At 70.4% G+C, this 113,160-nt stretch carries 99 protein-coding genes, 1 tRNA gene and 1 pseudogene (2 of these 101 cut by a window edge); 35 read left to right on the top strand and 66 right to left on the bottom strand.

Going from position 1 to position 113,160, the window contains the following annotated elements; translation table 11 throughout:
- Both ACIBLA_RS05640 and ACIBLA_RS05645 read right to left on the bottom strand, forming a co-directional pair.
- Positions 1-345, bottom strand: the 5' end (the start) of a protein-coding gene (locus tag ACIBLA_RS05640) for a fumarate reductase/succinate dehydrogenase flavoprotein subunit (RefSeq protein ID WP_399197851.1). Its footprint begins 1,620 nt before the window's first position; 345 of the gene's 1,965 nt are visible here — the first part of the coding sequence; its start codon is at positions 343-345; its stop codon lies beyond the left edge, outside the window.
- A 1-nt stretch (position 346) separates the two neighbouring features.
- Entirely contained in the window at positions 347-1,015 is a 669-nt protein-coding gene (locus ACIBLA_RS05645) for a succinate dehydrogenase cytochrome b subunit (RefSeq protein WP_363243035.1), read from the bottom strand.
- Between the two features lie 178 nt (positions 1,016-1,193).
- Here ACIBLA_RS05645 and ACIBLA_RS05650 point away from each other — a divergent pair, with 178 nt between their 5' ends.
- The gene (locus ACIBLA_RS05650; RefSeq protein WP_363243028.1) at positions 1,194-2,126 is read left to right on the top strand and encodes a LysR family transcriptional regulator; all 933 of its coding nucleotides are present in this window, start codon (positions 1,194-1,196) and stop codon (positions 2,124-2,126) included.
- 59 nt (positions 2,127-2,185) lie between these two features.
- Here the strand turns inward: ACIBLA_RS05650 and ACIBLA_RS05655 are convergent, their stop codons facing one another.
- The 4 genes from ACIBLA_RS05655 to ACIBLA_RS05670 all read right to left on the bottom strand — a co-directional run bounded on the left by ACIBLA_RS05655 (position 2,186) and on the right by ACIBLA_RS05670 (position 7,094).
- Complete coding sequence (locus tag ACIBLA_RS05655; protein WP_363243029.1) at positions 2,186-4,399, bottom strand: EAL domain-containing protein; 2,214 nt, start codon at positions 4,397-4,399, stop codon at positions 2,186-2,188.
- Entirely contained in the window at positions 4,396-5,208 is an 813-nt protein-coding gene (locus ACIBLA_RS05660) for an SAM-dependent methyltransferase (protein ID WP_399197853.1), read from the bottom strand. Before ACIBLA_RS05660 ends, ACIBLA_RS05655 begins: the two co-directional genes overlap by 4 nt.
- A gap of 208 nt (positions 5,209-5,416) precedes the next feature.
- Positions 5,417-6,367, bottom strand: a complete 951-nt coding sequence (locus tag ACIBLA_RS05665) for an SCO0930 family lipoprotein (protein ID WP_363240834.1) — start codon at positions 6,365-6,367, stop codon at positions 5,417-5,419.
- Positions 6,368-6,563: 196 nt separating this feature from the next.
- Positions 6,564-7,094, bottom strand: coding sequence for a hypothetical protein (locus ACIBLA_RS05670; RefSeq protein ID WP_399197854.1), 531 nt, complete (start codon positions 7,092-7,094; stop codon positions 6,564-6,566).
- A 74-nt stretch (positions 7,095-7,168) separates the two neighbouring features.
- Here ACIBLA_RS05670 and ACIBLA_RS05675 point away from each other — a divergent pair, with 74 nt between their 5' ends.
- The gene (locus tag ACIBLA_RS05675; protein WP_363240832.1) at positions 7,169-7,933 is read left to right on the top strand and encodes a hypothetical protein; all 765 of its coding nucleotides are present in this window, start codon (positions 7,169-7,171) and stop codon (positions 7,931-7,933) included.
- A 208-nt stretch (positions 7,934-8,141) separates the two neighbouring features.
- A complete protein-coding gene (locus ACIBLA_RS05680; protein ID WP_399197855.1) occupies positions 8,142-8,732 on the top strand; it encodes a hypothetical protein in 591 nt (196 codons plus the stop codon).
- Positions 8,733-8,823: 91 nt separating this feature from the next.
- On the opposite strand, the gene ACIBLA_RS05685 is transcribed toward ACIBLA_RS05680, so the two are convergent.
- Entirely contained in the window at positions 8,824-9,309 is a 486-nt protein-coding gene (locus ACIBLA_RS05685) for a hypothetical protein (RefSeq protein ID WP_363240830.1), read from the bottom strand.
- A gap of 322 nt (positions 9,310-9,631) precedes the next feature.
- On the opposite strand from ACIBLA_RS05685, the gene ACIBLA_RS05690 reads away from it, so the two are divergent.
- Positions 9,632-10,291 carry a class F sortase gene (locus ACIBLA_RS05690; protein WP_363240829.1) on the top strand — a complete coding sequence of 220 codons (660 nt, stop codon included), beginning with the start codon at positions 9,632-9,634 and terminating at the stop codon, positions 10,289-10,291.
- Positions 10,292-10,358: 67 nt separating this feature from the next.
- Here the strand turns inward: ACIBLA_RS05690 and ACIBLA_RS05695 are convergent, their stop codons facing one another.
- Positions 10,359-11,228, bottom strand: coding sequence for a polysaccharide deacetylase family protein (locus tag ACIBLA_RS05695; protein ID WP_363240828.1), 870 nt, complete (start codon positions 11,226-11,228; stop codon positions 10,359-10,361).
- A 153-nt stretch (positions 11,229-11,381) separates the two neighbouring features.
- Here ACIBLA_RS05695 and ACIBLA_RS05700 point away from each other — a divergent pair, with 153 nt between their 5' ends.
- On the top strand, positions 11,382-11,843 hold the full coding sequence (locus tag ACIBLA_RS05700; RefSeq protein WP_363240827.1) for a universal stress protein: 462 nt from the start codon (positions 11,382-11,384) through the stop codon (positions 11,841-11,843).
- A 22-nt stretch (positions 11,844-11,865) separates the two neighbouring features.
- On the opposite strand, the gene ACIBLA_RS05705 is transcribed toward ACIBLA_RS05700, so the two are convergent.
- On the bottom strand, positions 11,866-13,068 hold the full coding sequence (locus tag ACIBLA_RS05705) for a CapA family protein (protein WP_399197856.1): 1,203 nt from the start codon (positions 13,066-13,068) through the stop codon (positions 11,866-11,868).
- A gap of 264 nt (positions 13,069-13,332) precedes the next feature.
- On the opposite strand from ACIBLA_RS05705, the gene ACIBLA_RS05710 reads away from it, so the two are divergent.
- Positions 13,333-13,920: a sigma-70 family RNA polymerase sigma factor gene (locus ACIBLA_RS05710; protein WP_363240825.1), complete on the top strand. Its 588-nt coding sequence runs from the start codon at positions 13,333-13,335 to the stop codon at positions 13,918-13,920.
- On the opposite strand, the gene ACIBLA_RS05715 is transcribed toward ACIBLA_RS05710, so the two are convergent.
- Positions 13,857-14,093 carry a zf-HC2 domain-containing protein gene (locus ACIBLA_RS05715; RefSeq protein ID WP_399197857.1) on the bottom strand — a complete coding sequence of 79 codons (237 nt, stop codon included), beginning with the start codon at positions 14,091-14,093 and terminating at the stop codon, positions 13,857-13,859. The genes ACIBLA_RS05710 and ACIBLA_RS05715 overlap by 64 nt on opposite strands.
- 70 nt (positions 14,094-14,163) lie before the next feature.
- On the opposite strand from ACIBLA_RS05715, the gene ACIBLA_RS05720 reads away from it, so the two are divergent.
- Complete coding sequence (locus ACIBLA_RS05720) at positions 14,164-14,709, top strand: hypothetical protein (protein ID WP_363240824.1); 546 nt, start codon at positions 14,164-14,166, stop codon at positions 14,707-14,709.
- Positions 14,710-14,711: 2 nt separating this feature from the next.
- Here the strand turns inward: ACIBLA_RS05720 and ACIBLA_RS05725 are convergent, their stop codons facing one another.
- From ACIBLA_RS05725 to ACIBLA_RS05740, 4 genes are all read right to left on the bottom strand, one after another.
- Positions 14,712-15,908, bottom strand: a complete 1,197-nt coding sequence (locus ACIBLA_RS05725; RefSeq protein WP_363240822.1) for a histidine kinase — start codon at positions 15,906-15,908, stop codon at positions 14,712-14,714.
- Entirely contained in the window at positions 15,905-17,392 is a 1,488-nt protein-coding gene (locus ACIBLA_RS05730; protein WP_363240821.1) for a cation acetate symporter, read from the bottom strand. The genes ACIBLA_RS05725 and ACIBLA_RS05730 overlap by 4 nt, the downstream gene beginning before the upstream one ends.
- On the bottom strand, positions 17,389-17,751 hold the full coding sequence (locus ACIBLA_RS05735; protein WP_363240820.1) for a hypothetical protein: 363 nt from the start codon (positions 17,749-17,751) through the stop codon (positions 17,389-17,391). The genes ACIBLA_RS05730 and ACIBLA_RS05735 overlap by 4 nt, the downstream gene beginning before the upstream one ends.
- Positions 17,752-17,875: 124 nt before the next feature.
- Positions 17,876-18,625 carry a LytTR family DNA-binding domain-containing protein gene (locus ACIBLA_RS05740; RefSeq protein ID WP_363240818.1) on the bottom strand — a complete coding sequence of 250 codons (750 nt, stop codon included), beginning with the start codon at positions 18,623-18,625 and terminating at the stop codon, positions 17,876-17,878.
- A 66-nt stretch (positions 18,626-18,691) separates the two neighbouring features.
- On the opposite strand from ACIBLA_RS05740, the gene ACIBLA_RS05745 reads away from it, so the two are divergent.
- Positions 18,692-19,399, top strand: coding sequence for a zf-HC2 domain-containing protein (locus ACIBLA_RS05745; protein WP_399197858.1), 708 nt, complete (start codon positions 18,692-18,694; stop codon positions 19,397-19,399).
- An 84-nt stretch (positions 19,400-19,483) separates the two neighbouring features.
- Here the strand turns inward: ACIBLA_RS05745 and ACIBLA_RS05750 are convergent, their stop codons facing one another.
- The 8 genes from ACIBLA_RS05750 to ACIBLA_RS05785 form a co-directional block, all read right to left on the bottom strand.
- Positions 19,484-20,350 (bottom strand): DNA-formamidopyrimidine glycosylase family protein, encoded by an 867-nt coding sequence (locus tag ACIBLA_RS05750; protein ID WP_363240816.1) that lies wholly within the window; start codon positions 20,348-20,350, stop codon positions 19,484-19,486.
- A 54-nt stretch (positions 20,351-20,404) separates the two neighbouring features.
- The gene (locus ACIBLA_RS05755) at positions 20,405-21,289 is read right to left on the bottom strand and encodes an amidohydrolase family protein (protein ID WP_399197859.1); all 885 of its coding nucleotides are present in this window, start codon (positions 21,287-21,289) and stop codon (positions 20,405-20,407) included.
- Complete coding sequence (locus ACIBLA_RS05760; RefSeq protein WP_363240851.1) at positions 21,286-22,260, bottom strand: aldo/keto reductase; 975 nt, start codon at positions 22,258-22,260, stop codon at positions 21,286-21,288. The genes ACIBLA_RS05755 and ACIBLA_RS05760 overlap by 4 nt, the downstream gene beginning before the upstream one ends.
- 170 nt (positions 22,261-22,430) lie before the next feature.
- Entirely contained in the window at positions 22,431-23,927 is a 1,497-nt protein-coding gene (locus ACIBLA_RS05765; protein ID WP_363240813.1) for a wax ester/triacylglycerol synthase family O-acyltransferase, read from the bottom strand.
- Between the two features lie 191 nt (positions 23,928-24,118).
- A complete protein-coding gene (locus tag ACIBLA_RS05770; protein ID WP_399197860.1) occupies positions 24,119-26,176 on the bottom strand; it encodes a SpoIIE family protein phosphatase in 2,058 nt (685 codons plus the stop codon).
- A gap of 53 nt (positions 26,177-26,229) precedes the next feature.
- Complete coding sequence (locus ACIBLA_RS05775; protein ID WP_363240811.1) at positions 26,230-27,318, bottom strand: DUF6777 domain-containing protein; 1,089 nt, start codon at positions 27,316-27,318, stop codon at positions 26,230-26,232.
- 144 nt (positions 27,319-27,462) lie between these two features.
- The gene (locus tag ACIBLA_RS05780; RefSeq protein WP_363240810.1) at positions 27,463-27,648 is read right to left on the bottom strand and encodes a hypothetical protein; all 186 of its coding nucleotides are present in this window, start codon (positions 27,646-27,648) and stop codon (positions 27,463-27,465) included.
- A gap of 308 nt (positions 27,649-27,956) precedes the next feature.
- A complete protein-coding gene (locus ACIBLA_RS05785; RefSeq protein ID WP_363240809.1) occupies positions 27,957-29,438 on the bottom strand; it encodes an SDR family NAD(P)-dependent oxidoreductase in 1,482 nt (493 codons plus the stop codon).
- A 247-nt stretch (positions 29,439-29,685) separates the two neighbouring features.
- Here ACIBLA_RS05785 and ACIBLA_RS05790 point away from each other — a divergent pair, with 247 nt between their 5' ends.
- Positions 29,686-30,210, top strand: a complete 525-nt coding sequence (locus tag ACIBLA_RS05790) for an SPW repeat protein (protein ID WP_363240808.1) — start codon at positions 29,686-29,688, stop codon at positions 30,208-30,210.
- A gap of 83 nt (positions 30,211-30,293) precedes the next feature.
- On the opposite strand, the gene ACIBLA_RS05795 is transcribed toward ACIBLA_RS05790, so the two are convergent.
- From ACIBLA_RS05795 to ACIBLA_RS05805, 3 genes are all read right to left on the bottom strand, one after another.
- On the bottom strand, positions 30,294-31,058 hold the full coding sequence (locus ACIBLA_RS05795; RefSeq protein WP_363240807.1) for a GNAT family N-acetyltransferase: 765 nt from the start codon (positions 31,056-31,058) through the stop codon (positions 30,294-30,296).
- On the bottom strand, positions 31,055-31,975 hold the full coding sequence (locus ACIBLA_RS05800) for an NADP-dependent oxidoreductase (protein ID WP_399197861.1): 921 nt from the start codon (positions 31,973-31,975) through the stop codon (positions 31,055-31,057). The genes ACIBLA_RS05795 and ACIBLA_RS05800 overlap by 4 nt, the downstream gene beginning before the upstream one ends.
- Positions 31,976-32,147: 172 nt before the next feature.
- Entirely contained in the window at positions 32,148-34,775 is a 2,628-nt protein-coding gene (locus tag ACIBLA_RS05805; RefSeq protein WP_399197862.1) for a PA14 domain-containing protein, read from the bottom strand.
- 231 nt (positions 34,776-35,006) lie between these two features.
- Here ACIBLA_RS05805 and ACIBLA_RS05810 point away from each other — a divergent pair, with 231 nt between their 5' ends.
- The 5 genes from ACIBLA_RS05810 to ACIBLA_RS05830 all read left to right on the top strand — a co-directional run bounded on the left by ACIBLA_RS05810 (position 35,007) and on the right by ACIBLA_RS05830 (position 40,985).
- Positions 35,007-36,041: a LacI family DNA-binding transcriptional regulator gene (locus tag ACIBLA_RS05810; protein ID WP_363240804.1), complete on the top strand. Its 1,035-nt coding sequence runs from the start codon at positions 35,007-35,009 to the stop codon at positions 36,039-36,041.
- A gap of 227 nt (positions 36,042-36,268) precedes the next feature.
- Positions 36,269-37,357 (top strand): ABC transporter substrate-binding protein, encoded by a 1,089-nt coding sequence (locus ACIBLA_RS05815; RefSeq protein WP_363240803.1) that lies wholly within the window; start codon positions 36,269-36,271, stop codon positions 37,355-37,357.
- Between the two features lies 1 nt (position 37,358).
- A complete protein-coding gene (locus ACIBLA_RS05820) occupies positions 37,359-38,987 on the top strand; it encodes a sugar ABC transporter ATP-binding protein (protein WP_399197863.1) in 1,629 nt (542 codons plus the stop codon).
- Complete coding sequence (locus tag ACIBLA_RS05825) at positions 38,980-39,942, top strand: ABC transporter permease (protein WP_363240801.1); 963 nt, start codon at positions 38,980-38,982, stop codon at positions 39,940-39,942. Before ACIBLA_RS05820 ends, ACIBLA_RS05825 begins: the two co-directional genes overlap by 8 nt.
- Positions 39,939-40,985: an ABC transporter permease gene (locus ACIBLA_RS05830; RefSeq protein ID WP_363240800.1), complete on the top strand. Its 1,047-nt coding sequence runs from the start codon at positions 39,939-39,941 to the stop codon at positions 40,983-40,985. The genes ACIBLA_RS05825 and ACIBLA_RS05830 overlap by 4 nt, the downstream gene beginning before the upstream one ends.
- A 245-nt stretch (positions 40,986-41,230) precedes the next feature.
- Here the strand turns inward: ACIBLA_RS05830 and ACIBLA_RS05835 are convergent, their stop codons facing one another.
- The 4 genes from ACIBLA_RS05835 to ACIBLA_RS05850 all read right to left on the bottom strand — a co-directional run bounded on the left by ACIBLA_RS05835 (position 41,231) and on the right by ACIBLA_RS05850 (position 46,428).
- A complete protein-coding gene (locus ACIBLA_RS05835; protein WP_399197864.1) occupies positions 41,231-43,036 on the bottom strand; it encodes a protein kinase in 1,806 nt (601 codons plus the stop codon).
- 152 nt (positions 43,037-43,188) lie between these two features.
- Positions 43,189-44,406 (bottom strand): glucose-1-phosphate adenylyltransferase, encoded by a 1,218-nt coding sequence (gene glgC, locus ACIBLA_RS05840; protein WP_363240798.1) that lies wholly within the window; start codon positions 44,404-44,406, stop codon positions 43,189-43,191.
- 47 nt (positions 44,407-44,453) lie between these two features.
- Positions 44,454-45,641 carry a glycogen synthase gene (gene glgA, locus ACIBLA_RS05845; protein ID WP_399197865.1) on the bottom strand — a complete coding sequence of 396 codons (1,188 nt, stop codon included), beginning with the start codon at positions 45,639-45,641 and terminating at the stop codon, positions 44,454-44,456.
- A 40-nt stretch (positions 45,642-45,681) separates the two neighbouring features.
- A complete protein-coding gene (locus tag ACIBLA_RS05850; RefSeq protein WP_399197866.1) occupies positions 45,682-46,428 on the bottom strand; it encodes a (2Fe-2S)-binding protein in 747 nt (248 codons plus the stop codon).
- 282 nt (positions 46,429-46,710) lie between these two features.
- Here ACIBLA_RS05850 and ACIBLA_RS05855 point away from each other — a divergent pair, with 282 nt between their 5' ends.
- Positions 46,711-47,856: a DMT family transporter gene (locus tag ACIBLA_RS05855; RefSeq protein ID WP_363240795.1), complete on the top strand. Its 1,146-nt coding sequence runs from the start codon at positions 46,711-46,713 to the stop codon at positions 47,854-47,856.
- On the opposite strand, the gene ACIBLA_RS05860 is transcribed toward ACIBLA_RS05855, so the two are convergent.
- Positions 47,737-49,059, bottom strand: coding sequence for a peptidoglycan DD-metalloendopeptidase family protein (locus ACIBLA_RS05860; protein WP_399197867.1), 1,323 nt, complete (start codon positions 49,057-49,059; stop codon positions 47,737-47,739). The two genes, ACIBLA_RS05855 and ACIBLA_RS05860, sit on opposite strands and share 120 nt — an antisense overlap.
- A 228-nt stretch (positions 49,060-49,287) precedes the next feature.
- On the opposite strand from ACIBLA_RS05860, the pseudogene ACIBLA_RS05865 reads away from it, so the two are divergent.
- Both ACIBLA_RS05865 and ACIBLA_RS05870 read left to right on the top strand, forming a co-directional pair.
- A pseudogene (locus ACIBLA_RS05865) lies at positions 49,288-49,512 on the top strand (hypothetical protein); the annotation flags it as partial.
- A 158-nt stretch (positions 49,513-49,670) separates the two neighbouring features.
- Complete coding sequence (locus ACIBLA_RS05870) at positions 49,671-50,834, top strand: LacI family DNA-binding transcriptional regulator (RefSeq protein ID WP_399197868.1); 1,164 nt, start codon at positions 49,671-49,673, stop codon at positions 50,832-50,834.
- Positions 50,835-50,883: 49 nt separating this feature from the next.
- Here ACIBLA_RS05870 and ACIBLA_RS05875 read toward each other — a convergent pair whose 3' ends face one another.
- The 3 genes from ACIBLA_RS05875 to ACIBLA_RS05885 form a co-directional block, all read right to left on the bottom strand.
- Positions 50,884-52,188, bottom strand: coding sequence for an ROK family transcriptional regulator (locus ACIBLA_RS05875; protein WP_399197870.1), 1,305 nt, complete (start codon positions 52,186-52,188; stop codon positions 50,884-50,886).
- A gap of 81 nt (positions 52,189-52,269) precedes the next feature.
- Positions 52,270-53,112, bottom strand: a complete 843-nt coding sequence (locus ACIBLA_RS05880) for a citryl-CoA lyase (protein ID WP_399197871.1) — start codon at positions 53,110-53,112, stop codon at positions 52,270-52,272.
- Entirely contained in the window at positions 53,112-53,534 is a 423-nt protein-coding gene (locus ACIBLA_RS05885) for a CoA transferase (RefSeq protein ID WP_399197943.1), read from the bottom strand. The genes ACIBLA_RS05880 and ACIBLA_RS05885 overlap by 1 nt, the downstream gene beginning before the upstream one ends.
- On the opposite strand from ACIBLA_RS05885, the gene ACIBLA_RS05890 reads away from it, so the two are divergent.
- Complete coding sequence (locus ACIBLA_RS05890) at positions 53,521-54,126, top strand: MFS transporter (RefSeq protein WP_399197872.1); 606 nt, start codon at positions 53,521-53,523, stop codon at positions 54,124-54,126. The two genes, ACIBLA_RS05885 and ACIBLA_RS05890, sit on opposite strands and share 14 nt — an antisense overlap.
- Positions 54,127-54,232: 106 nt before the next feature.
- Here the strand turns inward: ACIBLA_RS05890 and ACIBLA_RS05895 are convergent, their stop codons facing one another.
- The 8 genes from ACIBLA_RS05895 to ACIBLA_RS05930 all read right to left on the bottom strand — a co-directional run bounded on the left by ACIBLA_RS05895 (position 54,233) and on the right by ACIBLA_RS05930 (position 63,812).
- On the bottom strand, positions 54,233-55,186 hold the full coding sequence (locus ACIBLA_RS05895) for a carbohydrate kinase (RefSeq protein ID WP_363240789.1): 954 nt from the start codon (positions 55,184-55,186) through the stop codon (positions 54,233-54,235).
- Positions 55,183-56,172 (bottom strand): zinc-dependent alcohol dehydrogenase family protein, encoded by a 990-nt coding sequence (locus tag ACIBLA_RS05900; RefSeq protein WP_363240788.1) that lies wholly within the window; start codon positions 56,170-56,172, stop codon positions 55,183-55,185. The genes ACIBLA_RS05895 and ACIBLA_RS05900 overlap by 4 nt, the downstream gene beginning before the upstream one ends.
- Positions 56,169-57,095: a carbohydrate ABC transporter permease gene (locus ACIBLA_RS05905; protein ID WP_363240787.1), complete on the bottom strand. Its 927-nt coding sequence runs from the start codon at positions 57,093-57,095 to the stop codon at positions 56,169-56,171. Before ACIBLA_RS05905 ends, ACIBLA_RS05900 begins: the two co-directional genes overlap by 4 nt.
- Positions 57,092-58,075: a sugar ABC transporter permease gene (locus ACIBLA_RS05910; RefSeq protein WP_363240786.1), complete on the bottom strand. Its 984-nt coding sequence runs from the start codon at positions 58,073-58,075 to the stop codon at positions 57,092-57,094. Before ACIBLA_RS05910 ends, ACIBLA_RS05905 begins: the two co-directional genes overlap by 4 nt.
- Entirely contained in the window at positions 58,072-59,430 is a 1,359-nt protein-coding gene (locus ACIBLA_RS05915; RefSeq protein WP_363240785.1) for a sugar ABC transporter substrate-binding protein, read from the bottom strand. Before ACIBLA_RS05915 ends, ACIBLA_RS05910 begins: the two co-directional genes overlap by 4 nt.
- Before the next feature lie 135 nt (positions 59,431-59,565).
- Complete coding sequence (locus ACIBLA_RS05920) at positions 59,566-60,327, bottom strand: DeoR/GlpR family DNA-binding transcription regulator (RefSeq protein ID WP_363240784.1); 762 nt, start codon at positions 60,325-60,327, stop codon at positions 59,566-59,568.
- Positions 60,328-60,844: 517 nt separating this feature from the next.
- Positions 60,845-62,563, bottom strand: coding sequence for a discoidin domain-containing protein (locus ACIBLA_RS05925; RefSeq protein ID WP_399197944.1), 1,719 nt, complete (start codon positions 62,561-62,563; stop codon positions 60,845-60,847).
- 151 nt (positions 62,564-62,714) lie between these two features.
- Positions 62,715-63,812 (bottom strand): DUF1996 domain-containing protein, encoded by a 1,098-nt coding sequence (locus ACIBLA_RS05930; RefSeq protein ID WP_399197873.1) that lies wholly within the window; start codon positions 63,810-63,812, stop codon positions 62,715-62,717.
- Between the two features lie 397 nt (positions 63,813-64,209).
- Here ACIBLA_RS05930 and gndA point away from each other — a divergent pair, with 397 nt between their 5' ends.
- Positions 64,210-65,649: an NADP-dependent phosphogluconate dehydrogenase gene (gene gndA / locus ACIBLA_RS05935; RefSeq protein ID WP_399197874.1), complete on the top strand. Its 1,440-nt coding sequence runs from the start codon at positions 64,210-64,212 to the stop codon at positions 65,647-65,649.
- Between the two features lie 449 nt (positions 65,650-66,098).
- Here the strand turns inward: gndA and ACIBLA_RS05940 are convergent, their stop codons facing one another.
- Both ACIBLA_RS05940 and bglX read right to left on the bottom strand, forming a co-directional pair.
- Positions 66,099-66,452 carry a GNAT family N-acetyltransferase gene (locus ACIBLA_RS05940; protein WP_363240781.1) on the bottom strand — a complete coding sequence of 118 codons (354 nt, stop codon included), beginning with the start codon at positions 66,450-66,452 and terminating at the stop codon, positions 66,099-66,101.
- 141 nt (positions 66,453-66,593) lie between these two features.
- Positions 66,594-68,723: a beta-glucosidase BglX gene (bglX, locus tag ACIBLA_RS05945; protein WP_363240847.1), complete on the bottom strand. Its 2,130-nt coding sequence runs from the start codon at positions 68,721-68,723 to the stop codon at positions 66,594-66,596.
- A 376-nt stretch (positions 68,724-69,099) separates the two neighbouring features.
- Between bglX and ACIBLA_RS05950 the strand changes: the two genes are divergently transcribed.
- A complete protein-coding gene (locus ACIBLA_RS05950; protein ID WP_399197875.1) occupies positions 69,100-69,522 on the top strand; it encodes a DUF350 domain-containing protein in 423 nt (140 codons plus the stop codon).
- A gap of 65 nt (positions 69,523-69,587) precedes the next feature.
- Here ACIBLA_RS05950 and ACIBLA_RS05955 read toward each other — a convergent pair whose 3' ends face one another.
- The 3 genes from ACIBLA_RS05955 to ACIBLA_RS05965 all read right to left on the bottom strand — a co-directional run bounded on the left by ACIBLA_RS05955 (position 69,588) and on the right by ACIBLA_RS05965 (position 71,826).
- Complete coding sequence (locus ACIBLA_RS05955) at positions 69,588-70,244, bottom strand: 4'-phosphopantetheinyl transferase (protein ID WP_399197876.1); 657 nt, start codon at positions 70,242-70,244, stop codon at positions 69,588-69,590.
- Complete coding sequence (locus tag ACIBLA_RS05960) at positions 70,241-71,155, bottom strand: metallophosphoesterase (RefSeq protein WP_363240778.1); 915 nt, start codon at positions 71,153-71,155, stop codon at positions 70,241-70,243. Before ACIBLA_RS05960 ends, ACIBLA_RS05955 begins: the two co-directional genes overlap by 4 nt.
- 71 nt (positions 71,156-71,226) lie before the next feature.
- Positions 71,227-71,826: a hypothetical protein gene (locus ACIBLA_RS05965; protein ID WP_399197877.1), complete on the bottom strand. Its 600-nt coding sequence runs from the start codon at positions 71,824-71,826 to the stop codon at positions 71,227-71,229.
- Between the two features lie 139 nt (positions 71,827-71,965).
- Between ACIBLA_RS05965 and ACIBLA_RS05970 the strand changes: the two genes are divergently transcribed.
- Together ACIBLA_RS05970 and ACIBLA_RS05975 are read left to right on the top strand one after the other, a co-directional pair.
- The gene (locus ACIBLA_RS05970; RefSeq protein ID WP_399197878.1) at positions 71,966-72,403 is read left to right on the top strand and encodes a VOC family protein; all 438 of its coding nucleotides are present in this window, start codon (positions 71,966-71,968) and stop codon (positions 72,401-72,403) included.
- A gap of 141 nt (positions 72,404-72,544) precedes the next feature.
- Positions 72,545-72,943, top strand: a complete 399-nt coding sequence (locus ACIBLA_RS05975) for a hypothetical protein (protein WP_399197945.1) — start codon at positions 72,545-72,547, stop codon at positions 72,941-72,943.
- Between the two features lie 224 nt (positions 72,944-73,167).
- Here the strand turns inward: ACIBLA_RS05975 and ACIBLA_RS05980 are convergent, their stop codons facing one another.
- Positions 73,168-76,401 carry an AfsR/SARP family transcriptional regulator gene (locus tag ACIBLA_RS05980; RefSeq protein ID WP_399197879.1) on the bottom strand — a complete coding sequence of 1,078 codons (3,234 nt, stop codon included), beginning with the start codon at positions 76,399-76,401 and terminating at the stop codon, positions 73,168-73,170.
- Between the two features lie 373 nt (positions 76,402-76,774).
- Between ACIBLA_RS05980 and ACIBLA_RS05985 the strand changes: the two genes are divergently transcribed.
- Entirely contained in the window at positions 76,775-78,739 is a 1,965-nt protein-coding gene (locus tag ACIBLA_RS05985) for an ATP-binding protein (RefSeq protein WP_363240774.1), read from the top strand.
- Between the two features lie 31 nt (positions 78,740-78,770).
- On the opposite strand, the gene ACIBLA_RS05990 is transcribed toward ACIBLA_RS05985, so the two are convergent.
- The 4 genes from ACIBLA_RS05990 to ACIBLA_RS06005 all read right to left on the bottom strand — a co-directional run bounded on the left by ACIBLA_RS05990 (position 78,771) and on the right by ACIBLA_RS06005 (position 84,956).
- Positions 78,771-79,304, bottom strand: coding sequence for a hypothetical protein (locus ACIBLA_RS05990; protein WP_399197880.1), 534 nt, complete (start codon positions 79,302-79,304; stop codon positions 78,771-78,773).
- On the bottom strand, positions 79,301-80,464 hold the full coding sequence (locus ACIBLA_RS05995; RefSeq protein ID WP_399197946.1) for a hypothetical protein: 1,164 nt from the start codon (positions 80,462-80,464) through the stop codon (positions 79,301-79,303). The genes ACIBLA_RS05990 and ACIBLA_RS05995 overlap by 4 nt, the downstream gene beginning before the upstream one ends.
- A 259-nt stretch (positions 80,465-80,723) precedes the next feature.
- A complete protein-coding gene (locus ACIBLA_RS06000) occupies positions 80,724-84,119 on the bottom strand; it encodes a tetratricopeptide repeat protein (protein WP_399197881.1) in 3,396 nt (1,131 codons plus the stop codon).
- A gap of 36 nt (positions 84,120-84,155) precedes the next feature.
- Positions 84,156-84,956, bottom strand: a complete 801-nt coding sequence (locus tag ACIBLA_RS06005) for an SAM-dependent methyltransferase (RefSeq protein WP_399197882.1) — start codon at positions 84,954-84,956, stop codon at positions 84,156-84,158.
- 111 nt (positions 84,957-85,067) lie between these two features.
- Between ACIBLA_RS06005 and ACIBLA_RS06010 the strand changes: the two genes are divergently transcribed.
- A complete protein-coding gene (locus tag ACIBLA_RS06010) occupies positions 85,068-86,051 on the top strand; it encodes a threonine/serine dehydratase (RefSeq protein WP_399197883.1) in 984 nt (327 codons plus the stop codon).
- A gap of 36 nt (positions 86,052-86,087) precedes the next feature.
- Here ACIBLA_RS06010 and manD read toward each other — a convergent pair whose 3' ends face one another.
- The 9 genes from manD to ACIBLA_RS06055 form a co-directional block, all read right to left on the bottom strand.
- The gene (gene manD, locus ACIBLA_RS06015) at positions 86,088-87,311 is read right to left on the bottom strand and encodes a D-mannonate dehydratase ManD (RefSeq protein WP_399197884.1); all 1,224 of its coding nucleotides are present in this window, start codon (positions 87,309-87,311) and stop codon (positions 86,088-86,090) included.
- Between the two features lie 102 nt (positions 87,312-87,413).
- Entirely contained in the window at positions 87,414-88,262 is an 849-nt protein-coding gene (locus tag ACIBLA_RS06020) for a carbohydrate ABC transporter permease (protein WP_363240768.1), read from the bottom strand.
- On the bottom strand, positions 88,259-89,230 hold the full coding sequence (locus ACIBLA_RS06025; RefSeq protein WP_399197885.1) for a carbohydrate ABC transporter permease: 972 nt from the start codon (positions 89,228-89,230) through the stop codon (positions 88,259-88,261). Before ACIBLA_RS06025 ends, ACIBLA_RS06020 begins: the two co-directional genes overlap by 4 nt.
- Entirely contained in the window at positions 89,230-90,549 is a 1,320-nt protein-coding gene (locus ACIBLA_RS06030; RefSeq protein ID WP_399197886.1) for an extracellular solute-binding protein, read from the bottom strand. The genes ACIBLA_RS06025 and ACIBLA_RS06030 overlap by 1 nt, the downstream gene beginning before the upstream one ends.
- A 153-nt stretch (positions 90,550-90,702) precedes the next feature.
- Entirely contained in the window at positions 90,703-91,509 is an 807-nt protein-coding gene (locus ACIBLA_RS06035) for a FadR/GntR family transcriptional regulator (RefSeq protein WP_363240765.1), read from the bottom strand.
- An 89-nt stretch (positions 91,510-91,598) separates the two neighbouring features.
- Entirely contained in the window at positions 91,599-92,510 is a 912-nt protein-coding gene (locus ACIBLA_RS06040) for a class I SAM-dependent methyltransferase (RefSeq protein WP_363240764.1), read from the bottom strand.
- A gap of 74 nt (positions 92,511-92,584) precedes the next feature.
- Positions 92,585-93,685 carry an NAD(P)-dependent alcohol dehydrogenase gene (locus tag ACIBLA_RS06045; protein ID WP_363240763.1) on the bottom strand — a complete coding sequence of 367 codons (1,101 nt, stop codon included), beginning with the start codon at positions 93,683-93,685 and terminating at the stop codon, positions 92,585-92,587.
- Positions 93,682-95,097 carry an aldehyde dehydrogenase family protein gene (locus ACIBLA_RS06050; protein WP_399197887.1) on the bottom strand — a complete coding sequence of 472 codons (1,416 nt, stop codon included), beginning with the start codon at positions 95,095-95,097 and terminating at the stop codon, positions 93,682-93,684. Before ACIBLA_RS06050 ends, ACIBLA_RS06045 begins: the two co-directional genes overlap by 4 nt.
- Before the next feature lie 8 nt (positions 95,098-95,105).
- The gene (locus ACIBLA_RS06055) at positions 95,106-95,882 is read right to left on the bottom strand and encodes a (5-formylfuran-3-yl)methyl phosphate synthase (protein WP_363240844.1); all 777 of its coding nucleotides are present in this window, start codon (positions 95,880-95,882) and stop codon (positions 95,106-95,108) included.
- A gap of 443 nt (positions 95,883-96,325) precedes the next feature.
- Here ACIBLA_RS06055 and ACIBLA_RS06060 point away from each other — a divergent pair, with 443 nt between their 5' ends.
- Positions 96,326-96,712, top strand: a complete 387-nt coding sequence (locus ACIBLA_RS06060; RefSeq protein ID WP_363240761.1) for an SH3 domain-containing protein — start codon at positions 96,326-96,328, stop codon at positions 96,710-96,712.
- A 155-nt stretch (positions 96,713-96,867) separates the two neighbouring features.
- Here ACIBLA_RS06060 and ACIBLA_RS06065 read toward each other — a convergent pair.
- Positions 96,868-96,941, bottom strand: a tRNA-Pro gene (locus tag ACIBLA_RS06065).
- A gap of 122 nt (positions 96,942-97,063) precedes the next feature.
- Here ACIBLA_RS06065 and ACIBLA_RS06070 point away from each other — a divergent pair.
- Complete coding sequence (locus ACIBLA_RS06070; RefSeq protein WP_399197888.1) at positions 97,064-97,570, top strand: DUF309 domain-containing protein; 507 nt, start codon at positions 97,064-97,066, stop codon at positions 97,568-97,570.
- 221 nt (positions 97,571-97,791) lie between these two features.
- Here the strand turns inward: ACIBLA_RS06070 and ACIBLA_RS06075 are convergent, their stop codons facing one another.
- Genes ACIBLA_RS06075 through ACIBLA_RS06085 form a run of 3 tightly spaced genes read right to left on the bottom strand, consistent with a single transcriptional unit; the run spans position 97,792 to position 100,603 of the window.
- Complete coding sequence (locus ACIBLA_RS06075) at positions 97,792-98,445, bottom strand: lactate utilization protein C (RefSeq protein ID WP_363240759.1); 654 nt, start codon at positions 98,443-98,445, stop codon at positions 97,792-97,794.
- The gene (locus ACIBLA_RS06080) at positions 98,445-99,887 is read right to left on the bottom strand and encodes a LutB/LldF family L-lactate oxidation iron-sulfur protein (protein WP_399197889.1); all 1,443 of its coding nucleotides are present in this window, start codon (positions 99,885-99,887) and stop codon (positions 98,445-98,447) included. Before ACIBLA_RS06080 ends, ACIBLA_RS06075 begins: the two co-directional genes overlap by 1 nt.
- Entirely contained in the window at positions 99,884-100,603 is a 720-nt protein-coding gene (locus ACIBLA_RS06085; RefSeq protein ID WP_363240757.1) for a (Fe-S)-binding protein, read from the bottom strand. The genes ACIBLA_RS06080 and ACIBLA_RS06085 overlap by 4 nt, the downstream gene beginning before the upstream one ends.
- Positions 100,604-100,709: 106 nt before the next feature.
- On the opposite strand from ACIBLA_RS06085, the gene cobF reads away from it, so the two are divergent.
- Positions 100,710-101,474: a precorrin-6A synthase (deacetylating) gene (gene cobF, locus ACIBLA_RS06090; protein ID WP_399197890.1), complete on the top strand. Its 765-nt coding sequence runs from the start codon at positions 100,710-100,712 to the stop codon at positions 101,472-101,474.
- Here cobF and ACIBLA_RS06095 read toward each other — a convergent pair.
- Positions 101,443-102,225 carry a cobalt-precorrin-6A reductase gene (locus ACIBLA_RS06095; protein WP_399197892.1) on the bottom strand — a complete coding sequence of 261 codons (783 nt, stop codon included), beginning with the start codon at positions 102,223-102,225 and terminating at the stop codon, positions 101,443-101,445. The genes cobF and ACIBLA_RS06095 overlap by 32 nt on opposite strands.
- Before the next feature lie 300 nt (positions 102,226-102,525).
- Here ACIBLA_RS06095 and ACIBLA_RS06100 point away from each other — a divergent pair, with 300 nt between their 5' ends.
- A complete protein-coding gene (locus tag ACIBLA_RS06100; protein WP_399197893.1) occupies positions 102,526-105,579 on the top strand; it encodes an NACHT domain-containing protein in 3,054 nt (1,017 codons plus the stop codon).
- Entirely contained in the window at positions 105,576-105,920 is a 345-nt protein-coding gene (locus tag ACIBLA_RS06105; protein WP_363240753.1) for a trypco2 family protein, read from the top strand. Before ACIBLA_RS06100 ends, ACIBLA_RS06105 begins: the two co-directional genes overlap by 4 nt.
- A 5-nt stretch (positions 105,921-105,925) precedes the next feature.
- Here the strand turns inward: ACIBLA_RS06105 and rhaI are convergent, their stop codons facing one another.
- The gene (gene rhaI / locus ACIBLA_RS06110) at positions 105,926-107,098 is read right to left on the bottom strand and encodes an L-rhamnose isomerase (protein ID WP_363240752.1); all 1,173 of its coding nucleotides are present in this window, start codon (positions 107,096-107,098) and stop codon (positions 105,926-105,928) included.
- Between the two features lie 257 nt (positions 107,099-107,355).
- On the opposite strand from rhaI, the gene ACIBLA_RS06115 reads away from it, so the two are divergent.
- The 6 genes in view from ACIBLA_RS06115 to ACIBLA_RS06140 are tightly spaced (at most 35 nt apart) and all read left to right on the top strand, a layout consistent with a single transcriptional unit that may run on beyond the window.
- On the top strand, positions 107,356-108,954 hold the full coding sequence (locus ACIBLA_RS06115) for a sugar ABC transporter ATP-binding protein (protein ID WP_363240751.1): 1,599 nt from the start codon (positions 107,356-107,358) through the stop codon (positions 108,952-108,954).
- A complete protein-coding gene (locus ACIBLA_RS06120; protein WP_363240750.1) occupies positions 108,951-109,991 on the top strand; it encodes an ABC transporter permease in 1,041 nt (346 codons plus the stop codon). The genes ACIBLA_RS06115 and ACIBLA_RS06120 overlap by 4 nt, the downstream gene beginning before the upstream one ends.
- Entirely contained in the window at positions 109,988-111,040 is a 1,053-nt protein-coding gene (locus ACIBLA_RS06125) for an ABC transporter permease (RefSeq protein WP_399197894.1), read from the top strand. Before ACIBLA_RS06120 ends, ACIBLA_RS06125 begins: the two co-directional genes overlap by 4 nt.
- A 35-nt stretch (positions 111,041-111,075) precedes the next feature.
- Positions 111,076-112,161, top strand: coding sequence for a rhamnose ABC transporter substrate-binding protein (rhaS, locus tag ACIBLA_RS06130; RefSeq protein ID WP_363240748.1), 1,086 nt, complete (start codon positions 111,076-111,078; stop codon positions 112,159-112,161).
- 10 nt (positions 112,162-112,171) lie between these two features.
- Positions 112,172-112,492, top strand: a complete 321-nt coding sequence (locus ACIBLA_RS06135; protein WP_363240747.1) for an L-rhamnose mutarotase — start codon at positions 112,172-112,174, stop codon at positions 112,490-112,492.
- 15 nt (positions 112,493-112,507) lie between these two features.
- Positions 112,508-113,160: the 5' portion of an arabinose isomerase gene (locus ACIBLA_RS06140; protein WP_399197895.1), read on the top strand. 778 nt of this gene lie beyond the right edge of the window; only the first 653 of its 1,431 coding nucleotides appear in the window; it begins with the start codon at positions 112,508-112,510; its stop codon lies beyond the right edge, outside the window.

A 113,160-nucleotide genomic window follows, 5' to 3' on the forward strand; every position in this document is an offset into this window, starting at 1 on the left:
GTCGTAGAAGAGGCGGTGGACGGAGTCGCCGTCGTTGCGGTAGTTCTTGGCGGCGTTGATGCCGCCCTGGGCGGCGATGGAGTGGGCGCGGCGCGGTGAGTCCTGGTAGCAGAACTGGACGACGTGGTAGCCCTGTTCGGCGAGCGTGGCGCCGGCGGCGCCGCCGGCGAGGCCGGTGCCGACGACGATGACGGTGTGCTTGCGGCGGTTGGCCGGGTTGACCAGCTTCGCCTCGAAGCGGCGGGTGTCCCAGCGCTCGGCGACGGGCCCGGCCGGGGCCTTGGTGTCGACGAGGGGTTCGCCGGTCGCGTAGTCGGTGTACGTGGGCGGGAGGAGGTCGTCCATGTCAGCTCACCACTCCGGTCATGACGCCTACGGGAAGGGAGATGAAGCCGACGGTCAGCACCAGCGCGAGGCCGTTGGCCGTGATCTTCAGGATCCGGTCACGGGTGGCGCTGCCCATGCCGAGAGTCTGTGCGGCGCTCCAGAAGCCGTGCCGGATGTGCATGCCGAGGGCGAGCATCGCGGTGATGTAGATGACGTTGCCGTACCAGGTGGAGAAGGTCGCGACGACGTTCTCGTACGGCTTGCCGGGCTCGGCGTTCTCGTTGACGGTGAGCGTCGTGAGGTCGAGCAGGTGCCAGACGATGAACAGCGCGAGGATGATTCCGCCCCAGCGCATGGTGCGCGTGGCGTAGCTCGCGCGGCGGCGCTTGTGTGCGTAGGCGGTGGGGCGGGCGGCGATGTCGCGGCGGCTGAGCTGGTACGCGCAGACGCCGTGCAGGACGACGGCGGCGAGCAGCACCACGCGCACGATCCACAGGGCCCACTCGTGGTGCAGGACAGGGGCGCCCATGGTGCGCAGCCAGTGTCCGTACGCGTTGAACTCGCCGGGACCGAAGAAGATCTTCAGATTGCCCAGCAGATGCGCGACGAGGTAGCCGAGCATGATCAGGCCGCTGACGGCCATGACGGCCTTCTTGCCGACCGTGGAACCCCAGAGGGTGCCGAGCATCGAGGGCCGTTTGCCGGGGCGCCCGCCGCCCGGCTCACCGGCCTTGCGGTCCGCCCGCTTGTCCGTACGCGTTGCCAGAGCCATGACACGCACGCTAGAGCCGGGCACACCAAGAGGTCCAAGACATGGTTCGGCTCATGTCCATAGCCTGTGCCTATCGTGGGCCTATCCTTGGCCCATGCAGTTCCAGCAGCTCGTCTATTTCGTCGCCGTCGCGGAGACCCTGCACTTCACGCGCGCCGCCGAACGCGTGCATGTCTCGCAGCCCTCGCTCTCCCAGCAGATCCGGGCCCTGGAGAAGGAGCTGGGCGCCGAGCTGTTCGGCCGGGCCCGGGGCAATGTCGCGCTCACCGACGCGGGCGAGGCCCTGCTGCCGACGGCCCGGCGGATCCTCGCGGACGCGGAGACCGCGCGCCACGAGGTGCAGGAGCTGGTCCAGCTGCGGCGCGGGCGGGTACGGCTGGGCGCGCCGCCCAGTCTCTGCACCGGTCTGCTGCCTGAGGTCCTGCGGGTCTTCCACGATCGGCATCCGGGCATCGAGCTGCTGATCGAGGAGAGCGGTTCGCACGACCTCGTACGCGAACTGGCGCGCGGCGCCCTGGACTTCGCCCTGGTGGTGCTGCCGCTGCCGACGCCCTCACCGGCCCTGACGACGGTCGAGCTGCTGCACGAGGACCTGGTGGTGGTCTCGTCTGCGGCGGCGCCGGGACCGCGCCGGCCGGTCCGGATCTCCGACCTCCGGAGGGAACAGCTGGTGATGTTCCGGCACGGCTACGACCTGCGGGAGCTGACCGTCGCCGCCTGCCGCGCCGAGGGGTTCGAGCCGGTGTTCACCGTCGAGGGCGGTGAGATGGACGCCGTGCTCGGCTTCGTACGGGCCGGTCTCGGGGTGGCGGTGGTGCCGAGCATGGTCGCGGAGCAGGCGGGGCGGGATCTGCGGGTCACGCCGCTGGCGCCGCCGGGGCTGCGCCGTACGATCGCGCTCGCGCACCGCAGCGACGTGGCGCCGCCGCGTGCCGCGCGCGAGCTGCAGAAGGTGCTGTTCAGCACGCGGGCACCCGCCCGTACGGGCGGCGCGGGCCGTACGGGCGGAGGCGGCGAGCGCCGCTGACCGTCCGGAACGGACGGCCGGCACCCGCCCGGCCGGCCGTCTGATCCGGGCGGACGGTGTCAGACCGCGTCGGCCAGCGACAGCGTATGGAGCATTTCCGGCGGGCCCGGACGCGCGTAGTACCAGCCCTGCGCCGTGTCGCAACCGAGTCTTCGCAGGTGGTCCGCCTGTGCCCCGGTCTCGACGCCTTCCACGGTCACGGCCAGTTCCAGACCATGGGCGAGGGAGACGATCCCCTCGACGATCTTGAGATCGACGGGGTCGGCCGGGTGCTGCTGCATGCCCTGGGTGAAGGAACGGTCCAGCTTGAGCACGCTCACCGGCAGCCGGCGCAGATTCGCGAGGTTCGAGTAGCCGGTGCCGAAGTCGTCGAGCGCGATGTCGACGCCCATCTCGGCGAGTTGCCGCAGCGGTTTGAGCAGATCCTCGTCCGCGCCGATCAGCGCGGACTCGGTGACCTCCAGGCAGAGCGAGCCCGGCGCGAGGCCGACCCGCTCCAGCACCTCCACCGTGTCGGCGACGAGGCCGGGGTGGTGCAGCTGGGCGGGCGAGAGGTTCACATTGATCCGCACCGGCCCGGCGAAGGTGCCCGCCGCCAGCTCCTCCTGCCACACACGGGCCTGCCGTACGGACTGCTCCAGCACCCAGCGCCCGAGCGGCACGATCAGCCCGGTGTGCTCGGCGAGCGGGATGAACCGGTCGGGGCTGAGCACCCCGTGCGTCGGGTGGCTCCAGCGCACCAGCGCCTCGGCGCCGTGCACCCTGCCGTCGGCGAGATCCACCAGCGGCTGGTACTCGATGAAGAACTCGCCGCGCTCCAGGGCCGCCGGCAGCGACGTGGTGAGCCCGTGCCGGGTGATGGCGCGGGCGTCGGCCTCGGGATCCGCGAGTTCGAACCGGTTGCCGCCCGCCGACTTGGCCCGGTACATGGTGATGTCGGCGCTGCGCAGGACCTCGGCGGCGGTGGACTCGCCGGCCTTGCCCTCCACGATGCCGATGCTGCCCCGGACGGTGAACTCGCGGCCGTCCAGGCTGATCGGGGTGGCCAGCGCGCCGAGTATGCGCGACGCCAGCTCGCCCACCTCGCGCTCGGTGTCGGGTCCGGTGGTCAGGGCGACGAACTCGTCGCCGCCGAGCCTGGCGACCATCTCACCGGGCGCCGTGGCGCAGCTCTGGAGCCGGTCCGCGACCTCGACCAGCATGCGGTCGCCCGCGGAGTGGCCGAGGCTGTCGTTGATCGCCTTGAAGCCGTCGAGATCGAGGTAGCAGAGGCCGAAGCGGTTGGGCGGCGCCGGTGTGCCGTCCGCCGTCTCCTTGGCGGGGGCCAGCGCCTTCTCCAGGCGTTCGAAGAACAGCGTCCTGTTGGGCAGTCCGGTCAGGGCGTCGTGGGTCGCCTCGTAGCGCAGCCGCAGAGTGAGCAGCCGCCGCTCGGTGGTGTCCTCCAGCAACGCCAGTTGGTACTGCGGTTCTCCGTCGACGTCCCGGAGCAGCGAGACGGTCAGATTGGTCCACAGGACCGTGCCGTCGTTGCGGAAGAACGGCTTCTCCGTACGGAAGCTCTCCCGTTCGCCCCGTATCAGCTCGCCGTGCATCTTCCAGACCTGCGGTCCGTCGTCGGGGTGCACCCACTCGCCGACGTTCCTGCTGCGGACATGGTGTTCGAGGCCGCCGAGCATCTGGGTGAGGGTGTTGTTGGCCTCCAGCACATGACCGTCGAGGTCGGCGATGCCGATGCCGATCGCCGCGCCCTCGAAGACCGCGCGGAACCGGGCCTCCGTGGCGTGCAGAGCGTCCTCGGCGGCGCCGCGTGCCGCGAGCGCCGAGCGCGCGATGGCCTCCTGCTCGGCGAGGGTGCGTTCGCGCAGCGCCAGGGCGAATCCGGCGGCGAACGCGTGCTGGAGCCGGGCGCAGCGCGCCCGCAGTTCCTCGGCGGCGTGGTCGCCGGCCGGATCGGCCGCCGCACCGCAGTACAGCACCAGATAGGCGTCGACGACCCCGAGGGAGCGGGCGAGCGCGTCCGGGTCCGTGCAGTGCGCGGCCACCAGCGCCGCCCCGACGCCGTGCGCGGGCGCGGCGTCGAAGATCTTGTCGTGCAGGGCGTCCCTCAACAGGCGTGCCAGGGGCAGCAGATGCTGTTCGAACTCGGTCCGGGTCAGTGAGGTGGCGGTCGCCGGGAAGATCGCGCGGCTCCAGATGGTCGCGAACCGCCTGAGCCGGTCCTCCACTCCGTCCGGTTCCGCCGCGGCGTCCGGGTCCTCCGCCGGCACCTTCACGCCTTGCGTCCCACTCCGGCGAAGCCCGACAACGCGTACGGGTCCTCCTGGCCGACAGGGCTCTCGGGCCGCCAGTGGCCCATGGCCACCAGACCGGGCTCGACGAGCTCGTAACCGTCGAAGAACCCGGCGATCTCCTCGCGCGTGCGCATGACCAGCGGATTGCGGATGTCCTTGTAGACGCCGACCGTGCCGGCGACCTGTTCCTGGGGCAGCGGGATGCCCGCGTACGCGGCGTGCGACACGACGATGACACTGCCGGGGGCAAGGGCCTCGGTCAACTCGGCCACGGCGGCGAAGGGTTTGTCGTCGTCCTGGAGGAAGTGCAGGACGGAGACCAGCAGCAGGCCGACCGGCCGGCCCAGGTCGATGAGGTCGCGGACCTCGGGGCTGTCGAGGATCTGCTGGGGGGCGCGCAGGTCGGCGGCCACGATGGCGGCGTTGTCGTTGCCGTCGAGCACCGCGTTGCTGTGCGCCACGGCGACCGGGTCGTGGTCGACGTACACGACTTTGGCGTCCGGATCGGCGGCCTGAGCGACCTCGTGGACATTGCCGAACGTCGGAATGCCGGAGCCGATGTCGAGGAACTGGGTCACGCCCTCGCCAATGGCGAAACGGACCGCGCGGCGCATGAACGCCCGGTTCGCCTGCATGATCTTGGGAAGCCCCGGAGTGAACTCCATTGCCTTTCGGGCCGCTTCCCTGTCCACTTCGAAATTGTGCGAACCGCCCAAATAGTAGTCATACATGCGGGACACGCTCGGCACCGATATGTCGATGCCCTGCGGTACCCAGGCGGGACGCTCCATCGAGATCTCCAACAAGTCGCCACGGGGGAACGGCCGTGCACACGGCCGGTGTTCGAGCCCGAGGCTACTGATCGCCCGCCAAGAGAGCGAGCTGAAACGGAAATTAGCGGTCCGTTCTCGGTCACACCCGAACCCCACACACCAGCGGTCCGCCGCCACGCACGGGGCGTGGCGGCGGACCGGTTCGGCCGGAGGCGCGACGTGGGGACTACTTGGGCGCTCCGACCAGCTTGGAGTCGGGAGCGACGGCGTACCAGGTGCCGCCGACGCCCTGACCATTGGTGTCACCGGGTTTGGCATCGCCGGCGAAGGTGTAGATCGGCCAGCAGTCGATGGTCTGCTGCTTGATTCCGTCCGGCCGGTCGAACGTCACGAAGCCCTTCTTGATGATGCCTTCGGTGTCATTCTTTTCGACGGGAGCGACTACCGGCCACTTTTCCAGGCAGGCACCGGTGCAGGCGGTCTTCATCGGCCATGCGCTGTCCTTCTTGAACCGATATACCGTCATACCCTTGGCGTCCACCACGATTTCGCCGAGCTTGGGGTCGTTTCGCACGGACAGTCCCGCGAGATCGGCCTCGGTTCCGCCCGCCTCGTCGGCTCCGGCGGCTCCGGGAGCGGCCTTCTTGCCGTCGGGGGCGGAGGCGAACCAGGTGCCGCCCACACCCTGCCCGTTGGCGTCGCCGGGGTTGGCGTCCTTGGCGTAGCGGTACATCGGCCAGCCGCCGAGGGTCAGTTGCTTGGTGCCGTCGGCGCGGGTGACCTCGCCGATCTTCGAGGCGTCGGTGCCGGCGGCGGCCTTGACGTCACCGGCCGCGACGACCGGCCACGCCTTCTCGCACTCGCCCTCGCAGGTCGACTTGGGGGGCTCCGCGGTGTCGTTGTCGAACCGGTAGAGCGTGAAGCCCTCGCTGTCGGTGACGACCTGGCCGAGCTTCTTGCTGTCCCACACGGCCAGTTGGCCGGCCGTCTTGGGTTCGGTCGCCGACTCGTCGCCGTAGCCGCTGTCCGATCCGTAGCCGCCGCCACCGTCGGCGGGCGCGGCGGCGCCGACCGCCTGGCCGTTGGGGCTCTCACCCTTGTCCTGACCGCACGCCGTCGTCAGGGCCAGTACGGCCGCCGCGCTCACCGCGATCGAGGCGTTCCGCCAGGTTTTCATGTCAACTCCCGTAGTTCGTATGCCAGTTGGGGCGCCAGGGCCGCGCCGTTCATGGCCCTAAGTACGCGCGGGAGGGTCAGGAGCGTTCAACGCCGTTCAAAGAATCTTCGGAAAGAAAAAAGAAACGTGGAATGACCCGATACCCCACGATCAGGCGAATCCGGCCCCAAGTCGGCGTGGCGCGCGCCATGTTGATTCAAACTTCCGCCGTGAACCGATCACTTGCCCTGCGGGCCCTGGCCGTCACCGGCCTCGTCTGCATATTCAGCGCGCCCGTCCCGGCCGCCGCGGACATCTGCGTCTCGGCGTGGACGGGGCCGGGCGGTCCGGGCGCGGTCGTCATCATCGGCGACGGGCCCTGCTGGCCCGAGCCTTCGCCGCCTCCGCCGTCCGAACCCCCGCCGGAGCCTCCGCCGCCCTCGGAACCACCGCCCTCGGACCCCCCACCGGAGCCTTCACCACCGCCACCACCGCCACCGCCCGAACGGGAACCCGAGCCGCCGGTGACCGCCGAGTCCGCGCCCGCACCGCCACCGCCCGCACCGCCGCCGGTGCGGCGGGCGGCAGACCCGCCGGCTCCCCCGCCGGCCGTCACTCCGTCGCCGTCGCCGTCCCTGTCACCCTCGCCGCCGCCGAAGGCCGACCCGCCGGAGGTACGGGTCCTGCCCGCGTACAAGGCACCGGTCCGCAAGCAGCCGACCAACAGCACCTCGGTCGTCATGCTCATGCTGCTGCTCACCGCGCCGGCGGTCCTGGCGGCTGCCATCCTTCGCCCCCGTTCCCGCTAGCTGACGGAGACACATGTCGGAATGGCTTGTCCTGACCCTGGCCATGGCCGCCGCCTGCGCGGTCGTCGTGGCCATCGTTCTCATCAACAACCGCCGGGTGCCGGCCGACGACGACCCCTCCGAGAGTCCCGACGTCCTCGAATACATGACGATGATGATCGGCGTGGTCTACGCGATCGTGCTGGGCCTGGCCATCGCGGGCGTCTGGGAGGCGCGCGGCGCCGCCCAGGAGTCCGTACGCCAGGAGGCGCAGGCCCTGCACGAGGTGCAGGCGCGGTCCGAGGTCTATCCGGCCGAGGTGCGTGACCGCATCCGGGGCGACGTCGACGCGTACGTCAGTTTCGTGGTCGACAAGGAGTGGCCGCACATGTCGAAGCACAACAGCCTCAGCGACAAGGGCACGGCGCTGCTGGAGCAGGTGCGGCGGAGCGTCAGCGACTACGTCCCGGCCAACGACCACGAGGCCCAGTCCTATCAGCCGCTGGTCGACCAGGTGGCGGCGGCCGACGACGCGCGGGGCGCCAGGGGCCAGAACGCGGGGGCGACGATGCCGGGGGTCGTCTGGTTCGGCCTCATCACCGGCGCCGTCGTGACCGTGGGGCTGATCTTCACGCTCCAGATCCGCCGCAGCTGGCGCGAGCTGCTGCTGGCGGGGTTGTTCAGTGCTCTGATCGCCTTCCTGCTCTTCCTGATCTGGGACTTCGACGCGCCGTACGGCCGGGGCATCGCGGCGACGGCGGCCCCGTTCGTCGATCTCTTCCCGCACATCCGTACGTAGGGAGTGCCGGCGGCGGGGCGGGCCGCCTGTGCGGCCCGTCCTGCGGCCGGGAAGAGGAGCGGGCCAGTCGGGTGACAGGACAACCCGTTCGCCCGACTGAGATCGCGGCTGTGGTAGGGCGCTTCTAGCGTGCCGGGTATCGAGGTGCATTTCCCGCCATCCGCGGAAACCAGTTCCGCACTGCCCCTCGGAGACCGGAGGGTTGTCCATGCGCGCGATACGTGCCGCGTCCGCCGCTCTGCTGGGAGCGGTCGCACTCGCACTGACCACGCCTGCCACCGCCACGGCCGCGGCGGCGGCCCCTGTCACACCGTTCGGTTTCGCCGTCACCCCCTCGGTGATCGCGGCCGGCGGCCAGGTGACCCTCACGGTCACCGGTTGCAGCAGCACCGCCACCGCCCGGTCCGGGGTGTTCGACGACACCGTCATCCCCTCCGGGGGATCGGCGCGCGCCTCCATCTTCTGGGACGCCAAGCCCGGCGCGATGTACGAGGTGACCTTCACGTGCAACGGCGAAAAGGGCACCACCGACCTCACCATCGCGGGCGGCACCCCGTCCCCGACTCCCACGCCGACCCGGACGTCGACCCCCACCCCGACGCCGACATCGAGCCCGACCGCGACCCGGACGCCGACCTCCAGCTCCACGGCGATCGCGCCTCCCGGCGGTGTCAAGGGCGGCCTCGGCGGCAGCTTCATCGCCATGAACGGCACGGAGCTGGCCATCGGCGGCGGCCTGGTGGCCGCGGCGGCGCTCGGCACCGTCCTGGTCGTACGCCGCCGATCGGCGAGCCGCTGAGCCCGGCCCGCGAGCGGATCGAACGCCCGTGGCCCCAAGTCCCGTCCGGGACTTGGGGCCACGGGCGTTCGCCGTGCCGAAGGCTGGCAGGTCAGACGAGCGTGTCGCTCATGCGACGACGGCGGGCGATGAAGACCGTGCCGCCGACCGCGGCCGTGGCGACCAGACCGGAGCCGACCGCCATCTCGGTCGAGCTGGGGCCGATGGAGCCACCGAGGCCACCCTCCGCGCCCTGGCCGGCCAGTACCCGGAAGCGGTGGGTCGCGACGCGGCTGTTGTCGCTGCACTTGACGGAGAGGTTGTAGTCGCCGGGCGTGGCGTTGTTGTTGATACGGGCCCTGGCCTCCGAGTGGCCCGAAGAGTTCACCGAGAGCTGCGCCGTGGGGAAGGCGTTGGACGTGACGGTGCCGCCGTGGCGACAGCCGTCGACGGTGATGTGCAGCGTGCCGCCCTGGTGGACGGCGAACGGGTTGACGCGGATATTGGTCGGGCCGTTGTTGGCCGCGGCCAGCGGGGCGGAGAGCGCCACGGCGGCGCAGGCCGCGGCAGTCACCATGAGAGCGCGTGAAGCACGCATCGTTGAGCCTCCAGCGGAAGACGCCCCAAAGCGGTGCTCCGGGAAATTCGACGAGTACGCCCTCCATGACGAACCATCACCGGAGTGGACATTCGCCGCATTTCGACACTGGTCCACCCCGGTGAGGCGACACGCCGACGGAACGCGCCCGGCCCCGACGGACCCGCAGGTCACGGACCGTCAGAGGTTTTGTACGACGACTACTCGAATGGTGCAGTTGGTCCGGCCACGGACGGCCGCACCACCCATTCGCCCTCCAGTTCTCGCCGACTCGCAAATCCGCGCTTAACGTGCATTACGAGACGCCCACGAAGGGAGAACCATGGGCTTGCTCCGCAGCGCCTCGGAGTCGAGGAAACGCTCGCCCTGGGGCGTTCTGGCCCTTGTCCTGCTCTCTGGTCTCGCACTGATGCGGAACGGGGCCGATGTCTCGATCGGACCGCCCCAGCCGGCCTCGGCGGCGGCGCTGGACTCACGGCAGGAAGCCGTGACGGAGGCGGCGAACATCCCCATCGTGAAGCCCCTGCCGTACGCCCCGATGTCCCGCGTGACGATTCCGGCGATCAAGGTCGACGCGCCCGTGATGGATGTGGGACTCGACCCGGAGGGCTGGATCGCCGCCCCGCCGCCCGAGGACGCCAACATGGCGGGCTGGTACCAGAACGGCGTCGCACCCGGCCAGCGTGGCACCGCGGTCGTCGTGGGCCATGTCGACAACCAGGCGGGCCCCGCGGTCTTCTACGGCCTCGGCTCGCTGACCAAGGGCGAGCACATCGAGGTGACCCGCTTCGACGAGAAGGTGGCTGTGTTCGAGATCTACGGCGTGGAGGTCTTCTCCAAGAACGACTTCCCGGGCGCGCGGGTCTACGGCGACACCGGCCACGCGGAACTGCGCGTGATCACCTGCGGTGGCGGCTACTCGAAGGCGGGCGGCTACGACGGCAACGTGGTGGTCTTCGCCCGGCTGGTGGAGACCCGCTGAGCGGGTCGGCCAACTCCGTTGCGGGGGTGGGCGGGACGGGTGCGCGCCGTCCCGCCCACCGCGGACATCAGAGCCTCGGTACGGTGATCCCGTAGCCGTTCTTCAGCAGCTTCGGCAGATAGTCCCGGAGCGCTGCCACGCTCTGTGAGCGGTCGCCGCCCGCGTCGTGCGACAGCACCACGACCCCTGGCCCGGCCCCCTCCACCACCCTGCGGACGATCTTCCCGGTGCCCGGCGACTTCCAGTCGAGGGTGTCGAGGGTCCAGGCGAGCGGTTCCATGCCGAGGTCGGCGCCGATCTCGAAGGTGTGCCGGTTCCAGGAGCCGTACGGGGCGCGGAACCAGACCGGCGGGCGGCCCAGCGTCCGCTCGATCACCTCGCTGGTGCGCTCCATCTCCGCCCGGATCTTACTCGGCCTCAGCTTCGGCAGTTCCGGGTGCGACCAGGTGTGGTTGGCCACGATGTGCCCGTCGTCGGCCATCTCGCGCAGCAGGTCCGGCCGGCCCACGGCCATCCCGCCGCAGACGAAGAACATCGCGCGTACGTCGTGCGCGCGCAGCGTCCTGAGGATGCCGGGCGTGTAGCTCGGATCGGGCCCGTCGTCGAAGGTGAGGATCATCGAGCGGCCCAGGTACGGCATCTTCAGGAGGGGTTCGGTGCGTACGGGAAGCTTGGCCGGCCGGTACTCGGGCGGCTGGAACTCCGTCATGGGGCTCAGCCGGTAGGCCGACGGCCGACGGGCCGGCGCCTGCGGTCCCGGCGCCTGCGGTCCCGCCACCGGGGTGCCCCCCGTCGGGCTCGCGGTCGCCGGGCGGCCCGGCGTTTGGGCGTCTCCCGCGGTCAGTAACCGGGTCAGCCCCACCGCCCCGAGGACAGCGGCGATACGCAGCACGGCCCGGCGCCCCGGAATCAACTGGTCCTTCTTGATGGCATCCATGGCCAATGGCTCGCACGGCGGGTGTGGCACGGCGCTCACCGACACCACGGATGGCGGAAAAAACACTCAATGGGATGAGCTGATGAGCATCATTTGCGACCGATGGCGAGGCCCCCGAGGTGGCGTCGTCCGGGAGCGGATAGCCTCGCTGCCGTGACGGATCAGCAGCCCTCCCCCTTCGAACGCGGCACCGACGGCCCCAAGGTGATCGTGGCCGGTGTGGACGGCTCCGAGTCGTCACTCCGCGCGGCGGCGTACGCCGGTGGTCTCGCCCGGCGGCAGAACGCCCTGCTCGCGATCGTGTACGTCCAGCCGCTGATGTCCTCGGGGGCCGCGCTCGGCGCCCCGGTCGCGGACACGACCGGGGAGATCGCCGAAGGGCTCGCGGAGGAGATCCGCTCCAGCGCGGAGCGGGTCAGAGGCATCTGGGACGTCCGCTGGGAGTTCCACACGCTGCGCGGCGACCCCTACAACGGGCTGGTCACCGCGGCCGACGACCTGAAGGCGGACGCCGTGGTGGTGGGCGCGTCGGAGTCGGCGGGACACCGGTTCATCGGCTCGGTGGCGGTGCGGCTGGTCAAGGCGGGCCGCTGGCCGGTGACAGTCGTCCCGTAGGGCCCGGGTCGCCGGGCAGGTGTCAACGGCCCATCGTGAGGCCGTCCTTGGCGGCCCCGCGCCCGAGGACCGCCTCCTCGATCGAGGACCGTGCGGCCCGGTAGTCGTCCCTCGACGGGTCGTCGTCCAGCGCCTTCGACAGATTGATCACCCGTCCGACACTGTTGTCCATGGTCTGCGGGATGAACTCCGCCTTCGTCACGACCCAGCGCTCCCCCTTGGCGGCGGGCGGCGCGAAGGTGAACCGGCCGATCGAGCCCTGGGTGCCGCGCGGGTCGAACTGTCCGGCGTTGTTGACCATCTCGCCGGCGATCTGGTCACCCATGCCGTAGATGATCCAGGTGCCGTTGACCTTCTCGTACGCCTGCGGGGCATGGACGTGCGTGCCGATGATCAGGTCGATGTCGGGGCGGCCGTCGGTGGTGGACCCGGTGAGCCGTTCGCCGAGCCGGAGTTGCTTCTCGTCGGGCGCCGTCTGCCATTCCGTGCCCCAGTGCATGCTCACGACGACGATGTCGGCGCCCGCCGCGCGGGCGGCCCGTGAGTCGGCGACGATCTGCTCCTCGTCGATGAGGTCGACGGCCCAGGGCTGTCCCTCGGGCAGCGGGATGCCGTTCGTGTCGTAGGTGTACGCCAGTTGGGCCACCTTCGCGCCGCCCGCTTCGAGCAGTGCGGGGCGGGCGTCCTCCTCGGCCGAGCGCGCCGAACCGGCGTGCTTGACCCCGGCCTTGTCGAGCGCGTCGAGCGTGCGGCTGATGCCCTCGGCGCCGGCGTCCAGGGTGTGGTTGGAGGCGGTGGAGCAGGAGTCGTAACCGGTCTCCCGGAGTGCTGAGGCGACCTCGGGCGGCGACTTGAACGACGGGTAGCCGGTGAAGGGGCCGCCGTCGGGGCCGTACACCGTCTCCATGTGACAGATCGCCACATCGGCGGCCGAGACGACGGTCTTGACCCCGGCGAGCATCGGTACGAAGTCGTGGCCCTCGCCGCCCGCGTCGGTGTTCGCCTGGCGGATGACGGAGTCGTGCGGCAGGACGTCTCCGGAGGCGACGAGCGTGAACCCGCGCTGCGGCGCCGTGCCGTCGGCCGACGAAGACCCCAGCCCCTCGGAACTTCTGACGGGCCGGTCGAGGGCCGAGTCCGCCGTGCCGGATCCGGCGCATCCCGCGGCCGTACCGAGCAGGAGGGCGGCGGCGGCTGCCGTCCCTTGTCGCATGCGCGTCGTCATCGGTCAGGCTCCTTCATTGACGAGGAAGGCGACCAAACGGTCATAGCATGCATAACTTCATATTAATATGATTAATGCTGCAAGTCTGGCGAAGCACCTGAGATGGACGAAAGGGATCGGCCCAACCGTTCACCGCACCACTCGCCGCGCGGAGCGACCGCTCGTCGCAGACCCTTGTGAGCCGACTGTCCCCGGACGCACGGATGCGTTCCGATACGCCAACGGCAGCGACGCCGGCGACCTCCGCGCGAAGGGACGTTCACGATGACCACCGCCACGGCCACGGCGACGACCGACGAGCGGGCACTGACCGAGTTGCAGCGCGACCACGGCCCCGCGCTGCTCCACTTCCTGCTCGGCCTGACCTACGGCGACCGGCAGCGCGCGGAGGACCTGGTCCAGGAGACACTGGTCCGCGCGTGGCAGCACCCGGAGGCGTTCGAGGGGCCCTACGAGTCCATGCGGCCCTGGCTGTTCACTGTGGGCCGCCGGCTGGCGATCGACGCCCGCCGCTCACGCCTCGCCCGCCCGACCGAGGTCAGCGACGGCGTCCTGGAAGCCACCCCGGAACCGGGCGATCCCACGGAGCGCTCCGTGGCCGCGCTCGACGTGCGCGAGGCAGTGAAGACGCTGAGCCCGGAGCACCGCGCCGTACTCGCGCAGATCTACTTCAAGGGGCTCAGCGTGGTCGAGGCCGCGCAGGTGCTCGGCATCCCGGCCGGCACCGTCAAGTCCCGCTCCTACTACGCGCTGCGCGCCCTCGGCCGCTCGCTGCCCGGCTACCACGGCTACCACAGGTCCTCCTCGTCGAAGAGTGCGAGGAGCGCCGCGCCGTCGGCCACCTCCACATAGGCGGCGGCGCACGCCGCGCAGCCGTCCAGGTGCCCGGCGATCGTCCGGTCCTCCTCGGGCGTGAGCGCCCCCAGCGCGTAGGCACCGAGCTGCGACCGCACATGCGGGTCACCGCCGGCCTCACCCGTCACAATCGCCTCCGGTCCGCTGTCCGATCCTGCTCTTCTGGCCACGCTGGGCACCGGCCGCCGGTTCAATGCTCCGTGAAGCAGCGTCCACGGAGAGGAAGGAAGGCGGAAAACAATGCGTCCGGAACGTCATGACGAAGGCGGCGGTGGCGGCCTGCTCGTCCCCATGGCATGGATGTACGCGGAGTACATCGCCGACCAACTACTGCGCACCGGCGACCTGATGCCGCCCACGACACTTGAGTACCGGGCGGGTCGCGACGCGCTCGCCCTGACCATCTACCTGTCCGACGGGCCGGTCGGCGGGCCCGGCGGTGTGGCGCGGATGGCCGAGTGGCGGACACTGACCGCGTACGGCACCGGTTGGCGTGAATGGGTCTGTCACCAGCTCGACCTGCTGGAGACCCGCGCATGCCAGGCGGAACGATCCGGCACCGCCCGTCCCGACCCGGATCTGGAACTGGCCCTGGCCGCCTGGCGGTGGCTGGAGGAGACCGAACTGCTGGCACCGGATCTCGACGCGGTGGGGGCGCCGGGCGGCGATCCACTGACGGACGAGGGCGGGGGCACGGAGAGACCCGAGGAGGAGGGGCCACAGGTCTGGACCCCGGCGTGGCAGCTGGGGCTGCCGCTGGGGCATCTGGCGATCGCTCTGTTCTGACCTCACGTGCCGTGCACTCCCGCGCGGTACTTGGGGATCCGTACGGTGATCCGCATGCCCGCCCCCACCCCCGTCTCGATGACGAGCCCGTAGTCGTCCCCGTACACCTGGCGCAGCCGCTCGTCGACGTTGAGCAGTCCGATGCCCGTGGACAGACCCCCCTCGCCACGCAGGATCCGGCGCAGCCGCTCCGGGTCCATCCCCACCCCGTCGTCCTCGATCACCACCTCGGCCTCCGATCCGGCGTCGAGCGCGCTGATCGTGATGTGGCTCATCGTGATCTTGCCTTCGAGGCCGTGCTTGACCGCGTTCTCGACGAGCGGCTGGAGGCAGAGGAACGGCATGGCGACCGGCAGCACCTCGGGCGCGACCTGGAGGGTGACCGACAGCCGTTCGCCGAAGCGGGCCCGGACGAGCGCCAAGTACTGGTCGATGGAGTGCAGTTCGTCGGCGAGGGTGGTGAAGTCGCCGTGCCTGCGGAACGAGTAGCGAGTGAAGTCGGCGAATTCCAGGAGCAGTTCGCGGGCGCGCTCCGGATCGGTGCGGACGAACGAGGCGATGGCGGCCAGTGAGTTGAAGATGAAGTGCGGCGAGATCTGGGCACGCAGCGCCTTGATCTCCGCCTCGATCAACTGGGTGCGGGAGCGGTCGAGTTCGGCGAGTTCGAGCTGGACGGAAACCCAGCGCGCGACCTCCCCGGCCGCCCGCGCCAGGACGGCGGACTCCCGTGGGGCGTACGCGACGAGCGTGCCGAGTACCCGGTGGTCGACCGTCAGCGGCGCGGCGACGCCCCAGCGCAGCGGACAGTCCAGATCGCCGCAGCCGCTGGCGAAGGCCGTGTCACGCCCGCTGGTGAGCAGGGCCTGCACATGGTCCATCACATGCCTGCCGTGGTGCTCGCCGATGCCGTCCCAGACGAGCACCCGGTCCCGGTCGGTGAGGCAGAGCGCCTCCGTGCCCAGCAGTGAGCGCAGTCGGCGGGCGGCCTTGCCCGCGCTCTCCTCGGTGAGCCCGGCGCGCAGGGGCGGCGCGGCGAGCGACGCGGTGTGCAGGGTCTCGAAGGTGGCGTGCTCGACGGGCGTACCGACGTCGCTGGTGCGGTCCGGGCGTCCGCCTCCGCCACGGCGTCCGAGCAGGAAGCCGACGGCGAGCAGCAGCGTGCCGAGGACGAGCAGGATCGCGAGGGCCGCGCCGCTCATCGGGGGCCCCCTCTGGCGCGGGGCATCAGGGCCTCCGGGAGATGGAAACGGGTCATGGCCGCCTTGGTCCCCGGCGGTATCCGCGACCGCGTGGCCAGCGACACCAGGATCATCGCGAGGAAGCCGACCGGCACCGACCAGACGGCGGGCCAGGCGAGCAGGGCGTGCGGCCATCCGGACCGTACGGCGCCGCTGACCGTGATCCCGATGGCCACCAGCGCCGAGCCGCCGCCGAGCAGCAGGCCGGCGATCGCACCGGGCGGGGTGAGCCTCCGCCACCAGATGCCGAGCACCAGCAGCGGGCAGAACGACGAGGCGGAGACGGCGAACGCCATGGCGACGGCGTCGGCCACCGGCATACCGCTCACGACCAGCGAGCCGCCGAGCGGTACGAGGATCGCGAGCAGCGTGGCCAGCCGGAAGTGCCGAACGCCGCGCGAGGACAGCACGTCCTGGGTGAGCACTCCGGCCACCGCCATGGTCAGACCGGACGCGGTGGACAGGAACGCGGCGAAGGCGCCGCCCGCGACGAGCGCGCCGAGCAGATCGCCCGCCGTACCGCCGATCACCAGATCGGGCAGCAGCAGCACGGCGGCGTCGGCATCCGTACCGAGGGCGGGCGCGGGCGCGTACAGGCGCCCGAGCGCGCCGTACACCGGCGGCAGCAGATAGAACCCCCCGATCAGGGCGAGCACGCCGACCGTGGTGCGGCGGGCCGCCCGGCCGTTGGGGCTGGTGTAGAAGCGGACGACGACGTGCGGCAGCCCCATGGTGCCGAGGAAGGTAGCGACGATCAGTCCGTACGTCGCGTAGAGCGGGTGGTCGACGCGGCTGGACATCTCGGTGAGTTCGAAGTCGATCGCGGGCCGTCCGTCGCCCTGCCAGGCGAGCAGCAGGAAGATCGCGGGGACGAGCAGGGCCGTGAGTTTGAGCCAGTACTGGAAGGCCTGCACGAAGGTGATGCTGCGCATGCCGCCCGCCGCGACGGCCACCACCACGACGACCGCGACGAGGACGGCGCCGAACCAGTTCGGCGCGCCGGTAAGGATCTCCAGCGTGAGCCCGGCGCCCTGGAGTTGCGGCACCAGATAGAGCCAGCCGGCACCCACGACCAGCGCGCTGACCACGCGCCGGGCGGGGCGCGACTCCAGTCGTCCCTCCGCGAAGTCGGGGAGGGTGTACGCGCCGGAGCGGCGCAGCGGGGCGGCGACGAAGATCAGCAGGACCAGATAGCCGGCGGTGTAGCCGACCGGGTACCAGAGCATGTCGGGGCCGTGCAGCAGGAGCAGGCCGGCGATGCCGAGGAAGGAGGCGGCGGAGAGGTATTCGCCGCTGATCGCGGCGGCGTTGAGGCCGGGCCGTACCGTACGGGAGGCCACGTAGAAGTCGGAGGTGGTACGGGATATGCGCAGGCCGAACCCGCCGACGAGGACGGTGGCGACCACGACGACGGCGACGGCCGTCACCGTCCAACTCTGGCTCACGGCAGCGGCCGGCCCTTCACGAGCCGGGCGAAGTCCCGCTCGTTGCGCTCCGCGCGGCGCACGTACCACCAGGCCAGCAGGGTCAGCAGCGGATAGGCGGCGACGCCGAGCACCACCCAGACGACAGTGGTGTCGCGCAGCGCGGCGAAGACGAGCGGAAGGGCGCCGACGACCGTGGCGAGCAGCGCGAACGCGGTGAGCCCGGCGCGGAGTTGGCTGCGCATGAGGGAGCGGACGTAGGCGTCGCCGAGTGCGGTCTGCTCGTCGATCTCGGCCTGCGCGCGGTAGCGGGGCAGCGGGCGCACCCGGCGGGGTTCGCCGGTGACGACCTCGCGTTTGGGGGTGGATTCGGCGGTCATGATCCCCTCCCCCTCGTGCCGTCGTGCCACGGTCGTCGTCGCGGTGCCAGGGCCGGAGTCTAAACAGACCGTCAAGGCGGAGGGAAGCCCCCGCACGCCACCGCCCGGCGGGCGAAGCGCCAGGTCAGCGGCCGGGCAGCCGCATCAGCAGATCGCGTACGGCTCTGGCGTGCCGTCTGCTGACGGCGAGTTCCGCGTCGCCGACGCGCACGCTCATGGCACCCGCGTCGAGGCGCAACTCGTCGATACGGGCGACGGCGACGAGATGGCGGCGGTGGATCCGTACGAAACCGCGCGAGCGCCAGCGCTCCTCCAGGGTGGTGAGCGGGATACGCACCAGATGGCTGCCGGTGTCGGTGTGGAGTCTGGCGTAGTCGCCCTGGGCCTCGGCGTAGACGATGTCGGCGACAGGGACGAAGCGGGTCACGCCGCCGAGTTCGACGGGGATCTGGTCGGTGGAGGTGTCCACGACGGGGCCGCGCTCCCCCACCAGTTCGGCGACCCGCCGTACGGCCTCGGCCAGCCGCTCCCGGCGGACGGGCTTGAGCACGTAGTCGACGGCCTTGAGGTCGAACGCCTGGACGGCGAAGCCCTCGTGGGCGGTGACGAAGACGATCAGCGGGGGTTCGGCGAAACCCGCCAGGAGCTTGGCGACGTCGAGCCCCGTCAGTCCCGCCATGTGGATGTCGAGGAAGACGACGTCGACGGCGGCCGGGTCGTCGGGACCGGCGTCGAGGGCGGCCCCGATACGGCGCAGCGCCTCGGTCGCGCTCGTGGCGCCCTCGGCGCTGCGGATCCGCGCGTCGGCCCGCAGGAGGTACAGCAGCTCTTCGAGGGCGGGCGCTTCGTCGTCCACGGCCAGTACACGCAGCATGACGGGGAAGTTTAAGGGCTGTGGGCCCAGGGGGCCCCGGATCGGTTCGTGGAGAAGGACGCGGGCTTGAGCGATTTGCCGTCGCGCCCCGTATCTGGAGGCATGCGGACCCCGGAGATCCATCGCGACGTCGGCGCCTACGCACTGGGTGTGCTCGACGCGGCCGATGCCTTCCGCTTCGAGGACCATCTCATGGACTGCCCGCACTGCGCACTGCTGTTGGGCGATTTCGACGGGGTGAAGGGGCAACTCGACGCGTACACGCGGCAGACTCCCGCGCGGGTGGCTCCCTTCGTGTCGGCGGGGCCCGAGTTGCTGCACCGGATGCTGGAGGGGACGGCCGCCCGGCCGCGGGTGAGCCGCCGGCGCCGGCTGGCTCTGGTCGCGGCGGCGGTGGTGATCGCGGTGGGTGGCCCGTACGCGATCGTGGACGCGCAGTGGGGCGGTGGCGGCTCCCCGACGGTGCCGGCCGCCGAGCGGTGGACGGCGACGGACCGCAGGACCGGGACGGCGGCGGTGGTGACGGCGGCGGAGAAGGGCTGGGGCACGGAAGTCGCGCTGGAGCTGTCGAAGTCGGCGGCGACCGGGGTGTGCGCGCTGGTGGCAGTGGGCCGTGACGGGTCGGAGGAGACCGTGATGACCTGGACAGCCAGTGGTGCGGCCGACGGTCCCATGGTCACGTGGGGCGGTGCGGCGCTACCGCTGGGGGAGATCGACCGGTTCGAGGTCCGTACGGCCGGGGGGCACCGGCTGATGACGGTGCGGGGCGGGTGAGGGCGGGGGCGTGCTCCTGGGCGGGCGACGCGTCGTCGGAGCCGGCCGATGGCTGGACGAGCCCCGCACCACGTGCGGGCGACGCTACTTGAGGAACCGGGACGTCCGGCGGTCCGCCAGCGGTTTGCCGCCTGTCTGGCAGGTCGGGCAGTACTGGAGCGACGAGTCGGCGAAGGCGACCGATCTGATCGTGTCGCCGCAGACCGGGCACGTCTCGCCGGCCCGGCCGTGCACCTGTAGGCCGCTCTTCTTCTCCGCCTTGAGCCGGCCGGCCGCGACGCCGCGCGAGCGTTCGACGGCCGCCTTCAGCGACGTGCGCATCGCCTCGTACAGGGTGGTGGTCTCGTCGTCGGTCAGATTGTGGACCGGTTTGAAGGGCGACATCTTCGCCGCGTGCAGGATCTCGTCGCTGTACGCGTTGCCGATGCCCGCGATCAGCCGCTGGTCCCGCAGGGCGCCCTTGAGCTGCCGCCGTTCCCCCGCGAGCAGCGTGGCGAGCGCGTCGCGGTCGAAGGCGTCGTCGAGCGGGTCGGGGCCGAGGCTCGCGATGGCGGGCACCTGGGAGGGGTCCCGTACGAGATGGACGGCGAGCCGCTTGGTGGTGCCGGCCTCGGTCAGGTCGAAGCCGTCGCCCTCCGCCAGGACGGTCCGCAGCGCCAGCGGGCCCTTGCCGGGGCGCGGCGGCGCCGCGGGGAACTCGTCCTTCCAGCGCAGCCAGCCCGCGCGGGCCAGATGGATCGCGAGATGCAGCCCGGACCCGCCCGCGACGATGTCGAGCCACTTGCCGTGCCGCTCGATCGCCGAGACGGTGGCGCCCTCCAGGGCGGTGAGCGGCGGGTCGTACGTCTTGAGGACGTTGATCGTCAGGGGCAGGACGCGGACGATCTCCTTGCCGACCAGATGGCCGTCGAGGAATTCGCGCAGCGCTTCGACTTCGGGGACTTCCGGCATTCCTCCAGGGTGCCGCAGCGCCGGAGCGAACGCCCGGCGGGCAGCGGCCCCTGGTCAGAGCCCGTAGACCGCCGTGGCCGTCGCGCCGAAGACCGCCCGCCGCTCGTTCCCGCTCAGGTCGCCGGTCAGCGTACGGGTGACGTCCATGACCTCGGCGTACGAGGCGGCCAGCCGGCACACCGGCCAGTCCGAGCCGAACATCAGGCGGGCGGAGCCGAAGGCGTCGAGCACGGTCTCCGTGTACGGGCGCAGCGTCTCGGCCGTCCAGCGGTCCCACTCGGCCTCGGTGACCATGCCGGAGAGCTTGCAGACCGTGTTCGGCCTGGCGGCCAGCGCCCGGACATGACCGGCCCAGGGGTCGAGGCTGCCGGACGCGATGGGCGGCTTGCCGAGATGGTCGAGTACGAAGGTCAGCTGCGGCAGCAGCGCGGCGACGGTGATCGCGGCCGGTAGCTGGTGGGGCAGGACGATCAGGTCGTACGCGAGCCCGGCGGCGGCCACGGCGGCGAGCCCGTCCCGTACGTCGGGACGCAGCAGCCATTCGGGGTCGGGCTCGCCCTGGACCTGGTGCCGGATGCCCACGAGCTTGTCGCCGCCGGGGAGTTCGCGCAGTGCGGCGAGGGTGTCGGCGACACCGGGGGCGGTGAGGTCGGTCCAGCCGACGACGCCGGCGATCAGCTCGTTCGCCTCGGCGAGGGCGAGGAATTCGGGGGTCTCCTCGGGGACGGTGACGGTCTGGACGAGGACGGTGGCGCCGACTCCGGCCGCGCGGGCCTCCGGCGCGAGGTCGGCAACGCCGAAGTTCCGCCGGATGGGTGCCATGGCGGACCCGGTGATCCAGTCCTGGTCACGTACGGACAGGTCCCACACGTGGTGGTGGGCGTCCACGACGGGCGCCGACGCGGTCGGCCGCCGGGTCGGGGTCGGCGCTCCGCTCATCGGGCGTCGCCCGCCAGCAGACCGTCGGCGCGCAGGTCGTCCCAGAGCGCGTCGGGGACCGTGCGGCCGTACATGTCCGCCGCGTCCTGGACCTCGTCGGCGGACCGCGTCCCGACGAGGACGCTCGCGACGGCCGGATGTCGCAGGGGGTAGGCGATGGCGGCGGCACGCAGCGGGACGCCGTGCCGCTCGGCGACGGCCTTGATGCGCAGGGCGCGCTCCAGGAGCGGTGGCGGGGCGGCCCTGTAGTCGTACGTCGCGCCGGGGCGCGGGTCGGCGAGCAGCCCGGAGTTGAAGACACCGCCGACGACCACGCTCCGGCCGCGCTCGGCGGCCTCGGGCAGCAGCTCGGTGAGGGCGGACTGGTCGAGGAGCGTGTAGCGGCCCGCGCACAGGACGACGTCGACGTCCGTGTCCCGCAGGAAGCGTGTGAGCACGGCGGTCTGGTTCATTCCGGCGCCGATGGCGCCGATGACGCCCTCCGCGCGCAGGCGCTCCAGGGCGGGGTATGCCTGGCCGAACGCCTCGTCGACATGGTCGTCCGGGTCGTGCAGGTAGACGGTGTCGATGCGGTCGGTGCCGAGCCGTTCGAGGCTGTCCTCGATACCGCGCCGTACGCCGTCGGCGCTGAAGTCCCAGACGCGGCGGTGTGTGGCGCGTACGGCGAAGCCGTTGGCCAGGTCGTCGCCGTCTGCGAACGGCAGGGGCTCCAGCAGGCGGCCCACCTTGGTGGACAGGGTGTAGTCGGCGCGGGGGCGGGAGCGCAGGGCCTCGCCGAGCCGGCGTTCGGCGAGGCCGATGCCGTAGTGCGGCGCGGTGTCGAAGTAGCGGATGCCCGCGTCCCAGGCGGCGTCGACCGCGGCGGCGGCGTGCTCCGGTTCGACGGGGGTGTAGAGATTGCCGATCCCGGCCGATCCGAAGGAGAGCTCGGATACGCCGACCTCGCCGCGTCCGAGGGTGTTCTGCCGCATGGCGCTGTGCCTCCCGAAGTTGACACCCAGAATATTCATCGGATGACTGGGTGGCGTCAACAGTTTTGAGGGGGCGAAGTCGGCGACCTGCCGGCCCATGTCCGTTCAGCGCGCCCGGCGTTGGGGAGCACCACCGGGCCGTGCCGGTGAGGCGGGAATTGTCCGACCTATCATGCCAAGTCTGCCCGTGCGGGAAGGGCGGGTTCAGCAGCTTCGGCGGCTTCGGCAGGCGGCGCCAGGCTCAGCAGCGCGTTCAGCTCCTCGGTCATGTTCTTCGCCAGCCCGCCGAGGTCCGGCACCGCCTTGCCGTCGGCGACCAGACCCACATGGACCTGACCGCCGTAGGTCGTCAGCCCCACAGCCAGGGACTGGCCACGCGCCAGCGGCGCCATCGGATAGACCTCGCGCAGCGGGCAGCCGCCGAACGAGAGCGTCGCGCGCGGCAGCGGCACGCTCGTCACGAGCACGTCGAAGAGGATCCGGGCGGCGCTGCCGGCGAGCGGCGCGCCCAGCCGGTGCGCGAGCGGATGCAGTTGCCCGGCGATTACGGCCACCGCTCCGGGACCCCGCGAGGGACCGTCCTTCTTGTTGCGGTCCATGGCGCGGCGCACCGCGCTCAGCCGGGCCGACGGATCGGGCTCGGAGACCGGCAGACCGAGGAGGTACGCGGAGAACTGGTTGCCCGAGCCGGAGACGCCGCCCGCGCCGGCGCCCTGCCGGGCCCGGCTCGGCCGCCGCCCCGAGACCGGCACCAGGGCGCGCGGGTCGGAGCGCGGGTCGCTGTCCGGGAGCCGGTCACCGCGCTCCAGCATCCAGCGCCGCAGCCCGCCGGCCACGGTGGCGAGCAGGACGTCGTTGACCGTGCCGCCATGCGCCTTGCGCACCTGCCGTACGTCCTCCAGCGCGAGCACGGCGGTGGCCAGGCGCCGGGTGCCGCTGGAGCCCGCCATGAGGGCGGGCGTACCGCGCAGGTCGAGCCGGCTGGCACGGACGACGGAGGCGCCGATCCCGAGCGCCTTGCGCAGCTCGGCGAGCCGGTTCCGCGCCAGGTCGGCCGCCTGCCAGGGACCGGGCAGCCAGGAGCGGGGCGGCGCGGGGCGCGCACGCCGGGCGCCGGCGGCGCGCACGTCGGCGATCTGGTCGAAGATCCCGGCTCCGATGGCCACGGCGCGCATGCCGTCCGCGAGCGCGTGGTGCAGCTTCACCAGGACGGCGAAGGGGCGTCCGGCCGGTGCGCCGCCGGACCCCGCGGCCCCGGGCGCGGCGCCGCCCGTCAGGACGTACATCTCCCACGGCGGGATGCCGCGCTCGAGCGGCCGTTCCATGAGTTCTCCGGCCAGCCGGGCGGTCTCCGCGGCGAAGTCTCCGGGCGGCAGTCGAAGGTGCCTGACGTGTCTGCGTACGTCGAAGTCCTTGTCCACGCTCCAGGCGGCGCCGCCCACGGGCAGCAGCACGTCCCGCACCCGCATCCGGAGCCGGGGGACGGCCGCCGTGCGGGTGGCCAGCAGCTCCAGCAGCGCCTCGTCGTCGCCGGTCCGGGTGCCCGGTGGCGCGGCTCCGGGAGGGGCCGCCTCGAAGACGGCGAGCGCGCCGAGGTGCATCGGATGGTCCGGGGATTCGAGATGCCAGAAGGCCAGATCAAGAGGTGCCAGCAGCTCGGTGGTCAAGGGGGCCTCATGTCTTGGGGGACGAAGGAGACAGGGAGAGCAGAACAAGGCAGGTCAGGTCAGGCCAGAGAGAGGCGGCAAGTCAATCGCCTGCGGTCGGTTACGGTCAAGTACGAACACGATACGCTCAGTTAGCGTGACTGTAATGCCCCACGCCTTTCGCGGCCCTCTCAGCCGTCCCGCTCCGGCCGTCACGGAATCGTGAACTCGCCCCACACGCTCTTGCCGCCGCCGCGCGACTCCACGCCCCACTCGTCGGCCAGCACGTCCACCAGGACCAGTCCGCGGCCCGAGATCCCCGTCTCCCCCGCGTCCTGGATCCGGGGCAGCACACTCGACCGGTCCTCCACCTCCACGCGCAGCCGTCTCTCCGGGCCCGGCAGCACGCGGACGGTCACGGTCGCGCCGCCGTCGGTGTGGGTCAGGGCGTTGGTCATCAGCTCGTCGGACACCAGCTCGATGTCGTCCGACCGGTCCCCCGCGCCCCAGGCACGTACCGCCGCCCGGACCATGTGGCGGGCCGACGCCAGCGCCTCGGGTTCGCCCCGCCCCACCTGCTGCTGGAGCCTGCCGCCGGTCCTGCCGGGGGACGCGCCCTGTCTGCGCAGCAGCAGTACGGCGACATCGTCCTCACCGCCCCGGCCGTCCACCACCCCGCAGAGCCGGTCGGCAAGCTCCTGGAGGTCGCGGGGGCCGTCCGCGATCACGCCGGCCAGTCGCTGCATCCCCTCGTCCAGATCGGTGCCGGGCATCTCCACCAGTCCGTCGGTGTAGAGGACCAGCGTCTGGCCGGGATCCAGCTCGACGGTGTTCACGGGATAGTCGACCCGGCCGAACTCCGTTGAGAGTCCCAGCGGCAGTCCGCCCTCGGCGGGCAGCCGGCGGCAACTGCCGTCGGTGTCCCGGATCATGGGATCGACATGACCGGCCCGGACCATCCGGACGACGCCCGTCGCCAGGTCGGCCTCGGCATAGACGCAGGTCGCGAAGCGGTCGGTGTCGAGTTCGTGCAGGAACTCCGAGGCCCGCGCCATCACCGTGGCCGGGGTGTGACCCTCGGCCGCGTACGCACGCAGCACGATCCGCAGCTGTCCCATCACGGCCGCGGCGTCGGTGTCGTGGCCCTGTACGTCGCCGATGACGGCACCGACCCGGCCGCCGGGCAGCGGGATGACGTCGTACCAGTCACCGCCGACGTCCCTGCCGAGCCGGGCCGATCGGTAGCGGACGGCGATCTCCGCACCGGCCACGGCCGGGATCCGGCGCGGCAGCATCGCCCGCTGGAGCCCTTCGGCGAGATCGTGCTCCTGCTCGAAGAGCACGGCGCGCTGGAGGCTCTGCGCGATGCCGCTGCCGAGAGCGACGAGCAGATTGCGGTCCTCGGTGGTGAAGCCGATTTTGTCTCCGTAGAGCAGCCCGACGGCCCCGATGGGGCGGCCCTGCGCGATCAGCGGCAGATAGGCCGCCGATGTGATACCCAGATGGCTGATGTGCGGCCACAGGCCGGCGTAGGAGGTGGCGAAGTCCTCCGCGGTCTCGATGAACCGCGGGGCGAGCGTCCGGATCACCTCGCTCATCGGGTACTCCTCGTCCACCCGTGTGATGCGTGTGCCCGGTACGAACGAGCCCGCGGGGCCGTCGGCGACCAGACGGATACGCCCCGAGTCGAGGAGACCCATGACCATGCTGGCGGCGCCGAGGTGTTCGAGGCCGTCCGACTCCTTCAGGACATCGATGACGTCCTGGACCGTTCTGGCGTGCGCGAGGGCGGCCGTCGCGCCCTCGACCACGGTGGTCCGGCGTCGGCGCTCCTCGTCGAGTTCGAGCCGTGCCATCGAGTCGGCGAGTTCCTGGGTGGCGTCGCGCATGATGCCGATGAGCCGCTGCGGACGGCCGGTCTCGTCGCGGCGGACGGTGCCCTGCGCGTGGGTCCAGCGCAGGGTGCCGTCACGGCGCCGGACCCGGAAGTACGCGCCGCAACCGTCCTCGCCGCTGCTGATCGCCTCGCTCACAAAGGCGTCGAGCCGGTCGTTCTCGCCGGGCGGCAGGCGCTCCAGGACATTCGCGCGGGTGCCGTCGTAGTCGTCCTCGTTCACGTCGAGGATGCCCAGCGCCACCCGGTCCAGATGGAGCAGGCCGCTGCCGAGATCCCAGTCGAAGCAGCCCATGCCGGTGAGGGCCAGGCTCAGTTCCGGCTTCGCGGGCCAGTCGTCGGGGAGCGACGCAGGCCCCGCTTCCCGATGGACCATGGGGTCACTCTGTCATCATTTGTCGGATATCTCGACCGGTCCGACGGGGCCCATCAGGTCGGGAAAGTGAGGGGACCGGCCGGGTCGTCGTCCGGGGCCGACGGGGTGTAGCCCGGGTCGGACAGCGTGCCGGGGTCGCCGTCGAGCGGCATGTCGGGACCTGGCCGCTCCGGGGACATCGGCATCACCGGGTCGGAGCTGCCGGGGTCGGGGCTGTCCGTACCGCCGCCGTCCGGCACCGGCGGCTGGAGTGACGGGTCGATGATGTCGGTCTCCGGGGGGTACGGCGGCGGCACGTCAGGCTTCTTGTCCTGGTCGCCGTGGGTGCCGGTCTTCCGCTCCAGCCATGTGTTGTCAACCGCGTCGACGATCACCAGTGAGGTCACGGGCCCGGCGCCGCGGTTGACCACGACGACCCGGTCGGGCCGGTATCCGCTCCAGGGCTTGCCCTGGTGGACCGCGTCGGCGCGCCGGGCGACGGCGGGGCGCAGCGGGTTTCCGCAGGCGCAGCGGACCCTGGGCAGTCCGCGGTCGTCGACGAGGACGGCGGTACCGCTCTGGAGTACGGCCTGGAAGGCGCTGGGCGCCGCGTTCCGGTAGCCGTGGTTCGTGACGCGTACGTCGGCGCGCAGCACGGCGGGGGTGAGGCCGCGCAGGAACGTCGGGACGGACGCGGGGCGGATGCCCGCGCCGCGGGCGAAGGCGGTGGCCTTGGCGCGGTCGTCGGTCAGCAGGCGGACCTGCGCCTCGACGTCGCAGCTGGTGAGCGATTTCCTGCCGCCGTACAGCCCGGCGGTGGCGCCGGAGATGGAGCGCAGCGTCTGAGGGCCGGTGGTGGGGCCACTGGGATCACCGGGCTTCTCCGACGGCGCCGGTTCACTCGGTGCGCCCGGTTCACTCGGCGACGGTGCGGGCGAGGGGGCCGCGTCCAGCACCGGCGCCGCCGTCGACTCGGTGAACGGGGCAGGGCCGGTGGCGGCGAGTGGCTGGAGGGTGACCTTCGCGGAGGCCGCCTCCTGCGCCGCCCTGGCCGCTCGCGCGTCCGCGCCTACGCCGTCCTCGCCACAGCCGGCCGTGATCAGGATGCCGGCCGACAGCACGGCGAGCGCGGCGTGCCGACGGCGAACGGGTAGACGTCGCACGGGGTCTCCCAGGTGTTCGTCCTGTCCGGAAATGTGACTCCATATCTGCCGGACACGGGACCGCACCGCAAGCGGAGCGCCGGACGGGCTGTCGCCCGTCCGGCGCTCGATGGCAGATCTGGTGCGAGGGCGTTCCAGGGTTGTCTAGTCGATGCCCTGAAGGATGTGCGGTTCCGCGAGGTCGTCCTCGTAGCCCGCCAGCCGGATCGGTGCGGACCTGGCCCACACCTCGATGTTCCGGAGCTTCTGGGGACCGCCGCTGCGGTCACCGCTCCCTCCACCGCTCCGTTCCGCCGGGCTGTTCTCGTGCTGAGCCAATTCAGGTGTCACCGCGCACTCCTTTGTGTCGCGTAACCCCGGACGCACCGAAGACGAACTCGTACCGGGCGCCGAACGGGGGCAGGGGCAGGGTCGGTTCGGTCGCGGTGGCGCCGGTTTTCGGGCGGGGCGGTGGCCTGGTTGCAGGCCTGTCCCCAGACGGCCGAGGAACCTTCGTGCGGTTCCTGGGTGGCGTCCGTGCGCCATACAGTAACCAAATGAGCGCGGGTGCGCTCGATGGGGTCCGCGACGTGGGTCACTTCCGGACAGCGCTCCGCGGGCCGTGAGCGGCGGCCAGCCCCCCTGCCGGTCGGCGGGGTCTACCAGTTGGCCGGCGCGTAATCCTTGAGGAAACAGCCGTACAGATCCTCGCCGGCCTGACCGCGCACGATCGGGTCGTAGACGCGGGCCGCGCCGTCGATGAGGTCGAGCGGGGCGTGGAAGCCCTCGTCTGCGAGCCGCATCTTGTCCGGGTGCGGGCGCTCGTCGGTGATCCAGCCGGTGTCGACGGCGGTCATCAGGATGCCGTCGGACTGGAACATCTCCTGCGCGCTGGTCCGGGTCAGCATGTTGAGCGCGGCCTTCGCCATGTTCGTGTGCGGATGGCCGGCGCCCTTGTAGCCGCGGCTGAACACACCCTCCATCGCCGACACGTTCACGACGTACGTACGCCCCGCCGCCGCTGCCGCCATCGCCGGGCGCAGTCGGCTGATCAGGATGAACGGCGCGGTGGAGTTGCACAGTTGGACTTCGAGAAGCTCCACCGGATCGACGTCCGAGACCGTCTGGATCCAGCTGTTGGTGTCGTGCAGGTCGGGCACGAGCCCGCCCGCGTCGATCGCCGTTCCCGCCTCGATACGGGCGAGCGTGGCCGAGCCGCCGACGAGGGCCAGTTCCGTGATGTCCGACGCGCTCAGCGCCTCGCCGCCGCCGGCGGGCAGCACGGCCTGCGCACCGCTGCCGAACGCGCCGATGACGTGCGAGGACGGGAGTTCACCGGCGGGCAGCGGCGCGGACTCGGCGGCCAGCAGCTCGCTGTAGGCCTGCGGGGAGCGGCGTACCGTCTGCGCGGCGTTGTTGATGAGGATGTCCAGCGGACCCTCGGCCGCGACGGAGTCGGCGAGAGCGACGACCTGGGCCGGGTCGCGCAGGTCTATCCCGACGATCTTGAGCCGGTGGATCCAGTCGGCGCTGTCCTCCATCGCCTTGAAACGGCGGATCGCGTCGCTGGGGAAGCGGGTGGTGATGGTGGTGTGCGCGCCGTCGCGCAGCAGCCGCAGTGCGATGTACATGCCGATCTTGGCGCGCCCGCCGGTCAGCAGGGCGCGCTTGCCGGTGAGATCCGTACGGGCGTCGCGGCGAGCCCGGTTCTCGGCAGCGCAATCCCGGCAGAGCTGGTGGTAGAACGCGTCGACCTCGACGTACCGGGTCTTGCAGATGTAGCAGGAGCGCGGGCGTTGGAGGATTCCGGCGATCTCACCGGCGACCGAGGACGACGGCAGGAGGCCCTGCGTCTCGTCGTCGATGCGCTCGGCGGATCCGGTGGCCGTCGACTCGGTGACCGCCTTGTCGTTGGCGGTCTTCGCCGCCCGGCGCTCCTGGCGGCGGCGCTGCTTGACGGTGCGGTAGATCCCGGCGGTGGCGCGGCGTACGGCGACGGCGTCGGGGTGGTCGACGTCCAGCTTGTCCAGCTCGTCGAGCACGGCCAGACAGACGGCCATGCGCTCGGGATCGATTCCGGGGCCGTACACGGCGTCCGGTCCGCTCTCGCCGACCGTGGTCCCGTCATCTGTCAACGTCATCGCCGGTGCCGTTCCCTATCACTCGTCACTCACCCGTCCGGGGGCACTCACCCGACCGGGTCATCCGCCCCGTGCCCTGCACGGATACGGCCGTCCGGCCGAGCGGCCTCGAACAGTTTGCCATGAGGCACCGGGCATTTATTCACGCCCCAACTACACATAAAGGTGAATAAGGGGCAGAATGGTCTTGTACCGCTCGATCCGGTGCAGCACGGTCGCACCTCTCAGACCGAAGGAGTCGAGACTCATGGCCGATGTTTCACACACCAGGGGAGCTACAGGTGCTCACCCTGGTGCAACCGACACCAGGGGAGACATAGGCGCTCACCCTGACGTACCAGAGATGCGAGCGAGGTACGCCCGCGTGCTCGGTGGACGTGACGTGGCGCTGCTGGACGGGCCGATCTTTCTCGCCGGCCTGTTCATCGCACTCTCGCCGTGGATCCTTCACTACACGACCAGCCAGCCGGGTCTCGTGGTCCACAACGTGATCATGGGCATCGCGATCGCCGGCCTGGCCCTCGTATTCTCCGCCACTCCGACGAGGACGTACGGCTTCAGCTGGGCCCTGTGCCTGATGGGTGCCTGGATGGTGGCCGCGCCATGGGTCGTCGGTTCCAGCCCCGACCGTGGCGTGTTCCTCAGCCTGGTCATCCCAGGAGCGATAACCGCTGTGCTGGGCCTGGTCTGCGCGGGCGCGGCGATGATGGCGGGTCGTAAGCGCAATCGGGCGATCCGGTCGGGTCAGATGAATGAGCCGGTCCGGACGTAGCCGGACTCACCCAGCCCGATGGGGCGGGCGGACGACCACCTCAGGCCGTCCGCCCGCCCCACGCCGTGTGCGGGTCCGACCGCTCAGCCGCCGGCCGTCGCCGGGACCCGAGACGGCTCTGGGACGCGGATCCCCACGAAGGGGATACGGCGGCGGAGCCGGAAGCCCAGCGCCTCGTAGAGCCGGACCGCGTTCTCGTTGTCCACGGCCGCCTGGATGAACGGCCTCTCGCCGCGCGCCCTGATCCCCTCGGCCACCGCCAGGACGAGCCGGGCACCCAGCCCCTGGCCGCGGAACTCCGGCGCCGTACAGACGGCACTGATCTCCGTCCAGCCCGGCGGGTGCATCCGCTCCCCCGCCATCGCCACCAGCTCGCCGCCGCGGCGGACACCCAGATACGTACCCAACTCGATGGTGCGCGGCCGGAAGGGGCCCGGCCTGGTGCGCTCCACCAGGTCCAGCATCTCGGGCACATCGGCGGCGCCGAGCAGCACCGCCTCCTCGTCGGGGACGACGTCCACGGATGCGGCGGGTTCGACGGGTTCGTGGATGAGCTGGACACCGTCCACCCGGAAGGTGACCTCCCAGTCCGCCGGCGGCAGCACATTCGCCCCCGCCAGCGTGGCCGTGCCGTCGGCTCCGACGAGCGCGGCGGCGTCCGCCCAGTCGGCCGCGTCGGGCTCGTCCGGCAGGGCGAGCCAGGTCGACACCTCCGGCCGGTAGGCGAGCACCCGGCCGCGCCGCTCGGCGAAGTGGGCGTGCGGGCCGGTCAGTCCGGCCAGTACGGGATTGTCCAGCGGGTGGTACGACCGGCCTGCGGGCGCGGGAACCGGCCCGGCGGCGCTCACGCCCCGACCTCGATCACGACCTTGCCGAGCGCGTGCCCGTCCTCGACGACGCGCAGCGCCTCGGCCGCCTCCGCCAGCGGGAACGTCCGCGTCACGTACGGCCGCAGAGTGCCCGCCACCACCAGCGCGGCCACCTCTTCGAGGACGGCGGCCGTACGCAGCCGCAGGACCGCGGCGCCCCCCAGGGTCACGACCCGCGGTTTGTCGCCCGCGCTGATGAGCTTCGTCAGGTCCGGAACAAGCCCGGCGACGGCCTCCAGGTCGGCGCCGCCCACGAGGTCGAAGACCGCGTCGACGCCCTCGGGTGCGGCGGCCCGCACCCGCTCCTGAAGTCCGGGGCCCGGCGCGAGGTGGACGGCGCCCAGCGACTCCACGAAGTCCTTCTTGCCGGCGCTCGCCGTGCCGATGACGCGGATCCCCGCGCCGGTCGCGATCTGTGTCGCGGCCACGCCCACCCCGCCACCCGCGCCGGTGATCAGCAGGGTCGCGCCGGCAGGCAGGGCCAGCTGCTGGATGCCGTCGTACGCGGTCGCGGCGGCGACCGGCAGGGCCGCAGCGTCGGTGAACGACACGGCGGCCGGTTTGTGGGCGGTGATCGCGGCGGGCAGCAGGGTGTACTCGGCGTATCCACCGGTGAGGGTGGAGCCGAACACGGCGTCCCCCACGGCGAATCCGCGCACCCCCTCACCGACCTGCTCGACCACTCCGGACGCCTCGCTGCCGAACACGGTGGGCAGCGGCTTCGGGGTCGAGCCCGGCCGGTTGTAGCCCTCGCGGAGCTTCCAGTCGACGGGGTTGACGCCTGCCGCCCGGACGGCGACGAGGAGTTCGCCGGGGCCGGGGGCGGGCTTCGGCTGGTCGACGAAGGCTTCACCCTCCGGGCCGCCGAACCGGGTGTAGACGTACGCCTTGGGCATGTGGTCCTCGCTCTGACTGCTGACGTCGGTGGCCGTACCAAAGACCAGTCCTGGGACGACAGCATTGTCAAGTGCGGGCTCCGACCTGCTTATTCCCGGCGCGGCGCACTGTTCTTTCGGTCCCTCCTCCGGGCGCCGGACCGAAGCGGCCCGGCGCCCGGAGATCAGGGGTTCAGGAGTTCGCGCACTCCATCGACGCCGGGTCGGACGCGTCGCGGATCAGGGCCTCGTGTGCCGCCTTGAGCCGCTGGACATCGGGCTTCATGACCTTGCGGTCGTAGGTGAGGAGCCCGTTGAGTTCACCTTCCACATCGGTGATCTGGGTGTAGACGGCTCCGTTGCTCCCCCGGCAGGCGAGGTCGCGTACGTTGTCGAGCTGCCCCAGGTACTCGTCCGTGTACTTCTCCTTGTCGACGCCGACATAGGTGTGCTGGACCGGCCAGGCGTGACCCGGTACGGCGAGCCCGAGACCGCCGTACTCGCCGCTGACCAGCGCCCGTTTCCCGTCCGGCGCGGGCAGCAGCGGCGTCGGATAGCCGTGCGCGTCGGCGATGTCGCCGTTCTTGCCGTCGACGGCCCCGCAGCAGTTGACGCCGCTCATGTTGTTGACCAGCCGGGTCGGGTCCCAGCCCTTGGCCTGGTCGGCGATCCGTGCCTGGTCGTACTGGCCCCAGCCTTCGTTGAAGGGCACCCACATGATCACCGAGGGGCTGCTCGCGTGCTGGTCGATCATCTCCTTCATCTCGTGTTCGAACTGGGCCGCGGCGGGGGCGGCCGGGGACTTCGGCATCGACGGCATGTCCTGCCAGACGAGCAGCCCCAGCTTGTCCGCCCAGTAGAACCACCGGTCCGGCTCCACCTTGATGTGCTTGCGCACGGAGTTGTAGCCGAGGTCCTTGTGCTTCTTGAGGTCGAACGCGAGCGCCTCGTCGGTCGGCGCGGTGTGCAGTCCGTCCGGCCAGAAGCCCTGGTCGAGCGTGGCCATCAGGAAGACGGGCTTGCCGTTGAGCACGGTGCGCGGCACGCCGTCGACCTTCTCGACGGCGATGGAGCGCATGCCGAAGTAGCTGCTCAGCCGGTCGCCGGAGCTGTCGCCGCCGACCCGCTCGCCGCCGATCCGCACATCCAGCTTGTACAGATACGGATCCTCCGGCGACCACAGGCGCGGATCGGGCACCGGCACGCTGAGCGGCGCTCCCGTACGACCCCTGACCGTGCCCACCTTGCGCTTGCCCTCGTACGCGGTGGCCGTCACCGGCACCCCGTCGCGTACGCCGCGCACCTCGACCGCCAGCTTCTCGCCCGCCACGTCCGGGGTGAGCTTCAGCGAGTCGGCGTGGTCGGCGGCGACCGGCTCCATCCAGACGGTCTGCCAGATGCCGGACGAGGAGGTGTAGAAGATGCCGCTCGGGTCCAGGCGCTGCTTGCCCATGGGCGGGTTCTCGCCGCCGGCGGCGTCGGTCGGGTCGTACACGCCGACGATCAGCTCCTGCGTACGGCCGGGCTTGAGCGCGTCGGTGACGTCCACGCTGAACCGGTCGTAGCCGCCCTTGTGTTCGGTGACCTTCTCGCCGTTGACGTAGACGGTGGACTGCCAGTCGACGGCGTCGAAGTTCAGCTTGAGACGCTTGCCCGCCTTGCTGTTCCCGCCGTCGCTGATGTCCCAGCTGTCGGGCACGGTGAAGGTACGGCGGTACCACATGCGGTCCTCGTGCCGTTCGAGACCGGAGAGCTGCGACTCGACGGGGTACGGGACGAGGATCTTCTCCCGCAGCTTCTTGCCGACCGGCGGGCGCTCGCCCTGCTCGGCGGCGGCGAACTGCCACTCACCGTTGAGATTGCGCCACGCGTCGCGGGTCATCTGCGGACGCGGGTACTCGGGCAGCGCGTTGTCGGGGCCGACGTCCTTGGCCCAGGGGGTGGAGAGCTGGTACTCGGATTTGTTCGGTCCACTGCTCCAGAACTCACCGACGGGGTCGGCGTCCTGCGACGTGAGGCCGCCCTGGCCGTCGTAACGGATGTCGGCGGAGCCGCCCTTGCCGACCACGGGTTCCTTGAGGCCGACCAGCAGGCTGCGGGCGTTCGCGGGGTCCTTCTTCACCGACGTCATCGGCCACTCGGCGCCACCGATGACGGCGTCGAGATGACCGGCGAGACCGGCCGGGACGGCGGCGAGCTCCTGTGCGAACTCCATCCGCAGCGTGCGGCCGTCGGCCAGTACGGTGGTGGCGATGGCACCGTCGTAGGCGAAGTCGTCGGGGAGCCGGAAGGCCGAGGTGGGCACGGGCTCTTTCGCGCCACCGGGTTCGGTCCAGTTCAGATGGAGGTTCGAGCCGCCGACGTTCTCGAAGAACTCGACCTTGATGTCGTACTCCTGGCCTCCGGTCAGCTCGATCGGGTCGGCGGTCTGCTCCTTCTCCCAGTCGTCCACCCAGTGGTCGATGGCGATCTCGCCGTCGATCCAGAGCCGGAATCCGTTGTCGCCGATCATCGAGAAGGTGTGCGGGCCGCTCTGTTCAGGGACGATCTTCCCGGTCCAGCGGACGGTGGCGTGATCGGCGCTGCCGGTGGCCGTGGAGAGCCGGGATTCGAGGCTGTCGAAGTCGATCTGCGGGTCGAAGCCGGTGGCCTTCAGCTCGTGGAAGTCGAAGGCGCCGGGTGCGGACGAGGAGTAGTACTCGCCCTTGAGTCCATGGGGCACGACCGGGTCGTCCGCGGCCGATGCCGCCGGGATCGCCGTGAGTCCGGCGACGCCCAGGGCGGCGGCGAGCAAGAGGGCCAATTTTCTTCGGATGCGCACAAATCCTCCTTGCTGCTGGCCCCGGTCGGGTGACCTGCGTCATCCGACGGGGTCCGAGGGTGGCGGCTCGTTGCGACAGTCTGTACAACGTTGGAAGGAACGGCAGTTGGCATGACAACATGCCGGTCCACTTGCTGTCCAGGGCCATGACAAAGCGCGTCCCGCAACGTATATAACGTTGTACAGATTGGGCAGGGGCGACCTTCGGGCCGACCTCGGAGGGGAAATACGGTGACCGTCAGCCTCAAGGACGTCGCGGAGCGCGCGGGCGTTTCGATCAAGACCGTGTCGAACGTGGTGAACAACTACCGGCATGTCACCCCGGCGATGCGGGCCCGGGTCCAGCTGGCCATCGACGAGCTGGGCTACCGGCCGAATCTCACGGCCCGGCATCTGCGCAAGGGCCGCACCGGGATCATCGCGCTGGCGGTGCCCGAGCTGGGCAACCCGTACTTCGCCGAACTGGCGGGATCGGTCATCGACGTGGCGGCGGAGCACGAGTACACGGTGCTGCTCGACCACACGGGTGGCCGCCGCGAGCAGGAGGTCCTGGTCAGCCAGGGCTTCCGGGCACGGGTGATCGACGGGCTGATCCTGAGCCCGATCGAGCTGGAGACCGAGGACCTGCTGGGCCGGGACCAGGACGCGCCGCTGGTGCTGCTCGGCGAGCGGGAGTACGACCTGCCGTACGACCACATCGCGATCGACAACGTGGCCGCCGCCCGGACGGCGGTACGGCACCTGCTCGATCTCGGCCGGTCGACGATCGCGTTCCTGGGCGCCAGGACCGACCGGGTCAACGAGCCGTCGCATCTGCGACTGCGCGGCTGGCGCGCCGAGTTGAAGGCCGCCGGGCTGCCGGCGCCGGACTCCCTGATCGCCCCGACCGGCGGCTGGGACCATGCCAACGGCGCCGACGCGATGAATCAGCTGCTCGACTCGGGTGTGACGCCCGACGCGGTCTTCGCGTACAACGACCTGATCGCCATCGGGGCGATGCGGGTGCTGTCCGAGCGGGGACTGCGGGTCCCCGAGGACGTCGCGGTCGTCGGCTTCGACGACATCACCGAGGGCCGGTACGGGGCTGTGACCCTCACCACCATCTCGCCGGACAAACAGACCATCGCCCGGCTCGCCGTGCGCTCGGTCGTCAACCGGCTGCTGGGCACAGGAGACCCCGTCGGCAACAGCTCACGCGAACTCCGTGCCGATTTCCGGCTGGTGGAGCGGGAGAGCACACTCGGCAGCCGACAGGACCGTCACTGAGACCGCCACCGGCCCCCGCACGTGGAGCCGTTATCGCGCGAAGGCTTTACAGCCTTCGTACAACGATGTAAAAACCGTTCCGAACGACTCCCGCACATCTGCTCCAGCAGTCCGTCGGGCCGACGGTCGATCAGACCGGCGGCCCGGCAGTCCAGTTCGCCAGTTCTGTACGAGCCGACCTCCGCGAGCGTCCCGGTCGCCGGAGCCGCGCCGAGATGGGGATCCTCATGAAGCTTTCCGCCGTCCGCCGTACCACCACCACTACCGTCCTCGCCGCGAGTCTCGTCGGCGCACTCGCGCTCAGCGGCTGCGCCAAGTCAGAGGACGACGCCGCCGACAAGAGCTCGTCGGCCGGCGAGAAGGACAGCGGCCAGGTCGTCGCCACGCCCGGCGCGGACGACAAGACCTGTGACATCACGCAGTTCGGCGGCGAGAAGACCGACCTCAAGAGCGCCACGGTCGGTTTCTCGCAGTCCGAGAAGGAGGCCAATCCCTTCCGGATCGCCGAGACCGCGTCCATCAAGGCCGAGGCCGAGGAGCGGGGCATCAAGCTCCTGTCCGCCAACGCCCAGACGCAGTTCTCCAAGCAGATCAGCGACGTCCAGGACCTGATAGCCAAGGGCGCCGACCTGTTGGTGATCGCGCCCCTCAACTCCGACGGCTGGGGCCCGGTGCTGCGCAGCGCCGCGGCGAAGAAGATCCCGATCATCACCATCGACCGCAAGATCAACGCAACCGCCTGCAAGGACTATGTGAGCTTCATCGGCTCGGACTTCATCGAGCAGGGCAAGCGCGCGGCCGACCAGATGATCGAGGCGACCGGCGGCAAGGGCGAGGTCGCGATCCTGCTCGGCGCCGCCGGAAACAACGTCACCACCGAACGCACCAAGGGCTTCAAGGACCAGATCAAGGCCAAGGCCCCTGGTCTGAAGGTGGTGTTCGAGCAGACCGGTGAGTTCGCCCGTGAGAAGGGCCAGCAGGTCACCGAGCAGCTCATCCAGTCGAACCCCGGTATCACCGGGATCTACGCCGAGAACGACGAGATGGGCCTCGGCGCGGTCAACGCCCTGAAGGGCGCGGGCAAGAAGGCCGGAGCCGTCAAGATCGTGACGGTCGACGGCACCCGTAACGCCGTCCAGGGCATCGTCGACGGCTGGATCTCCGGGGTCGTGGAGTCCAACCCGCGCTTCGGGCCGCTCGCCTTCCAGACCCTCGACGCCTTCACCAAGGGCGAGAAGGTCGCACAGGACATCGTCATCCAGGACGGCGCCTACACCCCGCAGAACGCCAAGTCCGATCTGGGCAAGGCCTACTGACGTGCTGTCGGTCACCGGTCTGACCAAGACGTTCCCGGGCGCACGCGCGCTGGACGGCGTGGACTTCGCCGCACTGCCGGGCGAGGTCCACGCGCTCATCGGCGAGAACGGCGCCGGGAAGTCCACCCTCATCAAGGTGCTCACCGGTGTGTACCAGCCCGACGCGGGCGAGATCGTCCACGACGGGCGTCCGGTGCGCTTCCAGACCCCGCTGGAGGCGCAGCACGCCGGAATCTCCACGATCTACCAGGAGGTCAACCTCGTCCCGCTGATGAGCGTGGCACGCAATCTGTTCCTGGGGCGCGAGCCCCGGAACAGACTGGGGCTGATCGACTTCCGCCGGATGCACGGCGAGGCCGACGAGGCGCTGCGCTCGCTGGGACTGCGGGTCGACGTCAAGCGTCCGCTGCGGACGCTGGGCGTCGGCGCGCAGCAGATGGTGGCGCTCGCCAGGGCGGTCTCCGTCGACGCGCGGGTGGTCATCATGGACGAGCCGACGTCGTCGCTCGAACCGCGCGAGGTGCGCACCCTGTTCGGCGTGATCCGGATGCTCAAGGAGCGCGACATCGCGGTGGTGTACGTGAGCCACCGGCTGGACGAGCTGTACGAGGTCTGCGACAAGGTCACGGTGCTGCGCGACGGCAAGCTCGTGCACACCGGGATGATCGCGGAACTCGACCGGCTGCGGCTGGTGTCGCTGATGCTCGGCCGTGAGATGGGCGAGGTGAGCAGCGAGGGGGTCACCAAATTCACCGGCGACCACCACGCGGGCCGTGAACCGGTGCTCAGTGCAGCGGATCTGACGGTACGTCACACGTTGCACCAGGTGTCGGTCGATGTCCGGCCCGGCGAGGTCGTGGGCCTCGGCGGGCTGCTCGGCTCGGGCCGCAGCGAGACGGCGAAGGCCATCGCGGGCGCGCTGCCGCCGGACTCCGGGAAGGTGGTGGTGGCGGGCTCCGCCGTACGTACGGGCTCCACGCCGGCCGCCATCCGGGCCGGCATCAGCCTGCTGCCCGAGGACCGCAAGGCCGAGGGCATCGTCCCCGGCCTGTCGGTCCGGGAGAACATCGCGCTGGCCGCGCTCCCCGGTCTCTCCCGGTTCGGCCTGGTGGACGACACCAAGGTCGACCGGATCGTGGACACCTTCATGAAGCGGCTGCGGATCAAGGCGTCGGGGCCGCACCAGAAGGTCGGCGAGCTGTCCGGCGGCAATCAGCAGAAGGTGCTGCTGGCCCGCTGGCTGGCGATGCAGCCGAAGGTGCTGCTGCTGGACGAACCGACCCGAGGCATCGATGTCGGCGCCAAGGCCGAGGTGCAGGGCCTGATCGACGAACTCGCCGACGAGGGGCTCGGGGTGCTGCTGATCTCCTCCGACATGGAGGAGCTGATCGAGGGGTCGGACCGGGTGGTGGTCCTCAAGGACGGCGTCGTGGTCGCGGAGTTGACCGGTGACGACGTCACGCAGGACCAGTTGCTGCGGGCGATCGCGGCGGCGCCGGAGTCGGACGCGGCGCTCAAGACGGTCACCCCGGACGCGGCGGCGATCGTGGCCGCGGCGGCGCCCGACACGGCGTCGGCCCCCGCACCGGTGGACACGACCTCCTCAGGAGGGGAGAGGGACCATGACTGAACTCGCCCTGAAGCGCGCCCCCGTCGACCGCGCGCGGCTGCTGCGTCTGCTCCAGGACTACGGGGTGTACGCGGGCGTCGCCGTCCTGCTGCTGGTCAACATCGCGCTCACCCCGCACTTCCTGTCCACGGAGAACTTCCGTACCCAGGCCGTGCAGGTGGCGCCGGTGCTGATCGTCGCGCTGGGCATGGCGCTGGCGATCGGCAGCGAGGGCGTCGACCTGTCGGTGGGCTCGGTGATGGCCCTGTCGACGTCCCTGCTGTCGCTGTACCTCGGCTACGGCCCATGGGTCGCGCTGATCGTGGCGATGCTGGGCGGCGCCGTCATCGGCCTCGCCAACGGGTCGCTCATCGCGTTCATCGGTGTCCAACCCATCGTCGCCACACTGGCGTTGATGGTCGCGGGGCGCGGTATCGCCCTCGTACTGCTGCCGCAGCTCAAGGACGTACGCGACCCCGGCATGTCCTCACTCGGCTCGGGCGATCTGTTCGGCGTCCCGTATCTCGTACTGATCGCCGCCGCCCTGGCCGTCGCCGTCGGATTCACCGTGAAACGTACGACCTTCGGCCGGCAGCTCCTCGCGATCGGCGACAGCCGGCCCGCCGCGCAGCTCGCCGGACTGCCGGTACGGCGCGTGCTGATCCTCGTCTATGTCATCTGCGGTGTGCTCGCCGCGATCGCGGGCGTGCTCGCCACCGCGCGGCTCCAGGCCAGCGACCCGACCTCGCTCGGCACGCTGATGGAGCTGTCGGCGATCACCGCGGTGGTCGTCGGCGGCACGCCGCTCAGCGGCGGCCGGATCCGCATCGGCGGCACGGTGGCCGGCGCCGTACTGATCCAGCTGCTGACGGCGACGCTCATCAAGCACGATCTGCCGCCCTCCTGGACGCAGATCGCCCAGGCCGTCGTGATCGTGCTGGCGGTCTACGCGGCACGCGAACGGGGAAAGCGATGACCCACACCCACACGGAGCGTCCGGCCCCCGCCACGGGCAACGGCCCCTCCCCCGGCAAGGACACTGACGAGGCACCCCTCGGCGCGAGCCGGGCCGAGCGGCTGAGCGCGCTCGCCCAGCAGCACGGCGCGCTCGTCACGCTGCTGCTCGTCGCCATCGGCGCGTCGATCGGCTTCGACACCTTCCTGACCGGCGACAACCTGGAGAACATGGCGGTCTCGTCGGCGTTCCTGGCGATCGTCGCCCTCGGCATGACCTTCGTGATCATCACCGGCGGGATCGATCTGTCCGTCGGCTCCCTCTTCGCGCTCGGCGGGGTGCTGGGCGCCTGGGGATCGCAGTACGGCACGCTCGTGGCGCTGCTGCTGCCGCTCGCCGTCTGCGGTCTGATCGGCCTGGTCAACGGTCTGCTGATCGCGAAGGCCCGGCTCGCGCCGTTCATCGTCACGCTCGCGGCGATGCTCGCCGCCCGCGGCATCCTGCTGGCCATCACCGACGAGGGCTCCAACACCTATCTGGTGGACGAGAAGTCCTTCTTCGCGAGCCTCGGCCAGGAGAAGCTGCTGGGCATCGGGGTGCCGGTGTGGATCACGGCGGCACTCTTCGTCGCGGGCGCGGTGATGCTGCGGCGCAGCCGGTTCGGCCAGTACGTGTACGCGGTCGGCGGCAACGAGGACGCCGCGGCGCTGATGGGCGCGCCCGTGGCCCGTACGAAGATCGCCGTCTACACCCTCTCCGGCCTGTGCGCCGGACTGGCCGGGGCGCTGAACGCGGCCTGGCTGGTCTCGGGCGTCACGATCCTCGGCACCGGCATGGAGCTGGAGGCGATCGCGGCCGTCGTCATCGGCGGCACGCTGCTGACCGGCGGCTTCGGGTTCATCAGCGGCTCGCTGGTGGGCGTGCTGCTGCTGAAGGTCATCCAGAACGTCATCAACCAGATCGGCTCGCTCGACTCGGCGTACCAACAGGTCGTCAGCGGCGCGTTCCTGGCGGTCGTGGTGATCGCCCAGACCTGGCTGGGCAGGCGGCGCCGGATGGTGTGAGGGGCCGAGGTTTATTGAGGCCGTGCGGCAACGATCGAGGGGCGGCACAGTCTCGCTGCCCCTCGATCGTCACTCCACGCCTACCAGCACAGTTCCCCGGTTTCGTCCTGGAACGTTCCTGTCGGACCGTCCGCGTCGAGAGTCGCCATACGCACGACGACTCCGGCACTCGCCTCCGGGGGCCGATCCGGGGCTACTGGCCCGCCACGTCACCATCTTGGGCATTCGGCATCGCCGTACAGGACCTAGTAGGGCACCGTGTCGCACAAGGTCTCCGCCCAGGCGGAGGCTCCGTACTTGTTGGCCGCGCGCACCGTGACGCAGATCTCGTCGCCGGAGTACGGACCCTTGATCGTGTAGCTGGTGCTGCCCGTTGAGTAGGTGGTGTCGACGTTCTTCTCAGTGAAGTCGCTGCCCTTGTTGGTGTACTGGATGTCGTACCTGGTCGCCCGGGGAATCGCCGACCAGCTCACCTTGATCGGCATGTCGCACGCGCCGACACACGAGTTGGTGTAGTCAGCCTTGTAGCTCGTCAGTGCGGGCGGCCTCGCGCCGCCGGAGCCGGACGAATCTCCGCCGCCCGAGCCCGAGGAGCCGGACGGTTCCGTGGGGCCGGGCCCGCCGCCGCTGTCGGAGCCGCTGTCGCGTTCGGATGAACTGCCGTCAGTCCTACGGGCGTTCGGCCCATCCGACGGGTCTTTGGCGCCCTGACCCTTCTCTCCGTTGTCGCCCTTGCCGTCGTCCCCGTCCTTCCCGTTCCCTCCCTTGGTGGGAGAACCGCTTGGCGCGGAGGACGAGTTGCGGTCACCGGGAGTGGCACTCGCACTGCTGCCCGGTGGCTGGGATCGCGCTCCGTCACCGGCGCCGCCCCCGAATGGCTCGAGCATGAGGACCGTGCCGCCGCCGACGGTGATGACGGCAACGATGGGCAGAACGATGAGCCTGCGGCGCCGACGGGGCGGCTCCTCCTCCCGCCGTCGCGTCGTGGTGTCGTTGTCGGCCGGGGCGGCTTCGGGAGGCCCGCCCTTCGGCCGCAGCCCGACGGTCGCCAGATCCACGGGCTCCTCCCGCAGCGGCGCCGCCTCGGCGTCCAGCAGCCGTGCGGACTGCTGCGCCAGGTGCGCGACGACGCCGGCAGGTAGCCAGGCGCCGCCCGAGGCGGAGGGACGCGGCCGTTCGGGGTCCGCCAACAGCTCGTCGACATCAGGCCGTTGGTCGATTTCCTTCGTCAGACACCGGGCGATGAGCGCCCGCAGCGGGGCATCCTCGACGCGCGCCAGGTCGGGCTCGCCCTCCACGATCTGGAACATCACCGCGTGCTGATTGCTCGCCCCCTGCCCGAACGGCAGCTGCCCGGTCGCCGCGTACGTCAGCACACACCCAAGGGTGAACACGTCGCTCCTGGCCCCCGCGCGCTGCCCGCGCACCTGCTCAGGGGACATGAACCCGGGAGAGCCGATGGCCATCCCCGTACTGGTCAACAAGGACTCGACGGACGTCTCGAGCGCCCGCGCGATCCCGAAGTCGATGACCTTCATGCCGTCCACCGTGAGCATCACGTTGGACGGCTTCAGGTCGCGGTGCACGATCCCCGCACCGTGAATGTCCTTGAGCGCCTTCAGCAGCCCGTCGGCCAGGGTGTGCAGGGCCGCGGCCGGCAACGGCCCGTACAGCCGCACGACTTGCTCCAGCGAGAGCCCGGGAACGTAACCCGTGGCGACCCACGGCGGCTCGTCGCCCGGACCCGCGTCGAGCACCGGCGCCGTGTACCGCTCACCGACCTTCCGCGCCGCCTCGATCTCCCGCCGGAACCGCGCCCTGAAGTGCGCGTCGGACACATGCTCTTCGTGCACCACCTTCACGGCCACGGTCCGCCCGCTGTCCGCCCGCGCGAGGAACACCCGCCCCATGCCACCGGCACCGAGTCGCCCGAGCAGCAGGTACGGCCCGATGCGCACGGGGTCGCTCACCGCGAGCGGCTTGATACCCCCCTCGACGCTGTCGCCCCGCTCGTCGCGTCCGTCCCCGCTCGTACCCCTCGTACCGCTCATACTGGTGCGAATCCCCGCTCTTCCCGCCTGGTCAACGGTGCAACTCGCATGAGAGTAGACGTCGTTGATGTACCTGACGAAGTTGAGGGACGCGCTGTACGAGCGGACGGTTCTTGGGTGCGCCCACCGCAACACGATGCCCCGCGTGTTGGCTAAAGAACCCGCTGGCCCTTCCCGAGCGCGATCACCCCGTTCTTCGAGACCGTGTACAGCTCCTCGTCCCGCACCGGGTTGACGCCGATCGTGGCGCCGGGCGGGACGTCCACGTTCTTGTCGAGGATCGAGCCGCGTACGACCGCGCCGCGGCCCACCCGTACGTTGTCGTGGAGCACCGAGCCCTGCACCACGGCGCCCTCCTCGATCACCACGCCGGGCGACAGGACGGAGCGCGTCACCTGGCCCCGGATCACACAGCCGGGGGCCACGATCGACTCGCTCGCGATGCCGCCCGCCACGAATCGCGCGGGCGGGAGCTGGCCGGCGTGGGTGTAGATGGGCCAGCGTCTGTTGTCGAGGTTGAACTCCGGCTGGTGCGAGATCAGGTCCATGTGCGCGTCGTAGTACGAGTCGAGCGTCCCCACGTCGCGCCAGTAGCCGTGTTCGCGCGCGGTCTCGCCCGGTACGTGGTTGTCGTCGAAGTCGTAGACCTGCGCCATGCCCTGCTCGGTGAGCATCGGCAGGATCGAGCCGCCCATGTCGTGGACGGAGGACTCGTCCTCGGCGTCCCGGTGCAGCGCGTCCACGAGGATCTTGGTGGTGAAGAGGTAGTTGCCCATGGATGCGTAGACATGCTCGGGGTCGCCCGGCAGTCCCGGCGCGTCGGCCGGCTTCTCCAGGAAGCGGTCGACTCGGGTGCCGTCCGGTCCCGGTGTGATGATGCCGAACTGCGACGCCTCGGCGCGCGGCACCCTGATGCCGGCGACCGTGACGCCCGCGCCGCTCTCGATGTGCCGCCGCAGCATCTGCCGCGGGTCCATGCGGTAGACGTGGTCGGCGCCGAACACCGCGATGTAGTCCGGCTGTTCGTCGTGGACGAGATTCAGGGACTGCAGGATCGCGTCCGCGCTGCCGAGATACCAGCGTGGCCCGAGCCGCTGCTGGGCGGGCACCGGCGTGACGTAGTTGCCCAGCAGACTGGACATCCGCCAGGTGGTGCTCACATGGCGGTCCAGCGAATGCGACTTGTACTGCGTCAGCACGCAGTTGCGCATGATGTCGCCGTTGACGAGATTCGACAGGACGAAGTCGACCAGGCGGTACGTGCCGCCGAAGGTCACCGCCGGTTTGGCCCGGTCGGCCGTCAGCGGCATCAGCCGCTTGCCTTCCCCGCCCGCCAGCACGATCCCGAGCACCGAAGGTCCACCGCGCATCGCCGCTCCTTATGTTCGCGACCTCTGTTCCGGCCGTCCGGATCCATCTACCCCTGACGGGACTTGAGCAGCTCCTCGTACACCTCGTACGTACGCCTGGCCACCCGGTCCCAGCCGAACTCGCGCACCGCCCGGTCCCGTCCCGCCGCGCCCATCGCCGCCGCCGACTCCGGGTCGTCCAGGACCCGGTTGAGCGTCTCGGTGAGGGCTGTCTCGAAGTCCTCCGGGTGCCGCTCGTCGTACGGCACCAGCAGGCCCGTGCTGCCGTCGTCGACGACCTCCGGGATGCCGCCGACCGACGAGGCGACGACCGCCGTGCCGCAGGCCATCGCCTCCAGGTTCACGATGCCCAGCGGTTCGTACACCGAGGGGCAGGCGAACACGGCCGCGTGGCTGAGCAGTTGGACCACGTCGGGGCGCGGCAGCATCTCGGGGATCCAGAACACCCCGTCGCGGCTGCCGCTCAGCTCGTCCACCAGCTCCCGGAACTCGGCCTCGATCTCCGGCGTGTCGGGTGCGCCCGCGCAGAGCACCAGCTGTGCCTCGGGGTCGAGGGCGCGGGCGGCGCGCAGCAGATGCGGGACGCCCTTCTGCCGGGTGATACGGCCGACGAACAGCACGAAGGGGCGGTCGGGGTCGATGCCGATCCGCTCCAGTACGCCGGTGGCACGGTCCGGGCGGTAGAGGCGGGTGTCGATGCCGTTGTGGATCACCCGCACGCGGTCCGGGTCGAGCGAGGGGTAGCAGTCGAGGATGTCGGCGCGCATGCCGTGCGAGACGGCGACGACGGCGTCCGCGGACTCTATGGCGGAACGCTCGGCCCAGCCGGACAACTCGTATCCCCCGCCGAGCTGTTCGGCCTTCCAGGGCCGCAGGGGCTCCAGCGAGTGGGCGGTCATCACATGCGGGATGCCGTGGAGCATCTTGGAGACATGGCCGGCGAGCGCCGCGTACCAGGTGTGCGAGTGCACCAGGTCGCTGCCTTCGACGGCGGCGGCCATCGCGAGATCGACGGAGAAGGTGCGCAGCGCGTCGTTGGCGCCTTCGAGCCCGGCGGCGGCCCGGTGCCGTACGACACCGGGGGCGCGCTCGTCGGCGCCGGCGCCGTCCTCGCCCCAGCAGTGCACACGGAGATCGGTCAGCTCACGCAACTCACGGGCCAGGAACTCCACATGGACGCCCGCGCCTCCGTACACGTGCGGCGGGTACTCACGGGTCAGCAGCCCGACCTTCACGCCATACCCCTGTCGCCCGACGATCTCAGCCCTGTCATGGTCACCCGGAAACCTCCCGTGCGGAAGAGCGTGTCGGTGGCCGGTCGAAGACGCAGTCCCCGCAGAGGCCGCCGGACGGGCAACGGTAGTAGAGGCAGCAGCTGCGGCGCCGGAAGGATCCGTCCCGTGATGTGCCGGTGCCGCGCAGGTCGGGGTGGGTGAACAGCGCCGCGCCGATGGCGGCGGCCCGCTCGCCCGCTTCGGGCCGTCCGGCCTGTCGGCTCCAGACGCGGAGTTCGCGAACCGCCCCCGCGAGGGCGGAGCCCGCGTTGCCCCACAGCAGGCGGTGGGAGATCCGCCCGTCGGCGCGGAGGGCCGCCGCGAGCGGCACGAGGTGGCCGTACTGGACGACCTCGCGGACCGCCTCGGCGAGAGCGGTGACGGGTGGGCCGCCGGCCGTTGCGTCGACGGTCGGGACGGCGCGTGGCTCGGGCAGCCGGAGGTCGTCGGGCGAGGAGCGATGGGGGTCCCAGTACAGCCGCGCGGGGTCCAGGTCCGGGACCTCGCCGTGCAGCGCGGCCGAGCCGAGCGCGACCGACCAGAGCCGGGCGGCGAGTCCCAGCTGCGCGACGGACGCGGCGACCCGGCGCTCGGGCGCGCCGAGCTTCCCGGCGACCGTGTCGACGCGCGCCGACAGCGGTGCGAGGCCGCCCGCGTAGATCTGTGCGAACGGAACGTACGCGCCGCCGTGCGCCCCCGTCCGCAGCGCGAAGAACCCGCCCACGGAACCGACCTCCGCGAGATCCATCCGCCCTCCCTCTCCGACCGGTCCGCGACCACCCGCGACCGACCCGTGCGTCCCGATCAAGCCGATCAACCCGATCACCATCACCCGTCACTGTCCGTAACGTCGGGTGGTCGCGACAGGTGCCCGGACGGGAACCCCGTGTACACCGGTTGTCTCCACCCAGGGGCGGGGGCCACCACCAGGGGAATGACTCGGGCTCTCCGGATGTACTACTACAGCAGTACGTCGTAATGCCGTCTTCAGGACGACGACTAATCGCACCAGGCGAGAGATCGTGGATATATGAGTGCACTCGCGCTGTCCGTGCTGCTGTCACTGGTTTCCGCGGTCGCGTACGCGGCCGGGGCGATCCTTCAGGAGCGCGTCGCGGCGCACACGCCCGCCCGCCCCTACGCGCCCCTGCATCACGGCGTGTGGTGGGCCGCTGTGGCGTTGAACGGAATCGGCGCGGTGCTCCATGTCGTCGCGCTGGCGTACGGCCCACTGAGCCTCGTACAGCCACTCGGCGCCCTGACGATCGTCTTCGCCCTGCCGATGGCTGCCGTCTTCGTCCGCCGCAAGGCGGGTGCCGCCGCCTGGCGCGGCGCGCTCATGGCGACGCTCGGACTGGCGGGGCTGCTCGCACTGACCGGCTCCGCCGGCTCCCACTCGCTGGCCTCCGGTGAGCGCTTGGTGGTGGCCGGCGCCACCGTGGGCGTGGTGGCCCTGCTGTTCGTGCTCGCACAGGCCGTGCGCCGCCCGGCGGTGCGCAGTGTGCTGCTCGCCGCCTCGGCCGGTGTCGCCTTCGGTATCGCCTCGGTCTTCACCAAGACCGTCGCCGTCGACTGGACCGAGGGCTCGTTCAGCGGCCAGGTGCCGACCCTGCTGCTCATAGCGGGCCTGGCCACATCCGGCCTGCTGCTCTCGCAGGCCTCCTACCGAGGCGCGGGGCTCGCCGCGCCACTGGCCACCGTCACGGTCGTGAACCCGGTGGTCGCCGCCGCGGTCGGGCTCACCCTCTTCGACGAGGGATTCCGGTACGGCCTGACGGGCGCCCTGCTCGCCCTCGGCTTCGGTGTGCTGACCGCCGCCGGACTGGTTCTCCTGACGACGGAGCGGCTCGCCGCGCAGACGGCGGGGGCCGCCCGGCAGCCCGCCGCCGCCCAGGAGGCTCAGGAGGTGGCGGACCATGTGACGGCCGGCTCCACGGCCGCTCGCCACCACGCGGCGACGGCGGCGCCGCGTCCGGCCCGGCATCTGACCGCGCGCAAGGTGACGCACAAGTCGGAGCACGGGGTGGTGCGCCACATCCTGCGGCGGACCGTCCGGTCAGATGCGGACTCCGCCCGCCCTGAGGTAGGAGATGGGGTCGATGTCGGAGCCGTAGCCGGGCCCCGTTCGCATCTCGAAGTGGAGGTGGGGTCCCGTGCTGTTTCCGGTCGATCCTGACCGCGCGATGCGCTGGCCCGCGTTCACCTTCTGACCGTCCCGCACGTTGAGCGCCGACAGATGCGCGTACTGGCTGTATCTGCCGTCCCCGTGCCGGATGACGACCTGGTAGCCGTACGAACCCTCCCAGCCCGCCGACACGACCGTGCCGCCCGCCACGGCCTTCACCGACGTGCCGGTGGGGACCGGGAAGTCGACGCCGGTGTGGTAGCCGCTGGCCCAGGAACCGGCCTTGCGGTACGGGGTGCCGGTGCCCGCGCTGACCGGTGCGCTGAAGCCGGACGACTGCTTCGGCTTCTCGGCGGTCTTCGGCTTCTCGGCGGTCTTCGGCTTGTCGGCCGTCTTCGGCTTCTCGGTGGTCCTCGGCTTCGAGACCTGCTGCTTGGGCTGTTCCTTCTGCTTGGGCTGTTCCCTGGGCTTCTCCGCCTGCGGCTCGGCCTTCGGCTTCTCGGCCTGCTTGGACGGCTGCGCCTTCGCGGCCGGCTTCTTCGCCTCCTCCTTGGGAGGGGCGGGCGCCCCGGCGGCCGGCTTGCCCTTCGCCGGCGCCGAGACATGCAGCACCAGCTTCTGGCCGGGGAAGATCAGATCGGGGTCGCTGCCGATGACCCTGCGGTTCTCCTCGTACAGCCGCTGCCAGCCGCCCCGTATCTCCTCGGAGGCGGCGATGGCGGAGAGCGTGTCGCCTCCGGCCACGGTGTAACCCTCGCGCTCCGTCGGTACGGACGTGGGCGAAGCGGCCTTCTTGGAATCGCTCCGGGGGACGCTCTTGGTGTCATGGGCGCTCGCCTGTGAGGCCTTGGCCGGTGACACGTCGGGGGCGTCGCCACCGCGGGTGAGGCCGGCCTTGACCGAGCAGTGGGGCCACGCATGGGGCCCCTGGCCCTTGAGGACCTTCTCGGCGATGGCGATCTGCTGGTCCCTGGTGGCGAGATCGGCGCGCGGCGCGTACTGCCCGCCGCCGAACGCCTCCCAGGTGGACTGGCTGAACTGAAGCCCGCCGAAGTAGCCGTTGCCGGTGTTGATCTGCCAGTTGTTCGTGGACTCGCAGGCGGCGACCTTCTCCCACGTCTCCACGGGGGCCGCGTTGACCGTGCCGGCCCCGATGAGTGGCAGCGCGATACCCGCGCCGCCCGCCGTGACGGTGAGCGACGCACGGTTGATGCGGCTGGGCTGGTATCTGCGGTGGCGACCGGTTGCGGCCATGGTCTCGGCTCCCCCACTGGCAGGTATGGACGTCTGGGACACGTCGCAATCGGTCAACTTAGGGCAGTCGCATGTGCAATGACAAGGGCTCACTTCCGGAGCCAACGCGGCATTTGTGCGCCCGTCGTGCGTCATCGCAGCCCAGAGGCCGGCATTGACAGGTCCGGCACCGTCCGGCGAGTCTGGGCGAATCGGCGGGAGAGCGCTCTCCAAGAGGATTGAAGGGGGCTGTATAGGGCGGAGGACGAGGCCGAACGGCTGCTGGAGAAGCTCGACATCGGGCAGAAGGTCCGTCTACTGACGGGCGTCGGCAACTGGCGTATGTACGGCGAACCGGCCGTCGGGTTGCGTCCTCTCACCCTGTCCGACGGACCGCGCCGCAAGGGCGTTCACGTGCTGCTCGCCCCGACCCTGAATCCGCACCGGTCGCCGCTGGGCGGGCGGCACTTCGAGAGGTCAACGGCGTGACGATGTCGGCGGGTTCACGCTCCTGGCGGGCTCCTCGGCGGAAGAGCTGCCGCTGCGCACGACACTGACGGTGACCGCGAACGGGCCGCTCAGCGCGGGTCCGTCGACGGAGAGCGCTCTCCGCTGATGCTATAAAGGCGCTCATGACGGAGGACTCACGAGCGTCCGGCGCGCCCACGCTGGAGGACGTCGCCAAGGCGGCCGGAGTCTCGCGCGCCACGGTCTCCCGTGTCATCAACGGCGTTCGCAACGTGGACCCGGTGATCCAGGCGGCTGTACGGGACGCCGTGGCCGTCACCGGCTACACGCCCAACCGCGCCGCCCGCTCGCTGGTCACGCGCAAGGCCGACTCGATCGCGCTGGTGGTGTCGGGCGCGGGGGACGACCCGCCGCCGGTCGCGGCGACGGCGGGGTCCGGCGAGTCAGCCGCCGACACGACGGGCGGGAACGGAAACGGGAACGGCGGCCCGAGCGGCGGCCGGCAGAGTGCCGGATTCGACGGCGGCGTGGGCTCCTTCATGACCGAGGTCTTCGCCGACCCGTTCTTCGGCCGGGTGGTGACGGGTGTCGTCAACTTCCTGCGCCCGCACGGGATTCACCCGGTGCTGATGTTCGCCGAGACGTCGCGCGCGCGGGACGAGGTGGTGTCGTACCTGCGTCAGGGCGGTGCCGACGGCGCCCTGGTCGTCTCGACACACGCCGAGGACCCGCTGCCCGCGCTGATCACGGACGCGGGTCTGCCCGCCGTCCTGTACGCGCGCCCCGCCCGTCCGGTCAGGATCAGCTACGTCGACCTCGCCCACCAGGACGGCGCCCGCCTGGCCGCCGAGCATCTGCTCGCCCGCCAGTGCCGCAGGATCGCCACGATCGCGGGGCCGCTCGACATACCGGCGGGGCAGGACCGGCTGGCGGGCTTCCGGGACACGATGGCCCGGCACGGGCATCCGTATGTGCCGGTCGCCGAGGGCGAGTTCACCGAGGAGAGCGGTGCGGCGGCGATGGAGCGGCTGCTCGCCGAACACCCGGATCTGGACGGGGTGTTCGCGGGGAACGACCTGATGGCCGTGGGCGCGTGCCGGGTCCTGCGCGAGCGGGGGCGGCGGGTGCCGGACGACGTCGCGGTGATCGGCTTCGACGACAGCCGCGCGGCGGCGTCCTGCCGTCCTCCGCTGACGACGGTGCGGCAGCCGGTGGAGGACATGGCGGCGGAGATGGCGCGGCTGCTGCTGGACCGGCTGTCCCGACCGCACCGCCCGGTGACGTCGGTGATCTTCGAACCGACGTTGATTGTCAGGGCCTCGGCCTGACTTGGCCGCCGGGTCCTGGCCTCAATCGCCGGACGGGTATCGGACCCGGCTACGTCGGGGCGGAAGCCCACCGCCGCGGCGGTCCGCCGTCCGCGACCGGCGGCAGGGGGCGGGTTCCCCCGCGGGCCAGGAAGTCGGACAGGGGCAGCGTCGCCGCGCCGACCGTGACCGCGTCGGGGCCCAGGCGGCCCATCTCCACCGTCGCCCGCGCCGCGGCGTGCCGCAGCGCGTACTCGGCGGCGTGGCGGCGGATGCCGGGCAGCAGGTGCGGGCCGAGCTGGAGTCCGGCCCAGCCACCGAGAAGCACTCGTTCGGGCAGGAACAGGTTGATCAGGTCGGCGACGGCCGCGCCGAGGCATTCCGCCGTCTCGTCGAGCAGTGACACGGCGACCGGGTCGGGCGCGGGTCCGCCGGGGGGCGGGAACGCGGCGGCCAGCAGGGCCGCGAGGGCCGTCTCGTCGTCCGCGTCGGCGGGCAGCGGCCCGCCCGCCTCCTGCCAGCGTTCGCGCATCGCCTCGGCGCCCGCGTACGCCTCCAGACAGCCGATGGAGCCGCAGCGGCAGCGCCGGCCGCGCAACTGCACGGTGGTGTGCCCCCATTCGAGGGCGCTGCCGCGCCGGCTCTCGTCGAGCGTGCCGCCTTCGCCCTCGTGGATCACGCTGGCGCCGATTCCGGAGCCGATGAGGGCGATGGCGGCGGTGCCGGTGCCCCGGCCGCCGCCGAACCACATCTCGGCCTGCCCCAGCGTCTTGGCGCCGTTGTCGATGAAGAACGGGACTTCGCCGGGTACGTCGACGGCGGCGCGCAGCAGTTGCCCGAAGGGGACGGCGGTCCACCCCAGGGTCTGTCCGTGCACGACCGCGCCCCGCGGGCCGTCGCGCTCGACGATGCCGGGGACGCCGACGCCGATGCCGAGGAGTTCGCGCGGGTCGGCCCCGGCGTCCCGCAGGACATGGGCGACGCCGGTGCGGACGTGCGCGACGATGCGCTCGACGTCGTGGCCGTGCTGGGCCAGCAGCCTTTCGGTGCGGGCGAGTTCGGTCAGGGACAGGTCGAAGAGTTCGACGCGGACGCGGGTTTCCCCGATGTCGATGCCGATGAGGAGCGCGCCGCCGGGCGCGACGCGCAGCAGCGTGCGCGGCCGGCCGCCGTCGGAGTCGACGATGCCCGCTTCCTCCAGGAGGCGTTCAGCGGCGAGTTCGGCAACGACGTTGCTGATGGAACCTGAACTCAGGCCGGTGGCGGGGCCGAGTTCCTGACGGCTCAGGGGCCCGTCGAAGTACAGGCGTCGCAACACCCTTGCCCGGTTGCCCCGGCGCAGGTCACGCGCTGTTCTTCTGTCCCGTTCGGCCATGGTGGTCCCTCCCGGCAGGCAACATACCCAGGTCCCGGACCTTGACGCGCTCCTCCCTCATCCCTTAAGTCACGGTATGAATTAACCCCTGGGACGACCCCGTTCGGCTCCCGAACACAGATCACGCGGCGCCGCCCCGTGGTACCCCGCCAGCAGCGGCCTCGGCAGCGGTCCCTTGATCCGCGCTCCGCCCTCGTACTCCTCCCAGGCGTGTGCGAGGACACCGACGCTGCGGGAGAGCACGAACAGGCCGCGCCCGAGTTCGGCGGGGAAGCCCAACTCGGCGTAGATGATGGCGGTCGCTCCGTCGATGTTCATCGGGACCGGGCGCGCACGGCCCTCCGCGAGGGCCGCTTCGAGCGCGAGGCCCGCGGTCAGCGCCCGGCCCGGCAACTCCCCGGCGTCCACCGCCTCCCGGACCAGCGCGAGCAGCGGATCGCGGCGGGGGTCGTGCGGGTGGAAGCGGTGGCCGAAGCCGGGGACGTATGCCCTTCGCTCCCTGAACTCCGCCACCACGTCCTGGGGTTGTGCGCCCGCGACGACGCGTTCCAGGATCGCCATGCACTGCTGGCCCGCCCCGCCGTGTGTGTCGCCGAGCATGCCGGCGCCGGTGGCGACCGCGCTGTTGAGGCCGACCCCGCAGGTGGCGGCCATACGGGCGGCGGCTATGGACGGCGCCTGTGGGCCGTGGTCGACGGCGGCGACGAGGGCGGCCTCAAGGAGTCTGCCCTGTACGGGGCTTGGCAGTTCGCCGCGCAGCATCAGCCAGATCTGTTCGGCGAAGGTGACGCGGCCGATCAACTGCTCGACGGGGTAGCCGCGCAGCAGGATCTCGCCGGGACGGATGCGGCTCACGGCGGTGGACCACCAGTCGGTGACCCGGTCCTGTTCGATCAGACCCTCGGGTACGGAAACCTCGCTCATCACACCGCTCCTTTCGCTCGCATTTCCTCGATCTCCCGGTCCCCGTAACCGAGTTCGGCCAGGACTGTGTCCGTGTGCTCGCCGAGGAGCGGGGGCGGAAGGCCCGGTCCCGCTGGTTCGCCGTCCACCTGGATCGCGCTGCCCAGGACCTCAAGGGGGCGGTCGCGGCCGTCGGGGAAGGCGACGCGGTGGAGGAAACCGCGGGCGGTCAGCTGCTCCAGGCCGAGAGCGTCCGGGACCGACAGAACGCGGGCCGCCGGGACGCCCGCGTCGGAGAGGATCTCCTCCCACTCCTTGGCGGTGCGCCGCGCGAGCCCGGCCTCGACCTCGGCGCGCAACTCCTCGCGGTACGTCTTGCGGTCGGCGGGGTGGGCGAAGCGCGGGTCGACGAGCAGTTCGTCGCGGCCGATGAGGCGGCACAGGGTCGCGAACTGCTCCTGTTACTACATCTTCGGCACCTTCTCGGTGGTGTACGCCGAGGACCGGGGCCTGTCCACCGCCGCGCTGCTCAGCGGGATCTCGATCGCGGCGGCCGTGAAGCTGGTGACGGTACCCGCGTTCGGCGCGCTCTCGGACCGCGTGGGACGGCGGCCCGTGTCGATCGGCGGGGCGCTGGTGCTGCTGGTCGCGGCATGGCCGTTCTTCGCGATCGTCGACGGCGGCAACACCGCGCTCGTCTGGCTGGCCCTGCTGGTCACGCTCGGCGTCGGGCAGTCGGCCGTCCTCGGCTCGCAGCCCGCGTTCTTCGCGGAACTCTTCGACACGAAGGTGCGGTTCAGCGCGGTCGGTGTCGCCAACAACATCGGCACGGTCCTGACGGGCGGGCTCGCGCCGATGCTCGCCACGGCACTGCTGCTCTGGTTCGACCACAGCGTGGCCGGGGTGGTCGTCTTCATCGCGCTGATGAGCGGGCTCACCGCGGGGACAGTGGCCCTGGCGAGGGAGACACGGCACATCGAAGACGCTGAGGTCACACCCAGTCCCCGGCCGAGCCGCAGAGTCTCAAGCACCTGACTTGATCCTCGACGGTTGATACGGGGCGAGCCTGTACGCGGCTGTCACCGGCAGCGGTCAACACCGCTGCCGGTAACGGGCGTTGCTCCGACATTTTGACGGAGCGTCAGACACGTTCCGGAAGTGACGGCTCGGTGCCCGCCTGGGCGACCACGGAGGCCGCCACCCGTGAGGCGAAGCCCAGCATCTCCTCGGCGAACGCCGGGGTGAACTCCCGTGCGCCGCCCGGGTGGACGCCGTGCGCGACCATCCAGGTGATCATGGCCGCCATGAAGGCGTCACCCGCACCGATGGTGTTGACCACCTCGACCCGCAGCGCGGGCACCGAGACCGGTGCGGCGGAGCCGGTGTAGGCCGTACTCCCCCGCGATCCCCTGGTCAGGACCACCAGGCGGCCGTCGGCGGCAAGCCTGCGGCACGTCTCGTCCGGTGCCGTGTCCGGCCACAGACGCGCCAGGTCCTCGTCGCTGGCCTTGACGACCTGGCCCAGCTCGCACAGTTCGCGCAGCTGCTGTCTCCCGCTCTCCGCGTCGAGGGTGCGGTCCTCGCGCACGTTCGGGTCCACCACCAGCAGCGGGCTCCCGGCCGCCGCCGCGCGCGCCGTCACCGCCACGGCCGAGGCCGCGGGTTCGACGACTGCGGCGAGGCCGCCCACGTACACGGCCGCGAAGCGCTCCACGTCCATGCGCCGGGGCACTTGGAAGGTGGCCGTGGACTGGAGGTGGAAGTGGTACGCGGTCCCTTCGGGGCCCGGGTCCGCGACGGCCAGCGCCGTGGGGAGGTCCGGGCGGGCGCAGAGGCCGAGTTCGACTCCCGCCCTGACGAGCCGACGCTCGATCGACCGGGCGAAGCCGTCGTTCCCGAGGGCGCCGGCGAACCAGCTCGGCGTGGCCAGCCGGGCCAGTCCGGTGGCCACGTTCGCGGGGGCGCCGCCGGGCTGGGCCCGGTGCTCCTCCGCGTCGTCGCCGGTGGGCACCAGGTCGATCAGCGCCTCGCCCAGCACCAGGACGGCGCCCCGACCCTTGACGGGGTCGGGTGCCGCGCCGGGAGCGTCGGTCACGGCTCCACCACGATCTTGCGGCCCTGGCCCGCCTTGAACCGCTCGATGGCGTTCGGGTACTCCTCCAGCGGCAGCCGGTCGCTGATGAACACCGCGGGGTCCAGGACTCCGGCGGCGAACAGTGCGGCGGCGCGCTCGTAGCTGTGCAGCACCGCCATCGAGCCGGTGATGGTGATCTCCTGGTTGTAGATCTTGTACGGCTCGATGACCGCCGTCGTCGCGTAGTCGGAGACCCCGAACTGCAGGAACGTTCCTCCCTTGGCCACGCGGCCGAGGCCGTCCTGGATGGCGCCCGCGTTGCCGGTCGCGTCGATAACGATCTCCCAGCCGCCGGGCCGCTCGAACTCATCGGCCGATGCGGCGGTCCGGGAACAGCCGAGCATGGACGCGGTGGCCAGACGCTCGGGGTTGATGTCCAGCACGTCGACACCCGCGGCGCCGGTGCGCTTGGCCAGCTCCAGCATCATCAGCCCCATCGTGCCCGAGCCGTAGATCAGCACCTCGGCGCCGAGCGTGCTGCTCATCACGTCGTAGCCGCGTACGGCGCAGGACAGCGGCTCGATGAGCGCCGCGTCCCGCACGTCCACATGGTCGGGGAGCTTGACGCAGTTGGCCACGGGCGCCACGGCGAACTCGGCGGCGCCGCCCGGTACGGAGACGCCGATGGCGTTCCACCGGTCGCAGAGGTTGCCGCGCCCGGCCCGGCAGTAGCGGCACTCGTTGCAGTACAGGGACGGGTCGACGGCGACCTTGTCGCCCACCGCCAGCTCCGTGACCTCGGACCCGAGGCCCACGACCTCACCGGCGAACTCGTGGCCGGGCAGGATCGGCAGGGTCGGCGCGAACTCGCCCTGGAGGATGTGCAGATCGGTGCCACAGATGCCGCAGGCGGCGACGGACACGACGACATCGCGCGGGCCCGGAGTCGGGTCGGGGACAGTGGTGACGGAAACCTTGCCGACACCTTCGACGATCGCTGCCCTCATTTGACGGCTCCAAGAGAAAGGCCCTGGACAAGCTTGTCCTGGGCGGCGAAGCCGGCGGCGAGCACCGGCAGGGACACGACGACGGAAGCGGCGCACAGCTGGGCGAGGAAGAGGCCCTGGCTGGTGACGAATCCGGTCAGGAAGACGGGCGCTGTCTGCGCTGTCACGCCGGTCAGGACCCGGGCGAAGAGCAGTTCGTTCCAGCTGAAGATGAAACAGATCAGCGCCGTGGCGGCGATACCGGGCGCGGCGACGGGCGCCACCACCCGCATCAGGACGGTGGGCAGCCGGGCGCCGTCCACCTGTGCGGCCTCGATGATGGAGACCGGCACGTCCGCGAGGAAGGACTGCATCATCCAGACCGCGATCGGCAGATTCATCGAGGTGTAGAGGATGACGAGCAGCCAGATGTTGTCCAGCATCCCCACGTTCTTGGCGAAGAGATACACCGGCAGCAGTCCGGCGACGACCGGCAGCATCTTCGTGGAGAGGAAGAAGAACATCACGTCCGTCCATTTACGGACGGGCTTGATGGACAGCGCGTACGCCGCCGGCAGCGCCAGCACGAGGACGAACAGGGTCGAGAACACGGACGCCGTCACCGAGTTGATGAGCGGCGGCCAGGGGCTCGCCCCGCCGTCGGAGCCGAAGAACGCGCTGTAGTTGTCGAAGGTGAGCGGCGCGGTGAGGGACGGCGGGTTGGTCGCCGCGTCCGCCTCCGAGTGCAGGGACGTGAGGAACATCCACAGCGCGGGGAAGCAGAAGACGACTCCGACCACCCAGGCCAGCAGGCCCAGTGCGGTGGAGCGCCGCTTGGCGCGCCTGCCCTCGGGGCTGTACTTGTGCTGGCGCTGTACGGGGGTGGACGCCTTGCCGGGGGCGTCGGGGGTGTCGGCGGTCTTCGGTTCGGAGAGTGTGCTCATGCGCGCTTCGCCTCCTCACTGAAGAGGGACGAGACGACGCGCAGGGCGAAGGTCGCGATCACGATGGTGCCGATCACGACGACCACGCCTGCCGCGGAGGCCAGTCCGTACTCGTGAGCCTGGTAGAAGGTCTGGTAGATGGTGTACGGGAGGTTGGCGGTGCCGAGTCCGCCCGCGGTGATGGTGAACACGGCGTCGAAGTTCTGCACGATGTAGATCGAGCCGAGCAGGACGCCGAGTTCGAGGTAGCGGCGCAGATGCGGCAGGGTCAGGAAGGCGAACATCTGCCAGGCGTTGGCGCCGTCGAGGCGCGCCGCCTCCATCATGTCCAGCGGGCGGCTCTGCAGCCCCGCCAGCAGGATGAGCATCATGAACGGCGTCCACTGCCAGACGAGTGACGCCTCGACGGCGAGCAGCGGCATGTCCGAGATCCAGTCGGGCTGCGAGGCGTTCTCCACGCCGAACAGTCCGGTGAACCAGGCCCAACCGCCGTTCAACAGGCCGTACTCGGGGTTGTAGAGCACATGCTTCCACAGCAGCGCGGCCGAGACGGGCACCAGCAGGAACGGCGTGATGAGCAGCGTACGGACCAGTCCGCGGCCCATGAACTTGCGGTCGAGCAGCAGCGCGAGCAGCAGGCCGAGCACGACGCTGGCGATCACCACGGTCGCGGTGAGGAGCATCGTCGTGAAGACCGAGTCACGCAGGTCCGCGTCGGTGAACACGGAGCCGTAGTTGGAGAGCCCGGAGAAGCTGCGGGCGTCCGGGTTGAGCGAGTTCCAGTCGAACAGCGAGATGAACAGCGTTGCCACGAACGGCAGTTGGGTGACGGCGATGAGGAAGATCAGCGCCGGCAGAAGGGGGGCGCGGGTGGCCCATTCGCGGGCCCGGCCCGACCGGGACCCCGCCTGGGGGCGGGACTTGGCCGGTGGGGAAGGGTCCGGCGCGGAGGCCGGCGCGTCGCTGACGGAAGTGCTCACCGGTACTCCTCGGCTACCTTCTCGGCCAGCTTCTGCGAGGCCTCAAGGGCGTCGTCGACGGACTGGCGGCCGGCGATGGCCTCGCTGATCTCCTGCGAGACCTTCGTGCCGAGGTCGGTGAACTCGGGGATGCCGACGAACTGGATACCGACGGTCGGGCGGGGCTGGGTGCCCGGGTCACGCGGGTTGGCGCTGGAGATCGCCTCCGAGGTGACGTCCGCGAACGCGCCCGCCTCCTTGCGGTACTCGGCGTTCATGTACGTCGAAGCGCGCTTGCCCGCCGGGACGTTGGACCAGCCGATCTCCTTGCCGACCAGCTCCTCGTACTCCTTGCTGGACGCCCAGGAGATGAACTTCCAGGCGTTGTCCGTGTTCTTGGACGCCTTCTGCATGCCCCACGCCCAGGTGTAGAGCCAGCCGGAGCTGTCCGTCTTGTCGACGGGCGCCGGCACATAGCCGATCTTGCCCTTGACCGGGGAGTCCTTCGCCTCCAGCGAACCGGCGCCCGCCGTGGCGTCGTACCACATGGACGTCTTGCCCTGCGTCATGTTGTTGAGGCACTCGGCGTAACCGGCCTGCGGTGCGCCCGCCTCGCCGTGCTCACGTACGAGGTCGACGTAGAACTTGGTGGCCTTCTTGAACTCGGGCGAGGTCAGCTGCGCCTCCCAGTCCTCGGTGAACCAGGTGCCGCCCATGGTGTTGACGACGGTCGTGAGCGGGGCGATGACCTCGCCCCAGCCGGGCAGACCGCGCAGACAGATGCCCTTCATGCCCTTCTCGGCGCCGTCGGTCTTGGCCGCGAGGTCGGCGACCTCCTGCCAGGTGGGGTTGGCGGGCATCTTCAGGTTCTTCTTCTCGAAGATGTCCTTGCGGTACATGAGGAAGGACGACTCGCCGTAGAACGGCTGGCCGTAGAGCTTGCCGTCCTCCGCCGTCAGGGACTCCTGGAGCGGCTTGAGGATGTCGCCCTGGTCGAAGGCCTTGTCCTTCTGCGCGTACTCGTCGAGCGTGTGCAGCCAGCCGTTCTTCGCGAAGAAGGGCACCTCGAAGTTGCTGATGGTGGCGACGTCGTACTGACCGGCCTGGTTGGAGAAGTCCTGGCTGATCTTGTCGCGTACGTCGTTCTCCGGCAGCACCGTGAAGTTGACCTTGATGCCGGTGTCCTTGGTGAAGTTCGCGGCGGTCAGCTTCTGGAGTTCGACCATCTGCGGGTTGTTGACCATCAGTACGTTGAGCGTGTCACCGCCGTCGGAGGCGGTGCCGCCCGCGCCGCTGCACCCCGCGAGGAGTGCCGTCAAGGCCGCTCCCGCGCCCACACGTACGCCTATTCCACGTCGTCGCTGCTGGAGGGCCATGAGAATCTCCTGATCATTTGGTGGGGTAACTGCTGATGGCTGGGAGTGCGGAAAAGATCTCGGGGGCGTCCCGTGGCCGTACGGGTCCCGCCCCCTGGCCTGTGCGGCGGGGGTTCCGGGGTCGGTCGGGGCACGTCAGACGCGGATGACCTGGGGGCCGAGCAGCGAATAGCGTTGCGCCTCCGCCGACGGGAGTCCGACGTCGGTGACGATCGTCTCGAAGTCGCCGACGTCGGCGAACCGGCAGAAGCTCACGGCGCCGAACTTGGTGTGGATCCCGGCGAACACCTTGCGCCGCGCGCTGCGCATGGCCTGGGCCTTCACCTCGCTGACGGCCGGGTCGGGGGTGGTCAGCCCGTACTCGCGCGAGATGCCGTTCGCGCCGACGTACGCCAGGTCGATGACGAAGTCGGCGAGCATCCGGGTCGCCCAGTGGTCCACGGTGGCGAGGGTGCCGCCGCGCACCCGGCCGCCGAGGAGCAGGACGGCGATCTTGTCGGCGTCGGCCAGTCCGTTGGCGACCGCCAGTGACGCGGTGACGACGGTCAACGGCCGGTCTCTGGGCAGGGCCTCGGCGACGAGCTGCGGGGTGAAGCCCTCGTCGATGAAGACGGTCTCGGCGTCGCCGATGAGGTCGGCGGCGGCTGCCGCGATGCGCGACTTCTGCGGGACGAGGCGGGTGGTGCGCACGGCGAGGGTCGTCTCGTAGCCGGCGCTCTCCACGGGATAGGCGCCGCCGTGGGTACGCCGTACCAGGCCGTGCTCCTCCAGGGCGTGCAGATCGCGCCGGACGGTCTCCTTGGCCACGCTCAACTTCGCGGCCAGCGCGGTGACTTCCACCGACCCGTCACGTCGGGCGATCTCAAGAATCTCTCGTCGGCGCTCGTCCGTGTCCACGACACACACTTCCCTGCTCTGCTGCGGCTCAGCACCCGTTCGGGCTCATGGGTCGTTTGTACAAGCAAGAGCCCCGGCTCGACCAGGCTCTTCGCCGCTTTGAGTGTGACCGTTCATGCCCGTTTGCTCAGGAGCGTAAATGCTGGTCGTACGCGGGGTAACCCCCTCGGAAGCCCGGTCCCGTGCCCGATTGACGCCGATCGACGCCCGAACGGTGCCCGAAGTGGCGGACGGGCTTCCGCCGATGGGCCGCCTAAACGTGAGCTGCGTCCCGTCCGACCCCCCAAAACGGTCAGCGAAACGGGCACGGAAACATGTACGGACCACGTAGGAACCAGGTGCGAAGCGTGTACGAAGCACATTCGACCCACGCTCGAATCGTGGCCGACCCACGCGCCGCATTCGGGCGGCATACGGGCACGGCGGTGACCGAAGCGGGCAGGCGGAAGCCCGCTGCGGGCCACGGGTCCTCCGCGACCCCCAGCGGGACCACCGCGCCGAGGGGGTGTCTTGTCGATCAGCTGTAGATCCCGAACTCGTAGAGCGAGTAGCCCCACGCGGTGCCGCGTTCGGTCGCGTTCACCCGCACATAGCGGGCCGCACCGGTGACCTCGATGTCGTCGATGCCCCCGTCGCCCCCGGTGACGGTCTTCACCGTGCTCCAGTCCTGCCCGTTGTCGGACGTCTGGACGGTGTAGCTCTTGGCGTACGCGGTCTCCCAGGCGAGCTGCACATGCTTGAAGCCGGTGCGCGCGCCCAGGTCGACCTGGATCCACTGCGGGTCGGACCAGTCGCTGGCCCACCGGCTGCCGAAGTCGCCGTCGACGGCGTTGGCCGCCGGGCAGGGGCAGCCGACGCTGTCGGGCTGGAAGGACGACGCCGAGGCCGGCTTCCCCTTGGCCACGTTGGTGCCGTCGACGGGCGGTGGCACGACCTTGAAGGATCTGGTCTCGATGCCCACGTTGCCCTTGCCGTCGGACGCCTTGATGTACACCTTCCACACGCCGAGCTTGTCCGGCGCGGTCACGGTGAAGTCCCCGTTGCCCTCGGGGGTGAATCGCGCCGGGGTCAACTGGCCGCTGTTGTCGATGTACTTGCTGTTGACCAGCACCTCGTAGGTCAGGGCGTCACCGTTCGGGTCCGTCACGTCCGACGTGACCTTGAAGGGGCGTCCGGCGGCCACGGCGGTGGCGCCGTCGACGGCCATGTCCGAGATCACCGGCGGCTTGTTGTCGCCGGCGGTGCTCCTGCCGTACGCCTCCTTCACCGCGTAGTACGACAGGCGCTTCTGGCCCGCGGGCAGCAGGTTGAACCAGACGCCGCCGAAGTCGTACTCGGTGCCGTAGTGGAAGAGGGTCGCTCCGAGCGCGACGCCCTCATGGCCGGTGACGCAGTTCCACGCGTCCTTGTAGCCCTGGGCCTTCGCCGTGTCGGCGGGCTCGGACGCCACGCCGTTGACGTCGTCGTCCACCTCCCACTCACCGGCGGGGCCGCCCTCGGTGACGATGTAGGGCTTCGTGTAGCCGCCGGCGTTCCAGGCCTCCTCGATGTTGCACACGTCGGCGTAGGAGTTGACCGCGTACAGATCGAGGTCGGGCGAGTTGCGCTGGTAGTACGGCCAGGCCCCGGTCCAGGCGTCGGTCGAGGTCACCGGGTGGTTGGGGTCCACGGAGTGGATCTTCTCGGCGATGTCGTTGACGAAGGTGGTGTACGCGTTGCGCTGCTGCTCCAGGGCGTCGCCGCTGTAGCAGTTCTGCAGGCCGAGTACGGACTCGTTCCCGACGTTCCACATCAGTACGCCCGCGTGGTCCTTGTAGGTCTCCACCCACCTGGGGAACTCGGCGAGCATGTCGTTCTTGTACTGCGTGTCGGTGAGGTAGTTGACGCATCCACCACTTCCGGGGCCGCCGCCGGGCTGGAGCCAGAAGCCGGCGATGACCTTGATGCCGTTGGCGGCGGCCGAGTCGAGAAGGGGCTTGGTGGTGCCGTCGGTGCCCCAGGTCCGGATGGTGTTGACGCCCATGGAGGCCACGTCGGGCATGTACTTTCCGGCGTCGGCGACGGCGGGGCCCCAGGTCAGGCCCTTGACCTGGTACGGCGCTCCGTCGACGGTCAACTGCCAGGCGCCCTGGGATCCGGTGACCTTGACGACGCTGCCGGCCGCCTGGGCTGGGGCGGCGGCCGGGACGGTCACGGCGAGGGCGGCGAGGAGCGCGGTGGCGGCGACCGATGCCATGGCGCGCAGGCGGCCGGGTGCGAGTCTCGGGAGAAGTCTTGTATCGCTCATGAGTCACCTGTGGGGAGAGTGCGGGCGGGGGCAGCGCGAAGAGCGCGGGAGAGCGCTCTCCCGCCAGGACGGAGTACGCCCCGACGGGAGAGCGGCCCGGTCAGGGCAGTTCGTAGTCCTCGTTCAGGGCGGCACCGGCACCGGGGTTGTTCTGGTCGTAACCGCGTGCGTCGCACTGGAGGCCGCCGACAACGCAGTGGTTGACCATGGCGCCCAGCGTGGCGTTGTCCCAGGCGTTGAAGAAGTCGTAGTGGAACGAGTGCCCCGTCCCACTCGCGAGTCTCACCTTGGACATGTCCCCGTTCACCGGCCATGCCATCTTGAACTCGACCATCGGCAGCGCCACCGGGTGCGACGTCGGGCAGACGTCCTGGTTGGCGCCCTGGACGAGCGGATAGGCCATGTGACTCTTGTGGTCCGGGGTGTCCAGATACTTTCCGTCCCAGCAACTGGGCGCCTGGAAGCGGAGGTTGAGCTGGACATCACGGGTGGCCGGGCAACTGACCGGGATCTCGGTGTTGTTGTACGACTCACCGCACTCCCAGCCCTCCACCCAGCCCGGATGGTTCCGGAACTCCTCGGCCGTCTGGGTGGGGCTGCCGACGACGAACCGCAGGCCCTTGGGGAACGGCCGGACGGTCCGGTAGTCGGTGACCCCGGCCTTGTAGTAGATGGTCTGCGGGCCGACGGGCCGTACCGGCTCGTCCCCGTTGAGCAGGGTCGGCATCCAGTACGCGGACCGGTCCCCCGGCGCCTTGCACGCGGTGGTGCCGGCGTCCAGCGAGGCCGTGGTGCTGTTGGCGTCGGTGGTCCGGTTGCCCATGAAGGTGTGGTCGTGCGAAGCGCCGGGCCGGCCGGGGTAGACGATCGGGTCGTCCGGCCTGGTGTGAGTGACGTCGCAGTTCGCCTGGAACTCGTGGAAGTAGCGGTGCGGTGGTATCTCGTCCGACGGTACGACGCCGGTGACCGGCGGGTTCGCCGGTATGTAGCCGTCGCCGTCGGGGTCGTCCCCGGAGGGGACGGGGACGGCCGGGGGCATCTGGTGTCCCGCGTGGGACGCGGCCGTCGTGCCGCGGTCGCTCTTCGGGTCGGCGGTGGCGGTGTCCGTGATCGCGGTCAGCCCCATGGCCACCAGGGCCAGGGCGGTGAAGACGAGCAACGCGGACACCAGGGTGGTTCTGCGGAGTCTTTCGGCCATGCGGACCTCCATGCCGCTCTTCGTCCGCATACGGGCCGTATGCGGTGGGGGGAGAGAGTGGTACTGGACGGTGCACCGCGGAGAGCGGCCCTGGATCCCGGAACGCCCGGATCGCGTGGGATCTCAGCGGATCTCGGTGGATCTCAGTGGGATCACTGCGGGAGAGCGCTCTCCAAAGCCAGGCCAGTGTTACGCCGCCGCTGAGAGAGTGTCAAGAGTTGGTGAACGATGGGCCGTACGGACCCCGCGGTTGCCCAAGAGATGAACGGACCCGACGCGCCCGGCCCGGAATGCGGAAGAATGCGGGCGGCTTGAAGATCGATGAACGCCCACGTCCGCCGGTACGTACCCCTGCCGCCGGACGAGGTACATCCGACGGAGACCCAGGAGCACACGCATGAGTGGTACTGCCCAGATCGGCGTCACCGGGCTCGCGGTGATGGGCCGCAATCTCGCCCGGAACTTCGCCCGCAACGGCTTCGCCGTCGCCCTTCACAACCGCACGGCGTCGAAGACCCGCGCCCTGGTCGAGGAGTTCGGCGACGAAGGCGTCTTCGTTCCCGCGGAATCGGCGGAGGAGTTCGTCGCCGCGCTGGAGCGCCCGCGCCGCCTGGTCATCATGGTGAAGGCCGGCGACCCGACCGACGCCGTGATCCAGGAGTTCGCCCCGCTGCTCGAAGAGGGCGACGTCATCATCGACGGCGGCAACGCACACTTCGCCGACACCAGGCGCCGTGAGAAGGAGCTGCGCGAGCGCGGCATCCACTTCGTCGGCGTGGGCATCTCCGGCGGCGAGGAGGGCGCGCTGCACGGACCGAGCATCATGCCGGGCGGGTCCAAGGAGAGTTACGCCTCGCTCGGCCCGCTGCTGGAGCGCATCGCCGCGAAGGCGCCGGACAACGCCCCCACGGTGGCCCATATCGGCCCCGACGGCGCCGGACACTTCGTGAAGATGGTCCACAACGGCATCGAATACGCCGACATGCAGCTGATCGCCGAGGCGTACCACCTGCTGCGCGCCGTCGCCGGCTACTCCCCCGAGAAGATCGCCGAGACGTTCCGGACCTGGAACACCGGGCGGCTCGACTCGTATCTGATCGAGATCACGGCCGAGGTGCTGGCCCACCAGGACGCAGCGACGGGCAAGCCCTTCGTGGACGTCGTGGTCGACCAGGCCGAGCAGAAGGGCACCGGACGCTGGACGGTGCAGATCGCCCTCGATCTCGGTGTGCCGGTCTCCGGCATCGCCGAGGCGGTCTTCGCGCGCTCGCTCTCCGGGCACGCCGCGCTGCGGGAGGTCTCACGGACGCTGCCGGGCCCGACGGCGACGGCGCTGAGCGAGGACGAGGCGGCGCGCTTCGCGGACCGGGTCGAGCAGGCGCTGTACGCGTCGAAGATCGTGTCGTACACGCAGGGCTTCCACCAGATCCAGTCGGGCAGCGAGGAGTACGGCTGGAACATCGACCTCGGGTCGGTCGCCGCGATCTGGCGGGCGGGCTGCATCATCCGGGCAGCTTTCCTGGACCGGATCCGGGGCGCGTACGACGCGCAGCGCGATCTGCCGAGCCTGCTGGCCGACAAGCAGTTCGCCGAGGAGATCGGCGCGGCGCAGGACGACTGGCGCGAAGTGATCGCGACGGCCGTGCGGCAGGGGGTGCCGACGCCGGGCTTCGCGGCGGCGCTCTCGTACTACGACGCGCTGCGCGCGGAGCGGCTGCCGGCCGCGCTCACGCAGGGGCAGCGGGACTTCTTCGGTGCGCACACGTACCGGCGTACGGACCGCGAGGGGGCGTTCCACACCTTGTGGGGCGGCGACCGCTCCGAGGTCTCGGGCTGACGGCTGACAGCTGACCGGGGCTCTCTGCCCCTGAACGACCTGGCGCCGGCGGGATGTTGACCCGTCGGCGCCAGGTCGTTGGTGCCCTGCCGTGGTCCGGGTCCGGTCGTGCACGCACGCGCGCGTCAGCCGAGCGGCCCCGGCTGGGGCTCCGGGTCCGGGACCGGATCGGGGCCCGGCGGGCTGGGGATCGGGTCCGGTGACGGCCCGGGCGGCGGCGAGGGAACGGGCGCCGGGCCCGGCAGCGGTCCCGGACCGGGGCCCGGACCGGGCGGCCCCGGCGGCGGGGTGGGCGTGGGCGGTACGGGGTCGGGATGCGGATGGGTCATGCCAGTCCTCCAAAAGTACGGACTCGTGCGTTCCCAATGTCTCCCGATGCGCGTGCCCACGCGCGCCGGGTCCACTCATGATCGGCCCGCGCACGGCCCGGCCCATGGCCCGCGCCGGCCTCACCAGCGCCCGGAGTCCGCCTTCAGCCGGGCCTCGGCGGCGCGTACCGTCTCCTCGGCCGCCACGGGCGCCACGGCCACCTCGTCCGGGTGGCGCTGCGCCCACCTGGCGGCGTACGGGCACAGCGGTACGACGGGGACGCCCTCGCGGGCCGCCGTCTCGTAGAACTCCTTCACCAGCGCGCCCGCGATGCCCTTGCCCTCGTGACCACGCTCCACCACCGTGTGTACGGCCACGAGGGCGGCGGGGGCACCGGCCAGCACGAAATAACCGACGACGCCGACCAGCTCGTCGCCCTCGTACGCCTCCAGCCGGCCCTGCGCCCGGTCGTCGCGGATGTCGGTCTCTGCCATGGGCGGGTCGTCTCCCTGGGGTCGTCGGAGAAGGCGTTCTCGGGATGCTCTACGGGTGCTCTCCGTACAAGGAAGAGGCCCGCCGGAATCATCCGGCGGGCCGCTACGAGGGGCAAGCGGGCGCCCCGCCCCCTGGGCGCGTCAGGAGGTGATGGTCAGGACGCACTTGGCCGTGGCGGTCGAGCTGGTGCCGACGATGATGTCGACCGTGCCCTCCTCCACCAGGAACCGGCCCTCCGGATCGTTCGTCCAGAAGCCGAAGTCCTCGGCGCCGAGGCTGAAGCTCACCGTGACGGACTCCCCGGCCGCGACACCCACCCGGCGGAATCCGCGCAGTCGCCGCACCGGCTGCACGATGCTCGCGACGGGGTCGTGTAGATACAGCTGGACGACCTCGTCACCGTCCCGCTCCCCCGTGTTGCGTACGGTGACGGCAACCTCCACCGTGTCCCCCTCGCGCAGGGACGCGGCGGCGATCGAGGTCCGGCTGAGCGAGGGCTCGGTGAGTGTGCAGGTCGTGTAGCTCAGGCCGTGACCGAACGGGTAGCGCGGGCCGTCCGGCACGTCCAGGTACCGGGAGACGTAGCGCTGGTCCGGGTCGGCGGGGTCGTAGGGGCGGCCGGTCCGCTCGTGGTTGTAGTGGACCGGGATCTGGCCGACCGTACGGGGGAAGGACGCCGGGAGCCGGCCACCGGGGTCGACGTCGCCGAACAGCACGTCGGCGATCGCGTTCCCGGCCTCCATGCCGGGGTGCCACGCCTCCAGTACGGCGGGGGCGCCGTCGGCCCAGTCGCCGAGGGCGAGCGGGCGGCCGTTCACGAGGACGACGACGTACGGCTTGCCCGTGGCCGCGACGGCCGCGATCAACTCGTCCTGGCGGCCCGGCAGTCCGATGTCGCTGCGCGAGTTCGCCTCGCCGCTGATCTCGGGGCTCTCCCCCACGACGACGACGGTGACATCGGCGGCCCGCGCCGCGGCGACGGCGGCCGGGATCGTGCCGGTGTCCTGGCCGGCGGCGTCGATACCGAGCGCGTGGGTCACCTCCGCGCCGGGTACGGCGGCCCGTACGGCATCGAGCACCGTGACGGACCGGAACTTCTCCGCGCCGGGTCCCGCCCAGGTGCCCTGGAGGTCGTCGGAGTCGGCGAACGGCCCGACGACGGCGAGGGAGCCGGCGCTCTTGGCGAGCGGCAGCGCGCCGCCCTCGTTCCGGAGCAGCACCATGCAGCGAGCGGCGGCCGTGCGGGCGGCCGACCGGGCCTCGGCGGTCGGGCCGGCGATCTCGGCGTGTTCGGGGACGTACGGGTCGTCGAAGAGGCCGAGGCGGAACTTGACGCGCAGCACGCGCGTCACCGCGTCGTCCAGCCGCGCGGCGTCGATCCGTCCCTCGTCCAGCAACGTCCTTCCGTGGTCGGCGACATGGGTGCTGACCATCTCCATGTCGACACCGGCGCCCAGCGCGAGGCGGGCCGCGTCCTCGCCGTCGGCGGCGAACCCGTGCGGGATCAACTCCTGGACGCCGGACCAGTCGCTGACGACGAAGCCGTCGAATCCCCAGTCCTGCTTGAGGATCCGGGTGAGGGTGTGCTCGTTGCCGTGTGCGGGGACACCACTGATGGTGTTGAACGCGGCCATGACGGTGGCAACTTGGGCGTCCACGGCCACCTTGAACGGCGGCAGGTAGTGATTGCGCAGCCGGGCCTCGGACACATCGACCGTGTTGTAGTCCCGGCCGCCCTCTGCACCGCCGTACGCGACGTAGTGCTTGGCGCAGGCGGCGATCCGGTCCTTCGCCTTCAGGTCGCCGCCCTGGTAGCCGCGGACCTTGGCCGCCGCCAACACGCCGTTCAGATACGGGTCTTCACCGCCGGACTCGGCGATCCGGCCCCAGCGCGGCTCGCTGGTCACGTCCATCATCGGCGCGAACGTCCAGTGCACCCCGTTGGACCGGGCCTCCGCCGCCGAGACCGACGCGTCCAGCTCGGACACCGCCGGGTCGAAGCTCGCCGCCTGCGCGAGCGGGATCGGGAAGGTGGTCCAGAAGCCGTGGATGATGTCGAGACCGAAGATCAGCGGGATACCGAGCCGGGACTCCTCGACGGCGATCCGCTGGAGGGCGTTGCTCTCCTTGGCCCCGTGGATGTTGAGTACGGAGCCCAACAGGCCCGCGCGGGCGGCCTCCTCGGCCTCGCGGGTCTGGGTGCCGCCGGGGCCGGTGGCTCCCGCCCAGGCCAGCTGCTGGAGCTGGCCGAGCTTCTCGTCGTCGGTCATCCGGGCGAGCAGTTCGGCGACGGGACGGTCGTACGGATCGTTCCCGGCCTGTGCCGGTGGGCTGTCGGGGGAACTGCCCGGGGCGTTGGCCGGGGTGGCGGCTTGCACGACTGAAGTCCTCTCGGTGGCGGGTGCGGGGCCGCCGGTGGCGGCGGGCGCGCGTGCCGGCGCGCCCCTGCCGCGACGGCGGTCGCACCGATCGTAATGAGGGGGCCGCGCCGCCTCGTACCGAGGGTTGAGACCGGAGGGTCGGCGTCAGTGCTCGCGTCCGGCCGGGCCGTACGCCCCCGGTTCCGCCTCGTGGCTCGCACGCCGTGCGATACATTTTGCGACGCCTTGGCCACGATCATCTTCAGCAGCGGAGACGAACTTCCCAATGAACGACATAGTCAACGGACTTGGCCGAGCGGGCGCCTACGGCGCGCTCGGTGTGGTCCTTCTGATCCTCGGTATCGTCCTCGTCGACGCGCTGACGCCGGGGAAGCTCGGGAAGCAGATCTGGGAGGAGCGGAACCGCAACGCCGCACTCCTGCTCAGCTCGGCGCTCCTGGGTATCGGCGGCATCGTCTTCACGTCCATCTGGACGACGTACCACGACTTCGGCAAGGGTCTGGCGTCGACGGCCGCGTTCGGGGTGCTCGGCCTCGTGATGATGGCGGTGGCGTTCCTGGTGGTGGATCTGGTGACGCCGGGCAAGCTGGGCGCGACGCTGGTCGAGGCGGAGCCGCACCCGGCGGTGTGGGTCACGGCGTCGTGCAACATCGCGGTGTCGGCGATCGTGTCGGCGTCCATCGCCTGACCGGCGGCGGGTGACCGGGTCGGCCGTCCGTCTCCGGCCGGCCGGCCCGGTCCCCGGTCATCCCGTCACGCGGGGACCGTGACCGACGTGAGGACGATGCCGTCCTGCGACAGCCAGCGTCCGTCGAACGTGTGCAGGGTACGGCTCCCGGCCCGCGCCGGCCCGGCGAGGAGATGCGCCGTGAACGTACCTCCCGCCGGATCGAAGACGAGCCGGGCCTCCTCGAACTCCAGGAAACGCCTCGTCAGCGGATACCACGCCTTGTAGACCGACTCCTTGGCGCTGAACAGCAGCCGGTCCCACCGGACATCCGGCGCGGACTCCAGGAGTTCCTTGACCGCGACCTGCTCGTCGGCCAGGGCCACCGCCTCCAGGACCCCGGAGGGCAACGGCAGCGCGGGCTCCGCGTCGACACCGATCGAGGTGATGTGCGCGGGCCGGGCGACGACCGCCGCGCGGTAGCCCTCGCAGTGCGTGATGCTGCCGACCACCCCCTCGGGCCACAGGGGCGCGCCACGTTCGCCGGTGAGGATCGCCCCCGCCGGTGCGCCCAGCCGCGTCAGGGCCTGCCGCGCGCAGTGCCGGGCGGTGGTGAACTCGGCGCGGCGCTTGGCCACCGCGGACTTCACGATCGGCTCCTCCTCGGGGAGGAGCGTGGCCTCGGGAAGGTCTCCGTACGCCTCGGCCGTCTCCGTCTCGGTGGGGACGATGCGCTCGATCACCGCGTCCGCCCCGCTTCCTCACGGACCGGCAAGGGCAGTATCTGCACGGGGCGGCCCGGCTGCTGCGCGCGCCGTCCCCACTCCCTCGGGTAGCCGAGGGACACCTCCTGATGAGGCACCCCGTCGCACCACATCAGCCGGGGGATGTGCAGATGCCCGTAGACGACCGAGGCGGCCCGGAATCTGCGGGGCCAGTCCGCCGAGCCCTGCGTGCCGCACCACAGAGCGAACTCCGGTCGCCACAGGATGTTCGTGGGTTCGCGCACCAGCGGCCAGTGGTTGATCAGGACGGTGGGCAGCTCGGGCGGGATCTCTGCCAGCCGGCGCTCGGTGGCCGCGAGCCGGGCGCGGCACCACGCCTCCCTGCTGGGATACGGGTCGGGGTGGAGCAGGAACTCGTCGGTGCAGATGACACCGGCGGTCTCGGCCACGGCCAGGGCCGATTCCTTGGAGTCGGTGCCGGGGGGCCGGAAGGAGTAGTCGTAGAGGAGGAACAGCGGTGCGATGACGGCGGGGCCGCCCTCGCCCTCCCAGAGGGGATACGGATCCTCCGGGGTGATCACCCCGAGCCCCCGGCACAGCTCCACGAGATGGCGGTACTTCGCGTCACCCCGGAGCTGGACGGGGTCGTCGGGCGCGGTCCACAGCTCGTGATTGCCCGGCACCCAGATGACCTTCGCGAACCGTTCGCTCAGCGTGCGCAGGGTCCACTCGATGTCGGAGACCAGCTCACCGATGTCACCGGCCACCAGGAGCCAGTCGTGCTCCGACTCCGGCCACAGGGAGTCCGCGATCTTCTTGTTCTCCGGATGCCGGATGTGCAGATCGCTCGTCGCGACGAGTCGTCCGGGCTTCGTCGGGGACGGGGTGCTGGGCGGGGGAGGCGCCGCGCCACGTATCTCGTAGGTCACCGGCGACCGGTCCGGACTCGACGTGCCCGCAAGTAGCGCATTCGACAAGGATATTTACGTGTGCGGGTCGATCAACCCCTACTCCTCCCGGCCGGAGGGCGCAGAAGGTCGATGTCGGTGCCCCAGGAGTCGAGGACCGGCGCGTGACCGGCGCGCCGGGCGGCGCGTTCGACGGTCGCGAACAGGGCGACCGAGCGGTAGAGGGAGTTGATGTACGCGTCGAGTTCGGAGCGGACCAGCCGGTGCGCTTCGAGATCTTCGAGAGCGGACTTCTCAGCGACGAGTCGTGTGATCGTGCCGTCGAGACGGTCGAGGAGCACCTGACTGTGGACGAAGGCGTAACGGTCCCAGGCGTATGCGTCTCCGGGCAGGCCGCGGGTGCGGAACTCCGACAGGGCGAGCGGCATGACGTCCAGGGCGGCCGAGCGCCGGCCCTCGATGAGGGGCGGGGGCGGCGGGACGCTCGCGGGGCGGGCGTCGGTGGTGATCACGTAGACGTCGTGGTCCGAGTGGGCGGTCGCCATGCCCTGCCGGGCCCGGGACCCGCTCAGGACGATGCCGACCACGTCCGGGGACGCGGAGGCCTCGGTGACGAAGTCGGTGAATTCGGTGAAGCCGGTGAAGCCGGTGAAGCTGGTGCGGTCGGTGGGCGGAGTGGCGCGTCGCGGCATGGTGATCCCTCCTCGCGAATACGCCCACGGTGGCGTTTTTCGCGTAGGCGCGGTACTGGTTTTCCGGGCGGTACTTGGGCTCGGAGGGCATTGTCAGTGGTGGCCGATACGGTTCGGAGATACGAACCAAGGAGGCACGATGTCCACCAACTGGGGTCTGACGATCGACTGCGCGCACCCCGCGAAACTGGCGGAGTTCTGGGCGCTCGCCCTCGGGTACGTGGAGCCGCCGCCGCCCGCGGGTTTCGCCTCCTGGGAGGCGTGGTTGACCCACTACGAGGTCCCGGAGGAGGAGTGGGACGACGGCGCGTATCTCGCGGATCCGGACGGGGTGAAGCCCTCGATGTCCTTCCTCAAGGTGCCCGAGTCGAAGGTGGTGAAGAACCGGCTGCATCTGGATCTCCGGGTCGGCGGCGGCCGGGAGACCCCTTGGGAGACACGGTGGCCACGAGTGGTCGCCGAAGTCGAGCGGCTGACGGCGGCGGGGGCGACGGTGATAGGTGAGCACGAGCTGAGAGGAAGGCCGGACCATGTGGTGATGGCCGACCCGGAGGGCCACGAGTTCTGCGTCGTCTGACGCGACGGTGGGGCGGCACGTCCGCTCCTCAGGACTGCCCGAAGGGGCACCGCCGGGTGCCCCGGTCGGGCCGGTGCGCGGCCTGGACGGGGAAACCGTTACTGGGCGCCGAAGGAGACCGGGGACGGTGTCGGCGAGTTCCTGGAGTGTGACTTCGCCCAGCCGGTACGGCTGATGAAGCTGCTCGTGTTCTCGGGAACCTCGGCACGCAAGGACGAATTCCTCACCCAGGCCCGCCCGGCCCTGATCACCGTCCAACTGACCTCGCAGGACGGCGAGTTGACCAGCCGCACCATCCGCCTGCGGGACCAGCCGGGCGAGCACCTTCGACGTACGCGGCTCGGACACGGTACGGGCCAGACTCACGGTCGACTCGGCGTACGGCACCGCGAAGGACCGCCGAATCGCCCTGGCGGAGGTGGAGTTCTTCGGCCGCCGCCCCTGACCGCCGGCGCCTGGAACCGGCCGTGGCCCGTCGGGGCGGCCTTGCGACCACCCCGACGGGCCACGATCCAAACCTGCGACTGCGTCATATCATGATGCAACCGTTCCGCTGGGCGTTCGTCGGGGATGCCGCTGCGACACCTGTCATCGCCCCTGTTACCAAGACGGTCAAACAAACGAGGGTGGTGACCGCCAGGATGTTGCGCACGCGCGAGATTCCTTCCCAGGACTATGGACTGTGGATCTTGGAGCAGGAGGGAAGGTTACCTCATATCGAATGAGCTGCCGAATTCATGGGAACTCACGTGCCATCGCGTGCCCTATTCGTCGCGCAGCGTAGAACCGACATCCGCTCCACCGTCGCCCATGCGTTCGACTTCATTGAGACGGCGACCAATTCTACGCGCATCAATGTTGTCTCTGCGCCGAACCAACTCGAATGCCTGACGCAATGTCATGCGCGCTTCATCGACATCTCCGGCCGCGAGTCGCACCTCGGCCAGCAACGTCCGCGCGGTGATTTCCTCGTCGAGGTCATGAGTGCGGGCGGCGACAGCCACAGCCGCCCGGAGGCGTTCCGTCGCGGCGGCCAGTCGCCCCCCGGCGAAATCCGCGCGCCCGAGGCAGCGCAGAGCCTGGACCTCGTGGTGGGCGGCTCCTATGTCTTGCGCGATCATCAGCCCTTGCAGGAGGTGTTCAACAGACGCCTCGGCGTTTCCCAGCCGCCAGTGCGCCTCGCCGATCCCTACCAGCGCCTCGGCCTGGCTCTTCCTATCAGCGAGTGCCCGGAATTCCGAAAGCGTCTCCCCGAACAGGATAAGAGCCGCAGCGGATTCACCCGACTCTACGAGGACTTCGGCCAGATTTCTGCGAACAGTTGCACGGTCATACCGGCTTCCGGCCGCCTCCAGGAACGATATTGATTCCTCCAACGAATGACGAGCCGAGGCCAATTCACCGGCCTGCAATTGCAGCTGACCCACGTTATTGAGCGTCTGGGCAGATGCGATCTTGTCGCCCGCTTCTCTGAAACCCGTGAGAGCATTACGGAAATGCACGAGCGCCCGGCCACGTTCCCCGAGAAGTAACAGTGTGACCGCCACGTTGTTTCGGCTGCGCGCCATGTCCCAGACATCACCCGACAGGGATTTGATGGCCAGGGACTTCTGAAGCAGCACAAGAGCCTTGCGATTCTCGCCGAGATGCCAGTTCAGCGTGCCGAGCACGCGCAGCGCCTCCGCCTCCGCAGGCTCGTCGCCCAGCGCACGCGCGAGGTCCAGCGCCCGCTCCCCCGCGTCCGCCGCTTCCGCGTAGCCCCCGATGCTCGCGTCCGCCGCGCACAGGTCGATCAAGGTGCGGCAGAGCGCCGGCTCGTTGGCCGTTCGGTCCCAGTGGGCCACGGCGTGCCGCAGGAGTGTCCTGGCGTCCTGCCAGTAGCACTCGGCTTGCAGGAAGCCCCCCAGCGCGCAGGCGAGTTGGGCCGCGCGTTCGGGGGCCCCGCCGCGCCGGGCGTGGTCTTCGACGGCCAGGAGGTTTCCGCGTTCCGCGGCCAGCCAGGACCGCGCGGCATCGGCGTCCGCGAAGTAGGGCGCCGTAGTCGACAGCGGGTCCAGCCGTATGCGACGGGGATAGGCGACGCGGTCGGCCAGATCGGCCGTCATGACGTAGAAATCCGTCAGGCGGGCGACGGCCCGCCGACGTTCGCGTTCACCGTCATCCGAATTGGGTAGACCTTTGGCATATTCACGAAGCAGGTCGTGGTAGCGATAGCGATCCGGTACGGGCTCCCTGAGCAGGTGACATGCCAGCAAGCCCTCCAATAATCGCTCCGTCGTATCCAGCGGCAGGCCCAGCAGCGCGGCTGCCGCGTCGGCGGTGAAATCCGGTCCGGGATGGAGCCCGAGGCGGCGGAACGCGGTCCGTTGCTGCGCGGTGAGCGTCCGATAGGACAAAGCGAACGCCCGCGTCATCTCCTGCTCCTGATCTGCGGTGCGAATTTCCGCCAACCGCCCCGGACTTCGCGCGAGGCGCTCGGCGAGGACGCCCAGCGTCCAGGACGTACGCGCCCGAAATCGATGCGCCACCAGCTCGATCGCGAGGGGCAGATACCCGCACAAGCTCACAATCCGTGCGGTCTCCACCGTGTCACGGGTGCGCTCCTCGCCCGCGAAGCCGCGGAAGAGCGTGATGGCGTCCTCCTTCGAGAGGACGTCGAGCGGCACCGACAACGCCTGTGGGATCCCGGTCAGATGCCGGCGGCTGGCGATGATCGTCAGGGACGGTGACCCGCTCGGCAGCAGTGGGCCGACCTGTTCGGGTCCGGCCGCGTCGTCCAGGACGATGACCATCCGGCGCTCGGCCAGCATGGTCCGCCACAGGGCCGTACGCCCCTCCAGCTCCGCCGGAATGGAGAAGGCCGGCGCGCCGAGCAGCCTCAGCAGGGTCGCCAGCGCCGCCCTGGCGGTGAGTGGTTTCTGGGCCGATGAGTGCGCGCCCAGGTCGATGTAGAGCTGGCCGTCGGGGTACCTCTCCGCGAGCAGCCGGGCGGTGGCGACGACCAGGGCTGTCTTGCCGACGCCCGCCATGCCGCTGACCGCCTCCACCGAGACGACCGGTCCACCGTGCGCACCCTGGTCGGCGATCATCGAGGTGAGCGCCTGTAACTCCGAGCGGCGCCCCACGAGCGACGGCTGCTGCGGCAGATTCCGGGGCGGCGGCACGTCGCGCGGGGTCACCGCCGCCCCGGCCACCTCGGGCGCCGGGACGGATGCGGGCGTAACCACTGCGGGCGGACCGGCCGTTCGCCCCTTGCCGCCACCCCCATGGGCCAGCTCACGCGCCGGTGAGCGGGCGAGCACCCCCTGGTGGATGGTGTTCAACTCGGCGCCGGGCAGGGCCCCGTACTCCGCCATGAGGGACTGCCGGGCCCGCTGGTGGACCCGGAGCGCGTCCGCGTACCGTCCGCTGCCGTAGTACGCGAGCATCAGCTGGCCCAGCAGGGTCTCGTCGCCGGGGTGCCGGTCGACCAGGGCGGACAACTCGCCGACCTGATCGGCGAAGCGCCCCAGCCGCAGTCCGACGGCGATGCGCGACACACTGGCGCTCAGACGTGTCTCCGCCAGCGTTTTCCGTACGGACGCCGCCCAGAAGCCGGGCACACCCGCCAGCGCCTCGCCCTGCCACAACTCCTCCGCGCGGGAGAGCAGTTCCACCGTCCGCTCGTCACCCTCGACGGTGAACGCCTCGTCGACGAAACGCTGGAAGCACTGCCAGTCCACGGAGTCACGCGCGGTCCGCAGGGTGTATGTGTGCGCCCGGCCGACGATGGTGGGTGCTCCCGGCCCCGTGCCGGCGTCCCGCAGCCGTCGGCGGATGCGCGAGACATAAGTGTGCGCGTTCTCGCGGGCGCGCTCCGGAGGGTCGCCGTCCCAGAGCCGTTCCATGATCTCGCTGATCGCGACAGGACGCCCCACGTCAAGTGCGAGCGCGGCCAGTAACACCCGCTCCTTGTCCGATCCGAGCGTCAGCCAGCGACCATTCAGCCGAAGCCCCACCGGTCCGAGAATCTGGAATTCCACCAGCGCCCCCGCTGGTTCGTCGGATGGCCCACGAGCATGACATCACCCTGCGAATGTCGCCATACGCCGTTGCCATACTTGGCGCGATCCGTTCTTATTCCTGATGGTCATTCCAAGCCGCGCCGGGGTAGGACCCGAAACAGTCCGTGTAAACGGCAATCGATCTGCGGGGGGCGGATGGATGAGTGATTCGAGTACGGCCTCGCAGGGGCCACACGGGAATGAGATCAGTGGCGACGCGAGACTGTACGGCCCCACGGTCCAGGCCCGTGAAGTGCATGGCGGCATTCACCTGCATCCCGCGCCTGCCGCACCCGCACGACCGGCGCCACCCCGCCAACTTCTCCCCGTGCCTGCCCACTTCACGGCCCGCGAGGGGGATCTCGCATCGCTCGATGCCCTGCGCGGGACGGGACTGCCGCTGATCGTTGTCAGCGGTCCGGCCGGAATCGGTAAGACGACCCTCGTGTCCAAATGGCTGCGTTCACTGAGCGACGAATTCCCCGACGGACAGCTGTACGCGGACCTGCGTGGGCACTCGGCGGGCGGGCCGGTGGGGCCGGCGGAGGTCCTTGGCCAGTTCCTGCGGGCGCTGGGAGCCGGTCCACCGTCCACGGACGCCGCCGAACTGGCCTCGCTGTGGCGGTCCTTCACCGCCGACCTGCGGATCGCGGTCATGCTGGACAACTCCTTCACGGCCGCTCAGATCCGACCGTTGCTGCTCGGCGGTCCTGGCGGGCTCGTGGTGGTCACCAGCCGCCGCAGGCTGACCGGCCTCCGCATGGAGGGAGCGGGTTTCCACCAGCTCGGCCCACTCGGTCCGGCCGCGGGAGTCGAACTGCTCACCCGTGGAATCGGCGCGGACCGTGTCGCGGGCGAACTCCCCGCGGTACGCCGCCTGGTGACCCTCTGCGCCGGGCTTCCGCTCGCGGTCTGCCTGGCGTCCGCCCGGCTCGCTACACGACCGAGACAGTCGGTGGGGGCGCTTGCCGATGCCCTGGCCCGTAGCGCGGGCGGGGGTCGGCTGGCCGCGCTCGAAGTCGAAGGAGAAACCTCGGTGCACAAAGCCCTGGACGCGTCGTACGCGGTGCTGAGCGAGGGAACCGCCCGTCTGTACAGGACGCTCGGCCTGCTCCCCGTTCGCACCTTCGACGCCGGGATCGCCGCGGCGACCTGCGGCGAGTCGCTGGACTGGGCGGAGAGTCGGCTGGACGAGCTGGTCGAGGCGAATCTCGTGGAGGACGTCGGCCCGGAGAGCTGCCGCTTCCATGATCTCGTACGAATCCACGCACACGACCGTGCCCGCGAGGACGACACGGACTCCACTCGCGAGGAGGCGCTGCGGCGATTCTGCGACTGGTGTCTGCACACGGCGACGGCGGCTCAGGAGCGGCTGACCCCGGTGCAGTTCACCCTTCCCAGGACCTATCTGTACCCACCGGACCTCCCGCTGCCGTTCGCCGACGATGTCGCGGCGCTCAGCTGGCTCGACTCCCATCGGACACAACTGCTCGGTGCTGTACGGTCCGCCGCGAACAGCGGCTGGTACGACACGAGTTGGATGCTCGTGGACGCCATGTGGCCGCTTTTCCTGCGGTTACGGCACTACTCATCGTGGATCGAGGCCCACGAGATCGGACTGGACGCCGCACGGCAGGCGGGGAACAGGGCGGCCGAGCGCCAGATGCTCAACTCCGGTGCCATCGGCCTGGGAGCCGCCCGCCGCACCGAGGAGGCCGCCGCTTGGTATCGGGCCTCCCTGCGGGCGGCGCGCGACGCCGGTGACGTACGGGACGAGGGGCAGGCGCTGCTGGGCCTCGGCGCGTGTCATCGCGAGGCCGGGCGGCCCGACGACGCCGTCAGATGTCTCCACCGTGCGATCGCCGTGTGGGAGGGCTGCGGTTACCCGCGAGGCGCGGCTCTCGCGAGGACCACGCTCGGCGAGATCGCGCTCGCGGCGGGCGCTCCGGCGGAGGCGGTCGACTTCTTCAGCCGGGCCCACGCGGCGATGGTGGCGGTGAACGACCCGCACGACGCCGCGCGAGCCCTCGCCTTCCTGGGACGTGCCGGTGTCCGGGCGGGCGCGTACGCGGAGGGCGTGGCCAGGATGAACGAGGCGCTGGCGGTCTTCACCGGGTCCGGAGCGGCCTTCTGGCAGGCGCGCACCCTGGAGATGCTGGGCGAGAGTGCCGCGGAGCATGGTGAGGCGACGGCGGCTGAGGATTTCCGTACGCGGGCCGTCGCGCTGTTCGAGGCCACGAGCCCCGCCGACGCGCATCGACTGGGCGAGCGCGAGCGATCCGGTGAGGTGTGACCGGGCCGCGGTCGACGGCCCGGTCACGGTGTCAGCCGGACGGTACGACGCGGGCGTACGGCCACTCCCGCAGCGAGCGTCCTGCCACCAGCCAGGCGTGCAGGCACGACGGCAGCAACGACACCTCTCGGGAGGCTGGGTGCGTCGGGTACGTGCGGTACGGCCGGCGCGGTACGAGAACCGCAGCCCGGTCCGGTCCGCCGGTCACGGCCCAGCCGCCCGTGCCCCCGACGCCGGCGAGCGGCAATGCGACGATGCCGCAGGACGGGTGGGTCGACGTGAGGTCCGTCAGCCGGCGCAGGGTGTCGGCGACCGAGCGCGCCCGGCTTCCCTGGAGTACGTCCGCGCAGTCCAGCAGTCGGCTCTCCCGGCAGGCATCCACGTCCACGGCGAAGTGCTCGTCGATCACCGAAGCTCCACCGTGGGCATGGTCGGCAATGCCGAGGCGTACACCGAACGACGCGTCGGCGCAACGCGCGCGCAGTACGGCGGGGACGGCGGGGACTCCGGCTCGGGCCGGGCTCGCGGGGACCGGGCTCGCCTCGACCACGACGAAGCGCGTCACGCCGACACCTCCCCGCGCCCCGGCGCCCACGCGGGCAGCGGCAGAGGCTCCGGCAGCGGGAGAGTCGTCGGCTCGTGTGCGGGCTGGCCCATCCCCAGTAACCCGTACATCAGCCTGCGCATGTTCCGGTTGAACCGACCGGGTTCCGAGGTGATGCGCGACGCGATCGCGGCGTACTCACGGCGCCGGTACTCCCTTGCCGCGTAGTCGAGTTGGTCCACCAGCGGATGGGTGGGGGACAGCGTCGGCGCGAGGGCCGCGAGGGCCGCGGCGGGCGACGCCGGATTGGTTTCCCCCTCCGACGAGGTGGCCAGCAGCATCGGCACCCCGGTCAGAGTCCCGTAGAGAGTGACCGAGCCATGATCACCGATGATCCAGTCGGCCGCGATCAGGACGCTGCGCCAGTCCGCCTCCGGCGGCACGAGCGCCATCCCCAGTTGGGCGCAGCGTGCGAGCCACGCGCGGACCTGATACGCACCATGACCGGACCATACGTTGGGGTGGACCAGCAGGGCCGTACGGTAGCGCGCCGCCGGCAGCTCGCCTATCAGCCGCGGCAGCAGCCCGTCGAACCGGCCGAACGACGACTGCGCACCCCAGGTCGAGACCGCGACCACCAGTTTCTGCCCCTCGGTGAGCCCGAGCGCCCGGCGGTACGCGGCGCGCAGCGGCAGGCTGGCGACGATCCGGTCGTGTACGGGGTCGCCGGCCACGTGCGCCAGCGGGAGCGCCTCCGGGCAATGGCGCGCCAACTCGCGCAGCTCGGCGTGGTGCGGCACGACCACGGCGGCGGGCAGCCGCCCACCGGGCAGGAGGTCCTGCCTGCGCAGCCCTGCCACACCCGAGTTCACCCCCTCGACCACGAGCTTCAGGTAGTTGGCCCCGTGCGGCAGCGTGATCAGCGGCGCGTCTATGTACTGCACGCCACGTGGCCCCGCGGCCAGTGCGAGATCGAAGGTCATACGTGTCGCCTGGTCCCACGGCAGCACGACGCTCCCCAGCCTCGCGAGGAAGGCGGGTACGTCGTCACCGAAGGCGTGCGGCGGCGCCGTGAAGACCACTTGGAGCCGGAAGTCGGCTTCCAGCAGCGCCAGGACGTCGAGGAGTCGTTTCCCGTACGTCACGGTGTGGACCACCGCGAGTACCTTCTTGCGCCCCACCAGGGTCAACCACTGCCGCGACTCGCTCACGCTCGCGCCGATGGTGCCCGCTTCGAACCTGCTCGTTCCGAACCTACTCGCTCCGAAACTGCTCGCGTCGTTCGTACTCGATCCGGTCGTACTCAACGCCGACATGGCGTCCCCCTGTTGACTTCTCTTCCGAGTGCCACGAACTTCCTTCTGCCGACGGGATGCCCGGCAGGGGGGACGGAAGGCTCGACGGACCCTTGCGAGAACCTTGCAGGGGACTGTTCACGGTCTACGGGCCCTGGGAGTCGTCGCGGACGGCCTCGGCCCGTTCCGCTACGAGTTGGCGGCAGTGCCGCGCGCGGTCCGCGGGTTCGTCCGTCAAGGCGGCCAGCTCGGACAGATAGCCCAGCACGTCTGTGGTGAGGTCGAGATCCGGCCCTCCGGACAGGAAGGATTCGGCTGCTGCCCTCACTCCCTGGTCCGGGCCAAGGATCACCGCCTGGAACAGCGTGATGACGGCGAGGGAGTCCTCATCCAGAGTCGCCGTGGGCGTGGCGAACAGTTGGCGCCACTGCTCAGCACACGTCCCGAACCCTGACTCCACGGTGTCCAGCATCAGCCTCTCGAAGACATAGCCGACTTCCTCCGGGTCGGCTTCGACCGCCCGGTCCAAGTCCTCCCGTGCCTGGTCGTAATGGCCTGCTTGCCGGTGCGTCTGACCGCGTGTGGCGAGGGCCCAGTCGAAGGCGGGATTGAGTTCGACAGCGGCGGTGAAGTCGGCGATGGCCTCCTCCAACCGGCCCGCCTGCCGATGCGTCTCCCCGCGATGGGCGAAGGCCCACGCAAACGTCGGGTCGAGTTCCAGCGCGGCGGTCAGGTCTGCCACGGCCTGCTCGTACCGACCCGTCTGCCGGTGCGTCGCCCCGCGCCGGGCGAAGGCCGACTCATAGGTGGGCTCAAGTTCAAGAGCCGCGGTGAAATCGGCGACAGCCTCCTCGTACTCGGACGCTCGCCGACGCGTCTCCCCGCGTTGGGCGAGGGCCCACGCATACGTGGGCTCCAGTCCGACAGCCGCGGTGAAATCGGCGACAGCCAGCTCATACCGGCCCGCCAGCCGATGCGTCTCCCCACGCTCGGCAAGGGCCCACGCATACGTGGGCTCCAGTCCGACAGCCGCGGTGAAATCGGCGACAGCCAGCTCATACCGGCCCGCCAGCCGATGCGTCTCCCCACGCTCGGCAAGGGCCCACGCATACGTGGGATCGAGTTCCAGGGCCGCGGTCAGGTCGGCGACGGCCTCCTCGTACCGGCCCGCCAGCCGATGCGTCTCCCCACGACGGCCGAAGGCCCAGGCATACGCCGGGTCAAGCTCGACAGCCGCCGTGAAATCGGCAAGCGCCTCCTCGTACCGCCCCGCCTGCTGATGCGTTTGACCGCGGTCGCCGAGGATCCAGGATTGCGCGGGGTCGAGTTCCAGGGCAGCGGTCAGGTCGGCGACGGCCTGCTCGTACCGGCCGGCCAGCCGATGCGTCTCCCCACGACGCGCGAAGGCCCAGGCATACGCCGGGTCAAGCTCAAGAGCCGCCGTGAAATCGGCAAGCGCCTCCTCGTACCGCCCCGCCAGCCGATGCGTCTCCCCACGGTCGGCGAAGGCCCAGGCGAACGTGGGATCGAGTTCGAGAGCCGCGGTCAGGTCGGCGACGGCCTCCTCGTCATGGCCGGCCAGCCGATGCGATTGGCCACGATCCCCCAGAAACTGGGGTTGAGAGGGGTCGAGTTCCAGGGCAGCGGTCAGGTCGGCGATGGCCTCCTCGTACCGGCCCGCTCGCCGATGTGCTTCTCCGCGTCCCGTGAGGGCCCGTGTCCGGGTGTGGTCGAGTTCCAGGGCAGCTGTGAAGTCGGCGACCGCCCCGTCCGTGCGGTTGAGCCAATTTCGGGCTTCCGCACGGTAGATCAGCGCCAAGGCGTTGCGGGCGTCGAGGGTGACGGCCCGGTCAAGTTCGGTGATGGCCTCTTCGTCGCGGTCGGCGAGGTAGAGCCTGCGACCGCGGTGGGCGTGCGCCCAGCCCCGCGCCTCGGTGCTCAGATCGGGGTGTGTCAACAGGATGCTGAGACACGCGAGGGCCGGCTCGTCGTCGGCCAGGGTCTCCCTGAGGCGGCCCGACCAGTCGAGCAGTGCCGCGTCGGCGGTGTCGTGCGCGGCCTGTTCAAAAGTCTCCAGCCACTGCCGCAGCACCGCCGTGTCCTGCCCCGCGGCCTGCACCAGCTGCTCCAGTGCCGATGTCGCGTAGCCGGCGGGGTGCGCGCACAGACGGTGGTACGACTCGTCCAGCCGGTGCCGGCGCCATCGGGCGGATCCCCAGCGTTCCCACTCGGCAAGGTCCTCCTCGACCGACGTACGCCAGGCGGCATGGGTGTCGGCGAGCCGGACGTGCGCCGCGGTCCAGCGCTGCGGCGAGTGGGCGCGCTGCTGGCGGACCAGACTGGCGCGTACCACCGCGTGGTAGTTCTTGAAGTCGCCTCGACCGCCGACGAACGGCTGTCCGCACAGCCACTCCCACAGGCCCTCGGCTTCCGGGCTCACCGCGGCGGCGAACACGTCCTCGTTCAGCTGTAGCGGCAGGGCGCAGGCCCGTACCGCCTCGCGCTGGTGGTGGTCCGTGATCCACTGGACGAAGCGCTCGACCGCTGCGTCCGTCACGTCGCCGCCCGCGTCAACTTCCTCGGCGGTGGTGGGGCGGGCCAGCGCAAGGAGCGCCACCAGCAGCGGCAGCCCCATCGAGAGCCGCAGCACCGCCTCGACGACGCCCGGTTCGCTCACGCCTCGCGAGGCGAGGAGCGAGCGTGTCTCCGCCTCGGTGAAAACCTCCAGCGGCACGTCCGCCACCTGCGCCCGCAGCGGCGCCCACTGACGCTCCGCGAGTTGGTCGCGGCCGGCCAGCACCACCATGACGTTCGCCGGTACGGGACCGAACTTCTCCTCCAGCAGGCTGAGCAGCCACTCGTCCAGATACGGCCCGGTGTGCTCCCAGGTGTCGAAGAACAGCACCACCCACAGATGCCGCTGCGACAGACGCTCCAACTCCGCGACGAACGCCCGGCTCAGACTCGCGTCGTCACTCCCGCGTGCCCGCCGCTGCGCCCGTGCGCGGGCCCCGGACCGCAGCCGGTCCAGCCCCTGGGCGGCGGCGTCCGGGTTGGTCATCGCGGTGACGACACCGGCCCCCGGAAGCAACGACGCCGCACCCAGCGCGGCCTGCGTCACGATCCGGCTGGACACGGACGCCTCCCCGTCCACGGGCGCGGGCTGAGCGGGAACGCTCTGCTCGCGCAGGAGTTGTTCCAGAGCTTTGTCGAACTCCTTGAGAGGACCGGTCTGTTCACCCAGCTGCCTGGCCAGCCCTGCCAGGGCCTGCCGCACGCCGTGCACATCGCTCTCGTCCACCACGGCGGTCACGGCGCCGGCGTCCCTGGCCGCTTCCTGCCACTGCCGCAGCAGGGTGGACTTCCCCACCCCGCCCACCCCGCGTACGTGGAACAGGAACTCCGCCGGATCCTCGTAGGACTGAGGATCTTTGTCCAGGTTCTCCGCGAACAGCGACAACTGCGCCCGCCGCACGACGAATTGGGCCTGTTCCCGCTGGCGGATCAGTTCACCCCGCGACAGCCGCCGACCTCCCGGCATGGCGTCCCCCCTTGACTCGAACTGCCGTACAAGCGGTCAGAGTTTGCGTGCCACCGCGCCGTACATCGCGATGTCGGGGTCATGGACGCCCTGTTGCTCGGCCTCCGGCCGCCACTTGTGGACCTGCGCGACGCCGGGCTCGACCAGCTCCATGCCGTCGAAGAAGGACAGGGCGGTGGCGTGGTCGCGCAGCACCATCGGCATGTTCTGCCGCTCGTACTCCTCGGCCACCCGGCCGACTTCCTCCGGCGCGAAGTCGGCGGTGCCGATCGTCATCGCCAAGTAGCTGCCCGCCGGGAGCGGTTCGAGCAGCCGCTGTACGAGTTGGTGGTCGCCGGGCGGCCGGATGAAGTGCATGATGCCGATGATCATCAGGCCGACCGGCGCGTCCAGATCCAACAGCGCCTGGAACTGGGGGCTTTGGGTGATGGCGTCCGGGTCCCGCATGTCGGCGTCGATGTAGGCGGTGGCGCCTTCGGGGCTGCTGTTCAGCAGAGCACGGGCGTGCGCGAGGACGATCGGGTCGTTGTCGACGTAGACCACATGGGACTCGGGCGCGACCTCCTGGACGACCTCGTGCAGGTTCGGCGAAGTGGGCAGCCCCGTACCGATGTCGAGGAACTGCCGGATGCCCTTCTCCTGCGCGAGATACCGGCCGGCACGGTGCATGAAGCGGCGGTTCTCCCGCATGTGCACGGGGAGCGCGGGCCAGTGACGGCACATCGCGTCACCCGCTTCGATGTCGACCAGGTAGTGATCCTTACCGCCCAGAATGTAGTCGTACACCCGCGCCGAATGGGCGGTCTTGGTGTCGATTCGATCCTTTGGGTTCCGCATCACCGCTCCACACGTTCGTTTCTGCCAGACCTCGTGGCAACGCTACCGCTTATACGTTCCGTCGGCGCCGGGCGAGAGGAACGGCGCCGACGGCGGCTAACCTGCTGTGTCATGCGGGAGACGCGTCTGGACACAGCTCGGATCCGGGCGGCTCGCCGGGTCATCGACCCGATATTTCTGGACACTCCGCTCTACCGCGGCGAGGCGCTGGAGCCCGTCCTCGGGTGCACGGTGAGTATCAAGCTCGAAACGGCGAACCCGGTCCGCAGCTTCAAGGCCCGAGGCACCGAAATGGTCGCGAGCCTGCTCGCCGACGGCGACTCACGGGCCGTGGTGTGCGCCAGCGCCGGCAATCTCGGTCAAGCACTCGCCTGGTCCGGTCGCGGCCGGAGCCTGGACACCACCGTCGTGGCATCCCGCTTCGCGACAGCGGCCAAGCTTGATCGCATTCGCGCACTGGGCGCCACGCTGGAACTCGTGGACGGCGACCACGAGTTGGCTCGCGAGCGCGCGGCGGACATCGCGCGGTACGAGGGCATCCGGCTGGTCGAGGACAGCCTTGACATCGAGACCTGCGAGGGCGCCGCGACCATCGGCCTCGAACTGGTCGACGCCGCACCGTCGTTCGACGCCGTTCTGATCGCTCTCGGCGGCGGCGCGCTGGCCACCGGTGTGGGTCATGTGATGAAGGACTTGGCGCCCGACGTCGAGGTGATCTGTGTCCAGCCGCTCGGCGCACCGGCGATGACGCTCTCGTGGCGCGGGCGGCACGTCGTCACCACGGAGTCGGCCGACACCATCGCCGACGGCGTCGCCGGCCGGCGACCCATCCCGGCCGTCCTGGACGATCTCCTCCTGGTCGCCGACGACGCCGTCCTCGTCCAGGAGGCGTCAATCATCGCCGGGATGCGGCTTCTCCTCGACCACGCCGGTCTCGTCGTCGAACCGTCGGCCGCGCTCGGCATCGCGGCGACCCTCGAAGACCGCGAGCGCTTCGCCGGCCGACACGTCGTGACCATCGTGTGCGGCAGCAACGTCGACATGGACGCCTATCACCGCTGGGCCGGCGCGACTCCCCTCCCCGCGGGTCCGTAGACCTGAACGGGGCCCGCTCCGCGCCGCCCGGGATTCTCACCAGTCGTGGACCGTCCCGTCCTGGAGCCGGTTGACCGGCAGATAGGCCGGGTCGTACGGGTGGGCGGCGGCCAGTTCCTCGTCCAGTTCGACGCCGATGCCGGGGGCCTCGCCGGGGTGCAGGTGGCCGTCGGTGAAGGTGTACGCGTGGCGGAACACCCGTTCGGTGAGCGGGGTGTGGCCCGAGTACTCCTGGATGCCGAAGTTGTGGACAGCTAGGTCGAGATGGACGGCGGCGGCCATACCGACCGGGGAGATGTCCTCGGGGCCGTGCACGGCGCTCTTGATCTGGTACTGCGCGGCGAAGTCGAAAAGCTTCCTGAGTGGCGAGACCCCGCCGAAGTGGGTGACCGCCGAGCGCACGTAGTCGATCAACTGCTCGGTGACCAGGGTCTGGTAGTCGTACACCGTGTTGAAGACCTCGCCGATGGCGAGCGGCGTCGTGGTGTGCCTGCGCACCAGCCGCAGCCCTTCCTGGTTCTCGGCGGGTGTGCAGTCCTCCAGCCAGAACAGCCGGTACGGCTCAAGGTCCTTGCCCAGCCGGGCCGCCTGGATCGGGGTGAGCCGGTGGTGCGCGTCGTGCAGGAGCGGCAGTTCGGCACCGAACTCCGCGCGTACGGCCTCGAATACGGTCGGTAGGTGGCGCAGATACGCGGCGGTGTCCCAGTCCTCGACCACCGGGCGGGGATGCGACGCGGGCGGGGCGTCCGCGGCCGGTCCGGTCGTGGCGGAACCGCCCACGCCGTACACGGTCTTGAGGCCCGGTACGCCGGTCTGGACGCGGACGGCCGGGTAGCCCTGCGCCAGCTTCTCCCGTATCGAGTCGAACAGCTCCGGCAGGTCCCGTCCGCTCGCGTGCCCGTAGGTGCCCACCCGTTCCCGGCTGGCACCGCCCAGCAGTTGGTACAGGGGGAGTTCGGCCGCCTTGGCCTTGATGTCCCACAGGGCGACGTCAACGGCGGCGATCGCGGCCATGGTGACCGGGCCGCGCCGCCAGTACGCGCCGCGGTACAGCGACTGCCAGGTGTCCTCGATCCGGTGCGGATCGAGGCCGATGAGGAGCGGGACGACGTGGTCGCGGAGGTAGCTCACGACCGAGAGTTCGCGGCCGTTGAGCGTCGCGTCGCCGAGTCCGGTGAGCCCTTCGTCGGTCGTGATCTTCAGGGTGACGAAGTTCCGGCCGGGGCTGGTGACGACGACCTTCGCGTCGACGATCTTCATACTGTTTCGCTCTTTCCGAGCCGCGACGAGGCGGCTGTACGAGTACGGTCTGGACAGAACAGGTGCCGGGAGAGGAAGTTGGGCGGCCTGCTCCGAAAGGCCTCAGCCCTTCGTGGCGCCGGAGGTCAATCCGGCGACCAGGTATTTCTGCCCCAGGACGGCGGCAAGTACGACAGGCACGGTGATGAGGGTCGCGGCGGCCATCAGACCGCCCCAGTCCGTGCTTGCGTAGGAGATGAAGTTGAACAGCGTCACCGGAACCGTCTGCGTGTCGTCGTCGGCGAAGACGAGCGCGAACATGAAGTTGTTCCAGCTGAAGACGAAGGCCAGGAGCGAGGCGGTCGCGGTACCGGGTGCGGCCAGTGGCAGCGCGATCCGCCAGAAGGCGCCGAACGCGGAGAGCCCGTCGGTGCGGGCGGCCTCCTCCAACTCGACCGGCAGCCCTGCGAAGAAGCTGATCATGATCCACATGATGAGCGGCACCGAGACGAACATATGGCTCAGGATCAGCACGGTGTAGGAGCCGACCAACCCGGCCTGCGCGAACAGGTAGTACCAGGGCACGAGCAGGGAAATGGCCGGGACGATACGGGCAACGAGGATCAGCGATCCTGTGCGGTACATCCCGAAGCGGCCCACCGCCCACGCGGCCGGCACCGCGATCAGTGCCGACAGGACGGTCGAAACGACGCCGACGAGCAGGGAGTTGCCCATCGAGCGGACGATCTGGCCCGCTTCGACGATGCTGCGGAAGTTGTCGAGCGTCGGTGTGAACCACAGGCCCACGCTCGGATCGGTGACCTGGACGTTGGTCTTGAAGGCCGCGGCGAACATCCAGATCACCGGCAGCGCGAAGATCAGGGTGACGACGCCGATCGCGATCCCGCGCAGCCACGAGCCGTACGCGCGCCGCTTGGTGCGCCCGGTGGAGGGAGAAACGACGGCACTCATACGGCATCCCTTCCGGCACGGCGGCGGAGCAGCACCACGACGCCGATGATGAACAGCGTGAACAGGACGAGGACGGCGGCGGCGAGTCCGTACTCCTGGTAGTCGAAGGTCAGCCCGTAGGCGTAGACGTTGAGCGTCTCCGCCTCGAAGTCGGAGCCGCCGCCCGCGCCCTTGGTGGCGTACAGGATGTCGAAGGTCTTCAGCGCGTCGACGGCCCGTAGGACGAGGGCGGTCGCGAGCGTCGGGCCGAGCATCGGCAGGATCACGTACCGGAAGCGCTGCCAGCCGCTCGCCCCGTCGACCAGGGCCGCCTCCTCGGGCTCCTGGGGCAGCGTCGTGAGCCCGGCGAGCAGCAGCAGGGTCATCATCGGGGTCCACTGCCACACGTCGATGAGCATGAGGGTGGGCAGTGACTGTCCGACCGAGCCGAGAAACTCCTGACGGGGCAGGCCGACCGAGGAGAGCAGATGGTTGGCGATGCCGTTGGTCGGGTCAAGGATCAGCAGCCACAGGATGCCGATCGCGACCGGCGTCGTCAGCAGCGGGATGATCAGGACGGTGCGCACCCAGCGCATGCCCCGGAAGGCCTTGCGCATGAGCATCGCGAGGGCGAGCCCCAGCACCGTCTCCAGTGCGACCGCGCCGATCGTGAAAATCACGGTGCGGCGCGCGGCCGGCCAGAAGCGGCGGGTGTCCCCGAGCGTGTCGGCGAAGTTGCTCAGGCCCACGTTCTTCTTGCCGGCGTTCACCGCTCCGAAGGCGTCGGTGAAGCTCAAGTTGAGGGTGAAGACCAGCGGAAAGATGATCATGAGGCCGACGAAAAGCAGTGCGGGCGCGAGCATCGTCCACTTCAGCCGCCGGTTTGCCTGCTCGAAGGTACGGGGCGGGCGGACACGGGGCGCGCTGGTACGCGCCGGCTTGGCGGACACGGCGGCCGACCCGGCCTCAAAGACATCGGTGCGGGACATCAGTTCTCCCTGTGGCGGTTGTCGCGGACGAGGAAATCCGCGAACTCCGCGTTCGCGTCACGGACCACGGGTTCGACCGGCTCGCCGAGGATTCCGGCGACCAGTGGCCGGCCGACGATGTCCCTGGCCCGGCCGACCTGGAGGACGCGCGGGCGGTCGTAGCCGAGCCCGCGCGCCGCGTTGACGCGCATGGTCTCGGCGAGCTGCGGCGGGAAGGAGGCGAGGGTCTTCGCGTCGGCCCACGCGGAGGCGCGGGCACCGGGTATGCCGTCGGCCTGGATCGCGGCGACCATCTCCGGGCTCGACGCCCAGCGGATGAACTCCCACGACTCGTCCCGCAGCCGGGAGAACGCGTTGATGCCCAGGCTCCAGGACGGGATGTTGTGGGGCCGGGCGCCGGCGGGACCGGCGGGGAAGGCGGCGAAGCCGACCGTCTCGCGGACCGTCGAGATCTTCGGGTCGAGGAAGCTGCTGTAGATCGCGTCGGCGTCGATGTAAAAGGCCGCCTTGCCCTGCGCGAAGATCGGCATGGCCTGTTCGAGGCTCATGTTGGTCGCGCCCGGCGGCCCGGCCTTCGCGAGGAGCTTTCCGTAGTACGTGTACGCCGCGAGCGCCTCCGGGGTCGCGATGGCGGACTTCCCGTCCACGACGAAGTCCCCGCCGTACGAGTAGAGGAAGCTCGACCACTGGGACACGGCGCCGGCGCGCTGGCCGCGCCCCACGTAGCCGAAGAAGTTCCTCCGCCGGTCAGCGAGTTCGAGCGAGGCGTCCATGAGCGCGTCGAGGGTCGTGGGCGGTCCGCCCAGGTCCCCGACGAGGTCTTTGCGGTAGTAGAGCACCGGGCGCTCGGTGACCACCGGCACGCTGAGCACCTTTCCCGCGGTCACCGAGGCGTTGCGCGGTGCCGGCTGGAAGTCGCCCCAGGCGAAGTCCTTGTCCGTCTCCACCCGGTCGGTGAGATCGGTGAGCCAGTTGTTGTGCGCGAAGAGCAGTTGCTCCTGGAGAGCGCGGACCATCATCACATCGACGTCCGTGCCGGAGGCGTTGAGCTTCACGTTGTAGCTGCTGGCGAGCTGGTCGGAGGTGAGCATGGTGACGGAGACCCGGCGCCCGATCAGATCCTCGAACTCCTCGGTACGGCGCTGGATCGCCTGCGCCCAGACGTGGTTGATCGCCATGATCCGCAACGGGGTGCTCGCGGACGGTTTCCCGCGCGGGGGCGCGCAGGCGCCGAGCGCCCCAAGACCTGCCGCACCCGCGACGCCGGCGGCCAGCCGGCCGAAGGAACGGCGGCTGAGGGACTGGCGGCTCGTGGACATCCTTGTCCTCGTCTCTCTCGATCTCCGGCACTCTGGTCCAACTGGTAGGACCAGTTCAATCGAATGGAGGGGAGGTTAACAGCAGCGACGAAATCCGGCCACCCCCCTGACCGGCAGACGAGACCAGGGGGGGGTGTCTTGCCCAGTGGAGCCCTACCGAGGACGGCCGTCCGGTGCCGACGGCTCCGACCGGTACGCGCCCCGGCGCCCCTCCGACTCGGCGAGCAGCGAGTCGATGTGGTGCTGAGCCATGACGTTGACCGGAATGTCGAGGTCAGCGCCGTAGGTACGCAGGCCGAGCGTGAGATGGGCGCGCATCCGCTCACAGGCCAGCTCGACGTCGCGGGCCTCGATGGCCGCGAAGATGTCCGGGTGGTGCGGGACTCCGGGCTCGGCGATCGACGGATCGGAGTTCGAGCGGAGCATCATCTCGAACATCATCCCGCTGATCGAGGAAAGCATGATCCGTAGCACGGGGTTGCCGCTGGCCGTCGCGACGGCGTCGTGGAACTCCATGTCCGCCTGCGCCTTGACGACGACGTCCGTCGATGTCTCCAGCGCGTTCACGGCGGCCCGCATGATCTCGATGTCCTCGGCACTCGCCCGCAGGGTGGCGAGCCGCACCGTCTCGACCTCCAGCGGCAGCCGGGCCTCGATGAGCTGCCGCACGGTGGGCCGACCGGCCCGGTACAGGGCGTCGTACCCCCTGGCCTGCCCGGAACTCTGCTCCAGTACGAAGGAACCGCGCCCCGGGGCCACCTCGATCAGATGCTGCGCCTCCAGCCGCCGCAGCACCTCGCGCACGACGTTCCTGCTGGACCCGAACTGGGCCGCCAGCTCCCGCTCGGAGGGCAGCTTCGTACCGACGGCGATATCCCCGGACCGGATCTCGTGCTCCAGCTGACGGGCGATGCGCTCGGTGAGGAGGCCCCGGCGCGCGGAAGGGTCAGGTGTCGGCATGGACCGGAGAATATCGCCCCTCCCGGACACTCCGCCGCGAGCCGGCTGGTCACGCCCCCGCCTGAGCGCGACGTCACGGCGTCACGGCCTCACGGGCGGGGCTTGTTCGCGAACACCCAGCGGTTGCCCTCCAGCGCGTCGTTCCGCTGCTCGGGCAGTGGGCCGCGTCCGTGGCGGCGGGTGAAGTCGAAGGGGGTGTGGACCGCTGTGGACCAGCCCTTGCTCCGTAGATCACCTGCGGAGTCGGGCCGCGGCTCACCGTCGAACAGGTTGAGCAGGTCGATACCGATCTGGTCCTTCGTGGCGGCGTAGAGCGGGCTGTCGCGGTAGTCCCGCAGGTCCTTTTCGAGCTTGACCTCGTACGCCAGAGCGCTTCCCCCCGCGCTCAATCCGTCCACCGTGTCGATGAGATAGGTCTCGGCGGTGATCGGCAGGTAGAACAGCAGCCCCTCCGCCAGCCAGACGCTCGGTGCGGCCGTGTCGAAGCCGGCGCCTGCCAGTGCCCCGACCCAGTCCGCGCGCAAGTCGATCGGGATCGGTACACGCGCCGCCTTCGGAACGGCCGACAGTCCGCCGAGCACCTGGTGCTTGAACGCCAGCACACCTTCCTTGTCGATCTCGAAGATCACACAGCCGGGAGGCCAGTCGAGCCGGAAAGCCCGCGCGTCCAACCCCGCCCCGAGCAGGACGACTTGGCGGGCGCCCCCGGTGTGCACCGACCGCAGCAGGAAGTCGTCCAGGACCCGCGTCCGCAGACCGAAGTAACGTGCGAAACGTCCCCACAGGGGGTTCGCGTCCCCGTCCGGGACCTGCCGCGGGTGGACCGGCCAGCGCGCGGACGCCGGTGCGGCGCGCACGAAGTGCTCCGCGTAGACGTCCTGGGCCAGGCTGTCGTCGCGGTGGGTCTCGATCGCGCGTGCCGCGGCGACCATGAGAGCGGTGAGACCGATGCCTCCCTCCACGCCTTCCGCGCGGGTGTCCCGATGCGCTGTGTCGGCCATGCGTCCTCCCTCTGTACGGGTTACGGGTTACGGGTGACGAGCAGGGATCACGAGAAGTCGGTCCGGCCCGTCCGTCAGGCGTGCGGCAGCAGGACGGGTTTGACCACGCGTCCCGCATCGCAGTCGCGTTCGGCCTCGTTGATGTCGGCGAGCGGGTACGTACGGATCAGTTGGTCGAACGGAAACAGCCCCGCCTGCCACAGCCCGGTCAGCCGTGGAATCAGCAGGCCCGGCACCGCGTCCCCCTCGCAGATGTGGGAGATCCGCCGGCCCCGGTCCAGCGTCCCCGGTTCGAGTGGCAGCGCGGTGTGGAGCCGTGCCACCAGACCGAGGTGGCCGGTCGGGCGCAGAGCCCTGAGCGCGTCGTTGATCAGCCGGGCGGAGCCCGTGGTGTCCAACGCGTACTGAGCACCGCCGTCGGTCAGCCGCTGAACACGGTCGGGCAGACCGGCCGACGCGGCGTGCAGCGGGATCGCGTGCAACTTCTCGGCCAGCGCCAGCCGTTCGGGGTGCCGGTCGACGGCCACGGTCACCGCCCCGGCGGCGGTGGCCGCCATCACCGCGGCCAGACCCACCGCTCCCGCGCCGAAGACGGCGACGGTGTCGCCGGGGCCGACACCGAAGGAGTTGAGAACCGCTCCGGCGCCGGTGAGGAAGCCGCAGCCGAGCGGTCCGAGGAGTTCGACGGGCAGCGAGGGATCGACCCGTACGGCGTTGCGGGCCGGGACCATGGCGTACTCGGCGAACGAGGACTGACCGAACCACCGGGGCGCCAGCTCGCCCCCGGCCGCGTCGGTGAAGCGTGCCGCGTACTCCTTTCGCCCTCCGAAGAGGTTGAGCGCGGCGAAGGAGTCGCAGTAGGCGGGGGCCGCGCCGAGGCAGTTCCGGCAGTGTCCGCAGGAGTCGAAGCTCAGCACCACATGGTCGCCGACACTCAGACCGGTCGCCGGGCCGCCGGTCCCCACCACGACCCCGGCTCCCTCGTGGCCGAGCACGGCCGGCAACGGTGAACGGCCGGCCGAACGACGGACCGCGAGGTCGGTCCGGCACATCCCGCAGCCCGCGATCCTGACCAGGACCTCGCCGTCGGCCGGTCCCGAGTTCAGGATCACCTCCTCAAGGGCGAAACGGCCTTCGCACGAGCGCAGTACCGCCGCGCCGAACCTCGTCGTCACGTCTCCTCCGGACGGTGTACAACGAACGGCCTGAGGTTTCCGTAGAGTCCCCACGGCCCGCCCGCGACCCCGACACCGCTGTCCTTGATGCCCGCGAAGGGCTGGGCGAGGGAGAGTTCCGCGTGGTGGTTGATCCACGCCGTCCCGCACTCCAGCCGGTCGGCCACCGCCCCGGCCCGGTCGAGATCGGTCCCCCACACCGAGCCGCCCAGCCCGAATCCGGTGTCGTTGGCCGCGTCGACGCTTTCGTCGAGGCTCCTGTACGGCAGCACCGGAAGCACCGGGCCGAACTGCTCCTCCGTCACCACGGGGCTGGCGGGCGGGACATCGGCCAGGACGGTCGGGGCGAAGAAGTAACCCGGTCTGTCCAGCCGGTGGCCACCGGCCGCGGCTCGGGCACCGTCTGCCAGGGCCCGCGCCGTGCGGCGTTCCACTCCGGCCAGTTGGGGGGCGTTGTTGACCGGCCCCAGCTGTGTGTCCGGGTCGAGCCCGGCTCCGACGACGACGGTCTTGGCGTGTTCGGCAAGCGCCTCGACCACCCGTGCGTAGAGCCGGGCGGGGGCGTAGACCCGCTTGACGGCCATGCAGACCTGTCCGCAGTTGCGGAACGCCGCCCAGAACAGCCGCTCCGCGATCCGCTCCACATCCACGTCGTCCAGCAGGATGGCCGCGTCGTTCCCACCCAGTTCCAGGGTGACTTGGGCGAGCGAGGCCGCCGCGCCCCGCGCGACGGCCCGTCCCGTGGGAACGGAACCGGTGAAGGTCACATGACGGATCCCCGGATGGGACGCGAGGCGGGCGCCGAGGGGTTCGCGACCGGTGACGACCGTCAGTACGTTCTCGGGGAGGGCGGTGGAGAGGACGGACCCCAGCAGCCGGGTGGCGAGGGGCGTGAACGGGGAGGGCTTGAGCACCACCGTGTTGCCCGCGGCGAGCGCGGGTGCGAACTTCGCCGACGCGAGTTGGAGGGGGAAGTTCCACGGAACGATCGCGGCGGTGGGCCCGAGCGGTCGCCAGCGGATCTCGCCGCGTACCGGCCGACCGTCCGTGATCTCCTGGGACTCAGGGGCCAACTCGGCGCCCATTTCGCCGAAGTAGCGCAGACGGGCCGCCGCGCGGGCGACCTCCGCGTACGACTCCGCCAGGGGTTTGCCCTGTTCACGGGTGAGCAGCGGAGCGAGATCGGCCCCGGCCGCCTCGACGGCGTCGGCAGCGGTGAGCAACGCCTTTGAACGGGCGAGGGAGTTGGCCCGCCAGCCGCGCCAGGCCTCGTGCGCCCGCCCGACGACGGCGTCCAACTCCTCCGGCTGCTGGTCGGGAGCCTCGTCGAAGGCCTTGCCCGTCGCCGGATCGAGGACAGGGAAGCGCCCACCGCGGGTCCCCGGCGCGCGACCGGGATGGCTCCTCGGCATGCCGGCGGTCAGCCGACGGCGGCGACGGCAGCCGCGTGTTCCCCGGCATGCCGGTCCATCTCCGCCCGGAAGGCGGCCACCAACTCCGGCTTGATCCTTCCCGTATCGCGGTCACCCCTCTCGCAGACGGCGCCGCGTACGCCCACGATGTCCGTGCCGATGCCGGTCAGCACGGCGAGGTCCGCGGCCTTGACGCTGCCTGCGAGAGCGGCCAGCAGATCGGCCTCATGGGCCAGCCTGACGAACTCCGCGCAGACGTCGGGCGGCAGGTGGTCGAACAGCCGCGTCCCGTCCTTGATCGCGGTGTCGAGCATGGCCGCGTCGGAACCGGACCGGCGGGCGATGTCAGGCAGCGAGAGCGGGTTGACGCAGCCGATCCGGTGGGCGTCGGCGTAGCCCGAGGCGACGACGAACGCGTCCGGCCGGTAGTCCTTCACCGCCCGGACGACCCCGCGCATCACATCGGTGGCCTGGTCGGGCGTCGTGCATCCGTAGAGACCGACCTTGATGTACGTGGCTCCGGAGACCACCGCGCCGAGCGCCGCCTGCGCCACCGTGCCGGGCTTGTACGGTACGTCGCCCACGGTGGCGGACAGCGGCTTGTCCGCGGGGACCGCGTCACGGATCTCCTTGATGACCCAGGGGAAGTTCGCACCGAGCGAGCCCTCGGCGGGTCTCTTGACATCGATGATGTCGAGGTGTTCGGCCGCCTTCACGCAGTCGAGGGCCTCTTCGACACTGTCGGGAGAGATGAGAAGCAACAACGTGGACTCCTTCCACCGCATGTCCACCCGCCGAAGGGCAGGTGTGCGGAGTCGCCTGGAACGCGTACGGTCCGCTCATCATTTCCGCGGCCTGTGATCTTTGACAGGGCGTGCGGAGGACCGAACGGGTCACTGCCATCCCCTCCTCACGCCCCCAGCGCGCACCACTCACCACCCCTCCGCCGCAGGCGCTGATCGACCAGTTCGCCGCGTCGCTGGCCCCCAAGGGGGCCAATGTCGCCGCTCTTGATGCCGCGCAGCGACCCGTCCGGCGCCCACGATCCGCAGACCTCCGCCACCTGACGCCCGCCGGTCACCGGCGGAAGCCCCTCGGCTGCACGCCCATCCGGGTGGGAGTCGGCGTTTCCTCCGCGGGAACACGGCCCAGCCACGCCCTGCCTGTGCCATGAAGGTGTCGTAACCGGGGAGTCCCCGGATGCTCACCGACAACACGAGGAATCGCCATGAGCGCACCGCACACCGGGCAGGGAATCGTCTCCGTGCTCGCCGGGGTCCTGCTGGCCGGCACGGCATTTTCCGCCCCCGCCGTCGCCACCGACCACCAGGCAGCCACGGGACCGGTCTCCCTTACCGCGCAGACCGACCGGGCCTCCGCGGCCGTCGTCTTCAGGGGCCGGGTCATCGCCCACCCCTCGCTCAACGTGCGCAAGACCCCGAACACGAACCACAAGCCGATCCGCTCGATCCCGTTCGGCACCGTCATCGACATCAAGTGCAAGGTCAACGGCCAGGTCGTGGACGGCAATCCCCGCTGGTACCTGCTGAAGAAGGGCGGCTGGGTCGCCGCCCGCTATGTCGAGAACATCAACGGCATCCCGCCGTGGTGCTGAACACGACTCACTGACCACCGCCCCGGCAAGCCGGCACTGCGAGACTGAGCACCGCGCGCGGTGCAGAGAGGCCGGACCCCAACCGCTCCGCACGAATGGCCAAGGGCCGGTTTCGGATTACTCCGAAACCGGCCCTGACCTGTGACTCCTTCGAGTCGGGACGACAGGATTTGAACCTGCGACCCCTTGACCCCCAGTCAAGTGCGCTACCAAGCTGCGCCACGTCCCGCTGTACGGCCGACCAGGCGTTCTCCCCTGCGGCCACAGTGGAGAACATTACCCCACCTCGGACCGGCGGCGGGCCGCCCAGGATGTGGGAGGGGTGGGAGGGGGACGGGTGACAATCGGGGTATGGCGGAGAAGCGGCGGGATCGAGACGTCGAAGGGCGGGCGCGGAACGCGCGGCCGAGGGATGGGCTGGGGCGGCCGTTGCCGTACGGGGCGCCCGGAGTCGAGCGGCAGCCCGAGGGGGTGGTGCGAGCGCCGGGCGAGACGCTGCGGGAGGCTCAGCGGCTGCTCGACACCGGCATGCCGTTCCACGCGCACGAGGTGTTCGAGGACGCGTGGAAGTCGGGGCCCGGTGAGGAGGAGGCGCTGTGGCGTGGGATGGCGCAGCTCGCGGTGGGGCTGACACACGCGGCGCGGGGCAACCCGACGGGCGGGGCGCGGCTGCTGCTGCGGGGTGCCGAGCGGATCTCCGGGTACGGGGCGCCGTACGGGATCGACGTACGCGGGCTGACCTCGTGGGCCCGTGAGCTGGCGGAACGGATCGCGGAACGCGGTGGGGACGGCCCGGTGGACGCGGCAGTCGAGGCGCCGCGCCTGACGCTGACCGACCGCCCGAAGGGTGGTGAGTGACACTCCCGGACAGCGGGCTCAGCTACACCCTCGTTCGGGCCTCAGCCTTCCTGACCTGCGCATGTATCCGCAGCAAGATCTTCCCAGGCAGATCGATACGCATCTGGATTCGGGGACAGGGGAGTTGCGATGATCACGAGGTGGGACGCGCCGGGTACCCCTGGGATTCCACGGCAGTTGGGTGCCCGACGCGTAACGGACAACGGTGGCATCGCCCCCGGTCAGTCCTCGACCAGGACGACCTCCAGCGTGCGCGGACCGTGCACACCCTCGACCCGGTCCAGCTCGATGTCACTCGTCGCCGACGGACCCGAGATCCAGGTCAGCGGCCGGGTCGGGTCGAGCCGAGGCAGCGCCTGCGGTACGGAGGCGACGACCTGCTCCGGCGCCCGGACCACGCAGATGTGGTGGTCCGGGACGAGCGAGATACGGCGCCGGCCCTGGTCGGGGCTGCCGTCCAGGACGATCGTGCCGGTCTCCGCGATGGCGACGGCGCAGCCGGTGACGACGCTGTCGACCTCGTCCAACTCCTGTGCGGTGGAAGCCTCCCGGTCGTGGATCCGGGTCGGATCGGCGGCGGCGAGCCACGACGGAGGCAGGCCCGGCGGGACGAGCACCGTACGGGAACCGTGCTCGGCGAGCAGTCGCATCAGGAGTTCCGTGAGCCCGGCGGAGTCGGTGCGGTGGACGAGGGCACGGTAGTCGGCCAGGTTCTCGGCCAGCAGGTCGACCATGCCCGCGTCGGGGGTGTGCGTGTCGAGGTAGTCGCGCGTGACGTCGGGCGCGTCCGGCGCGTCGGCGACAGCCGCGCGGATGCGGGCCAGGATGCGCTCGCGCGAACCGTTTCCCGGAGCGGCGGACGGGTCGGTGGTCATTACGGCTTCCTCCCGTCCGTCTTCGGCTTGCGGTTCTTCTTCCACCAGTCGCGGAACGGCTCCGCCGGCATCTCCGGCAGTTCCCTGCTCCGCGTCCACGCGCCCGCGCCCGGCAGCTTCGACGGGTGCAGCCTGCGCGTCTTCGACGCGGCCCGCTCCCCCGCCCCCAGCACGCCGGGATGGTCGAGCACCCACCCCGCCGCCTTCATCGCGGCCTTTTCGAGCCGGTGGCCCTTGCCGCCCTGATCGGCGACCCGCTCCCGCAGATGGACCAGTACCTCGGGGATGTCGATCGCGACCGGGCACACCTCGTAGCAGGCGCCGCACAGCGACGACGCGTACGGCAGCGAGGCGTCGATCTCGCTCTGGGTGCCCCGGAGTTGGGGACTGAGGATCGCGCCGATCGGACCCGGATAGACGGAGCCGTACGCGTGCCCGCCCGCCCGCTCGTACACCGGGCAGACATTGAGACAGGCCGAGCAGCGAATGCAGCGCAGCGCCTGGCGGCCGACCTCGTCGGCGAGGGTGTCGGTGCGGCCGTTGTCGAGGAGGACGAGGTGGAAGGTGCGCGGCCCGTCGCCGTCGGCGGTGCCGGTCCATGTCGAGGTGTACGGGTTCATCCGCTCGGCCGTCGACGAGCGGGGCAGCGTCTGGAGGAACACCTCCAGATCCCGCCAGCTCGGCACCACCTTCTCGATACCCACGACGGAGATCAGCGTCTCGGGCAGCGTCAGACACATCCGGCCGTTGCCCTCGGACTCGAAGACGACGAGCGTGCCGGTCTCGGCGACCATGAAGTTGGCGCCGGAGATGCCGACCTTCGCGCGCAGGAACTTCTCGCGGAGGTGGAGCCGTGCCGCCTCGGCGAGGTCGGCCGGGAGGTCGGTGAGGCCGGCCGGCGCCGCGCGGCCCCAACTGGCCATCTTCTCGCGGAAGATGTCGCGGATCTCGCCGCGGTTGCGGTGGATGGCGGGGACGAGGATGTGGGAGGGGCGGTCGTCGCCGAGCTGGACGATCAGTTCGGCGAGGTCGGTCTCGTACGCCGCGATACCTTCGGCCTCCAGGGCCTCGTTGAGACCGATCTCCTGCGTGGCCATCGACTTGACCTTGACGACCTCGGTCTCACCGGTGGCCTTGACCAGGTCGGCGACGATCCGGTTGGCCTCGTCGGCGTCGGCCGCCCAGTGGACGGTGCCGCCGGCTGCGGTGACCTGGCTCTCCAACTGGAGGAGGTAGCGGTCGAGATGACGGAGCGTATGGTCCTTGATCTGCTTCCCGGCCTCGCGCAGCTCGGCCCAGTCGGCGAGTTCGGCCACCGCCTTGGCGCGCTTGTCGCGGATGGTGTGGGTGGCGTGGCGCAGATTGCCGCGCAGGGTCTTGTTGTGCACGGCCTCCTTCGCCGCCCGCGGGAAGGACGGCATACCGACGAACGTCCCGCTCATACGAGGGGCTCCTCTCGGGTGCTCGCCAGGATGTCGGCGAGATGCAGGGCACGCAGCGGTGCTTCCGCACGGCGCAGCACGCCCCCGATGTGCATCAGGCAGGAGTTGTCGGCGCCGCACAGGACCTCGGCGCCGGTGGAGACGGCGTTGCTGACCTTGTCCTGACCCATGGCGGTCGATACGTCGGAGTTCTTCATGGCGAAGGTGCCGCCGAATCCACAGCATTCGTCGGCGCCGGGCAGCTCGCGCAACTCCAGTCCGTCGACGGCCTCCAGGAGTCGGCGCGGTCTGTCGCCGAGGCCCAGGAGGCGCAGGCCGTGACAGGACGGGTGGTAGGTCACGGTGTGCGGGAAGTAGGCGCCGACGTCGGTCACTTCGAGGACGTCGACGAGGAATTCGGTCAGCTCGTAGGTGCGGGAGGCGAGGGAGGCGGCCGAGGCGTCGCCGATCTTCGGGTAGTGCTGCCGGACCATGGCGGCGCAGGATCCCGAAGGGGTCACCACGTAGTCGTACCCCTCGAAGGCGGCGGCCGTGCGGCGTACGAGCGGTTCGGTCTCCTTGCGGTAGCCGGTGTTGAACTGAGGCTGTCCGCAGCAGGTCTGCGCCTCGGGGAAGTCGACCTCCACTCCGAGGCGTTCGAGGAGCCGCACGGTCGCGATCCCGGTGGACGGATACACCGCGTCGTTGACACAGGTGACGAAGAGGGCGACACGCATGGCCGGAGCATATGCCGCGACCTGCGGTGAACGTAAGACCCACGCAGACATCCGATGTATCGACGGGGACGGAAGGCTTCCGCCTCCATGAGGCAGACTCGGCCCGGTGAGAAAGATCTATGTGATCGGCATCGGCGCGGGTGACCCTGATCAGCTGACCCTCCAGGCGGTCAAGGCGCTGAACCGGGTGGACGTGTTCTTCCTGCTCGACAAGGGCGAGGCGAAGGCGGACCTGATCCGGCTGCGGCACGACATCCTCGCGGAGCACATCGTGAACGGCCGGGAGTACCGGCTGGTCGAGGCGCGCGACCCGGACCGGGACCGGACGGCCGGCGGCGCCGACTACTCCCCCGCCGTCGGCGACTGGCGCAGCCGACGCGCCGACATCTACGAGCGGATGATCACCGACGAGCTGGGCGAGGACCAGGTCGGGGCGTTTCTGGTGTGGGGCGATCCCGCGCTGTACGACTCGACGCTCGGCATCCTGGACGAGATCCTGGCGCGCGGCACGGTCGGTTTCGAGCATGAGGTGATCCCCGGCATCAGCAGCGTCTCCGCGCTGCTCGCCAAGCACCGTACGGGGCTGAACCGGGTGGCGCGCCCGGTGCAGATCACCACGGGCCGGCGGCTGGCGGCGGCGTGGCCGGAGGGGGTGGACGACGTGGTGGTGATGCTGGACGGACACCAGTCGTTCCGCCACTACCTGGCGGAGGATCCCGTCATCCACTGGGGCGCGTACGTCGGGACGGCGGACGAGATCCTGATCTCGGGGCGGCTCTCGGAGGTCGCGGACCGGATCGTGGAGGTACGGGCGGAGGCCCGCGCCCGCAAGGGCTGGATCATGGACACGTATCTGCTGCGGCGGGACTGAATCCCAGCCGGGTCAGTGCGGCTCGTACGTCGGGCACTTCCGGTACGCCGTCGGGCGCGGGCGGTCGTTCGATCATGACCACGGGCAGCCCGAGTTCGCGGGCGGCGGTGAGTTTCGCGGCGGTGGCCGGACCGCCGCTGTCCTTGGTGACGAGGACGTCGACGCGGTGTTCGAGCAGCAGCGCGGTCTCGCCTTCGAGGGTGTACGGGCCCCGGTCGAGCAGGATGTGGATGCTGCGGGGCAGGGGTGGCTCGGGCGGTTCCACGGTACGTACGAGGAAGTGCAGCCCGTCCAGTTCGGCTCCCGCGAAGGCGGCGAGCCCCTGGCGCCCGGTGGTGAGGAAGACCCGCCTGCCCCCGAGTACGACGAGCCGCGCGGCGGCGTCCGCGAGTGAGCGTGCGGGGTGACGGCGGTCCCGCGGGTCGGCGGGCCAGCCGGGGCGGCGCAGGGCGAAGTGGTCGATGCCGGTGGCGGCTGCCGCCCGGGCGGCGTGGGCACTGATGGTGGCGGCGAAGGGGTGCGTGGCGTCCACGAGGACGTCGATCCGCTGCTGCCGCAGCCACGCGGCGAGGGCGTCGGGTCCACCGAACCCGCCGACGCGGACGTTCCCGGCGAGGCGTGCGGCCGGGTTGGCGACCCGCCCGGCCAGGGAGGTGGTGACCCGCACGTGCGGGGCGGTCGCCGCGAGCGCGTCGGCCAGGAGCCGGGCTTCGGTGGTGCCACCGAGGATGAGCACGCGCGGGTCGGACATACGGACGAGGCTACGGGGGCGGTACGGGCAGAAGGAGGCGGGCCCCGGCGTGAACGGCCGCCCAGTCGGTACCGCACGCCCGGCCCAGGGCGCGGCGGAGCCAGGTCGCACGGTCCTGCTGTTCGTGAGAGGCCGGAGCCAGAACCAGAATTGAATGACGGTTCGAGTCTCCCGAACTGGGCAATCCAACCTAACACTCCTTTCTAGCATGCGAGTTGGGGAGCCGCGGCGAGTCGAAGCAGTCGTTGACCAGGAGGGCGGGGGGTCATAAAGGGCCGTATCGCTGCCGTGTTCGGGGCCATGCAGGGAAGCGGCTATCTGCTCTCCGCCCGCATCGTCCTCACCGCACGGCACTTACTGAGCGATGACATGGCGACGACGGTCGTCGTGCCGGACGGGCGCGGGCGGATCTCCTGCCGGACTCTATGGGCCGGCGACACGGACGAAGGCGACGCGGCGCTGCTGCTCGCTGACGAGGACCTGGTGACCCCCGAGACGGTCCGGGCGTTCCAGCCGAACCGATTCGGACGCGTCGCCGGCATCGCGCCACTGCTCGACTGCTACTCCCTCGGATATCCCCAAGTGCGGCGGTACAACGGCCGGAAGCTGGACATCGAGCAGTTCCAGGGCACGATCAAGCCGGCGTCGGGGATCGTGCGCGGCGGATTCGTCCTGGAGGGAGCAGGCACTCCTCCCGCAGCACGGGATGACGGGCAGTCACCGTGGGCCGGGATGTCCGGCGCGCCGGTCTTCTCCGGCAGACACCTCATCGGCGTGGTCACCAGCGACGGGGCCGGCTGGCAGCACAGCCGGCTCGCCGCGGTCTCGTTGCACAGTCTTGCGGGCGTACCCCGCGTTGCCAGGCTGTTCGAAATCCACTTCGGCGAGTACCTGCACTGCACGTTGCTGCACCGGACACCCGACATCTCAGCCGAGTTCGAGAGTCGCTACTGCGCCTACGTCGCCGAGACATTCGGGGAGCTGAGCATCTTCGGTCTCGACCTCAGCCGATCCGAGCACGCCCAGTGGCCGCTCGACTCGGCCTACCTGAGCCTCGAACTCGTCCGCGGCCGAGGGGACGACGATGCGCCCACCGTGCAGGAACGCGGCCGGGTCGAGACCGCCTTGCGCAACCGGTGGCGTGTGCTGCTGCGCGGCGGAGCCGGTTCCGGCAAGACCACACTCGTGCAGTGGCTGGCCACGAACGCGGCACGGGACACATTCCCCGACCAGCTCGCCCACTTCAGCGGACGAGTCCCCGTCGTGCTGCCGCTGCGCACACTGGTGCGCGGCGCCGTGCTGCCCGCACCGGCGGATTTCCTGAGTGCCGGAGGGCATCCGTTGAGCCCACCCCGCGGATGGATGGACGCGGTCCTCACGGAGGGGCGCGGACTGCTCCTCCTGGACGGCGTGGACGAGATGCCGGAGGCGGACCGCGCGCGGACGAAGGAGTGGCTGCTCAAGCTGCTCACCGCCTATCCGCGCACGGCCGTGGTGGTGACGACCCGTCCGACAGCGGTGGATGACGGGTGGCTGAGCCGCAGGGACTTCGCCGAATTCCAACTGCTGCCGATGAACGGGCGGGACGTCACCTCCTTCGTGCAGCGGTGGCACACGGCAGCACGCTCGATCGCCCAGCGTGGCTTGGAGCGGGCCGAACTGCACACGTATGAAGGACAGTTGCTGTCCATACTCCCCCGCAAGCAGGACCTCGCCCGACTCGCCACCAACCCCCTCATGTGCGCCATGATCTGCGCCCTGCACCGCGACCGGCGGGGGTTCCTGCCGGACAGCAGGATGAACCTCTACGGCGCGGCGCTGACCATGCTGCTGGTCCGCCGCGACGGCGAACGGGCGGTCGGGGCGCCGGAGGGACTCATGCTCTCCGAGGACGCACAGCAGAAGATCCTTCAGGAGATCGCGTACTGGATGATCCGCAACGAGATCGCGGAGGCCGGGCAGCACGATGTGGTCGCGCGTATCGCCCGGCTCCTGCCGGCCATGCCCCATGTGGCGCCGCCCGAGGACGCCCCACAGGTCTTCCGGTTCCTCTTGCACCGAAGCGGCCTTCTGCGCGCGCCGACAGCGATGACGGTGGACTTCATTCATCGGACGTTTCTGGATTATCTGGGGGCACGGGCGGCCATCGACGCGCAGGACATCAACCTCGTGGCCGCACGCGCCCACGAGCCGCAGTGGGAGGACATCGTCCGAATGGCCGTGGGGCACGCCCGCGACGGCGAGAGGGCGGCGCTGCTGACGCAACTCGTGGCTCGGGGGGACGCGATTCCCGACTCCTCGGACGGCACCCGGATGCGGATCCATCTGCTCGCCGCCGCCAGCCTGGAGCATGCCACGAGCCTCGATCCACAGGTCCGCAGGGAGGTGGAGCGACGGGCCAACGCCCTGGTACCGCCCAAGAACGTGGACGAGGCGGTGCTGCTGGCCGACGCCGGCCCGCTGGTGCTGGACCTGCTTCCCGGCCCGGAGGGTCTGTCGGACGAGGAGGCGACGGCCGTGGTGACGACCGCTCGACGGATCCGCGGGGACCACGCGTTACAGGTACTTCTTGAGTACGCGGAGCATCCGGCGCGCGACGTACGCGCCGAACTCGTCTCTGCCTGGGGGGCCTTCGACGCGACCGCCTTCGCCGAACTCGTCCTCGCCCGTGTCGTCACCGACGATCTGACGATCGCGGTGCACTCCGCGGAACAGCTCGCCGCCCTGCCCTTGGTGGGAGCCGTGCCGGACGTGACGTTCCACGGCGACTTGAGCCCCGCGGGAATCGCCGGCGCCGTCCGGGCCGTGCGCGCGGAGAGGGTCACCGTCTTCGACAACAGCCGGCTGAAGAATCTTCAGCACTTCGCGGGGCAGGCCACGTCGCTGACCCATCTGCGACTGGTGTCATGTGCGGAGGTCGACGACTACAGCGGCGTCGCGGAGCTGGGCCTCGAAAAGCTCAGCCTGTTCGGCGTGCGTGTCTCGCAGGACCTGTTCGGACTCGACGCCGCAGCCGATCTCCCGGCGCTCACACTCGGCGTGTTCAGCGGCTCGGGAGAGCCGGAGACGCTGACGCTGTCCACCCGCTGGCCCGCTCTCCCCTCGATCACCCGGCTGCACCTCGTCCTACGGATCGACGAAGACACCGGCTCCGGCCGGCTCCGGGAGTTCTTCCCGCACCTGCGACGGCTTCTTCTGCGTCTGGAATCCGACGAGCCGGTCACCGTGGACCTCTCGGCGCTGACCTGGGTTCCCGAGGTCGAGGTCACGATCACCCGCGGACCCGTACTCCTTGAGGGCGCCGATCCCTTTGTCGTCCACCGCCTCTCCCGACCCACGGAGGACCCCTCATGACCCCCGACAACCTCCCCCGCGTCGACCTCACCCAAGCCGTCCAGGCCGTCCGTGACCAGCTCCTGGCCGCCGCCATCGCCGGCGCCGGGCAGGAGCTGCGGTTCGATGTCGGGGAGATCCAGATGGAGTTCGCCGTCGAGCTACGGCACGACACCACCGTCAAGGGCGGCGTCAAGGCCTGGGTGGTCTCCGCGGACGCCGACACCGGGCGCGGCAGCACCCACACCCATAAGGTCGCCTTCACGCTCAAGCCCAGGGACGCCCGCACCGGCGAGCTCTGGGAGATCGGCAACGCCGGGCCCGGCGCCGACGTCTCCGCCTTCGGGCCCAGCGGCGACTGACCCGGCTACGCCCCCCACCCCGCCTGCTCCCCGCCCACCCGCTCCGCCACGATCCTCTTCCCGTAGCCCGACGCGTGGTATGCCGCCACCGGGTCCGCGTCCGCGCCCAGTTCTGTCCGGACCTCGGCGACCAGGGGGCGTACGTCCGTGTTGTAGGCGTCCATCAGCGCCGCGTTCGCCGCCAGGACGTCGCCGGACCGCTGGGCGGCGGCCAGTGCGTCGGCGTCCACCAGCAGGGCTTTCGCCGTCGCCTCCTGGACGTTCATCACCGAGCGGATCACCGCGGGGACCTTCTCCTCGATGTTGTGGCACTGGTCGAGCATGAACGCGATGTCCGCCGTGAGACCGCCGCCGCGGATCACCTCGTACATGATCCGGAAGAGCTGGAACGGATCGGCGGCGCCGGCCATCAGGTCGTCGTCCGCGTAGAAGCGGGAGTTGAAGTCGAAGCCGCCTAGCTTCTCCTCCCGCAGCAGGACCGCGACGATGAACTCGATGTTCGTGCCGGGCGCGTGGTGGCCCGTGTCGACCACGACCTTGGCCTTCTCGCCGAGGCGCAGACAGTGGGCGTAGGCCGTGCCCCAGTCGGGGACGTCGGTGACGTAGAAGGCGGGTTCGAACAGCTTGTACTCCACCAGCATCCGCTGGTCGTCACCGAGCCGTTCGTACACGGCCGCCAGAGCCTCGGAGAGGCGGTCCTGGCGGGCGCGGATGTCGTCCTGGCCGGGGTAGTTGGTGCCGTCGGAGAACCAGAGCTTGAGGTCGCGCGACCCCGTCGCGTCCATGATGTCGACGCACTCCATGAGGTGCCCGAGGGCCTTGCGGCGCACCGCGGCGTCCGGGTGGCAGACGCTGCCGAGTTTGTAGTCGTCGTCCTGGAAGACGTTGGCGTTGATGGTGCCGAGCCGCACTCCGCGCTCCGCGGCGTACGCGGCCAGCGCGCCGTAGTCGTCGACCCTGTCCCAGGGGATGTGGAGCGCGACGCTGGGCGCGACGCCAGTGTGGGCGTGTACGCGGGCCGCGTCGTCCAGTTTCTCCTCGGGGGTACGGGGGACGCCGGGCCGGGCGAAGACCTTGAACCGGGTCCCGCTGTTGCCGTACGCCCAGGACGGCGTCTCGACGGCTTGAGCCGCGAGGGCCGCCTTCACGGCGGAGATGTCGGATTGGTGGCTCGTCATCTCTCAACGCTCCATTCAGCAGACCATGAATCGATTCATCATGGGCGATGATGTGCCGGGCCGACCGACCTGTCAAGGCCCTGACTTGTCCGCGGCCGACGCGCCACCCCTTCATAAGGAAAAGACAGGGGTTTCCCGTGCACGCCCATTGACGCGCGGCGTTCGGCCCGTCTAGCTTCCGGAAAAGTTGAATCCTTTCACGAGCGCCCCACCCACCAGCAGCCCCGCCCCACCACCAGCCCGCCGAGGAGCCCGCCATGGAAAAGCCCGACAAGGGCCCGGCCCCTGTCCTGGCGTTGAGGGGAGTTTCCAAATCCTTCGGAGCCGTACGGGCCCTGCACGACGTCTCCCTGGAACTGCGGTCCGGTGAGATCCATGCCCTGGCCGGTGAGAACGGTGCGGGCAAGTCCACCCTGATCAAGACCCTCGCCGGAGTCCACCGCCCCGACGAGGGCAGCCTCCTGCTCGCCGGTGAACCCGTCGTCTTCCACGGCCCCGCCGACGCCAGGGACGCCGGCATCGCCGTCATCTATCAGGAGCCGACGCTCTTCCCCGATCTCTCCATCGCCGAGAACATCTTCATGGGCCGCCAGCCCCGGCGCTCCGCCGGACGTATCGACCGCAAGGCCGTCCACCGCGCGACGGCCGACCTGATGAGCAGGCTCGGGGTGGCGCTCGATCCGCAGCGGCCCGCGCGCGGACTGTCCATCGCCGACCAGCAGATCGTCGAGATCGCCAAGGCGCTCTCCTTCGACGCGCGCGTCCTGATCATGGACGAGCCCACCGCCGCGCTCACCGGCGGCGAGACCGCCCGGCTGTTCTCCGTCGTACGGACGCTGCGGGCGGAGGGCGCGGCGGTGCTGTTCATCTCGCACCGGCTGGAGGAGATCTTCGGCCTCTGCTCGCACGTCACCACCCTGCGCGACGGCCGGCACATCGCCTCCGAACCGCTCGACGGGCTCACCGAGGACGACCTCGTGCGCCGTATGGTCGGCCGCGATCTCGACGATCTCTATCCCAAGGCCGCGGCGAAGCCCGGCTCGACGGCGCTGTCCGTGAGCCGGCTGACCCGCGAAGGGGTTTTCAGGGACGTCTCGTTCGACGTGCGCCGGGGTGAAATCGTCGCTCTGGCCGGGTTGGTGGGCGCGGGGCGCAGCGAGGTCGCGCAGGCCGTCTTCGGGGTGGACCGCGCCGACGCGGGCGAGGTGAAGGTCGACGGCCGTGTCCTGCCCGCCGGTTCGCCGACGGCCGCGATGGACGCGGGGCTCGCGCTCGTCCCCGAGGACCGGCGGCTGCGCGGTCTGGTGATGGAGATGTCCATCGAGCGGAACATCGGTCTGACGGGGCTGCGCAGCGTACGCCGCCGAGGTCTGGTCAGCCGGGCACTGGAACACGGGCGTGCCGCCGACTGGGCGGTGAAGCTCCAGCTGAAGTACAACAAGCTCGCCGACCCGGTGTCCGTCCTGTCCGGCGGCAATCAGCAGAAGGTCGTCCTCGCCAAGTGGCTGGCCACCGACCCGGCCGTACTGATCGTCGACGAGCCCACGCGCGGTATCGACGTCGGTACGAAGGCCGAGGTCCACCGGCTTCTCTCGGCACTCGCCGCGGACGGACTCGCCGTTCTGATGGTGTCGTCCGATCTCCCCGAGGTGCTGCGCATGGCCGACCGGATCCTCGTGATGCATGAGGGACGGCTCACCACCGAGATACCGCGTGAGCGGGCGACGGAGGAGACCGTGATGGCCGCGGCCACCGGTCGTACGCCGGGCACGCCACCCGCCTCCGGCGACGCGGACACCGACGCGGACACCGACACCGACACCGGACGTACGGCGGCGAAGGAGCCGACGCCATGACCAGCACGCTCGACAGGCCCACCCCGGAGGCGCCCGCCGAGGAAGGGCGTTCGGCCCGGTCGCTCGTCGACGCCGTCTTCCGCGCGCGGGAGATCGCGATCGGCGGCGCGCTCGCGCTGCTGATCCTCGGTACCTGGCTCGCCAACCCCGGCTTCCTGGACGACCAGGGCATCAAGGACCTGCTCCTCAACTCCTCGATCCTCGTACTGCTCGCCGTCGGTCAGTCCGTCGTCGTGATGACCCGCAACATCGACCTGTCGGTCGGCTCGGTCGTCGGTCTCACGGCGTTCGCCTGCGGCCACTTCGCCTCCGGCACGGATCACAGCGCGCTCACCGTCGTCCTGCTCGGCGTCGGGCTCGGCACCGTCTGCGGGCTCGTCAGCGGCGCGCTCGTCAGTTTCGGCCGGGTGCCCGCGCTCGTGGTCACGCTCGGGATGCTCTACATCATCCAGGGCATCGACCACGCCTGGGCGCACGGCGAGCAGATCAACGCCGTCAACGTCCCCGACGGCGTTCTCTCCCTCGGCTCCGGCAGCATCCTCGGCATTCCGTATCTGCCGCTGATCTCGGCCGCCGTGCTCGCCGCCACCGGCTACTTCCTGCGCACCTACCGCAGCGGACGTGAGCTGTACGCGATCGGGTCGAGCCCGGACGCCGCACGGCTGGCGGGCATTCCCGTACGGCGCCGGATCCTGGCGGCGTACGCGTTCTCCGGCGCGATCGCCGGCTTCGCCGGCGCGCTGTGGCTCGCCCGCTTCGGTACCGTCGTCGCGGACGCGGCCAACGGCTGGGAGCTGACCGTCGTCAGCGCGGTCGTCGTCGGCGGCGTCGCCATCACGGGCGGCACGGGCAGTGTCTGGGGCGCGGCGCTCGGTGCGCTGCTGCTCACCACCATCGGCAGCGCACTGGTCGTCCTCAAGGTCGACTCCTTCTGGCAGCAGGCCATCACCGGCGTGCTGCTGCTCGCGGCCATCACCACCGACCGCGTCTTGCAGGTGCGTACGACCAGCGCGCTCAGGAAGAGGAGCCGACGATGACCACGACGACCCCGACGACTGCGAAGACCGGGCAGACCGCGAAGACCGCACTCACGAGGTACCTGCGCTGGGACACGGCCGTCGGCATCCTGCTGATCGCGGTCTTCCTCGCCGGCACCGGCACGACGGACGGGTTCGCCAACACGGACAATCTGTCGGCGGCACTCGGTGACGTCTCCGAGATCGCGCTCATCGCCCTGCCGATGACCTTGCTGGTGGTCGCGGGGCAGGTCGATCTCTCCGTCGCCTCGATGCTGGGGCTGTCCAGCGCGCTCGCCGGCTCGCTCTGGCAGGCGGGCTTCGCCTTCGAACTGATCGTGCCCCTCTGCCTGTTGGCGGGCGCGGCCGGCGGGCTGCTGAACGGCTGGCTCGTCACCCGCGTCGGGCTGCCGTCGCTGGCCGTCACCATCGGCACGCTCACGCTCTACCGGGGGCTGGCGTCGGTCATCCTCGGCGACGAGGCGGTGGCCGACTTCCCGGAGACGTACGCCCGGTACGCGGCGTACACGGAAACGGTGCCCGGCACCTTCGTCCCGTACCCCGTCGCGCTGTTCGCGGTGCTCGCCGTCGGCACGGCGATCGCGCTGCACTGCACGGGCTTCGGCCGTTCGCTGTTCGCGATCGGCGCCCAGGAGGACGCCGCGTGGTTCGCGGGCATCCGGGTCAAGCGGCTGAAGCTGGCGCTGTTCGTGGTGTCGGGTCTCGTCGCCTCGTTCGCGGGGATCGTCTACACCCTGCGCTACGGCAGCGCGCGCGCCGACAACGGGCTCGGTCTCGAACTGGTCGTCATCGCCTCGGTGTTGCTCGGCGGCGTCGACTTCGACGGCGGCAAGGGGACGCTCGGCGGCGCCGTCGCGGGTGTGCTGCTGATCGGGCTGCTCACGAATCTGCTGACCCTCAACGACATCTCCAACGAGATCCAGGTGATCGTCACCGGCCTGCTGCTCGTCGCCTCCGTACTGACTCCCCGGATCATCTCCGTGCTCGCGGAGCGCCGACATCGGCGTACGGCGGCCGAGGAATCCGTCCCCGTCTCCGCCGCCCCCTGACTTCTCCGTTCCGACCCTCCCGAAAGGCACCCACCATGCTGTCGCAGGCCCGCACCCGACGCCGCGCCGTCACCGTATCCGCCGCGCTCTGTGCCCTGACGCTCGCCGTGACCGGCTGCTCGGGCACCACCAAGGACTCCGTCAAGGACGACGCACCCGCCAAGTCGGGTGACAGCAAGGCGAATCCGGACGCCCCGCTGAAGAAGGGCCTGAAGATCGCCTTCCTGCCCAAGCAGATCAACAACCCGTACGAGAAGATCGTCGACGACGCGGGCATCGCCGCCGCCGGGGAGATCGGTGCCACCGGCAAGGAGGTCGGGCCCTCCAACGCGAAGGCCTCGTCCCAGGTGTCGTACATCAACACCCTCATCCAGCAGCGGCAGGACGCGATCCTCATCGCGGCGAACGACCCCAACGCGGTGTGTGGCCCGCTCAAGCAGGCGATGAAGCAGGACATCAAGGTGGTCGCGTACGACTCCGACACCGCCAAGGACTGCCGCCAGCTGTTCATCAACCAGGCCAGCTCCGAGGAGATCGGCCGCAGCCAGGTCCGCAACATCGCCGAACAGCTCGGCCACAAGGGCGAGATCGCGATCCTGTCGGCGACGCAGAACGCGACGAACCAGAACACCTGGATCGAGTTCATGAAGGACGAGCTGACGAAGCCCGAGTACAAGGACATGAAGCTGGTCAAGGTCGCGTACGGCGACGACCAGGACCAGAAGTCCTTCCAGGAGACGCAGGGACTCCTCAAGGCGTACCCGAACCTGAAGGGGATCATCTCGCCGACGACGGTCGGCATCGCGGCGGCGGCACGCTACATCGGCGACTCCTCCTACAAGGGGAAGGTCGTCCTGAACGGCCTCGGCACGCCCAACCAGATGCGCAAGTACATCGAGAACGGCACGCTCGACCAGTTCTCGCTGTGGGACCCGAAGAAGCTCGGCTACCTCGGCACGTACGCGGCGGCGGCGCTGGCGTCGGGGCAGATCACCGGGGCCGAGGGCGAGAAGTTCACGGCCGGCGACCTGGGTGAGTACACGATCGGCAAGGACGGCGAGATCATCCTCGGCCCGCCGACGGTCTTCGACGCGAAGAACATCGGCGACTTCGACTTCTGAGGCCGCGACCGTGGAGCGCGTGTGCTTTCTGCTGAAGGTCAGGCAGGAGCGGCTGCCCGAGTACCGCGAGCGTCATACGGCCGTGTGGCCCGAGATGCTCGCGGCGCTCAGCGAATCCGGGTGGCGCGACTACTCGCTCTTTCTCCGCGACGACGGGCTGTTGGTGGGCTATCTGGTGACCGACGACTTCGCCGCCGCGCGGGCGGCGATGGCCGCGACGGACGTCAACGCCCGCTGGCAGGCGGAGATGGCGCCGTACTTCGAAGCACTGGACGGCGCCGGACCGGACGACGCGATGGTGCCGCTGACCGAGGTCTTCCACCTGGACTGATTTGAGGAGAGGGCATTGAGCAGCACCACGACCACACCAACCACCCCTCGACGTACCCGGATCGGCCTCGTCTCCGGCGGGCTCGGCGCGTACTGGCCCCAGTTCCCCCAACTGCTTCCCCAACTCAGGCGGTCCGCGCGGCGGGTGACGGCCCGTCTGGCGGAGTTCGATGCCGACGTCGTGGACGTCGGGTTCATCTCCGACGCCGAGGAGGGCGCGGCGGCGGCCGAGAAGCTGCGCGCCGCCGACTGCGATCTGATCGTCGGGTTCCTCACCACCTACATGACGGCGACCATGCTCGTGCCCGTTGCCCAGCGCAGCGGGGCGCCCGTGCTGCTGATCAACCTCCAGCCGACCGAGGCGATGGACCACGCGACGTTCGGTACCGGTGAGTGGCTGGCCTACTGCGGAGCCTGTCCCCTGCCGGAGATGGCGAACGCGTTCGAGCGCGTCGGGGTGCCCTTCCGTTCCGTCTCCGGGTATCTGGAGGACGAGCGGGCGTGGCAGCGGATCGGCCGGTGGATCAGGGCGGCCGGGGTGCGCGGTGCGCTGCGCACGGGCCGGCACGGACTGATGGGGCATCTGTATCCGGGGATGTACGACGTGTCGACGGACCTGACGATGGTGCCGGCCAATCTGGGCGGCCATGTGGAGGTCCTGGAGTTCGA

Source organism: Streptomyces sp. NPDC050433 (assembly GCF_044458565.1).
Taxonomy (GTDB): domain Bacteria; phylum Actinomycetota; class Actinomycetes; order Streptomycetales; family Streptomycetaceae; genus Streptomyces.

Coding starts and splice junctions, on each gene's coding strand:
- ACIBLA_RS06070 (WP_399197888.1), top strand. CDS start 97,064: ATGGCGGAGAAGCGGCGGGATCGAGACGTCGAAGGGCGGGCGCGGAAC.
- ACIBLA_RS05650 (WP_363243028.1), top strand. CDS start 1,194: ATGCAGTTCCAGCAGCTCGTCTATTTCGTCGCCGTCGCGGAGACCCTG.
- ACIBLA_RS06055 (WP_363240844.1), bottom strand. CDS start 95,882: ATGCGGTGGAAGGAGTCCACGTTGTTGCTTCTCATCTCTCCCGACAGT.
- ACIBLA_RS05880 (WP_399197871.1), bottom strand. CDS start 53,112: ATGAGCGAGGTTTCCGTACCCGAGGGTCTGATCGAACAGGACCGGGTC.
- ACIBLA_RS05930 (WP_399197873.1), bottom strand. CDS start 63,812: ATGGCCGAAAGACTCCGCAGAACCACCCTGGTGTCCGCGTTGCTCGTC.
- ACIBLA_RS05750 (WP_363240816.1), bottom strand. CDS start 20,350: ATGCCGGAAGTCCCCGAAGTCGAAGCGCTGCGCGAATTCCTCGACGGC.
- glgC (WP_363240798.1), bottom strand. CDS start 44,406: ATGCGCGGTGGACCTTCGGTGCTCGGGATCGTGCTGGCGGGCGGGGAA.
- ACIBLA_RS05645 (WP_363243035.1), bottom strand. CDS start 1,015: ATGCTCGGCACCCTCTGGGGTTCCACGGTCGGCAAGAAGGCCGTCATG.
- ACIBLA_RS05860 (WP_399197867.1), bottom strand. CDS start 49,059: ATGGCCGCAACCGGTCGCCACCGCAGATACCAGCCCAGCCGCATCAAC.
- ACIBLA_RS05870 (WP_399197868.1), top strand. CDS start 49,671: ATGACGGAGGACTCACGAGCGTCCGGCGCGCCCACGCTGGAGGACGTC.
- ACIBLA_RS06085 (WP_363240757.1), bottom strand. CDS start 100,603: ATGCGTGTCGCCCTCTTCGTCACCTGTGTCAACGACGCGGTGTATCCG.
- ACIBLA_RS05925 (WP_399197944.1), bottom strand. CDS start 62,563: ATGGCATCGGTCGCCGCCACCGCGCTCCTCGCCGCCCTCGCCGTGACC.
- ACIBLA_RS06105 (WP_363240753.1), top strand. CDS start 105,576: ATGACCCCCGACAACCTCCCCCGCGTCGACCTCACCCAAGCCGTCCAG.
- manD (WP_399197884.1), bottom strand. CDS start 87,311: ATGAAGATCGTCGACGCGAAGGTCGTCGTCACCAGCCCCGGCCGGAAC.
- ACIBLA_RS06080 (WP_399197889.1), bottom strand. CDS start 99,887: ATGAGCGGGACGTTCGTCGGTATGCCGTCCTTCCCGCGGGCGGCGAAG.
- ACIBLA_RS05695 (WP_363240828.1), bottom strand. CDS start 11,228: ATGGATGCCATCAAGAAGGACCAGTTGATTCCGGGGCGCCGGGCCGTG.
- ACIBLA_RS05900 (WP_363240788.1), bottom strand. CDS start 56,172: ATGAGGGCAGCGATCGTCGAAGGTGTCGGCAAGGTTTCCGTCACCACT.
- ACIBLA_RS05660 (WP_399197853.1), bottom strand. CDS start 5,208: ATGGAGCGTCCCGCCTGGGTACCGCAGGGCATCGACATATCGGTGCCG.
- ACIBLA_RS05835 (WP_399197864.1), bottom strand. CDS start 43,036: ATGAGCGGTACGAGGGGTACGAGCGGGGACGGACGCGACGAGCGGGGC.
- ACIBLA_RS05890 (WP_399197872.1), top strand. CDS start 53,521: ATGAGGCGGCACAGGGTCGCGAACTGCTCCTGTTACTACATCTTCGGC.
- gndA (WP_399197874.1), top strand. CDS start 64,210: ATGAGTGGTACTGCCCAGATCGGCGTCACCGGGCTCGCGGTGATGGGC.
- bglX (WP_363240847.1), bottom strand. CDS start 68,723: ATGACCGACGACGAGAAGCTCGGCCAGCTCCAGCAGCTGGCCTGGGCG.
- ACIBLA_RS05785 (WP_363240809.1), bottom strand. CDS start 29,438: ATGACGTTGACAGATGACGGGACCACGGTCGGCGAGAGCGGACCGGAC.
- ACIBLA_RS06005 (WP_399197882.1), bottom strand. CDS start 84,956: ATGCGGAACCCAAAGGATCGAATCGACACCAAGACCGCCCATTCGGCG.
- ACIBLA_RS05965 (WP_399197877.1), bottom strand. CDS start 71,826: ATGCCGCGACGCGCCACTCCGCCCACCGACCGCACCAGCTTCACCGGC.
- ACIBLA_RS05850 (WP_399197866.1), bottom strand. CDS start 46,428: ATGGATCTCGCGGAGGTCGGTTCCGTGGGCGGGTTCTTCGCGCTGCGG.
- ACIBLA_RS06125 (WP_399197894.1), top strand. CDS start 109,988: ATGACCACGACGACCCCGACGACTGCGAAGACCGGGCAGACCGCGAAG.
- ACIBLA_RS05770 (WP_399197860.1), bottom strand. CDS start 26,176: ATGGTCCATCGGGAAGCGGGGCCTGCGTCGCTCCCCGACGACTGGCCC.
- ACIBLA_RS05940 (WP_363240781.1), bottom strand. CDS start 66,452: ATGGCAGAGACCGACATCCGCGACGACCGGGCGCAGGGCCGGCTGGAG.
- ACIBLA_RS06100 (WP_399197893.1), top strand. CDS start 102,526: ATGCAGGGAAGCGGCTATCTGCTCTCCGCCCGCATCGTCCTCACCGCA.
- ACIBLA_RS05665 (WP_363240834.1), bottom strand. CDS start 6,367: ATGAAAACCTGGCGGAACGCCTCGATCGCGGTGAGCGCGGCGGCCGTA.
- ACIBLA_RS05905 (WP_363240787.1), bottom strand. CDS start 57,095: ATGAGCACACTCTCCGAACCGAAGACCGCCGACACCCCCGACGCCCCC.
- ACIBLA_RS06010 (WP_399197883.1), top strand. CDS start 85,068: ATGCGGGAGACGCGTCTGGACACAGCTCGGATCCGGGCGGCTCGCCGG.
- ACIBLA_RS05685 (WP_363240830.1), bottom strand. CDS start 9,309: ATGCGTGCTTCACGCGCTCTCATGGTGACTGCCGCGGCCTGCGCCGCC.
- ACIBLA_RS06020 (WP_363240768.1), bottom strand. CDS start 88,262: ATGAGTGCCGTCGTTTCTCCCTCCACCGGGCGCACCAAGCGGCGCGCG.
- ACIBLA_RS05670 (WP_399197854.1), bottom strand. CDS start 7,094: ATGAGCATGACGACCGAGGTGCTGTTGGTCGGCTGCTTGCGGACCGGT.
- ACIBLA_RS05760 (WP_363240851.1), bottom strand. CDS start 22,260: ATGCGGCAGAACACCCTCGGACGCGGCGAGGTCGGCGTATCCGAGCTC.
- ACIBLA_RS05855 (WP_363240795.1), top strand. CDS start 46,711: ATGAGTGCACTCGCGCTGTCCGTGCTGCTGTCACTGGTTTCCGCGGTC.
- ACIBLA_RS05815 (WP_363240803.1), top strand. CDS start 36,269: ATGAAGCTTTCCGCCGTCCGCCGTACCACCACCACTACCGTCCTCGCC.
- ACIBLA_RS05740 (WP_363240818.1), bottom strand. CDS start 18,625: ATGCTGCGTGTACTGGCCGTGGACGACGAAGCGCCCGCCCTCGAAGAG.
- ACIBLA_RS06040 (WP_363240764.1), bottom strand. CDS start 92,510: ATGGCCGACACAGCGCATCGGGACACCCGCGCGGAAGGCGTGGAGGGA.
- ACIBLA_RS05830 (WP_363240800.1), top strand. CDS start 39,939: ATGACCCACACCCACACGGAGCGTCCGGCCCCCGCCACGGGCAACGGC.
- ACIBLA_RS05800 (WP_399197861.1), bottom strand. CDS start 31,975: ATGCCCAAGGCGTACGTCTACACCCGGTTCGGCGGCCCGGAGGGTGAA.
- ACIBLA_RS05710 (WP_363240825.1), top strand. CDS start 13,333: ATGACCACCGCCACGGCCACGGCGACGACCGACGAGCGGGCACTGACC.
- ACIBLA_RS06095 (WP_399197892.1), bottom strand. CDS start 102,225: ATGTCCGACCCGCGCGTGCTCATCCTCGGTGGCACCACCGAAGCCCGG.
- ACIBLA_RS06120 (WP_363240750.1), top strand. CDS start 108,951: ATGACCAGCACGCTCGACAGGCCCACCCCGGAGGCGCCCGCCGAGGAA.
- ACIBLA_RS05755 (WP_399197859.1), bottom strand. CDS start 21,289: ATGAGCGGAGCGCCGACCCCGACCCGGCGGCCGACCGCGTCGGCGCCC.
- ACIBLA_RS05675 (WP_363240832.1), top strand. CDS start 7,169: ATGTCGGAATGGCTTGTCCTGACCCTGGCCATGGCCGCCGCCTGCGCG.
- ACIBLA_RS05875 (WP_399197870.1), bottom strand. CDS start 52,188: ATGGCCGAACGGGACAGAAGAACAGCGCGTGACCTGCGCCGGGGCAAC.
- rhaI (WP_363240752.1), bottom strand. CDS start 107,098: ATGACGAGCCACCAATCCGACATCTCCGCCGTGAAGGCGGCCCTCGCG.
- ACIBLA_RS06000 (WP_399197881.1), bottom strand. CDS start 84,119: ATGCCGGGAGGTCGGCGGCTGTCGCGGGGTGAACTGATCCGCCAGCGG.
- ACIBLA_RS05790 (WP_363240808.1), top strand. CDS start 29,686: ATGGCCGATGTTTCACACACCAGGGGAGCTACAGGTGCTCACCCTGGT.
- ACIBLA_RS05720 (WP_363240824.1), top strand. CDS start 14,164: ATGCGTCCGGAACGTCATGACGAAGGCGGCGGTGGCGGCCTGCTCGTC.
- ACIBLA_RS05735 (WP_363240820.1), bottom strand. CDS start 17,751: ATGACCGCCGAATCCACCCCCAAACGCGAGGTCGTCACCGGCGAACCC.
- ACIBLA_RS05705 (WP_399197856.1), bottom strand. CDS start 13,068: ATGACGACGCGCATGCGACAAGGGACGGCAGCCGCCGCCGCCCTCCTG.
- ACIBLA_RS06025 (WP_399197885.1), bottom strand. CDS start 89,230: ATGTCCCGCACCGATGTCTTTGAGGCCGGGTCGGCCGCCGTGTCCGCC.
- ACIBLA_RS06050 (WP_399197887.1), bottom strand. CDS start 95,097: ATGCCGAGGAGCCATCCCGGTCGCGCGCCGGGGACCCGCGGTGGGCGC.
- ACIBLA_RS06035 (WP_363240765.1), bottom strand. CDS start 91,509: ATGCCGACACCTGACCCTTCCGCGCGCCGGGGCCTCCTCACCGAGCGC.
- ACIBLA_RS05970 (WP_399197878.1), top strand. CDS start 71,966: ATGTCCACCAACTGGGGTCTGACGATCGACTGCGCGCACCCCGCGAAA.
- ACIBLA_RS06115 (WP_363240751.1), top strand. CDS start 107,356: ATGGAAAAGCCCGACAAGGGCCCGGCCCCTGTCCTGGCGTTGAGGGGA.
- ACIBLA_RS05950 (WP_399197875.1), top strand. CDS start 69,100: ATGAACGACATAGTCAACGGACTTGGCCGAGCGGGCGCCTACGGCGCG.
- ACIBLA_RS05725 (WP_363240822.1), bottom strand. CDS start 15,908: ATGAGCGGCGCGGCCCTCGCGATCCTGCTCGTCCTCGGCACGCTGCTG.
- ACIBLA_RS05825 (WP_363240801.1), top strand. CDS start 38,980: ATGACTGAACTCGCCCTGAAGCGCGCCCCCGTCGACCGCGCGCGGCTG.
- ACIBLA_RS05690 (WP_363240829.1), top strand. CDS start 9,632: ATGGGCTTGCTCCGCAGCGCCTCGGAGTCGAGGAAACGCTCGCCCTGG.
- ACIBLA_RS05915 (WP_363240785.1), bottom strand. CDS start 59,430: ATGGCCCTCCAGCAGCGACGACGTGGAATAGGCGTACGTGTGGGCGCG.
- ACIBLA_RS06060 (WP_363240761.1), top strand. CDS start 96,326: ATGAGCGCACCGCACACCGGGCAGGGAATCGTCTCCGTGCTCGCCGGG.
- ACIBLA_RS05680 (WP_399197855.1), top strand. CDS start 8,142: ATGCGCGCGATACGTGCCGCGTCCGCCGCTCTGCTGGGAGCGGTCGCA.
- ACIBLA_RS06075 (WP_363240759.1), bottom strand. CDS start 98,445: ATGACCACCGACCCGTCCGCCGCTCCGGGAAACGGTTCGCGCGAGCGC.
- rhaS (WP_363240748.1), top strand. CDS start 111,076: ATGCTGTCGCAGGCCCGCACCCGACGCCGCGCCGTCACCGTATCCGCC.
- ACIBLA_RS06030 (WP_399197886.1), bottom strand. CDS start 90,549: ATGTCCACGAGCCGCCAGTCCCTCAGCCGCCGTTCCTTCGGCCGGCTG.